109 protein-coding genes, 1 other RNA gene and 1 pseudogene (1 of these 111 only partly in view) are annotated in these 111,726 nt (G+C 71.7%); 60 read left to right on the top strand and 51 right to left on the bottom strand.

The features are described 5' to 3' along the window. Both ACZ4YL_RS28490 and ACZ4YL_RS28485 read right to left on the bottom strand, forming a co-directional pair. On the bottom strand, positions 1–25 hold the 5' portion of the coding sequence (locus ACZ4YL_RS28490; protein WP_468120472.1) for a carbohydrate ABC transporter permease. The gene continues 1,037 nt to the left of window position 1, outside the view; the window shows 25 of its 1,062 coding nt (coding positions 1–25); it begins with the start codon at positions 23–25; the stop codon falls past the left edge of the window. 7 nt (positions 26–32) lie between these two features. After that, on the bottom strand, positions 33–1,307 hold the full coding sequence (locus tag ACZ4YL_RS28485) for an extracellular solute-binding protein (protein WP_468120470.1): 1,275 nt from the start codon (positions 1,305–1,307) through the stop codon (positions 33–35). Positions 1,308–1,529: 222 nt separating this feature from the next. On the opposite strand from ACZ4YL_RS28485, the gene ACZ4YL_RS28480 reads away from it, so the two are divergent. From ACZ4YL_RS28480 to ACZ4YL_RS28465, 4 genes are all read left to right on the top strand, one after another. Beyond that, positions 1,530–3,416: a glycoside hydrolase family 13 protein gene (locus tag ACZ4YL_RS28480; protein ID WP_468120468.1), complete on the top strand. Its 1,887-nt coding sequence runs from the start codon at positions 1,530–1,532 to the stop codon at positions 3,414–3,416. A gap of 26 nt (positions 3,417–3,442) precedes the next feature. Further along, complete coding sequence (locus ACZ4YL_RS28475) at positions 3,443–4,474, top strand: LacI family DNA-binding transcriptional regulator (RefSeq protein ID WP_314251245.1); 1,032 nt, start codon at positions 3,443–3,445, stop codon at positions 4,472–4,474. A 24-nt stretch (positions 4,475–4,498) separates the two neighbouring features. Then, positions 4,499–4,642, top strand: a complete 144-nt coding sequence (locus ACZ4YL_RS28470) for a hypothetical protein (RefSeq protein ID WP_468120466.1) — start codon at positions 4,499–4,501, stop codon at positions 4,640–4,642. A 92-nt stretch (positions 4,643–4,734) separates the two neighbouring features. After that, positions 4,735–5,625, top strand: coding sequence for a phosphatase PAP2 family protein (locus ACZ4YL_RS28465; RefSeq protein WP_468120465.1), 891 nt, complete (start codon positions 4,735–4,737; stop codon positions 5,623–5,625). Positions 5,626–5,627: 2 nt separating this feature from the next. On the opposite strand, the gene ACZ4YL_RS28460 is transcribed toward ACZ4YL_RS28465, so the two are convergent. The 6 genes from ACZ4YL_RS28460 to ACZ4YL_RS28435 all read right to left on the bottom strand — a co-directional run bounded on the left by ACZ4YL_RS28460 (position 5,628) and on the right by ACZ4YL_RS28435 (position 11,151). Next, a complete protein-coding gene (locus ACZ4YL_RS28460) occupies positions 5,628–6,059 on the bottom strand; it encodes a GNAT family N-acetyltransferase (RefSeq protein WP_373038898.1) in 432 nt (143 codons plus the stop codon). 79 nt (positions 6,060–6,138) lie between these two features. Beyond that, on the bottom strand, positions 6,139–8,208 hold the full coding sequence (locus ACZ4YL_RS28455; RefSeq protein WP_468120463.1) for a phosphocholine-specific phospholipase C: 2,070 nt from the start codon (positions 8,206–8,208) through the stop codon (positions 6,139–6,141). Positions 8,209–8,380: 172 nt separating this feature from the next. Continuing rightward, the gene (locus ACZ4YL_RS28450) at positions 8,381–8,878 is read right to left on the bottom strand and encodes a GNAT family N-acetyltransferase (protein WP_468120461.1); all 498 of its coding nucleotides are present in this window, start codon (positions 8,876–8,878) and stop codon (positions 8,381–8,383) included. A gap of 43 nt (positions 8,879–8,921) precedes the next feature. Continuing rightward, positions 8,922–10,094, bottom strand: coding sequence for a hypothetical protein (locus ACZ4YL_RS28445; RefSeq protein ID WP_468120459.1), 1,173 nt, complete (start codon positions 10,092–10,094; stop codon positions 8,922–8,924). A 5-nt stretch (positions 10,095–10,099) separates the two neighbouring features. Further along, entirely contained in the window at positions 10,100–10,306 is a 207-nt protein-coding gene (locus ACZ4YL_RS28440) for a DUF397 domain-containing protein (RefSeq protein WP_376573513.1), read from the bottom strand. After that, positions 10,303–11,151, bottom strand: coding sequence for a helix-turn-helix domain-containing protein (locus tag ACZ4YL_RS28435; protein ID WP_468120458.1), 849 nt, complete (start codon positions 11,149–11,151; stop codon positions 10,303–10,305). Before ACZ4YL_RS28435 ends, ACZ4YL_RS28440 begins: the two co-directional genes overlap by 4 nt. Before the next feature lie 109 nt (positions 11,152–11,260). On the opposite strand from ACZ4YL_RS28435, the gene ACZ4YL_RS28430 reads away from it, so the two are divergent. The 5 genes from ACZ4YL_RS28430 (at position 11,261) to ACZ4YL_RS28410 (ending at position 15,019) form a co-directional block, all read left to right on the top strand. After that, on the top strand, positions 11,261–11,719 hold the full coding sequence (locus ACZ4YL_RS28430; protein ID WP_468120456.1) for an ATP-binding protein: 459 nt from the start codon (positions 11,261–11,263) through the stop codon (positions 11,717–11,719). A gap of 206 nt (positions 11,720–11,925) precedes the next feature. After that, complete coding sequence (locus ACZ4YL_RS28425) at positions 11,926–12,774, top strand: helix-turn-helix domain-containing protein (RefSeq protein WP_468120454.1); 849 nt, start codon at positions 11,926–11,928, stop codon at positions 12,772–12,774. A 513-nt stretch (positions 12,775–13,287) separates the two neighbouring features. Further along, entirely contained in the window at positions 13,288–13,422 is a 135-nt protein-coding gene (locus ACZ4YL_RS28420) for a hypothetical protein (protein WP_468120452.1), read from the top strand. A 72-nt stretch (positions 13,423–13,494) separates the two neighbouring features. Continuing rightward, positions 13,495–13,770, top strand: a complete 276-nt coding sequence (locus ACZ4YL_RS28415) for a hypothetical protein (protein WP_468120450.1) — start codon at positions 13,495–13,497, stop codon at positions 13,768–13,770. 472 nt (positions 13,771–14,242) lie between these two features. Next, positions 14,243–15,019, top strand: a complete 777-nt coding sequence (locus tag ACZ4YL_RS28410) for a CAP domain-containing protein (RefSeq protein ID WP_468120449.1) — start codon at positions 14,243–14,245, stop codon at positions 15,017–15,019. Between the two features lie 103 nt (positions 15,020–15,122). Here the strand turns inward: ACZ4YL_RS28410 and ACZ4YL_RS28405 are convergent, their stop codons facing one another. The 5 genes from ACZ4YL_RS28405 to ACZ4YL_RS28385 all read right to left on the bottom strand — a co-directional run bounded on the left by ACZ4YL_RS28405 (position 15,123) and on the right by ACZ4YL_RS28385 (position 21,044). Further along, complete coding sequence (locus ACZ4YL_RS28405; RefSeq protein WP_468120447.1) at positions 15,123–15,587, bottom strand: hypothetical protein; 465 nt, start codon at positions 15,585–15,587, stop codon at positions 15,123–15,125. A gap of 2 nt (positions 15,588–15,589) precedes the next feature. Further along, on the bottom strand, positions 15,590–16,084 hold the full coding sequence (locus tag ACZ4YL_RS28400) for a hypothetical protein (protein WP_468120445.1): 495 nt from the start codon (positions 16,082–16,084) through the stop codon (positions 15,590–15,592). Positions 16,085–16,113: 29 nt separating this feature from the next. Continuing rightward, positions 16,114–17,421, bottom strand: coding sequence for a hypothetical protein (locus tag ACZ4YL_RS28395; RefSeq protein ID WP_468120443.1), 1,308 nt, complete (start codon positions 17,419–17,421; stop codon positions 16,114–16,116). 30 nt (positions 17,422–17,451) lie between these two features. Continuing rightward, positions 17,452–17,973 carry a hypothetical protein gene (locus ACZ4YL_RS28390; RefSeq protein WP_468120441.1) on the bottom strand — a complete coding sequence of 174 codons (522 nt, stop codon included), beginning with the start codon at positions 17,971–17,973 and terminating at the stop codon, positions 17,452–17,454. Positions 17,974–18,056: 83 nt separating this feature from the next. Next, the gene (locus ACZ4YL_RS28385; protein ID WP_468120439.1) at positions 18,057–21,044 is read right to left on the bottom strand and encodes a bifunctional [glutamine synthetase] adenylyltransferase/[glutamine synthetase]-adenylyl-L-tyrosine phosphorylase; all 2,988 of its coding nucleotides are present in this window, start codon (positions 21,042–21,044) and stop codon (positions 18,057–18,059) included. 235 nt (positions 21,045–21,279) lie between these two features. Here ACZ4YL_RS28385 and ACZ4YL_RS28380 point away from each other — a divergent pair, with 235 nt between their 5' ends. From ACZ4YL_RS28380 to ACZ4YL_RS28360, 5 genes and pseudogenes are all read left to right on the top strand, one after another. Next, positions 21,280–23,841: a PIG-L family deacetylase gene (locus tag ACZ4YL_RS28380; RefSeq protein ID WP_468120438.1), complete on the top strand. Its 2,562-nt coding sequence runs from the start codon at positions 21,280–21,282 to the stop codon at positions 23,839–23,841. Positions 23,842–23,980: 139 nt separating this feature from the next. Then, complete coding sequence (locus ACZ4YL_RS28375) at positions 23,981–26,047, top strand: PIG-L family deacetylase (protein ID WP_468120436.1); 2,067 nt, start codon at positions 23,981–23,983, stop codon at positions 26,045–26,047. A 281-nt stretch (positions 26,048–26,328) separates the two neighbouring features. Next, positions 26,329–26,556, top strand: coding sequence for a hypothetical protein (locus ACZ4YL_RS28370; protein ID WP_468120434.1), 228 nt, complete (start codon positions 26,329–26,331; stop codon positions 26,554–26,556). A 188-nt stretch (positions 26,557–26,744) separates the two neighbouring features. Further along, positions 26,745–27,371 carry a hypothetical protein gene (locus ACZ4YL_RS28365; protein WP_468120433.1) on the top strand — a complete coding sequence of 209 codons (627 nt, stop codon included), beginning with the start codon at positions 26,745–26,747 and terminating at the stop codon, positions 27,369–27,371. A gap of 227 nt (positions 27,372–27,598) precedes the next feature. Further along, positions 27,599–28,003 (top strand): annotated as a pseudogene (locus tag ACZ4YL_RS28360) (site-specific integrase); the annotation flags it as partial. Positions 28,004–28,052: 49 nt separating this feature from the next. On the opposite strand, the gene ACZ4YL_RS28355 reads toward ACZ4YL_RS28360, so the two are convergent. Beyond that, entirely contained in the window at positions 28,053–29,414 is a 1,362-nt protein-coding gene (locus ACZ4YL_RS28355; RefSeq protein WP_030012459.1) for a glutamine synthetase family protein, read from the bottom strand. A 172-nt stretch (positions 29,415–29,586) separates the two neighbouring features. Between ACZ4YL_RS28355 and ACZ4YL_RS28350 the strand changes: the two genes are divergently transcribed. The 4 genes from ACZ4YL_RS28350 to ACZ4YL_RS28335 all read left to right on the top strand — a co-directional run bounded on the left by ACZ4YL_RS28350 (position 29,587) and on the right by ACZ4YL_RS28335 (position 32,043). Next, the gene (locus tag ACZ4YL_RS28350; RefSeq protein WP_468120432.1) at positions 29,587–29,991 is read left to right on the top strand and encodes a hypothetical protein; all 405 of its coding nucleotides are present in this window, start codon (positions 29,587–29,589) and stop codon (positions 29,989–29,991) included. Between the two features lie 58 nt (positions 29,992–30,049). Next, positions 30,050–30,751: a DUF3105 domain-containing protein gene (locus ACZ4YL_RS28345; protein WP_468120431.1), complete on the top strand. Its 702-nt coding sequence runs from the start codon at positions 30,050–30,052 to the stop codon at positions 30,749–30,751. 98 nt (positions 30,752–30,849) lie between these two features. Further along, positions 30,850–31,497, top strand: a complete 648-nt coding sequence (locus ACZ4YL_RS28340; protein ID WP_468120607.1) for a DUF305 domain-containing protein — start codon at positions 30,850–30,852, stop codon at positions 31,495–31,497. Positions 31,498–31,623: 126 nt separating this feature from the next. Next, positions 31,624–32,043 carry a CBS domain-containing protein gene (locus ACZ4YL_RS28335; protein WP_468120429.1) on the top strand — a complete coding sequence of 140 codons (420 nt, stop codon included), beginning with the start codon at positions 31,624–31,626 and terminating at the stop codon, positions 32,041–32,043. On the opposite strand, the gene ACZ4YL_RS28330 is transcribed toward ACZ4YL_RS28335, so the two are convergent. Next, on the bottom strand, positions 32,028–32,936 hold the full coding sequence (locus tag ACZ4YL_RS28330) for an alpha/beta fold hydrolase (RefSeq protein ID WP_468120427.1): 909 nt from the start codon (positions 32,934–32,936) through the stop codon (positions 32,028–32,030). The two genes, ACZ4YL_RS28335 and ACZ4YL_RS28330, sit on opposite strands and share 16 nt — an antisense overlap. Then, entirely contained in the window at positions 32,933–33,634 is a 702-nt protein-coding gene (locus tag ACZ4YL_RS28325; protein WP_468120426.1) for a DUF998 domain-containing protein, read from the bottom strand. Before ACZ4YL_RS28325 ends, ACZ4YL_RS28330 begins: the two co-directional genes overlap by 4 nt. 72 nt (positions 33,635–33,706) lie before the next feature. Between ACZ4YL_RS28325 and ACZ4YL_RS28320 the strand changes: the two genes are divergently transcribed. The 4 genes from ACZ4YL_RS28320 to ACZ4YL_RS28305 all read left to right on the top strand — a co-directional run bounded on the left by ACZ4YL_RS28320 (position 33,707) and on the right by ACZ4YL_RS28305 (position 38,966). Further along, the gene (locus ACZ4YL_RS28320; protein ID WP_468120424.1) at positions 33,707–34,162 is read left to right on the top strand and encodes a hypothetical protein; all 456 of its coding nucleotides are present in this window, start codon (positions 33,707–33,709) and stop codon (positions 34,160–34,162) included. Between the two features lie 93 nt (positions 34,163–34,255). Further along, on the top strand, positions 34,256–35,872 hold the full coding sequence (locus ACZ4YL_RS28315) for a multicopper oxidase family protein (protein ID WP_468120423.1): 1,617 nt from the start codon (positions 34,256–34,258) through the stop codon (positions 35,870–35,872). A 116-nt stretch (positions 35,873–35,988) separates the two neighbouring features. Beyond that, entirely contained in the window at positions 35,989–37,140 is a 1,152-nt protein-coding gene (locus ACZ4YL_RS28310; RefSeq protein ID WP_468120421.1) for a DUF4352 domain-containing protein, read from the top strand. A 71-nt stretch (positions 37,141–37,211) separates the two neighbouring features. Beyond that, complete coding sequence (locus tag ACZ4YL_RS28305) at positions 37,212–38,966, top strand: NAD+ synthase (protein WP_468120419.1); 1,755 nt, start codon at positions 37,212–37,214, stop codon at positions 38,964–38,966. Between the two features lie 69 nt (positions 38,967–39,035). Here ACZ4YL_RS28305 and ACZ4YL_RS28300 read toward each other — a convergent pair whose 3' ends face one another. Next, positions 39,036–40,064, bottom strand: a complete 1,029-nt coding sequence (locus ACZ4YL_RS28300; RefSeq protein ID WP_468120418.1) for an endonuclease/exonuclease/phosphatase family protein — start codon at positions 40,062–40,064, stop codon at positions 39,036–39,038. A gap of 288 nt (positions 40,065–40,352) precedes the next feature. Here ACZ4YL_RS28300 and panB point away from each other — a divergent pair, with 288 nt between their 5' ends. From panB to ACZ4YL_RS28285, 3 genes are all read left to right on the top strand, one after another. Then, a complete protein-coding gene (gene panB, locus ACZ4YL_RS28295; protein WP_468120417.1) occupies positions 40,353–41,231 on the top strand; it encodes a 3-methyl-2-oxobutanoate hydroxymethyltransferase in 879 nt (292 codons plus the stop codon). 119 nt (positions 41,232–41,350) lie between these two features. Then, on the top strand, positions 41,351–42,364 hold the full coding sequence (locus ACZ4YL_RS28290; protein WP_468120416.1) for an ATP-binding cassette domain-containing protein: 1,014 nt from the start codon (positions 41,351–41,353) through the stop codon (positions 42,362–42,364). Then, the gene (locus ACZ4YL_RS28285) at positions 42,361–43,212 is read left to right on the top strand and encodes an ABC transporter permease (protein WP_468120415.1); all 852 of its coding nucleotides are present in this window, start codon (positions 42,361–42,363) and stop codon (positions 43,210–43,212) included. Before ACZ4YL_RS28290 ends, ACZ4YL_RS28285 begins: the two co-directional genes overlap by 4 nt. Before the next feature lie 56 nt (positions 43,213–43,268). Here the strand turns inward: ACZ4YL_RS28285 and ACZ4YL_RS28280 are convergent, their stop codons facing one another. Then, entirely contained in the window at positions 43,269–46,583 is a 3,315-nt protein-coding gene (locus tag ACZ4YL_RS28280) for an AfsR/SARP family transcriptional regulator (RefSeq protein ID WP_468120413.1), read from the bottom strand. Positions 46,584–46,656: 73 nt separating this feature from the next. Here ACZ4YL_RS28280 and ACZ4YL_RS28275 point away from each other — a divergent pair, with 73 nt between their 5' ends. Both ACZ4YL_RS28275 and ACZ4YL_RS28270 read left to right on the top strand, forming a co-directional pair. Continuing rightward, the gene (locus ACZ4YL_RS28275; protein ID WP_468120411.1) at positions 46,657–47,457 is read left to right on the top strand and encodes a site-2 protease family protein; all 801 of its coding nucleotides are present in this window, start codon (positions 46,657–46,659) and stop codon (positions 47,455–47,457) included. 135 nt (positions 47,458–47,592) lie between these two features. Next, positions 47,593–48,351 (top strand): hypothetical protein, encoded by a 759-nt coding sequence (locus ACZ4YL_RS28270; protein WP_468120409.1) that lies wholly within the window; start codon positions 47,593–47,595, stop codon positions 48,349–48,351. 167 nt (positions 48,352–48,518) lie between these two features. On the opposite strand, the gene ACZ4YL_RS28265 is transcribed toward ACZ4YL_RS28270, so the two are convergent. Further along, a complete protein-coding gene (locus tag ACZ4YL_RS28265; RefSeq protein WP_351155840.1) occupies positions 48,519–48,710 on the bottom strand; it encodes a hypothetical protein in 192 nt (63 codons plus the stop codon). A gap of 229 nt (positions 48,711–48,939) precedes the next feature. After that, positions 48,940–49,644 carry an NADPH-dependent F420 reductase gene (gene npdG, locus ACZ4YL_RS28260; RefSeq protein WP_468120407.1) on the bottom strand — a complete coding sequence of 235 codons (705 nt, stop codon included), beginning with the start codon at positions 49,642–49,644 and terminating at the stop codon, positions 48,940–48,942. A 124-nt stretch (positions 49,645–49,768) separates the two neighbouring features. Here npdG and ACZ4YL_RS28255 point away from each other — a divergent pair, with 124 nt between their 5' ends. Then, positions 49,769–50,380, top strand: coding sequence for a hypothetical protein (locus ACZ4YL_RS28255; RefSeq protein ID WP_468120405.1), 612 nt, complete (start codon positions 49,769–49,771; stop codon positions 50,378–50,380). A 3-nt stretch (positions 50,381–50,383) separates the two neighbouring features. Here ACZ4YL_RS28255 and ACZ4YL_RS28250 read toward each other — a convergent pair whose 3' ends face one another. Continuing rightward, positions 50,384–50,632 (bottom strand): hypothetical protein, encoded by a 249-nt coding sequence (locus ACZ4YL_RS28250; RefSeq protein WP_468120404.1) that lies wholly within the window; start codon positions 50,630–50,632, stop codon positions 50,384–50,386. A 71-nt stretch (positions 50,633–50,703) separates the two neighbouring features. Here ACZ4YL_RS28250 and map point away from each other — a divergent pair, with 71 nt between their 5' ends. Continuing rightward, on the top strand, positions 50,704–51,561 hold the full coding sequence (map, locus tag ACZ4YL_RS28245) for a type I methionyl aminopeptidase (protein WP_468120402.1): 858 nt from the start codon (positions 50,704–50,706) through the stop codon (positions 51,559–51,561). Between the two features lie 87 nt (positions 51,562–51,648). Here map and ACZ4YL_RS28240 read toward each other — a convergent pair whose 3' ends face one another. Continuing rightward, the gene (locus tag ACZ4YL_RS28240) at positions 51,649–52,296 is read right to left on the bottom strand and encodes a biliverdin-producing heme oxygenase (protein WP_468120400.1); all 648 of its coding nucleotides are present in this window, start codon (positions 52,294–52,296) and stop codon (positions 51,649–51,651) included. A gap of 128 nt (positions 52,297–52,424) precedes the next feature. Further along, entirely contained in the window at positions 52,425–52,742 is a 318-nt protein-coding gene (locus ACZ4YL_RS28235; RefSeq protein ID WP_468120398.1) for a hypothetical protein, read from the bottom strand. A 192-nt stretch (positions 52,743–52,934) separates the two neighbouring features. Between ACZ4YL_RS28235 and ACZ4YL_RS28230 the strand changes: the two genes are divergently transcribed. From ACZ4YL_RS28230 to ACZ4YL_RS28220, 3 genes are read left to right on the top strand one after another with little or no spacing between them, the layout of a single operon-like run. Further along, on the top strand, positions 52,935–54,146 hold the full coding sequence (locus ACZ4YL_RS28230; protein ID WP_468120397.1) for a hypothetical protein: 1,212 nt from the start codon (positions 52,935–52,937) through the stop codon (positions 54,144–54,146). A gap of 10 nt (positions 54,147–54,156) precedes the next feature. After that, positions 54,157–55,173 carry a hypothetical protein gene (locus ACZ4YL_RS28225; RefSeq protein WP_468120395.1) on the top strand — a complete coding sequence of 339 codons (1,017 nt, stop codon included), beginning with the start codon at positions 54,157–54,159 and terminating at the stop codon, positions 55,171–55,173. Positions 55,174–55,231: 58 nt separating this feature from the next. Then, positions 55,232–55,990: a hypothetical protein gene (locus ACZ4YL_RS28220; protein ID WP_468120393.1), complete on the top strand. Its 759-nt coding sequence runs from the start codon at positions 55,232–55,234 to the stop codon at positions 55,988–55,990. 10 nt (positions 55,991–56,000) lie between these two features. On the opposite strand, the gene ACZ4YL_RS28215 is transcribed toward ACZ4YL_RS28220, so the two are convergent. The 3 genes from ACZ4YL_RS28215 to ACZ4YL_RS28205 are packed head-to-tail and all read right to left on the bottom strand — an operon-like array spanning position 56,001 to position 59,577. Further along, a complete protein-coding gene (locus ACZ4YL_RS28215; protein WP_468120391.1) occupies positions 56,001–56,666 on the bottom strand; it encodes a PhzF family phenazine biosynthesis protein in 666 nt (221 codons plus the stop codon). Positions 56,667–56,685: 19 nt separating this feature from the next. Then, entirely contained in the window at positions 56,686–58,116 is a 1,431-nt protein-coding gene (locus tag ACZ4YL_RS28210) for an HtaA domain-containing protein (RefSeq protein ID WP_468120389.1), read from the bottom strand. A gap of 48 nt (positions 58,117–58,164) precedes the next feature. Further along, positions 58,165–59,577: an HtaA domain-containing protein gene (locus ACZ4YL_RS28205; protein WP_468120387.1), complete on the bottom strand. Its 1,413-nt coding sequence runs from the start codon at positions 59,575–59,577 to the stop codon at positions 58,165–58,167. A gap of 61 nt (positions 59,578–59,638) precedes the next feature. On the opposite strand from ACZ4YL_RS28205, the gene ACZ4YL_RS28200 reads away from it, so the two are divergent. The 6 genes from ACZ4YL_RS28200 (at position 59,639) to efeU (ending at position 66,466) form a co-directional block, all read left to right on the top strand. Further along, complete coding sequence (locus ACZ4YL_RS28200) at positions 59,639–60,706, top strand: heme/hemin ABC transporter substrate-binding protein (protein ID WP_468120385.1); 1,068 nt, start codon at positions 59,639–59,641, stop codon at positions 60,704–60,706. A gap of 175 nt (positions 60,707–60,881) precedes the next feature. Next, a complete protein-coding gene (locus ACZ4YL_RS28195; RefSeq protein WP_468120383.1) occupies positions 60,882–62,063 on the top strand; it encodes a FecCD family ABC transporter permease in 1,182 nt (393 codons plus the stop codon). Positions 62,064–62,092: 29 nt separating this feature from the next. Continuing rightward, on the top strand, positions 62,093–62,911 hold the full coding sequence (locus ACZ4YL_RS28190) for a heme ABC transporter ATP-binding protein (protein ID WP_468120605.1): 819 nt from the start codon (positions 62,093–62,095) through the stop codon (positions 62,909–62,911). Positions 62,912–63,100: 189 nt separating this feature from the next. Next, positions 63,101–64,255 carry an iron uptake system protein EfeO gene (gene efeO / locus ACZ4YL_RS28185; protein ID WP_468120382.1) on the top strand — a complete coding sequence of 385 codons (1,155 nt, stop codon included), beginning with the start codon at positions 63,101–63,103 and terminating at the stop codon, positions 64,253–64,255. 32 nt (positions 64,256–64,287) lie between these two features. Next, on the top strand, positions 64,288–65,583 hold the full coding sequence (gene efeB, locus ACZ4YL_RS28180; protein ID WP_468120380.1) for an iron uptake transporter deferrochelatase/peroxidase subunit: 1,296 nt from the start codon (positions 64,288–64,290) through the stop codon (positions 65,581–65,583). A gap of 25 nt (positions 65,584–65,608) precedes the next feature. After that, positions 65,609–66,466 (top strand): iron uptake transporter permease EfeU, encoded by an 858-nt coding sequence (efeU, locus tag ACZ4YL_RS28175; protein WP_468120378.1) that lies wholly within the window; start codon positions 65,609–65,611, stop codon positions 66,464–66,466. A gap of 57 nt (positions 66,467–66,523) precedes the next feature. Here the strand turns inward: efeU and ACZ4YL_RS28170 are convergent, their stop codons facing one another. From ACZ4YL_RS28170 to ACZ4YL_RS28160, 3 genes are all read right to left on the bottom strand, one after another. Beyond that, complete coding sequence (locus ACZ4YL_RS28170; RefSeq protein WP_468120377.1) at positions 66,524–67,087, bottom strand: GNAT family N-acetyltransferase; 564 nt, start codon at positions 67,085–67,087, stop codon at positions 66,524–66,526. A gap of 100 nt (positions 67,088–67,187) precedes the next feature. Then, on the bottom strand, positions 67,188–68,051 hold the full coding sequence (locus tag ACZ4YL_RS28165; protein WP_468120375.1) for a PhzF family phenazine biosynthesis protein: 864 nt from the start codon (positions 68,049–68,051) through the stop codon (positions 67,188–67,190). 64 nt (positions 68,052–68,115) lie between these two features. Continuing rightward, on the bottom strand, positions 68,116–68,877 hold the full coding sequence (locus tag ACZ4YL_RS28160) for an SDR family oxidoreductase (RefSeq protein WP_468120373.1): 762 nt from the start codon (positions 68,875–68,877) through the stop codon (positions 68,116–68,118). 108 nt (positions 68,878–68,985) lie between these two features. Here ACZ4YL_RS28160 and ACZ4YL_RS28155 point away from each other — a divergent pair, with 108 nt between their 5' ends. Then, positions 68,986–70,308 carry a Bcr/CflA family multidrug efflux MFS transporter gene (locus ACZ4YL_RS28155; RefSeq protein WP_468120372.1) on the top strand — a complete coding sequence of 441 codons (1,323 nt, stop codon included), beginning with the start codon at positions 68,986–68,988 and terminating at the stop codon, positions 70,306–70,308. Between the two features lie 177 nt (positions 70,309–70,485). Then, on the top strand, positions 70,486–71,484 hold the full coding sequence (locus ACZ4YL_RS28150; RefSeq protein WP_468120370.1) for a small ribosomal subunit Rsm22 family protein: 999 nt from the start codon (positions 70,486–70,488) through the stop codon (positions 71,482–71,484). A gap of 3 nt (positions 71,485–71,487) precedes the next feature. Here the strand turns inward: ACZ4YL_RS28150 and ddaH are convergent, their stop codons facing one another. Then, on the bottom strand, positions 71,488–72,360 hold the full coding sequence (gene ddaH, locus ACZ4YL_RS28145) for a dimethylargininase (protein WP_468120369.1): 873 nt from the start codon (positions 72,358–72,360) through the stop codon (positions 71,488–71,490). A gap of 81 nt (positions 72,361–72,441) precedes the next feature. Here ddaH and ACZ4YL_RS28140 point away from each other — a divergent pair, with 81 nt between their 5' ends. Then, complete coding sequence (locus ACZ4YL_RS28140; protein ID WP_468120367.1) at positions 72,442–73,053, top strand: TetR/AcrR family transcriptional regulator; 612 nt, start codon at positions 72,442–72,444, stop codon at positions 73,051–73,053. Positions 73,054–73,223: 170 nt separating this feature from the next. After that, the gene (locus ACZ4YL_RS28135; RefSeq protein ID WP_033226659.1) at positions 73,224–73,973 is read left to right on the top strand and encodes a bifunctional DNA primase/polymerase; all 750 of its coding nucleotides are present in this window, start codon (positions 73,224–73,226) and stop codon (positions 73,971–73,973) included. Between the two features lie 172 nt (positions 73,974–74,145). Here the strand turns inward: ACZ4YL_RS28135 and yaaA are convergent, their stop codons facing one another. Further along, the gene (gene yaaA / locus ACZ4YL_RS28130; RefSeq protein ID WP_468120365.1) at positions 74,146–74,949 is read right to left on the bottom strand and encodes a peroxide stress protein YaaA; all 804 of its coding nucleotides are present in this window, start codon (positions 74,947–74,949) and stop codon (positions 74,146–74,148) included. A gap of 393 nt (positions 74,950–75,342) precedes the next feature. Between yaaA and ACZ4YL_RS28125 the strand changes: the two genes are divergently transcribed. From ACZ4YL_RS28125 to ACZ4YL_RS28115, 3 genes are all read left to right on the top strand, one after another. Further along, a complete protein-coding gene (locus ACZ4YL_RS28125) occupies positions 75,343–77,238 on the top strand; it encodes a PhoX family protein (RefSeq protein WP_468120363.1) in 1,896 nt (631 codons plus the stop codon). 56 nt (positions 77,239–77,294) lie between these two features. Continuing rightward, positions 77,295–79,130, top strand: coding sequence for a peptidoglycan recognition protein family protein (locus ACZ4YL_RS28120; protein WP_468120361.1), 1,836 nt, complete (start codon positions 77,295–77,297; stop codon positions 79,128–79,130). Positions 79,131–79,483: 353 nt separating this feature from the next. After that, entirely contained in the window at positions 79,484–80,926 is a 1,443-nt protein-coding gene (locus ACZ4YL_RS28115) for an RNB domain-containing ribonuclease (RefSeq protein ID WP_468120359.1), read from the top strand. Here the strand turns inward: ACZ4YL_RS28115 and ACZ4YL_RS28110 are convergent. Continuing rightward, the gene (locus tag ACZ4YL_RS28110; RefSeq protein WP_468120358.1) at positions 80,923–81,756 is read right to left on the bottom strand and encodes a hypothetical protein; all 834 of its coding nucleotides are present in this window, start codon (positions 81,754–81,756) and stop codon (positions 80,923–80,925) included. The genes ACZ4YL_RS28115 and ACZ4YL_RS28110 overlap by 4 nt on opposite strands. Beyond that, positions 81,753–82,487 (bottom strand): MerR family transcriptional regulator, encoded by a 735-nt coding sequence (locus tag ACZ4YL_RS28105; RefSeq protein WP_468120356.1) that lies wholly within the window; start codon positions 82,485–82,487, stop codon positions 81,753–81,755. Before ACZ4YL_RS28105 ends, ACZ4YL_RS28110 begins: the two co-directional genes overlap by 4 nt. 87 nt (positions 82,488–82,574) lie before the next feature. Between ACZ4YL_RS28105 and rnpB the strand changes: the two genes are divergently transcribed. Beyond that, positions 82,575–82,976: RNase P RNA component class A (gene rnpB, locus ACZ4YL_RS28100), an RNA gene on the top strand. A gap of 168 nt (positions 82,977–83,144) precedes the next feature. Next, on the top strand, positions 83,145–83,492 hold the full coding sequence (locus tag ACZ4YL_RS28095; protein ID WP_468120354.1) for a hypothetical protein: 348 nt from the start codon (positions 83,145–83,147) through the stop codon (positions 83,490–83,492). A gap of 69 nt (positions 83,493–83,561) precedes the next feature. Here the strand turns inward: ACZ4YL_RS28095 and ACZ4YL_RS28090 are convergent, their stop codons facing one another. The 3 genes from ACZ4YL_RS28090 to ACZ4YL_RS28080 are packed head-to-tail and all read right to left on the bottom strand — an operon-like array spanning position 83,562 to position 86,481. Next, positions 83,562–84,881, bottom strand: coding sequence for a bifunctional RNase H/acid phosphatase (locus ACZ4YL_RS28090; protein WP_468120353.1), 1,320 nt, complete (start codon positions 84,879–84,881; stop codon positions 83,562–83,564). Next, positions 84,881–85,624 carry a zinc ribbon domain-containing protein gene (locus tag ACZ4YL_RS28085; protein WP_314251300.1) on the bottom strand — a complete coding sequence of 248 codons (744 nt, stop codon included), beginning with the start codon at positions 85,622–85,624 and terminating at the stop codon, positions 84,881–84,883. The genes ACZ4YL_RS28090 and ACZ4YL_RS28085 overlap by 1 nt, the downstream gene beginning before the upstream one ends. Further along, the gene (locus ACZ4YL_RS28080; protein ID WP_468120351.1) at positions 85,621–86,481 is read right to left on the bottom strand and encodes a Nif3-like dinuclear metal center hexameric protein; all 861 of its coding nucleotides are present in this window, start codon (positions 86,479–86,481) and stop codon (positions 85,621–85,623) included. The genes ACZ4YL_RS28085 and ACZ4YL_RS28080 overlap by 4 nt, the downstream gene beginning before the upstream one ends. A gap of 424 nt (positions 86,482–86,905) precedes the next feature. Here ACZ4YL_RS28080 and ACZ4YL_RS28075 point away from each other — a divergent pair, with 424 nt between their 5' ends. Then, positions 86,906–87,982 carry a hypothetical protein gene (locus ACZ4YL_RS28075; RefSeq protein ID WP_468120349.1) on the top strand — a complete coding sequence of 359 codons (1,077 nt, stop codon included), beginning with the start codon at positions 86,906–86,908 and terminating at the stop codon, positions 87,980–87,982. A gap of 19 nt (positions 87,983–88,001) precedes the next feature. Here ACZ4YL_RS28075 and ACZ4YL_RS28070 read toward each other — a convergent pair whose 3' ends face one another. Genes ACZ4YL_RS28070 through ACZ4YL_RS28060 form a run of 3 tightly spaced genes read right to left on the bottom strand, consistent with a single transcriptional unit; the run spans position 88,002 to position 90,946 of the window. Continuing rightward, positions 88,002–88,943 carry a 3-oxoacyl-ACP reductase gene (locus tag ACZ4YL_RS28070; RefSeq protein ID WP_468120348.1) on the bottom strand — a complete coding sequence of 314 codons (942 nt, stop codon included), beginning with the start codon at positions 88,941–88,943 and terminating at the stop codon, positions 88,002–88,004. A gap of 28 nt (positions 88,944–88,971) precedes the next feature. Next, on the bottom strand, positions 88,972–90,048 hold the full coding sequence (locus tag ACZ4YL_RS28065) for a Zn-dependent alcohol dehydrogenase (RefSeq protein WP_373038984.1): 1,077 nt from the start codon (positions 90,046–90,048) through the stop codon (positions 88,972–88,974). Positions 90,049–90,091: 43 nt separating this feature from the next. Further along, positions 90,092–90,946, bottom strand: a complete 855-nt coding sequence (locus tag ACZ4YL_RS28060) for a MaoC/PaaZ C-terminal domain-containing protein (RefSeq protein WP_389113833.1) — start codon at positions 90,944–90,946, stop codon at positions 90,092–90,094. A 253-nt stretch (positions 90,947–91,199) separates the two neighbouring features. On the opposite strand from ACZ4YL_RS28060, the gene ACZ4YL_RS28055 reads away from it, so the two are divergent. The 4 genes from ACZ4YL_RS28055 (at position 91,200) to ACZ4YL_RS28040 (ending at position 93,101) form a co-directional block, all read left to right on the top strand. Beyond that, on the top strand, positions 91,200–91,553 hold the full coding sequence (locus tag ACZ4YL_RS28055; RefSeq protein ID WP_301374734.1) for a response regulator: 354 nt from the start codon (positions 91,200–91,202) through the stop codon (positions 91,551–91,553). A gap of 211 nt (positions 91,554–91,764) precedes the next feature. Then, entirely contained in the window at positions 91,765–92,319 is a 555-nt protein-coding gene (locus ACZ4YL_RS28050) for an RNA polymerase sigma factor (RefSeq protein ID WP_468120345.1), read from the top strand. After that, complete coding sequence (locus tag ACZ4YL_RS28045; RefSeq protein WP_468120343.1) at positions 92,306–92,575, top strand: hypothetical protein; 270 nt, start codon at positions 92,306–92,308, stop codon at positions 92,573–92,575. The genes ACZ4YL_RS28050 and ACZ4YL_RS28045 overlap by 14 nt, the downstream gene beginning before the upstream one ends. A 94-nt stretch (positions 92,576–92,669) precedes the next feature. Continuing rightward, positions 92,670–93,101: a hypothetical protein gene (locus ACZ4YL_RS28040; protein ID WP_468120342.1), complete on the top strand. Its 432-nt coding sequence runs from the start codon at positions 92,670–92,672 to the stop codon at positions 93,099–93,101. Between the two features lie 25 nt (positions 93,102–93,126). Here ACZ4YL_RS28040 and ACZ4YL_RS28035 read toward each other — a convergent pair whose 3' ends face one another. The 4 genes from ACZ4YL_RS28035 to ACZ4YL_RS28020 all read right to left on the bottom strand — a co-directional run bounded on the left by ACZ4YL_RS28035 (position 93,127) and on the right by ACZ4YL_RS28020 (position 97,974). Then, positions 93,127–93,642 (bottom strand): YcxB family protein, encoded by a 516-nt coding sequence (locus tag ACZ4YL_RS28035; protein ID WP_468120341.1) that lies wholly within the window; start codon positions 93,640–93,642, stop codon positions 93,127–93,129. Between the two features lie 172 nt (positions 93,643–93,814). Further along, the gene (locus ACZ4YL_RS28030; protein ID WP_468120340.1) at positions 93,815–94,381 is read right to left on the bottom strand and encodes a hypothetical protein; all 567 of its coding nucleotides are present in this window, start codon (positions 94,379–94,381) and stop codon (positions 93,815–93,817) included. A 260-nt stretch (positions 94,382–94,641) separates the two neighbouring features. After that, positions 94,642–95,829, bottom strand: a complete 1,188-nt coding sequence (locus ACZ4YL_RS28025) for a lipid-transfer protein (RefSeq protein WP_468120338.1) — start codon at positions 95,827–95,829, stop codon at positions 94,642–94,644. 12 nt (positions 95,830–95,841) lie between these two features. Next, positions 95,842–97,974 (bottom strand): acyl-CoA dehydrogenase, encoded by a 2,133-nt coding sequence (locus tag ACZ4YL_RS28020; RefSeq protein WP_468120336.1) that lies wholly within the window; start codon positions 97,972–97,974, stop codon positions 95,842–95,844. 140 nt (positions 97,975–98,114) lie between these two features. On the opposite strand from ACZ4YL_RS28020, the gene ACZ4YL_RS28015 reads away from it, so the two are divergent. Beyond that, positions 98,115–98,738, top strand: a complete 624-nt coding sequence (locus tag ACZ4YL_RS28015; RefSeq protein ID WP_468120335.1) for a histidine phosphatase family protein — start codon at positions 98,115–98,117, stop codon at positions 98,736–98,738. A 108-nt stretch (positions 98,739–98,846) separates the two neighbouring features. Here the strand turns inward: ACZ4YL_RS28015 and ACZ4YL_RS28010 are convergent, their stop codons facing one another. Next, positions 98,847–99,401: a hypothetical protein gene (locus tag ACZ4YL_RS28010; protein WP_468120333.1), complete on the bottom strand. Its 555-nt coding sequence runs from the start codon at positions 99,399–99,401 to the stop codon at positions 98,847–98,849. Between the two features lie 160 nt (positions 99,402–99,561). Then, complete coding sequence (locus tag ACZ4YL_RS28005; RefSeq protein WP_468120331.1) at positions 99,562–100,059, bottom strand: lactococcin 972 family bacteriocin; 498 nt, start codon at positions 100,057–100,059, stop codon at positions 99,562–99,564. 645 nt (positions 100,060–100,704) lie between these two features. Here ACZ4YL_RS28005 and ACZ4YL_RS28000 point away from each other — a divergent pair. The 3 genes from ACZ4YL_RS28000 (at position 100,705) to ACZ4YL_RS27990 (ending at position 102,613) form a co-directional block, all read left to right on the top strand. Then, positions 100,705–101,082, top strand: coding sequence for a peptidase inhibitor family I36 protein (locus ACZ4YL_RS28000; RefSeq protein ID WP_351163026.1), 378 nt, complete (start codon positions 100,705–100,707; stop codon positions 101,080–101,082). Between the two features lie 126 nt (positions 101,083–101,208). After that, positions 101,209–102,036, top strand: a complete 828-nt coding sequence (locus tag ACZ4YL_RS27995) for a hypothetical protein (protein WP_468120330.1) — start codon at positions 101,209–101,211, stop codon at positions 102,034–102,036. 286 nt (positions 102,037–102,322) lie between these two features. Then, positions 102,323–102,613 carry a hypothetical protein gene (locus ACZ4YL_RS27990; RefSeq protein ID WP_468120328.1) on the top strand — a complete coding sequence of 97 codons (291 nt, stop codon included), beginning with the start codon at positions 102,323–102,325 and terminating at the stop codon, positions 102,611–102,613. Positions 102,614–102,870: 257 nt separating this feature from the next. On the opposite strand, the gene ACZ4YL_RS27985 is transcribed toward ACZ4YL_RS27990, so the two are convergent. From ACZ4YL_RS27985 to ACZ4YL_RS27970, 4 genes are read right to left on the bottom strand one after another with little or no spacing between them, the layout of a single operon-like run. After that, the gene (locus tag ACZ4YL_RS27985) at positions 102,871–103,335 is read right to left on the bottom strand and encodes a hypothetical protein (RefSeq protein ID WP_468120326.1); all 465 of its coding nucleotides are present in this window, start codon (positions 103,333–103,335) and stop codon (positions 102,871–102,873) included. 46 nt (positions 103,336–103,381) lie between these two features. Beyond that, positions 103,382–104,968, bottom strand: a complete 1,587-nt coding sequence (locus tag ACZ4YL_RS27980) for a serine/threonine-protein kinase (protein WP_468120324.1) — start codon at positions 104,966–104,968, stop codon at positions 103,382–103,384. 34 nt (positions 104,969–105,002) lie between these two features. After that, on the bottom strand, positions 105,003–105,269 hold the full coding sequence (locus ACZ4YL_RS27975) for a DUF397 domain-containing protein (RefSeq protein ID WP_468120322.1): 267 nt from the start codon (positions 105,267–105,269) through the stop codon (positions 105,003–105,005). Beyond that, entirely contained in the window at positions 105,229–106,077 is an 849-nt protein-coding gene (locus tag ACZ4YL_RS27970; protein WP_468120320.1) for a helix-turn-helix domain-containing protein, read from the bottom strand. Before ACZ4YL_RS27970 ends, ACZ4YL_RS27975 begins: the two co-directional genes overlap by 41 nt. Positions 106,078–106,284: 207 nt before the next feature. On the opposite strand from ACZ4YL_RS27970, the gene ACZ4YL_RS27965 reads away from it, so the two are divergent. The 4 genes from ACZ4YL_RS27965 to ACZ4YL_RS27950 all read left to right on the top strand — a co-directional run bounded on the left by ACZ4YL_RS27965 (position 106,285) and on the right by ACZ4YL_RS27950 (position 110,976). Further along, the gene (locus ACZ4YL_RS27965) at positions 106,285–108,135 is read left to right on the top strand and encodes a serine/threonine-protein kinase (RefSeq protein WP_468120318.1); all 1,851 of its coding nucleotides are present in this window, start codon (positions 106,285–106,287) and stop codon (positions 108,133–108,135) included. Between the two features lie 94 nt (positions 108,136–108,229). Then, the gene (locus ACZ4YL_RS27960; protein WP_468120316.1) at positions 108,230–108,871 is read left to right on the top strand and encodes a class I SAM-dependent methyltransferase; all 642 of its coding nucleotides are present in this window, start codon (positions 108,230–108,232) and stop codon (positions 108,869–108,871) included. A 125-nt stretch (positions 108,872–108,996) separates the two neighbouring features. Then, on the top strand, positions 108,997–109,998 hold the full coding sequence (locus ACZ4YL_RS27955; RefSeq protein ID WP_468120314.1) for an N-acetylmuramoyl-L-alanine amidase: 1,002 nt from the start codon (positions 108,997–108,999) through the stop codon (positions 109,996–109,998). 153 nt (positions 109,999–110,151) lie between these two features. Next, positions 110,152–110,976 (top strand): hypothetical protein, encoded by an 825-nt coding sequence (locus ACZ4YL_RS27950; protein WP_468120312.1) that lies wholly within the window; start codon positions 110,152–110,154, stop codon positions 110,974–110,976. A 52-nt stretch (positions 110,977–111,028) separates the two neighbouring features. On the opposite strand, the gene ACZ4YL_RS27945 is transcribed toward ACZ4YL_RS27950, so the two are convergent. Then, positions 111,029–111,238: a transposase gene (locus tag ACZ4YL_RS27945; protein WP_419248367.1), complete on the bottom strand. Its 210-nt coding sequence runs from the start codon at positions 111,236–111,238 to the stop codon at positions 111,029–111,031. Positions 111,239–111,369: 131 nt separating this feature from the next. Then, positions 111,370–111,726: FG-GAP repeat domain-containing protein (locus ACZ4YL_RS27940; protein WP_468120310.1), on the bottom strand; the 357-nt coding region annotated here is incomplete at its 5' end.

Genomic DNA, 111,726 nt, shown 5'->3' with positions numbered 1-111,726 from the left:
CCGACTGGCTGGTGTGAGCAGCCATGGTTTCGTTACTTCCAGCCCTTGAGGATCTTGCGGAACTCGACGCCGGCCGCCTTGGCCGCGTCCTCCGGGCTCGACGCCCCGGTGATCGCCTTGGTGTATTCGACCTTCAGCGGCTCGAAGAGGGAGCCGTTCTCCGGGATCCAGGCGCGCTCGACGGCCTTGTCCACGGCCGGCTTGAAGAACTGGACCATCTCGTTGCCCTTGACGTCCGGCAGCTCGTAGGCGGCGGTCCGGGTCGGGAGCAGGCTGAGCTCCTTGGTCGACTGCACCTGGACCTCCTGCGAGGTCATGTACTCGACGAAGGCGTGCGCGGCGGCGGTGTTCTTGGAGCCGGCGTAGACGCCGAGGTCGTGGCCGCCCTGCGGGGCACCGGCCTTGGCGGAGCCGGCCGGGACGGCGGCGATGCCGAGGTTGGCCTTGTCCTTGAACTGGTCGCCGGCGTAGGTGTCGGCGACGGCCCACGGGCCGTTGATCATCATGGCGGCCTCGCCGGACTTGAAGGCCGTCTGCATGTTGGCGTAGCCGTCGGTGGCGTTGGTGATCGCCGCGCCGGAGCTGACCAGGTCGCGGGCGGTCTTGAAGGCCTTGACGCCCGCCTCGTTGTCGACGGTGACCGTCTTGTTCTTCGCGTCGACGAGGTCGCCGCCCTCGCCGTAGATCAGCGGGAGGAACCAGTAGGAGTCGTCGCCGCGCAGGTAGAGAGCGGCCTTGCCGGTCTTCGCCTTGATGGCCTCGGCGGCGGTCTTCAGCTCCGCCAGCGTCTTGGGGGGCTGGACGCCGGCGTCGGCGAGCATCTTCTTGTTGTAGAAGAGGCCGAGGCTGTCGATGACCTGCGGGACGGCGTAGGTCTTGCCCTCGAACTTGCCGCTGGCCGCAGCCTGCGGGAGGAACTCGGCGTCGACCTTCTTCGCCGTCTCGGCCGGAACCTCGTCGAGGTAGCCGAGGGAGGCGAAGTCCGCGACCCAGCCGACGTCGGCACGGATGACGTCAGGCGCGTCGGAGCCGCTGCTGAAGGCGTTCTTGACCTTGTTCTGCGCGTCGCCGTACGGGACGTTGACGTACTTGACGGTCACCTTCGGGTGCTTCGCGGTGAACGCCTCGGCGATCTTCTGGAAGCTGGCCTTCTCGGCGTCGTTCGAGGTGTCCCACCACGTGACCGTGCCGGAAAGCTCGCCGCCTGCCTTGGTGCCGTCGGCCGCGTCCTTGTCGTCCCCACCGCAAGCCGTCGCCGCGAGCGCCAGGGTCGCGACCAGCGCGGTGGCCGCTATGCCACGCCGCATATGAACTCCTTCGATGATCCCGGCCGCGCCCTCGCGGTCCCGAGTTGCCAGGAACGTAACAAGACTGAAAGAGGACCGAAAGACCTTGCGCAAACTTTCTGCAAGCGGAGGCGATCGTTACATCCGTGTGTCCGTACGGTTGCCGCAGCTTGCTGTTAGTTCGAGTCACCTTCGACTGCTTGGGCCCGCAACCAGGGGGCATGTACCCGCGTTGACCCCGATATGACCCACGACTCGACGGCCGTCCAGCTTGCAAGCTCTTCCAGCAACGCGACCGCGAGCGGTGGCTGGTGGCGCGATGCCGTCATCTATCAGGTGTACGTACGCTCCTTCGCCGACAGCGACGGAGACGGCATCGGCGACCTCCGCGGGGTCCGCTCCCGACTCCCCCACCTCGCCCGCCTCGGGGTCGACGCCGTGTGGCTCACCCCCTTCTACGTCTCCCCCCAGGCGGACGGCGGCTACGACGTCGCCGACTACCGGGCCGTCGACCCCCTCTTCGGGGACCTCTCCGACGCCGACGAGCTGGTCCGGGCCGCGCACGCGCTGGGGCTGCGGGTCATCGTGGACGTGGTGCCGAACCACACCTCCGAGCAGCACCCGTGGTTCCGCGCCGCCCTCGCCGGGGATCCGGGGGCCCGCGAGCGCTACCACTTCCGTCCCGGGCGGGGGCCGGACGGCGCCGAGCCCCCGAACGACTGGGAGTCGATCTTCGGCGGCCCCGCCTGGACCCGGGTCCCGGACGGCGACTGGTACCTGCACCTCTTCGCCCCCGAGCAGCCGGACCTCGACTGGGACCACCCCGAGGTCGCCGCGGAATTCGCCTCCGTGCTGCGCTTCTGGCTCGACCTCGGCATCGACGGCTTCCGCATCGACGTCGCCCACGGGATGGTCAAGGCCCCGGGCCTGCCGGACATCGGCCGCGGCGCCCAGGCCACCCTCATCGGCACCGAGCCGCTCCCCTTCTTCGACCAGGACGGGGTCCACGAGATCCACCGCTCCTGGCGCCGCCTCCTCGACTCCTACGCGGGCGGGCGCATCGGGGTCGCCGAGGCCTGGGCGCCCACCTCGGAGCGGCTCGCCCTGTACGTGCGCCCCGACGAACTGCACCAGGCCTTCAACTTCCGCTTCCTCAACTGCCCGTGGGACCCCGCCGCGATGCGCACCGTCATCGACGAGTCCCTGGCCGCCACCACCGCCGTCGGCGCCCCGACCACCTGGGTGCTGTCCAACCACGACGTCGTACGCCATGTGACGCGCTACGGCGGCGGGGCCCGCGGCCTGGCCCGGGCCCGGGCCGCCGCCCTGCTGATGCTGGCCCTGCCCGGGTCGGCGTACCTCTACCAGGGCGAGGAGCTCGGCCTCCCGGAGGTGGCGGACCTCCCGGACCAGGTCCGCCAGGACCCGGCCTTCCGCCGCGGGCGCCGTCAGCTGTGGGACACGGACGGCCCGGCGGGGTCGGAGGGGCCGGAGGGGAAGGCCGGCGGGGCCGCGTCCCCTGCCCCCGCCGCACGCGGACCGCAGGTCAGCGCACCTGCCGGGCCGGGGCCCCGGCCCGAGGGCGCGTCCGGGGCCGCCCCCGGTCCCGCGACCACGTCGGAGCCGGAGGGACAGGACGGGCTGCGCGACGGGTGCCGGGTGCCGCTCCCCTGGTCCGGCGCGGAGCCCCCGTACGGCTTCGGGCCGGCCGGCAGCTGGCTCCCGCAGCCCGCCGGCTGGGGCGGCCTCAGCGTCGCCGCGCAGACCGGCGACCCGCACTCCACGCTGGAGCTCTACCGCGCCGCCCTGGAACTGCGCCGGGCGATGCCGGGGCTGGGCGCACCGGAGGCGGGGACCGGGGCGGGGGCGGGGACCGGGGCGGGTGCCGATGCCTCGGTCGAAGCCCCGTACGGCCCGTACGGCCCGTACGCATGCGGAATGCGCTGGCAGTCCGCCCCCGAGGGCGTGCTCCTCTTCACCCGCCCCGGTTTCGCCTGCACCCTCAACAGCCGCCCCGGCCCGGTCGAACTTCCCGCGCCCGGGCGTCCCGTACTCTCCAGCGCCCCGGTGGAGACGGACGGCCGCACCGTCCGGCTTCCCCCGGATTCGTGCACGTGGTGGTCATGGTGAACGTCCGACCGGTACAGTCCAATCCCGTGACCGCACGGCTAGCCGACATCGCAGCCCAGGCGGGGGTCAGCGAAGCCACAGTCAGCCGCGTGCTCAACGGCAAGCCCGGTGTGGCCGCAGGCACCCGCGAATCCGTGCTGGCCGCCCTCGACGTACTCGGCTACGAGCGGCCCGTGAAGCTGCGCCAGCGCAGTGCGGGGCTCGTCGGTCTGATAACTCCTGAACTGGACAACCCGATCTTCCCGGCGCTCGCCCAGGTCATCGGCCAGGCCCTGACCCGGCAGGGGTACACGCCGGTGCTGGCCACGCAGACGCCCGGCGGGTCCACCGAGGACGAGCTGACCGAGATGCTGGTCGACCGCGGCGTCTCCGGGATCATCTTCGTCTCCGGCCTGCACGCCGACACCACGGCCGACATGGGCCGCTACGACCAACTCCGCGGGCAGGGCGTCCCGTACGTCCTGATCAACGGCTTCTCCGAGAAGGTGCAGGCCCCCTTCGTCTCCCCCGACGACCGGGCCGCGATGCAGCTCGCCGTCACCCACCTCGCCGCGCTCGGGCACACCCGCATCGGGCTCGCGGTCGGACCGAAGCGCTTCGTGCCGGTCCTCCGCAAGATCGAGGGCTTCCGGCTCGGGATGAAGGAGCGGCTCGGACTCGGCGAGGCCGAGATCGAGGAGCTGATCCAGCACTCCCTCTACTCGCTGGAGGGCGGACAGGCCGCCGCGGCCGCGCTGATCTCGCGCGGCTGCACGGCGGTGGTGTGCGCGAGCGACATGATGGCGCTCGGCGCGATCCGGGCGGCCCGGCAGCAGGGGCTGAAGGTGCCGCAGGACGTGTCGGTGGTCGGCTTCGACGACTCCCCGCTCATAGCGTTCACCGACCCGCCGCTGACGACCATCCGCCAGCCCGTGCAGGCGATGGGGCAGGCGGCGGTCCGGACCCTGCTGGAGGAGATCGGCGGCACGCCGGCCCCGCACAGCGAGTTCGTCTTCCTGCCCGAACTGGTGGTGCGCGGCTCCACGGCCTCGGGCCCGGGCCAGCGCCGCCGGGACTAGGACGTACCCGCCTTCTACGTCCACGTGCGCGGTCCCGGCGGCCTCCCGCCGATCGAGGACCTGCTCCGCGACCTCGAAGGACAGCTCCCCGACGGCGTCCCCATCGTGGTCGACGCCACCCGCGGGCAGCAGATCGTCGCGGGGAAGGCGGGAGAGGTGGGAGACTGACGCGGCCATGTCGTCCCCAGGTCTGAGCGGCTGCGCCGAAGACCGTCCCGAGGGATGATCGGAGGCGGGAACGCATCTGGCAGACTCTGCCCATGGGTGAATCGAGCGTGAAGACACTGGAAACCCGGACGGACGTCTCATCACCCACCGTGGTCGAGACCGAGACCCGCCCGGGGTCCGAGCGCACCCTGCTCTCCCGGTTGCGTGTCCCGCGCCGGCCTCGGATCTGGTTCGAGGTCCTGCTCATCGCGATCAGCTACTGGACGTACTCGCTGATCCGCAACGCGGTGCCCGAGCAGAAGGCGGCGGCCCTCGCCAACGCCGACTGGATCTGGAGCGTCGAGCGGACCCTCGGCATCGCCGTCGAGCAGTCGGTCAACCACACGGTCAACTCCGTGACGTGGCTGATCGTGGGCATGAACTACTACTACGCCACGCTCCACTTCGTCGTGACGATCGGCGTGCTGGTCTGGATCTACCGCTTTCATCCGGGGCGGTACGCCGCCACGCGTCTGGTCCTCTTCGCCACCACGGGCGTCGCCCTGGTCGGCTACTACTGCTACCCGCTCGCGCCGCCCCGGCTGATGAACGGGCAGAACTTCGTCGACACCGTGCTGGTCCACCACACCTGGGGCTCCATGGCCTCCGGCAACCTCAAGCAGATGTCGAACCAGTACGCCGCGATGCCGTCGATGCACATAGGGTGGTCGCTCTGGTGCGGCCTGACGATCTTCGCGGTCGCCTCGGCCCCCTGGGCCCGGATCCTGGGCCTGCTCTACCCGACGGCGACCCTCGTCGTCATCGTGGCCACCGCCAACCACTTCTGGCTCGACGCCGTGGGCGGCATGCTCTGCCTGGCCTTCGGCTACACGGTCTCGCGGTCCTGGTACGGCTCCTTCGCCCACCACCTGCCCCGCCACCCCGAGCACACGGGTCCGCACCCGGCCACGGAACTGCTGAACCGGGTCCGCACCCGCGCCTGACGCTACTGCTGCCCCAGGGCCATCCACTTCCCGGGCGTGGTGAGGGGCTCGAAGCCGGCCCGGGCGTAGACGGCGTGCGCGTCGGCGGTGGCGAGCAGCACCCGGCGCAGCCCGTACGGCTCCAGGTGCGCGCACACCGCGTCGACGAGGGCCCCGCCGAGCCCCTTGCCGCGGGCGCCGGGATCGACGTAGACGTCGCAGAGCCAGGCGAAGGTGGCCCGGTCGGTGACGACGCGGGCGTACGCGAGCTGGGCCCCGGAGGCCTGGTCGTAGAGGCCGAAGTTCAGGGAGCCCGCGATGGCGTCCTCCTGCTTCTGCCGGCTGCGCCCGAGCGCCCAGTACGCGTCTTCGGACAGCCACCGGTGGACGAGCCCGACGTCCAGTCGGGCGGCGTCGGTGGAGATCTCGTATCCGTCGGGAAGGTCATCGCTCATCCCGACATCCAAGCAGCGCCCGCTCCCCCGGAGAAGTCCGGGGGAGCGGGCGCGGTTGTCCGGTCAGGGGGTCATCGGCTCAGGAGCCCTGGTTCGTCAGGATCGCCGGGTCCGACAGGCCGGCCACGCCGGTCTCGACCTTGCCGGCGAAGCGGCGGCCGAAGTCCGCGAGCTCGGACGCGGTGACCGTCACGTCGTACCAGCGTCGGGTGCTCTTCAGGGAGACGCTGTACATGACGGTGGCGCCCTTGGCGACCGTGAGGCGCTTGGGGCCGCCGCCGTAGGCGTTGGTGACGGTGAGCGTCACGGTCGACGCCCCGGCGTTGGTGAGGGTGAGGTCCAGGTTGCCCGTGGTGGCGTTGTGGCGGGCGGTGACCTCGGGGCCGGGGGTGGTGCCCGGGTTGCGGAAGCCGCGCAGGAAGCCGTTGGGGCCGTGGACGGTCAGGTCGGTGACGCCGGCGGAGTAGCGGGTGTTCCAGGTGTCCGAGATCGACTTGCCGGCCTCGGTGGTGTACGTCCAGGGGGCGTCGGTCCGGTTGCCCGCGGTGATGTAGAACTGCGCGCCCAGGTCCGGGCCGCCGCTGAAGGTCAGCTTGAACTTGCCCTCGCCGGTGAGCGCGGCACCGTCCGCGTACGGGGCGTACTTCAGCGGACGGGTGCGGCACAGGCCCTTCTCCTGGCGCGGCATGCTCCCCACGGCCGGCGGGGTGGCCCGGAAGTCGGGGTGGCGCTCGCGGTCCTGCGGCTCCCACGAACCGGTGTCGGGCAGCGACACCGTGGCCGTGTCCTGGCGGGCGAAGTCGAAGGCCGCGGTCAGGTCACCGCAGACGGCGCGGCGCCAGGGTGAGATGTTGGGCTCGTGCACACCGAAGCGCTTCTCCATGAAGCGGATCACGGAGGTGTGGTCGAAGGTCTCGGAGCAGGAGTAGCCGCCGGTGCTCCACGGCGAGACGACGAGCATCGGGACGCGCGGTCCCAGCCCGTACGGTCCGGCGACGTAGCCGGTCTTGCCGGGGAAGACGTCGAGGGCGGTCGGCGTGGTGGACAGGCCCTGGTTGGCGTCGGCCGGGGCGTACGGCGGGACGACGTGGTCGAAGAAGCCGTCGTTCTCGTCGTAGGTGATGAACAGCGCGGTACGGGCCCACACGTCGGGGTTGGAGGTGAGCGCGTCCAGCACCTGTGCGATGTACCACGCACCGTAGTTGGAGGGCCAGTTGGAGTGCTCGCTGAAGGCCTCGGGGGCGGCGATCCAGGAGACCTGGGGCAGGGTGCCGGCGGCGACGTCGGCGCGCAGCCGGTCGAAGTAGCCCTCGCCGGTCCTGGCGTCGGTGCCGGTGCGGGCCTTGTCGTAGAGCGGGTTTCCGGGCTGGGCGCCCCGGTAGTTGTTGAAGTAGAGGAGTGAGTTGTCGCCGTAGTTGCCGCGGTAGGCGTCGTTGATCCAGCCCCAGGATCCGGCGGCGTCGAGGCCGTCGCCGATGTCCTGGTAGACCTTCCAGGAGATGCCGGCCTGCTCCAGGCGCTCGGGGTAGGTGGTCCAGCCGTAGCCGGCCTCGGCGTTGTTGAGGACCGGGCCGCCGCCGGTGCCGTCGTTGCCGGTGTGGCCCGACCAGAGGTAGTAGCGGTTGGGGTCGGTCGAGCCGATGAAGGAGCAGTGGTAGGCGTCGCAGATGGTGAACGTGTCGGCGAGGGCGTAGTGGAACGGGATGTCGTCGCGCGTCAGGTACGCCATGGTGGCGGGCGTCTTGGCGGGCACCCAGTTGTCGTACTTGCCCTTGTTGAAGGCGCTCTGGCCACCCGCCCAGTCGTGGTTGAGGCCCTGGAGGAACTCCATGCCGAGGTCGTCGGACGGCGGGCGGAAGGGCAGCGTCTCCTTGCCCGCGTTGTCGGCCTGGTGCCAGACGGACTTGCCGCTGGGCAGGGTCACCGGGCGCGGGTCGCCGAAGCCCCGGACACCGCGCAGCGCACCGTAGTAGTGGTCGAAGGAACGGTTCTCCTGCATCAGGACCACGATGTGCTCGACATCGGCGATGGTTCCGGTCGTCCCCTGTGCGGGGATCGCGGCGGCGCGCGCGATGCTCTCGTTGAGCAGGCTCAGGGCGGCGGCGCCGCCGGTGAGCTGCAGGAAACGGCGGCGGTTGAGTTCTGCCATGGCGAGAGACCTCTGCTTTGTCGAGGGTGGTTGAGCGCTCCCAAGAACAGCGCCCCTGGAGTACCGGAGAGGGAGCCCGGTGTGACGGCAGCGGGTACGTCAGACGAACGGCAGTCGGATTCTGCCGGAGTTCGGCGGAGTTCGGCGGAGTTCGGCGGAGTTCGGCGGAGTGTCAGCACGCGCGCTCGTATTCGATCTGGGTGAGGGGCTTCCCGTCGCCGAAGTCGAAGGGGCGGGCGGCGCCGCTCTCGGTGAAGCCGCACTTGCTGTAGAAGCGGCGGGACTGCGGGGTGTCGCGCAGGGTCCACAGGTGTGTCCGAGCGAACCCGCCATCGCGCAGGTGGTCCAGCGTCCCGGTCATCAGCGCGGCCGCGATGCCGCTGCCCCAGCTGTCGGGGTGGCTGTAGAAGGAGAGGATCTCGGACAGACCCGGCCGGGCCGAAGAGGCCCTGAAGGCGGTCAGGGCCAGCGGACGGCCGTCGTGTTCGGCCAGCAGGATCGTGGTGTCCGGCTGACCGACCCTTTCGTGCCACCGCGTTCGTCTGCTCCGGACACCGCGTGCGGCGAACTCCGGATCGAAGAAGGGGGCGTAGGCCGCCTCCCAGGCTGCGGCGTGGATCTCGCCGAGGATGCCCCCGTCGTACGGGCCGGCGCGACGAACGGTGAACATGCCCTCACCGTAACCCCGCCGCGTTCCCGGGCACTTGGGAATGTCAGACCGGGCGCCCGAACCGGAGGAACCGCCTTCGCTCGGAAGCCGGTACGGGTACGAGCTCCTTCGAGGGCATCGGTACGGAGCCGCCCGCGCCCGGAGCGATCCGTTCCAGGGCCTCGGTGAGGGTGCGGACGTAGGCCGCGTCCGCCAGTATCCGTACGCCTTTGAAGGGGTGGCCGAGCCGTTCCTCCTGCGCCAGGATCCGGCCCAGCAGGGGCGCCGCGGCGGCGGCCGGGGCGCCGATCTCCCCGAGGCGGCGGACGGCCTCCTGCACCGGCACGGCCGGATGCCCCGCCCAGGCCGGATCCACCTCCGCCAGCAGCACCGGCACGGCGGGCTCCGGGTCCCCGGTGATCCGCCAGTACGCGTGCGCGGCGGCCACCCGGGTCCACGCGCCGGGCGACTCCATCAGGCCGCGCACGGTGTCCGCGTGGGCTGCGGCCAGGGGGCCGAGATCGGCGAGGAAGGGCAGGCCGTGACCGGCCGCCCCGGACCGTACCGCCGCTCCGCACACGTCGAGGGCGAGGGCCGGATCGCCGGTGACCCGCCAGTGCGCCCAGGCGGCCCGCCGCGGGTGGTGACGGCCGGTGCGCGGGTCACGACCGGTGGCGAAGTCGGTCAGCCGGTTCGCCGTCCCGGCCGCGGCGGGCCCGATCCGGCCGAGGACGCGCAGGGCGTCGTAGGCGTACGGCGTGTCCAGGAACCCCGTCACCTCGGGCACGGCGGGCGCGGCGTCGGGTCCCCAGGCCGAGAGCGCTTCGAGGGTGGCTTCCGCCCGGTAGCGGCCCTTCTGCAGCACGGCCCGCATCGTGGGAACCAGCCCTGCCGCGGGCAGCTCGGCCAGAATGCGGGCCTGCGGACGCTGGGTGGGAAGGCCACCGTGCTCTCCGAGGTTCTGCAGGGCCGGCAACGCCCGCAGGTCACCCATCCCGGCAAGGGCCAGGGCGCGCACCTCCACGCCGTGGCCGACGGCGGTCCCGAGGAGCCCCTGCTGTCGGCGGAGGTCCTCGGCGATCCGGTCGGCATGCCGGGTGACGGCCCGGCCTGCCTGGACCAGCGCGTTGTCGGCGTCGTAGCTCGACGCTTCGGAACAGACCGCTTCGACCACGATGTCCCAGCACGCCGGATCCGGCCGCCGGTACCGGTACACGGCCTCGACGGCAGATTCCACCCGTCTCACGAGGTGACGGCGTGGGCGACGAAGCCGCTCCAGGCGGCCGGGGTGACCGCAAGTCGGGCGTACTCGGGACGCTTGGAGTCCCGCACGAGGACGGCGGCGGGGGTGTGGGCGACCTCGACGCAGTTCGGGCCGTCGTTGGTGCTGTAGGTGCTTTTGACCCATGTCAGTCCGGAGAGGCCAGCGGCCGACGGTTCGATGCTCATGTCTCCCCTAGTACCTTCTCGATGAACGTCAGCGATGCGCGAGGCGTCAGAGCCTGTGCCCGGATCATGCCATAGCGCATGTCCAGGATCTGGACCTCTTTCGGTTCAGTGATCAAGCGGCTGACCAGCTGAACTTCGTTGTGTCCGACGGTCGTTCCGTCCCTGAGTCGCATAACGGTGAGGGACCCTGCGAGCCCAGCATGCTCCTCGACGAGGGTGGGCATCACCTGGATTTCCACGTTGCGCAGCTGGCCGACCTCCAGCAGGTGTTCCAGTTGGCGGCGCATCACCATCTTGCCCCCGATGGGCCGCCGAAGGACAGCCTCGTCCTGGACGACGGTCAGCAAGGGGGCAGGATTCTGCCGGAGGATGTCTTGACGTGCCAGCCTCGCCGCGACCAGACGCTCGGTCTCGTCTTCCGAGTAGACGGGGCGCCGCACTGCATAGAGAGCGCGCGTGTACTCCTCGGTCTGGAGCAGGCCCGGCACCACTCCGTTGTCGTACGACCCGATCTCCACCGCCTGGGATTCCAGCTTGGCGAGATCCCGAACCTTCTTCGGATACCGCGCCCGCTGAATGTCCTCCTTCATGGCGGCGACTTTCCCACCCGCCCCCAGGACCTGGTCCGCCTTGTCCAGAAACTCCGGACGCGGAATGCGGGCGCCGCGCTCGATCTTGTAGATCAGATTGGCTCCGTAACCCATCCGTTCACCGAACTTGGAACGGTCAAGCCCACTCGCCTCTCGCCACATTTTCAACTGGCGTCCCACCGCGGCGATGACCGCCCCGGATTCGTCCTCCGGGTCGAGTTCCCAGCTCGACTCGTCCGTGCCGTCTGTGCTCACTTCCACCTCCGCGGGACCGGGAGGACACGGCGGGACGACTTTGGACAGCCGTCGTACACAGCGCCCTCAACTCTGTTCAGGTTACGCACGAATGGCCACGCTGAGTCACGTGAATCAGGAAACCTGCCTCGTCGCCACGCTCCCGTCCACCCCGCGCGGAGCACGCGCCGCCCGAGCACTCACGGTCACCCAACTCGTGGAACAAAGGCTTCCGTTCGAGGATGCCGCGCAGGTCGTCGCCGAGCTCGCCGCGAACGCCGTGACCCACGGTCGGGTGCCGGGGCGGAACTTCCGGCTCGCGCTGCGGATCACGGACGGGCCTACGCTCCGTATCGAAGTGTCGGACACCAGGCGGGAGTTCGCGCCGTCCGCAGTGCCTGCGTCGCCAGGGGCGGAATCGGGGCGGGGGCTCGTTCTGGTCGCCGCGCTCGCCGCGCGTTGGGGGATCGATCACGGGCCCGCGCCACTGAAAACCGTATGGGCGGAAATGGATTTGGGGAGTCCGATTTCACCGGATCGAGGTTTCCGCGTTCCGGTGGGTCGGCTACCGGTCACGCACGACGCCTAAGGAATAGATAACCGGGGGAAATGACCTCTCCACACCTCCCCCTCCCCTCTCACCCGGTCGGGTGAATCACCCCAACCGGGCTGGCGCATATGACAATTCGCCGGGCACTCTGGCTCCCGACAACCCCATAAAACGCGTACGGCCCTCGTACGGGACTGGCATCCCGAGCGAGGGCCTGACCACAGAGGAAGCAAACCCTTCCCCCCATGGCTGACCAGCAGCTTAGCGCCCTTGCGCGCGTCCCGTCGGGCATCCGGCACATCAACCACGACCACCGTCGCGGCTACGTCAAGATCGGCAACCATCTCGCCCAGCACCGCGAGCTGAGCATGACGGCGATCGGGCTGGCCACGCACATCCAGTCCCTCCCCACCGGCTGCAAGGTGACCATCAAGGCCCTGGCCGAACGGTTCCCGGAGGGCGAGGTCCGGATCGCCGCCGCCCTGCGCGAGCTGGAGGCGCACGGTTACCTGGCCCGATTCCAGGAGCGGCTCCCGTCCGGGCGTGTCGTGACCTGCACGGTCTCGTACAACAACCCGCCCGCCAGGTCGGCGGAAGCCGGCCGCGAGCGCCGCGAGCCGCAGCCGTCCCCGGAGCCGGACCCCGAGCCCGACCCGGAGCCTGCTCCCGAGCCCGCTCCGGATGAGGCCCCGGAAGCCGTTCCGGAGGTCGAGCTCCAGGCACGGGAGCTGCTGGCCCGGCTGCGGCTGCGCGATCCCCGGCTGGTGCTGTCCGAGCGCGACACGGTGCGGCTGGCGCCCGCCGCTGCGCTCTGGCTGGAGCGCGGGCTCGTGCCGGGCGCCGTCACCGCCGCTCTGACGCGTGCGCTGCCACAAACAGTGATCCACTCCCCGGCCGCACTGCTGGCGCACCGCCTGCGGGAACAGGTGCCGCCCCGTCTCCCGGACCGCTGGGCGGCGTACCCCGTACTCCCGGACCGGGAGGTCCATCCCCTCCGCTCGTGCGAAGACTGCGACCGCGCCTTCCGCTCCCCCGCCCCGGGCCGATGTTCCGCCTGCACCCCACCGACGCCCCCTGCCTCGGCTGCCGCCTGATGGAGTCGGCGGCAGCCGGGCATGGCCGGATGGTCGTCAGACGGGCGCGTGCTCCCGTCGGCTCGTCCGCCAGGACGAGGGCCGGCTGCTTCACCATGAGGCGGGCGAGAGCCACCCGCTACTGCTCTCCGCCACGGAGGCTGGAACCCCTCCGGGCCCTCCCGGTCGCGGAGGGCGCCGGGCCTCAACTGGCCAGCGGCCGCCCCCCTGTCGCGCCACGGACGACGTCGACGGAATGACGAGGAGGTCGTCACAGCAGACTGTGACGGCCTCCTCGTCCCGGGTGGGCGGGCCGCGCCACCGCCCGACCGCACCCCGCCCCGCGCGTGGCGGCGGCCTGGCGGAGGCGCCCGGTCGTGGGGACGTGCCACCGGTCGTACGGTGGAGGGAGGCGCGCGCCCCCGCAGCAGCCTGCGGCGGTGCACGTGCCCGCACAGGCCGCGCAGCACCCCGACCCCGAGAGGCGGGTGCCATGGGCGGCCCTCCACGACCCCCGACGAGGGGAACACTCTGATGCGTACCAAGAACAGCCGGATCCGTCGCGTGTGCGCCGCCGCCTGTACCGTCCCGCTGCTCGTGCTCGGCGGCGCGGCCACCGCGATCGCCGTCCCGGCGGCAGCCACAGCGGCGTCAACGGGACTGCGGTGAGCGCCTGCCGGGTGGCCCCCGAGTAGGAGTTCCGCCACCCGCGTCCCCCTTCCGAGAGCAGGTGTGTGTCCCATGCGCCCGTCGACCCGTATCGCCGGCGTCCTCGCCGGTCTGCTCCTCTCCCTCACCGGCGCGGCCCTCGTCGCCCCCGCCGCCCACGCGGACATCCCCGCCTGCACGAACATGGCCGCGCAGACGGGTGCCGAGGTCACCGACGCCGTCACGGCGTCCTGCAGGCAGGGCGTGAGCGGCGACCTGCAGGGCTGCGTGAGCGGCCTGACCGCGGCCGGAGTCCCGGGTGGCGCCGCGAACGGCGCCTGCCGGGCGGCGGCCCTGGAACCGCGGTAGGGCCCGCGAGATACCGGAAGCGCCCGTTTTCCCGCCGTACGTCGGAGAACGGGCGCTTCGCGCTGCCTCGGCCTCGCCGGGCCGCCCAGCCGGGAAACAGTGATATGCGTCACGGCGTGCACGTCGGTGGTGGGCTTTCTTGACGGAGCGTTAACCCGCCGACATTTCGATATTTGTCCCTTTTGGAATTGACATTCCCCTCTCCGCCAGAAACGGAATGCGTGGTACCGGTAGACCCGCCGCCGACCGGCCAGGTCACAGCCGTTTCTGAGCACTCATCAGACGGTTGCGGGAGTGACCAAATCGTGATGATGCACGATCACGGTCCCGTTTCAAGCCACGTGCCGACCGCCCCAGGCTCGTGATCAGCGGAAACTTGCCAGGCCATTCAGAGGCTTTTAAGAATGGCGGCCTCTTCGGCGCCCTGCGATTCCGGCGCCGGAAGCTTCGCGATCACTGAATGAGGTCAGGCATGCAGAAGCATCGGAAGAAGTCGTCCTACAAGAAAATAGTCATCGGCGTCGGCGCGCTCGCCCTCGTGGGTGTTCCCACCGCCGCCATGGCCTGCTTCGACGGTCAGGACGACGGCAACAGCCGGACGCGGACCGCGAGCCACCAGCAGCAGCGCCCGTGGCAGTGGCAGTCCACGCCCTCGGCCACTCCGAGCACCCTGGCGCCCGTGGACGCCCCGCTCCCGGCCACGTCGCCGAGCAGCAGCCCCGCCGAGGCCTCCCCGAGCAGCCCCGCCGAGACCGCCGCACCGCCCGTCGTGGAGACCACGCCGCCCGCGCAGCCCAAGCCTGCGAAGCCGCCGGTCGCCACCAGGAAGCCGCAGGCGCCCGCGCCGTCGAAGCCGGCCGCCCCGCCGGCCTCCGGCGAGATCGCCCAGGTCCTCGCGCTCGTGAACCAGGAGCGCGCCTCGGCCGGATGCCAGGCCGTCTCCCTCAACGCGAAGCTCACGAAGGCCGCGCAGGACCACAGCGCCGACATGGCCTCCCACAGCAACATGTCCCACACCGGCTCCGACGGCTCGGACCCGGGCGCACGCATCACCCGCGCCGGGTACACCTGGAGCACGTACGGCGAGAACGTCGCCTACGGCTACAGCACGCCCGAGAAGGTCATGGAGGGCTGGATGAACAGCCAGGGCCACCGGGAGAACATCCTGAACTGCTCCTTCAAGGAGATCGGTATCGGCCTGGCGCAGCCCGGCTACTACTGGACGCAGGACTTCGGCACGGCGCGCTGACCCCGCGCCCGCCCGGTGGAGCGGACCGCGGACCCACGAAGGGTCCGCGGTCCGCTGCGCCTGTTCCGGTCCGGTCCGCTGCACCCGGTCCGGTCCGGACCGGTCACAGCCTGAACAGCACTCCGCGCCAGGTCCAGCCCGCCCTGAGGACCGTGTTCTGCAGGGGGTTCTTCATCAGCCCCGTGTCGAAGCGGAACGTCTCCACCTTGCGGCGGCGGCCGTCAGCGCCCCGCTGGAACTCCCACTGCCGGTAGACCGCCTTCCCCGGCCCCCGGCCGTACTGCTCGCCGGAGTGCTCCAGCGAGGGCTCCCACCGCTCTTCGAGTACGCGCACCTCGTGCTTCGCGGGGACCAGGCGCATGCTGGTCTTGAGGGTCAGGCGCATCTCGCTGACCCGGCACTCCACCACCAGGTCGGCACGTTCCCGCGGGGTGCCCTCACGGACGGCGAACAGCCCGTCCGAGCCCCCCAGCGCGAGCAGCGCGTCCCGAAGCTCCTCGGCGGCCCCCGGCGTGACGCTACGGGCCGGATGCCTAGTGCCCGTGCGCTTGTCCCAGAAACGCCCCACCGTCAGCTCCTTACCCCGTTGTCCGGGCGCACCGAGCGTACGAACTCCTGGAACTGTTCCAGGACTTCGTCGTGCTGGGCCGTGGTGGCGGTCAGGGCCAGGCGGATCATCGCCCGCTTGTGCGGGTCTCCGGTGTCCACGAGGGACAGGTACACCTGGGACTGGACGAGCTCGTGGCGGGCGCCGTCGGCCACGGCCGAGAAGCTCAGCCGCTGGGTCAGGGCGGGCGCGTCCTCGGAACCGACCTCGCGGCGGTGGACCAGTTCCACCGACTCGGCGAACTCACGCAGGTGTGCCACCGACGCGTCGGCGATCTCGGCCAGGGTCACCCCGTCCTTCGGGAACCCGCCGTCGATGGTGATGTTGGCGGTGAACCCGGCGTCCGGCCGCGGATGCACCGCGGCGAAGGCCACTCCTGGGTCGAACCCCTCCGGACGGGCCGGGAGCCAGCCCTCGGGCAGCCGGAATTCGATCGGCACCGGCAGTGTCGTGGGCATCCGGGGCCCTCCTTCCATGGAATCGGACATCAGTCGAGCAACCAGTCCTTGAAGTCGCCTGCGGCGTCGCCGACCGCGTGCGCCGTATCGCCGACCGCGTCGGCCACGTCACCGGCGGTCTTGGCCACCTTCTCAGGATCGACGGTGATCTCCAGGCCTATGGAGCCGCCGAGGAGGGGCGAGGCGCCGGCCTTGCCGCCGAGTTTCCACACCCCGGTCGTCTCGTCCTTCTTGTAGCCCCACCAGGCCTCGGCACCGGGACCCGCCCATCCTTCGGCCGTCAGGCCGACGCCGATGCCGCCGGACTCCACGCCTCCGGTGACGCCGCCCTTCGCCCCGGCGAACCCCTTCGCGCCGATCGTCACTTCTTCCTTGGTGACCTTGAGGCTGCCCGCGAGTTCGCCACCGACGAATCCCTCGGCCCGCCCGTAGACGCTCTGGTACTCGCCTCCGGCCCGGCCCTCGGCCAGTGCACGGATTCCCGCGGACCCCTCGGCCTTGGCCACCAAACCCTTGTCGGTGAGGCCGAAGTTCGCGGTTGCCCGGCCGCCGCCGTAGATGTCGGCGACTCCGGAGAGCTGCATCGGCCCGAGGCTCCCCTCTCCCTTCGCGGTCTCGTGGAAGAGGTCGGCGTAGGCCTTGACCGAAGCCTCCTTGCCGTACTGGCCCGGGCCGGTACTGCTCCAGCCGACATCCCAGGTGTCGGTCTTCGTCCTGATCTTGACCTCGTCGAGCTTCTTGGCCTTCGCCAGGTCGCCCTCGGCGTAGTTGTTGAAGCCGGTGAGGGTCTCGTCGCGGCCGTTGCCCTGACCCAGGGCATCCCTGTTGCTGTCGTTCACGGCCGCCACGAGGGCGTCCTTGACGTGCGTGTCGGCGTCGGAGGCGGCCTTGACCCGGTCGTCGATGTGCTTCTGCCACTTGCCGACCGCGGTGCGGACGGCCTCCTGGCCGTCGGGGTCGTGGTGGTAGGCGCTGCGCTCGGAGGGCGTCAGCTTGGAGTAGTCGAAGGCGACGCGCCCCTGTTCCGAGACGGTCATGCCGGCGGCGATCGCGTCGTCGCGGGCGCTCTCCAGCTTCTTCTTGAGGTCGACGAGCTGTTCGTGGGCGCCCCGCAACAGGCTCGCCACCGCTTTGGCCTGGTTCTGCGCGGCGGAGTACTCGTAGCGGGTCGCCGTGAACTTCGTCCGCGCCGCTGTGGCGCTGACGCCGACCCAGTTGTCCCCCATGGTGATCGTCTGGACGGTGTCCCCGTAGCGGGTCTCGACCTTCTTCAGCTCGCCCGCCATCGCGTCCCACTTGGCGGCGGCCGTCGTCAGCAGGCCCAGGTCCGTGGTCATGACTTCGTAATAGGTCAGCACTGCAGCCCCCTACATGCCGTGCAGTTGCGACTGCGACGCGAACTGGCCGCCCAGGCTGATGTCGTTGCCGGCGATGTAGCCCGAGGCACCGCGCAGCGCCATCTTCTCCCCGGCGAGGCGGCCCATCAGCGTCTTCACCTGCTGGTCCCAGGTGTCCGCCACCTTCTTCAGGCCTGCGGCCGTCTCCCAGCCCTCGAAGCCCTTCTGGGCGTTGCCGGTGGCGTCGTCCGCATGCTCCGCGGCCGTCTTGGTGGCGTGCTCCAGCTCGTTCTCGATCGTGTCCGCCGCCGCCCTCTTCTCCGCGGGGGTCGAGGCGAAGTCCTTGGCGCCGCCCTGAGTGAACAGCCCCGACGACGGCGGGGTGACCCCCGGAGCGTAGGGGACCACCGACGGCGGCGCGGTGACGCCCGGAGCGTACGGACCGGGCGACACCGGGGCGACCGGGGTGACCGGGGTGACCCCCGGAGCGTACGGACCCAACGGCGGCCCGCTGTTCAACCGCATGTCCACCTGGCCGAGATCATCTGACATGGTCACGCCTCCCCGTAGTTGAGGGTGATCATATGCAAATCGCGAAGCCATAGGCCAGAGTTGGCCTGATGGACGGACCCCGGCTACGCGCCGTAGAAGAGCTCGTCCACGACCGCCCGGGCGCGGCGGGTGATGCGGCGGTAGTCGTCCAGCAACTCCCCGACCGTGCCCTCGGCGTATCCGAGGTAGCGGCCCACGGCCGCGAGTTCCCGGGCCTCGGCGGGGAAGGTGTCCCCGGCGCGCCCGCGCACCAGCATCACGGCGTTGCGGACCCGGGTCGCCAGCACCCAGGCCTCGTCCAGGATCTGCGCCTCCTCGGTCGGGATCAGCCCGGCCGCGTGGGCGGCCGCCAGGGCCTCGCGGGTACGGGTCGTGCGCAGGCCCGGTTCGGCCCAGGCGTGCCGCATCTGGATCAGCTGGACGGTCCACTCGACGTCGCTGAGGCCGCCGCGGCCGAGCTTGGTGTGCAGGGTCGGGTCGGCCCCGCGCGGCATCCGCTCCGACTCCATGCGGGCCTTGAGCCGGCGGATCTCGCGTACGGCGTCCTCGCCGAGCCCCTCCATCGGGTAGCGCAGCGGATCGATCAGCTCGATGAAGCGGGCGCCGATGTCGGCGTCGCCCGCCACCGGTTCGGCGCGCAGCAGGGCCTGGCTCTCCCAGGTCAGGGACCAGCGCCGGTAGTAGGCGGCGTAGGAGGCCAGCGTGCGCACCAGCGGGCCGGAGCGGCCCTCGGGGCGCAGGTCGGCGTCGATGAGCAGCGGCGGGTCGGTGCTGGGCAGCTGGAGCAGCCTGCGCATTTCGGCGATGACGGTCTGGGCGGCCTTGGCGGCGTCCTGTTCGTCGACGCCCTCGCGGGGTTCGTGGACGAACAGGACGTCGGCGTCGGAGCCGTAGCCGAGTTCGTGTCCGCCGAAGCGGCCGACGCCGATGACGGCGAAGCGGGTGGGCAGCGTATCGCCGTAGTGGCTGTGGACGGCGGCGCGCAGGGCCCCGGCGACGGTGGCGGCGGTGAGGTCGGAGACGGCCCCGCCGACCCGGTCGACGAGGGCTCCGTGGTCCTCCTCGGCCGGGTTGTCCTCCGTGCCGTACGAGCCGATGATGTCGGCCGCGGTGGTGCGGAAGAGCTCGCGGCGGCGCACGCCGCGGGCGACGGCGACGGCGGCCTCGGGGTTCTCGGCGCGCCCGACGGCGGCGAGGACCTCCTGCTCCAGGGCCTCGTGCGTACGGGGCTGCAGGCCTTCGGGGTCGCCGAGCAGGGCCACGGCCTCGGGGGCGCGCATCAGCAGGTCGGGGGCGAGGCGCCCGGCGGACAGGACGCGGGCGAGGTTCTCGGCGGCGGCGCCCTCGTCGCGCAGCAGGCGCAGGTACCAGGGGGTCTTGCCGAGGGCGTCGGAGACCTTGCGGAAGTTCAGCAGGCCGGCGTCCGGGTCGGCGGACTCGGCGAACCAGCCGAGCATCACCGGCAGCAGGGTGCGCTGGATGGCGGCCTTGCGGGTGACGCCGGAGGCGAGGGCTTCGAGGTGGCGCAGGGCCGAGGCCGGGTCGGCGTAGCCGAGGGCTTCGAGGCGCTGGCCGGCGGCGCGCGGGGAGAGCCGGGTCTCGCCGGGGGTGAGCTGGGCGACGGCGTCGAGCAGCGGCCGGTAGAAGAGCTTCTCGTGCAGGCGGCGGACCACGGAGGCGTACCGGCGCCAGGCCTTGTTGAGCTCGGCGACGGGTTCGGTGCGCAGGCCCATGGAGCGGCCGAGGCGCCGCAGGTCGTTCTCGTCCTCGGGGACGAGGTGGGTGCGGCGCAGCCGGTAGAGCTGGATGCGGTGCTCCATGGCGCGCAGGAAGCGGTACGCGTCGTGCAGTTGGGCGGCGTCGGCGCGGCCGACGTAGCCGCCGGCGGCGAGGGCGTGCAGGGCGTCGAGGGTGGTGCCGGAGTGCAGGGTGGCGTCGCTGCGGCCGTGCACGAGCTGGAGCAGCTGGACGGCGAACTCGACGTCGCGCAGGCCGCCGGGGCCGAGTTTGAGCTCGCGGTCGACCTGGGCGGCGGGGATGTTGTCGACGACGCGGCGGCGCATCTTCTGGACGTCGGCGACGAAGTTCTCGCGTTCGGCGGCCTGCCAGACCAGCGGGCTTATGGCGGCGATGTACTCGGCGCCCAGGGCCTCGTCGCCGGCCACGGCGCGGGCCTTGAGGAGGGCCTGGAACTCCCAGGTCTTGGCCCAGCGCTGGTAGTAGGCCAGGTGGGAGGCGAGGGTGCGGACGAGGGGGCCGTTGCGGCCCTCGGGGCGGAGGTTGGCGTCGACGGGCCAGATGGTGCCCTCGACGGTGGTCTCCGAGCAGATCCGCATGAGGTGGGAGGCGAGGCGGGTGGCGGCCTGGAGGGCCTTGCCCTCGTCGGCGCCGGGGACCGAGTCGCCGACGAAGATGACGTCGACGTCGGACACGTAGTTCAGCTCGTTGCCGCCGCACTTGCCCATCGCGATGACGGCGAGGCGGCACAGGGCGGCGTCCTCGGGGGCGGCGGCGGAGGCGATCCGCAGGGCCGCGCGGAGGGTGGCGGTGGCCAGGTCGGCGAGCTCGGCGGCGGTCTGGGCGACGTCGATGGTGCCGCAGACGTCGCGGGCGGCGATGGAGAGCAGGCAGCGGCGGTAGGCGACGCGCAGGCCGACGGGGTCGTGCGCGTCGGCGAGGCCGAGCTCGAACTCGGGGAGTCCGGGGTGCAGGTCGGCGGCCTCGTAGGTGATGAGGCCGAGCCAGTCGCGGGGGTGGCGGGCGAGGTGGTCGCCGAGGGCCTCGGAGGCGCCGAGCACGCCGAGCAGCCGGTCGCGCAGCGGTTTGGCGCTGACGAGGGTGTCGAGGAGCCCGGGCAGTTCGCCGTCCGGCTGGGCCTCGGCGAGCCGGACGAGGCCGAGGAGGGCGAGGTCGGGGTCGGCGGTCGCGCCGAGGGCGTCGAGCAGCACGGGATCGGCGCGTACGGCCGCGAGCGCGTCGGCGTCGAGCAGCCGGGCGGCGGCGGATGGGTCGGTGAAGCCGCTGCGGAGCAGCCGGATGAAGGTGCTGCTCCTGCGTCCCGGGACCGTCATCCCGCCGCCTCCCGCGGTTGTCGCTGCCACTGCCTGCACTGCCCTGGCGGGCTCTGCTCCTGAGCCTAGGCCCTGGGACCGGTCGGCGGAGTCCCGCCCGGGCCGCGACGTAGATTTGGGCGTGTCCGGATCAAATGTTCGACCTGAGGCGCATACGATGCCAAGGATTCTCTGATCATCGGATTATTCATCGCGCCATCGGGGTACACCCCGCCGTCCTGCCGGAAGGAGCCTCATGTCCGACTCCTGGCAGGGCCCCGGAGCCTGGGACCCGCAGGGTGTGCCGACCGGATCCACGCGGGGGCAGCAGGCTTGGCCGCCCGAGCAGGGGTACGAAGGACACCAGGGGTACGAGCGGTACGAGGGACACCAGGGGCACGAGGGACACCAGGGGTACCAGGAGCACCAGGGGTATCCGGCGCAACAGCCCTACCAGGGGCACCCGCAACAGCAGCAGAACGCGTACGCACACCCGCCCCAGCAGGTCCACCAGGCCGCGCCGCAGCCCGACTTGGCCGACGCGGCCGAACCGCCGGCCACGGCCGAACCCGTCGACCCGCCTGCCGAGGCCGAAGCCACCGAGGCCCCCGAGGCCCCCGAGGCCGCAGCCACCGACAGCCGCCGCCGGGCACGCCGCCTCGCCCGCGGCAAGGGCGGGGCCCGAGAGGGTGCCCGAGACGGGGCCCGGGGCGGAGCCCGCCCCCGTCGCCGCCGCCGGGCCGGCCTCGTCAAGGTCGTCGCCTTCTGCGTGGTCACCGCCGCCGGGAGCCTTCTCCTGCTCCGCGGCAACGAACTCCTCGACCGCCTCGGCTCCCCCACCGTCCCCGACAAGGCTGCAGGCACCCCCACTCCCGCCCCCGAGCCGCCCGACCCCGGCCGGGTGCTCCAGGTCATCGCGCATCCCGACGACGACCTGTACTTCATGAACCCCGACCTGCGGTACTCCATATCCGCCGGCCACCCCGTCACCTCGGTCTACCTGACCTCCGGCGAGGCCGACGGCATCAACGCCGGCGCCGCCAAGGCGGCCACCACCAAGCCCGACAAGCCCGCCTACGCCGAGGCCCGCCAGAACGGCATCCGCGCCGCCTACGCCAAAATGGCCACCGGCGACCGCGGCAGCCCCTGGACCCGCACCGTCGTCCCGACCAAGGGCGGCGGCCACGCCGAGGTCGACGTCCTCGTCGCCAAGCCCCAGGTCAACCTCGTCTGGTTGCAGCTCCGCGAGGCCGGCTCCGTCTACGACAACGTCCCGGACAGCCTGCACGGCCTGTGGGACGGCAAGGTTCCCCGCCTGGACTCCATGCTCGCGTCCGGCACCCCGGTCAAGGAGAAGTTCTCGTACTCCAAGGACCAGGTCGTCCAGACCCTCGTGGGCATCCTGGAGCAGTACCGGCCGACCACCGTCCGCTCCCAGGACCCGACCCCCGGCCGGCATCCCGAAACCAAGCGCTACACCGACCACCAGGACCACTTCTACGGCGCCCGGTTCGTGCAGCTGGCCACCGCCGCCTACGCCAAGGACGTCACGGACCGCCCGCACTTCGCGGTGCAGAACTACTCCGGCTACATAAACGGCTCGCTCCCCAGCACCCTGGACCCGGACGAGGCCAAGGAGAAGCTGGACATCCTGGGCACCTACGCCTGGCTCGACCAGCAGAACCACTGCAACAGCCCGGCCGGCTGCGGCGACCTCAAGGTCTCCGACCAGCCGGGCGGCAACCGGTGGTCGGACTCCATCAACTACACCCGCGGCACCAGCACCAGCTGGCTGACCTCCGACCCCGAGCACGGGCTGTGGGCCTTCAAGGTGCTCGACGGCCAGGTGGCGCTCTGGCACCGGCCCGGTCTCGTCGGCCGCTGGAAGGGCCCGGACCTGCTCCCCGGCACCGGCATGGACCCGGGCGTGAGCACCGTGACCCTCGCCGACGGCCGGATAGCCGCCTTCGGCACCCGCACCTCCTTCGGCGCGAAGCCCACCGACTACAAGCGCGAGGTCGTCTACGTCGTCCAGAAGCAGCCGGGAGCCGCGGAGTTCACGGAGTGGCAGTCGCTCGGCACCCCCGAGACCGCGGACGAGACCTGGACCTCCGACATCAGCGCGCCGGCCGTATCCGTCGACGGCACCGGGCAGTTGGCGGCGTACGTGCGCGACGGCGCGTACAGCCTGCGCGGCCGGGTGCAGCGGGCGGACGGCAGCTGGGGGCCCTGGGAGAAGTACGGCGGCACCGACCTGCACGGCTCCCCGGCCACCGCGACCGACGGCGCCGGGCGCCGCATGGTGTTCTCCGCCACCTCCAAGTCGGTGGTGGGCTGGGTGCAGCCGAAGCCGGGCGCCCCGCTGGGCCAGGTCACGGCCACCGGGCTGCCGGACACCACGCTCCCGCTGACCGCGGACGGCCGCGAGGGCGGGGTACGGCTGTGGTTCCGCAAGCCCGGCTCCGGCAATGTCCGTACCGCCCTGATCACCGGTGAGGGCGGGCTGAAGGTGAGCCAGATGACCGACCTCGGCGGCCTCCAGGGATTCGGCTCCGTGACGGCGAGCGGGCACGTGCTGGCGGGCCGCACGGCGGGCGGCCAACTGGGCTCGGAGGCCGGGCCGGGGCGGCCGTGGGAACGGTCCCCGCTGATGTTCGTCGGCGCGCCCTCTTCGACGATGACCGGCAAGAGCCTGGTCAGCCTGGCGGTGGTGGGGCTCGACGCGCGGCTGTACGTGACCTCCTCGGCCGACGCGCCGAACGCGCACCTGGCGCCGTGGCAGCCGGTGGGCCCGCGCAACGCGCCCGCATCGCCGTAGGCGGACGAACAACGTCCGCATTTTGTTCCGGAAAAGCACCGGTCATCTGCGAATTCGGTGAACCAAGTCGGCCGATTCGCCCTCTCTCTGACTGTTCGACGCTTTCTCCCGCCCAGAACACGACCCGAGGCGTGACCCGATGCCCGTGACCCGTCGCCGCTTCGCGGCCCTGCTCACCGTGCTGACAGCCGGCGCCACCGGTGTGCTGTCCGTGGCCACCGGCCAGCAGACCACCGCGGAAGCCACCCAGGAGAAGAACCCGGCCACCGCCCGGCCCGCGAGCGTCACCGCCGGTTCAGTCGTCCAGATCGTCGCCCACCCCGACGACGACCTGTTCTTCATGAACCCGGACCTCAGCCGATCCCTGCTGTCCGGCACCCAGGTCACCACCGCCTACCTCACCTCCGGCGAGTCCGACGGCCGCAACGAGGCCCACGGCGGCGCCGCCACCGACCCCCAACAGCCCGCCGACCGCGCCCACTACGCGGAGGCCCGGCAGAACGGCATCCGCTCCGCGTACGCGCAGATGGCCACCGGGGACCGCACCAGCGCGTGGAAGCGTACGGTCATACCCACTGCCGGGGGCGGGCGGGCCGAGCTCGACGTCCTCATAGCAAAGCCGCAGGTCAACCTGGTGTGGCTGATGCTGCGGGAGGCCCGCAGCACCGGCGGGGACACCCCCGAGAGCCTGCGCGGCCTGTGGAACGGCCGGATAGGCGCGCTGGACGCCCAGCTCACCTCCGGCACCCCGGTCAGGCAGCCGTTCACGTACACGAAGGACCAGCTCGTCCAGGCGATAGCCGGGGTCCTGGACCTCTACCGGCCGACGACGATACGGATGCAGGACCCGACGCCGAACCGCTACGGCGAGGACGGGACCGGCCGGTACACCGACCACCAGGACCACATGTACGGCGCCCGCTTCGTTCAGGCCGCCACCGCCGCCTACGCCGCCGAGGTCAGCAGGCGCCCGCACTTCACGGTCCAGAGCTACCTCGGCTACCACAACAGCACCCTCCCGCACGCGCTGGACCCGCAGACCGCCGAGACCAAGACCGGCTTCCTGAGGACCTACGCCTGGCAGGACCACCAGGACTACTGCGGCAGCCCGTCCGGCTGCGGCGACCGCAAGGTCGCGGGCAACCCGACCGGGCGCAACTGGGCCCAGTCGCTGCGCTACACGCGCGCCGACAACACCTCCTGGCTGACGGAGGGAACGCCCGGCCGCCTGTGGGCCTTCGCCACGCTGGACGGCCAGACCGCGTACTGGGCCCGCACCCCCGGCGGCGACTGGGCGGGCCCGACCTTCCTCCCGGGCACGGGCATCGACCCGGGAGCCACCGCCACCCGCCTCCCCGGCGGCCGCGTCGCCGTCCTCGCCACCCGCACCACCTTCGGCTCCGCGCCCGCGGAGTACCGGCGCGAGGTCGTGTACGCCGTCCAGCCCGTGCCCGACGGCCCGTTCGGCCCGTGGCAGTCGCTCGGCACCCCGGAGCGCACCGACGACGAGGGCACCTCGGCGATCAGCGCACCCGCGGTGTCCGTGGACGCGCGGGGCCTCCTCACCGTCTACCTCCGCGACTCGCGCCGCACCCTGCGCGCGAGCACCCAGCAGCCGGACGGCGGTTTCTCCCCGTGGGAGCGGCTCGGCGGCGAGGACCTGCAGAGCGACCCGGTGACGGCGATCGACGCGGCCGGGCGGCGCCACGTGTACGCGACCACCACGACGTCCGTCCTGGCCTGGACCCAGCGCACCCCGGACACCCCGCTGCTCGGCCCCGCACCGACGGGCCTGCCCGCCACCACGGTCCCCCTGTCGGCCTGCCCGGACGGCGCGGGCGTCCGCCTCTTCTTCCGCCGCCCGGACTCGGGGGTCGTCCGCACCGCCCTGGTGACGGCGGGACCCTCGGTCCGGCCCCACGTCTCCAGCGTCACGGAGGCGGGCGGCCGCGCCGGCTACGGCGCGGTCGGCGCCGCGGGCCGCCTCATGGTGGGCCGCGCGGACAGCGGCACCATCAGCACCACGGGCCTCGGCGGCCCCCCGGCATGGGCCGAATCCCTCATGCTCTTCGCGGGTGCCCCGTCGGCTGTCCTCGAACCCTCGGGCACCACCACGACGGCGGTCCTGGGCCTGGACGCCGAACTCCACACGACGACGACCCCCACCACCCCCAACCGCCCCACCTGGCACCGCGCGGTCCACTGAGGCCGGGCCCATGGGAATGTTCCACCCCTCCGGGCCGCCCCACTTCGAGCCCCGCCCCAACCATCCTCTGGCGGGCCGTCATTGGCGGCGCTCATGACCCCCAGGCCATCTGAGGCCAGGGCGGCGGCCGGAGAGGGCGAGCCCGTTCGGCAGCGGGATCGTGCCCTCTTCTGGTGCACCCCCGCCCCCCACTCGGCCGTCCCCGGATGGCGGGCCACGGCCTCGTGCCAAAAGGTGGGAGCGGACCTGCAGCACGGGGCAGCCAGAGAACGGAGAGGCACATGGTGAAGTCCATGGCCAATCGTCGAGGGAAGAACGGAGCGGTGGCAGGCCGTCGAGCAGGTGATCAAAGCGTGCGGCGGCAAGCCGCACAGGCAACCTCAGCTGCGAAGTCCAAGACGGTGAAAGCGGTGCTCAGCTCCGGGGGCCTCGATACGGACACCACGAAGGTAGGCGACTTCTGGGCCTCTGCTGCCAGAGCGCTCGGTCTGCGCAACGATCTCGACTGATGGCCACGTCCCCGTCCGATACTGGAAGGCTGTCCGCCTGGGCCGCAGTCGCCAGTGCCACGATCGCACTCGTCGCAACGGGTGCATCCCTTGTTTCGACAGTTGCCGCCATCGGTGTAGCCCACGATATCGCCGACGTGCAGCGACAGGATGGGGCACGCGCTGAGATATCCAGTCACCTGGTGAAAATGAGCGAGCTGGACCGCACGGGCGGATCAGCTTACCGGAATGAGATCGTGACGCTGGCGAAGCAGGTGGAGATCCTGGTCGTTAAGCACGGGCAAAAGAATCTGAACCTGAGCGCATCGACCTACCGGCTCGTAGGTCTGTTCGTAGCACTTTCCACTACCGACCTGGAACTTGCAGGACGCATGGCGCACCGGGCGCTGAATCTGGCCACCCGCATGGAGCCCGATGGCTCCGGTGGCCTACGTATGGCAGATCCGCTTGAAGCGCTCCAAGCGCACCGAGTGCTAGCCGACGTCGCCGCACAGAACCTGGACGTGTACGAAATGACGAAGGAGTATGAGGCTGCACTCAACATCTCGAAAGCGGAAGGTGCACGGAATCGGTACGTCGAGGTGGAAGCGCGTCAATACACACAAACCTACTGGGCATTGAGCGCCATGATGCTGGTCGATGGCCAACAGAACCCGACACCAAAGGACTGCGTTGAGGTGCGCCGCCGCACCATCGCGGCGCGCGAAGATTTCAAGGCCTTGGGGAAGAACCCCGAGATCGTTCGCCGGGCGAGGAGGATCGAGAAGAATGTGTGCGCTGCACCGATCGATCTCCTCTCCCTGAAAAGAGGCTGACGCACGCCTGGTCATCCGTTGCCCTTGTCCCGCACCACCTCGGTTTCAGCGACACAGGATCGGGCTCGCCGACCATTTTGCGGACCTTCTTCCAGAGCGGTCTCGGGCCGCAGCAAGGCATGAGCTAGACGATCAATCACCGTCCGCGCTCTAGAGGGACGGAGCTGGATCGCGAGACGGCCGCTGTACTCGCACTTCGCAGCCGCGTGTGCGCACACGGCTCCGGAGGCCCCGTGCGTGCTGTGGCCAAGCGGTTGCTGTTCTCCCTCCCAGGTGGGGGCGCGGTGCGGCGCACCGACTTCAACACCCGCGTGTGGAAGTTCGCCCTCGTGCAGGCCGGCGTCATCCCGGAGCCGCGGCCGGGCGAGCGTCAGCAGGCCGCGCGCGAGCACGGGATGCACGCGCTGAGGCACTTCTACGCGTCGGTGCTCCTGGACGCCGGCGAGAACGTCAAAGCGCTCAGCACGTACCTGGGACACGGTGACCCCGGCTTCACGCTCCGGACCTACACGCACCTCATGCCGAGCAGCGAGGGGCGGACCCGGAAGGCCGTGGATGGGGTGTACGAGGCCTCGGGTTGTGCGGCAGACGGCCCAGGGGGAATGAGACGACTCCGGGCTGGTGGTCACTGACCACCAGCCCGGAGTGTCACGCATGCCCCGTTGGGACTCTGACCTGTGCTTACAGCACCGGGAGGTTCTTGCGGAGTTCGAAGGCCGTGACCTCCGAGCGGTATTCCTCCCACTCCTGCTTCTTGTTGCGCAGGAAGAAGTCGAAGACGTGCTCGCCGAGGGTCTCGGCGACCAGTTCGCTGCGTTCCATCAGGGCGATGGCCTCGCCGAGGTTCTGCGGGAGGGGTTCGATGCCCATCGCGCGGCGTTCGGCGTCGGAGAGGGCCCAGACGTCGTCGTCGGCGCCCGCCGGGAGTTCGTAGCCCTCCTCGATGCCCTTGAGGCCGGCCGCGAGGAGGACGGCGTACGTGAGGTACGGGTTGGCACCCGAGTCGATCGAGCGGACCTCGACGCGCGAGGAGCCCGTCTTGCCCGGCTTGTACATCGGGACGCGGATCAGGGCCGAGCGGTTGTTGTGGCCCCAGCAGATGTACGAGGGGGCCTCGCCGCCCGCGCCGGCGCTGCGGGAGGAGCCGCCCCAGATGCGCTTGTAGGAGTTGACCCACTGGTTGGTGACCGCCGCCGTCTCGGCGGCGTGGCGCAGCAGGCCCGCGATGAAGGAACGGCCGACCTTGGAGAGCTGGTACTCGGCGCCCGACTCGTAGAAGGCGTTGCGGTCGCCCTCGAAGAGGGAGAGGTGGGTGTGCATGCCCGAGCCGGGGTATTCCGAGAACGGCTTCGGCATGAAGGTGGCCTGGACGCCCTGTTCGAGCGCCACCTGCTTCATGACCAGGCGGAACGTCATGATGTTGTCGGCCGTGGAGAGCGCGTCGGCGTAGCGGAGGTCGATCTCCTGCTGGCCGGGGGCGCCCTCGTGGTGGCTGAACTCCACCGAGATGCCCATCGATTCGAGCATGGTGATCGCCTGGCGGCGGAAGTCCATGCCCACGTTCTGCGGGGTGTGGTCGAAGTAGCCGGAGTTGTCGGCCGGGACCGGGCGGGTGCCGTCCAGCGGCTTGTCCTTCAGCAGGAAGAACTCGATCTCCGGGTGGGTGTAGAAGGTGAAGCCCAGGTCGGAGGTCTTGGCCAGGATGCGCTTGAGGACGTAGCGCGGGTCCGCGAAGGACGGCGAGCCGTCCGGCATCAGGATGTCGCAGAACATCCGGGCGGTCCCGGGGGCCTCCGCGCGCCACGGCAGTATCTGGAACGTGCTCGGGTCCGGCTTGGCGATCATGTCGGACTCGTAGACCCGCGCGAAGCCCTCGATCGCGGAGCCGTCGAATCCGATGCCCTCGTCGAAGGCCTGCTCCAGCTCCGCCGGCGCGACCGCGACGGACTTCAGGAAGCCCAGTACGTCGGTGAACCACAGGCGCACGAAGCGGATGTCGCGCTCCTCAAGCGTCCGGAGGACGAATTCCTGCTGCTTGTCCATGCCTTCATCCTCGCAGTTCAGACGGCCTGTGCACCACCGCCTCGACGGTCGGGGCACAGTCGGGCGCGCCCAGTATCGCCAGTCGTGGTTTCCGCCACATTACGCACCCGGGAAAGCTCGCGGCACCCCCGCACTGACCTGGGAGCCGTCATGAGCATTACCATCTGCGCCCATGGGGGGCCGGCAGCACACGCAGCCGGGGCGTCGCGGACGTCCCGGGCTTCGGCGTGCCGCCCTGCTGATCGTCTTCGGGGTGCTGGCCGGCGCGCTGCTGCTGTGTGCGCGCTCGGGCGAGTCGCACGTCCCGTCGCCGGGTGTGCAGGTACAGCGGGCACAGGCCGGGGCGGGGGCGGGGACGCCGTCGCACGCCGTCTGCGTGTCTCCGTACGACCTGCCCGGCTGCTCGCCGCTCACGCGCGTCACTCCGGGTGTGCTGCCCGTGCCGCCGCCCGCCGTGACGGGCCCCGTGGGTGCGCCGGCGCCCGCCGCGATCGCCTCCGGGGCGTCGCGGATCCGGCTGTACGGGGCTCCGCCGCGCGCCCCTGACCTGTATGCCCTCCAGGTGCTGCGGACCTGAGCGGTCCGGTTCGGTTTCGCGTTCATCCACCCCCCTCAGCAGAAGGAAACCAGGGCACATGGCCAGCAAGTCCGGCAGGACCAACCAGCACACCGACCCGCACTCCCGTCAGGCGCGCATAGCCGAGATGCGCCGCGCCGAGCAGATCCGGGAGCGGCGCAACAAGGCCATCGCGATCACGGCCGCGTCGGCCGTCGTCGTCGGCCTCGTCGGCTTCGGCGCGTGGGTGCTGATCGACCAGAAGCAGGCCGAGCAGCGCAAGGAGGCGGCCGCGGCGAAGATCCGCAAGGAGGCCGAGGAGATCCGCAAGCAGCCGGTCGAGGGCGAGCAGCTCTGGGACGTGAAGAAGCTGGGCCGCAACCACGTCGAGACCCCGGTGACGTACGAGATGAACCCGCCGGTCGGTGGTGACCACCACCCCCGCTGGATGAACTGCAACGGTGACGTCTACAAGAACCCGGTGCCGGAGGTGAACGCCGTGCACTCGCTGGAGCATGGCGCGGTCTGGGTGACGTACAACGAGAAGGCCCCCAAGGCCGACGTGGACAAGCTGGCCGCGACCGTGGGCAAGACCCCGTACACGCTGATGAGCCCGATCAAGGAGCAGACCGGCTCGATCATGCTCAGCGCGTGGGGCAAGCAGCTGACCGTGGACAGCGCGGACGACCCGCGGGTGTCGCAGTTCTTCACGAAGTACGTGCAGGGCGAGCAGACCCCGGAGCCGGGCGCGGCCTGCACGAGCGGGCTGGCCGGCAAGTGAGCCGCCCGGTCCGTCCGGTCCGCACGGTCCGCCCTGCACGCCCTGCCCGCCCCGTCCCCCGTACGTACTGGGTCGCGGGCACGGCCGTCCTGCTGGCCCTGCTGTTCGCGGCGGCCGCCACGGTGGCCGCCGCGAACGGCGGCGGTTCCGCCGACTCCGGTCCGCCGGCCCCTGCGGCGGCGCCCCGCACTCCGGGGCTCCGGTCGCCGGACGCGGGCTTCGCCCGGGACATGGCGGTGCACCACCAGCAGGCGGTGGAGATGTCCTTCGTCGTCCGCGACCGCACGCAGGACGAGGCGGTACGCACCCTCGCCTACGACATCGCCAACACCCAGGCCAACCAGCGGGGCATGCTGCTCGGCTGGCTGGACCTGTGGGGGCTGCCGAAGGTGGTGGCCGGCGAGCCGCCGATGTCCTGGATGGGGACCTCGGGCGGCCACGGCGGGCACGCGGGGCACGGCGCCGACGCGGGCGCCGCCAAGCCCGGCGCGCTGATGCCGGGCATGGCCACCAAGGAGGAGCTGGACCAGCTGGGCGTCGCCTCGGGGCGGGACGCGGAGGTGCTCTTCCTCCAGTTGATGACCGACCACCACAAGGGCGGCGTCGCGATGGCCGAGGGCTGTGCCCAGCAGTGCGAGACCCCGGTCGAGCGGGCGCTGGCGCAGGGCATGGTCGACGCGCAGCGCTCGGAGCTCACCTTGATGGCGGACATGCTGCGGCAGCGCGGAGCCGCGCCGCGCGGGTGACGGGACACGCCCGTACCGTGGTGAGAGGCGCCCTCTCACCCGTACGGGCGTGTGCTCCGCCGGTGGGGACGCCGCGCCGGACGCGTCCGCGCCCGGTGTCGAACGGCGCGCTCAGGAGGTTCGACGATGACCACCGCCGCAGACATCATGCACCCCGGGGCCCAGTGGATTCCCGCCACCGAGACCCTCGACCGGGCCGCCCAGCTGATGGCCCGGCTCAATGTGGGCGCCCTGCCCATCAGCGACGCAGAGGAGCGGCTGTGCGGCATCATCACCGACCGCGACATCGTCGTGAACTGTGTGGCCAAGGGCCACGACCCGGCGAAGGTCACCTGCGGTGACCTGGCCCAGGGCACCCCGCGCTGGATCGACGCCGGCGCGGACGTCGGCGACGTGCTGGAGGAGATGCAGAGCCACCAGATCCGCCGGCTGCCCGTGATCCGGAACAAGAAGCTGGTGGGCATGATCAGCGAGGCCGACCTCGCCCAGCACCTCTCCGACGACCAGATGGCCACCTTCGTGGAAAAGGTCTACGCGCGGGCCTGACCCTGCCCGGCCGTTGCCAGGACCGCCCGGGCCACCTGGCCCGGGCGGTCCAGCATGACCAGGTGGCCGGCAGGCTCGGCGACCTCGAAGCGGGCGCCGAGCAGGTCGGCGAGGTCCGCCTGCCGGGCCAGCCAGCGCAGGGCCGGGCGCCCGGCCGAGCCGTCGTGGCCGGCGAGGACGGTGGTGGGGGCGGCGAGCGGGTGCGTCCCGCGCAGGGCCTGCAGCTCGGCGGCCATGTCCAGGTAGCGGGAGTTCTCCAGCAGGGCGCCGCGCCAGACCCGGCCGGTGCGGTAGCAGCGGCGTACGAGGTCCCGCGCGGCCGGGTCGGAGCCGCCGGTGCGGGAGGCCCGTACGGTGGCGCGCCGGGCCAGTGGTCCCAGCGCGGCCGGCAGTCCGGCGGCGCTCACAGCCCGGCCGAGGGCGCGGGCGGCCCCGGTGCGCAGTGCGGCGGGCAAGGTCGTGTGCGGGGCTTCCTCGACGCTGCCGTCGACCAGGACGAGCGCGGCGGTGCGCTCGGGGTACAGGCGGGCGAAGGCCTCGGCGTGGAACCCGGCGATGGAGTGCCCGACGACGGTGACGGGACCGGCGGCCGCGGCGCCGAGCCCCAGCGCGTCCAGCAGCCCGGCGATGCGGTGGGCTTCCCCGGCGGTGGTGGGCGGCGCGGTGGCGGGGCCGCTGAGGCCGTGTCCGGGGCGGTCGAAGCGGACGACGGTGCGGCCCGCGGCGACGAGCGGTGCGACGACCGGGTCCCAGTCGAACCAGGCCATGGCGAGCCCGGCACTGAGGACGCACACGGGTCCCCGGCCTTCGACGACGACGTGCAGCGGGACCCCGTCCACGCCATGAGCACCTTCGATGCCGCCGAGGCGGACGAACCGGCCGGTGACGCTCACGTACGGCCTTCCTTGTGGACGGAGTGGGCGAGCAGGCCCAGCCAGAGCGCCACGAGGAGCACCTGGAGCCGCTGGCCGGCGCCGAGAGCCCAGGTCCCGCGCCCGGCCGTGAACAGGGCGATCGCGGACAGGGTCCAGGCGGTGGCGAGCAGTTCGAGGGCGACGAGGGCGGGGCCGTAGCGGGCGAGGGGGGCGAACCAGCCGTAGCGGCGGGCGGCGACCGTGAGGGCCACCAGGCCGACGAGGGCCCCGGTCATGGCGAGACTGCTGCTGACGGCGTGGGCCTGGTGGGTCGCGGGGACCAGTCCGGCGGTCTCCCGGGCCGCGCATTCGGGGTCCACGGTGGGCTGGCAGCTCAGCGGCAGCCAGGCGTCGGCGGCGGTGGCCGCGCCGAAGAGGGCGACCCCGGACCAGCCGATGACCGCCCAGGCGCGGCGGGACTCCGCGTACTTCAGCAGCCGGACGAGTGCCAGGAGCCCGCCGGAGAAGGCGAGCAGCCCGGCGGTGAAGTCGGTGGCCCGGAAGAGGCCGCCGAGCGGCTGGTCCTGGGCGGCGAGTTCGCTGACGTACGTCTCGATCGGATTGAGGCCCGTGGAGAGGACGACTTCGAGCACCCACGCCGTGTAGGCGGCCGCGGCGAGACCGATCAGGGTGGCGACCGGCCAGGCGGTCCGCGGCGAGAGTCCATGTGGGGACATTGTGTGACTAATCCTAAGCAGACTCGGGGTCGGTCCTACGACCGGATACCCACCCCCGGTAGGGTTCCCGTCATGACGCGCAGTGCTCGGCGAGCCGCCCCGGGGTCCCGGTTGCTGCTGCTCGCCGCGCTGTTGCTGGGCATCGTCACCATGCACACCCTGGGCCATCCGACTGAGTCCCACGCCATGCAAGACGTGTCCCCGGCCCACTCCGTTGCCTCGGCGGGACACCCCGCCCCGGGCGGGCACGGTGGCACGCGCCACACCTCGGCCCCGGCCACCGACGCGCCCTCCCCCACGGTCCCCGTGTGGGGGTACGCGATGCCCGCGACCGAGATGGACCCCACGTCGGTCTGCCTCGCCGTGCTCGCGGGGCTCGTCGTCCTGCTCATCGGCACCGGCCGGACCGGATCCCGTCGCGCCGCGCCGCTCGGGGGCGCGGCCCGCATACCGGTCCGGTCCGGCGGTGGTCCGGACCCGCCCTCGCCCCGCGAGCTCCTCACCCGGCTGGCGGTCCTGCGGGTGTAGGCCGACGCCGCCGCCCCCGCATGCCCGCGCATGCCCGGGGCGGCGCCGAACCGTGCCCATGCATCCGTAACCCCATACCCATGAGGTGCTCCCATGCGCTCTCTTCCCACCCGTCGCACCGTGCTCGGCGCATCCGCGGCCGTCCTCGGCTCCGGGCTGCTCGCCTCCTGCGCCGGATCCTCCGGGTCCGCCGACTCCGGCCACGGCCACGGCCACGGCTCGATGAACCACGGCGGCTCCGCCGCCCACGTGCCCGAGGGGTACGTGGACCCGGCCGGGCCCGAGGTTCAGGCCGCCGAGGCCGCCCGCAAGGCCACCGGCCCGCTCACCGAGGTCAAGGTGACCGCCACCGCGACCCCGCTCGACCTCGGCGCCGGCATCACCGTCCGCTCCTGGGCGTACGGGGACAAGCTGCCGGGCCAGGAGGTCCGGGCCACCGCGGGCGGCACGCTCGCCCTCACCCTGGCCAACAACCTCCCCGAGGCCACCTCCCTGCACTGGCACGGCCTCGCGCTGCGCAACGACATGGACGGGGTCCCGGGGCTGACCCAGCGGGACATCGCCCCGGGCGGGTCCTTCCCGTACAAGTTCGCCGTCCCGAACCCGGGCACGTACTGGTTCCACCCGCACACCGGGGTCCAGCAGGACCGCGGCCTGTACGGCCCGCTCGTCATCGAGGACCCCAAGGAGCCCCTCTCCTACGACAAGGAGTGGGTGGTGGTCCTGGACGACTGGATCGACGGGGTGGACGGAGCCACCCCGGACGCCGTCCTCGCCGAGCTCCGCAAGGGCATGAACGGCAACGGCGGAGCCCACGCGGCCCACGGCCGCAGCGCCTCCCCCTCCTCCTCCCCCTCCCCCAGCAGCGCCAAGAAGCGCTCCTACGTCGCCATGGGCGGCCACAGCGACTACCTGGGCGGTGACGCGGGCGACGTCGTCTACGCGTACTACCTGATCAACGGGCGGGTGGCGGACGACCCTTCGGTGCTCACCGCCAAGCCCGGCGACCGGATCCGGCTGCGCATCATCAACGCCGGCGGGGACACCGCCTTCCGGATCGCCCTCGGCGACCACGAACTGACGGTCACCCACACCGACGGCCACCCGGTGGAACAGACGACGACGGGGTCACTGCTGCTGGGCATGGGCGAGCGGTACGACGTCCTGATCACCGCCAAGGACGGGGTGTTCCCCCTCACCGCACTGGCCGAGGGCAAGGAGGGCTCGGCGCTCGCGGTGCTGCGCACCGGGTCGGGGACGGCGCCCACGGCCGCGACCCGGCCCGCCGAACTGGACGCGCCACCGCTGATGGCGGACGCGCTCAGGGCCGCCGAATCGGTCGCGCTGGCCCCGCGCGACCCGGACCGTACCGTGCAGCTCCGGCTCACCGGCAACATGACCAACTACAACTGGGCCTTCGACGGCACGCCGTACACGCCCGACCAGCGGCACCCGGTGAAGGCGGGCGAGCGGGTCCGGCTGGAGTTCCGCAACGCGACCCCGATGTGGCACCCGGTACACCTGCACGGGCACACCTTCGCGCTGGGCGGGCAGGAGGGCGGGCCGCGCAAGGACACCGCGATCCTCCTGCCGGGGCGCAGGTTGACGGTGGACTTCGACGCGGACAACCCCGGGCTGTGGATGACGCACTGCCACAACGTCTATCACTCGGAGTCCGGGATGATGACGGTGCTCGGCTACCAGCTGTAGGTCACGGCCTCCCGCCCGGCCTCCGGGCCGGGCGGGAATTCGGGTGGGCCCCGGACGCGGGCATGGCACCCTTGCGGTGATCACGACTGCAGCGACAAAAGGACGACCCCGCCGGTATGAGCACCCCGCCGAACCCGCCCAGCACTCCCGTCGGTCCGCCGACCGAGCCGGCGGGCACCCCGATTCCCGAGACGGACTCCATACCGGCGCCCGCGCAGCCGCTCTCGCTGGAGAAGACCCCGGCCGCCCCGGCGACCCCCGAGGCACCGCAGACCCCCGGGGCAGCGGACACAACACCGGCTCCCGAAGCCCCCGCCGCGGCCCCGGCCGCCCCGGAGCCGGCTCCCGCGCCGTCGGCCTTCGCCCCGCCGACGCCGCCCGCTCCCGCTCCCGCTCCCACCCCTGCGGCCGCAGGCTTCGGCGCACCCGGAGCCCCCGGCCACCCGTGGGGTGAGCCCACCCCCGGCTTCCCCGGAGCCCAGTACCCCGCGTACCCGCAGGCCACCCCGACCGGCAACGGCCTGGCGGTCGCCGCCGTCGTCACCGGTGGCTTCGGCATCTTCCTGGGCGTCATCCCGTTCCTCTTCTGGGCCGGCACCCTGATCGCCGCTGTCGGCGTGGGCCTCGGCATCGGCGGTATCGCCCGCGCCAACAAGGGCGCCCCGAACAAGTCGATGGCCGTCGTCGGCACCGTTCTCGCCGTGCTCGGCCTGCTCTCCTCGGTCGGCGGCTTCTTCCTCACCGCCCTGGTCGTCGACAGGGCCGACAGCCGCCTCGACCGGCAGATCGAGGAGGACTGGGGGCCGGACGGGCGCCACCCCGGCATCGAGCCCTGGCCCTCCAAGTCCCCTTCGCCCACCCAGGTCCCCGGCCTGACCAGCGCGCTGCAGTTCGGCGAGACCTTCACCTACCCGAACGGCATCAAGGTGAGCCTCTCGGTTCCGGCGAAGTACGAGCCGAAGGACAAGTACTCCCGCGAGCGGATCAAGAACGCGGTCGAGCTCACGGTCACCATCACCAACGGGTCGACCACGCCGCACGAAGTGATCTACGCCGTGCCCAACGTCCGCGACGACCAGGGCATGACCGCCGAGATGGTCTTCGACGGCGGCAGCGTGCCGAAGATGATCAGGGGCTCGATCCTGCCGGGCGAATCCGCCAGCGGGATCGTGGCCTTCGAGGTCCCCAAGGGCACCAAGAGCATCACCGCGGACATCTCCCCCGGGATCATGCTCGACAAGGTGAAGTACGCGGGCCCGATCGGCTGACGGAACGTCACAACGCAGGAAACAGGCGGGGCCCAGGACATTGCGTCAGAAAGACGATTACACTGGGCCCCGTGCCTCAACTTCGACTCGCTCTGAATCAGATCGACTCGCACGTCGGCGACATCGCCGCCAACGCCGACTCGGTCGTCCACTGGACCCGGCACTCCGCCGAGCAGGGCGCCCACCTGGTGGCGTTCCCGGAGATGATGCTGACCGGGTACCCCGTCGAGGACCTCGCCCTGCGCGGGTCCTTCGTGGAGGCCTCCCGTACCGCGCTGCGCGAGCTCGCGGAGCGGCTGGCGGCCGAGGGCCTCGGCGAGCTGCCGGTCGTCGTCGGCTACCTCGACCGCACCGAGCGGGCCACACCCCGTCTGGGCCGCCCGGCCGGCTCCCCCGAGAACGCGGCCGCCGTGCTGCACCGCGGACAGGTCGTCCTGCGCTTCGCCAAGCACCACCTCCCCAACTACGGCGTGTTCGACGAGTTCCGGTACTTCGTGCCGGGCGACACGCAGCCGGTGATCCGGGTGGGCGGGGTCGACGTGGCCCTGGCCATCTGCGAGGACCTCTGGCAGGAGGGCGGCCGGGTCCCTGCCACCCGCTCCGCCGGGGCCGGGCTGCTGATCTCCGTGAACGCGTCCCCGTACGAGCGCAACAAGGACGACCTGCGTCTCGAACTGGTCCAGAAGCGGGCCCAGGAGGCCGGCTGCACCCTCGCCTACCTGGCGATGATCGGCGGCCAGGACGAGCTGGTCTTCGACGGCGACTCGATCGTCGTCGACGCCGACGGGCAGGTCGTCGCCCGCGCCCCGCAGTTCTCCGAAGGGTGCGTCCTGGTCGACCTCGACCTGCCGGCCGCCCGCGCCGACGCGCCCGAGGGCGTGGTGGACGACGGGCTGCGCATCGAGCGCGTGATCCTCTCCGAGGAGCCCGTGGAGCCGTACGAGCCGGTGGTCACCGGCGGTTACGCCGACCGGCTCGACGACGACGAGGAGGTCTACGACGCGCTGGTCGTGGGACTGCGCGCCTACGTCAAGAAGAACGGGTTCCGCTCCGTCCTGATCGGGCTCTCCGGCGGCATCGACTCGGCGCTCGTCGCCGCCATCGCCTGCGACGCGATCGGCGCACAGAACGTCTACGGCGTCTCGATGCCCTCGAAGTACTCCTCGGACCACTCCCGCAACGACGCGGCCGACCTGGCCGAGCGCACCGGGCTGAACTTCCGGACCGTCTCCATCGAGCCGATGTTCGACGCCTACATGAGCTCGCTGGGCCTGACCGGCCTCGCCGAGGAGAACCTCCAGTCCCGGCTGCGCGGCACCCTGCTGATGGCGCTGTCCAACCAGGAGGGCCACATCGTGCTGGCCCCGGGCAACAAGTCGGAGCTGGCCGTCGGCTACTCCACCCTGTACGGCGATTCGGTGGGCGCGTACGGCCCGATCAAGGACGTCTACAAGTCGGACGTGTTCCGGCTCGCGGAGTACCGCAACCGGGCCGCCGCCGAGCGCGGTGAGGTCCCGCCGATCCCGGAGAACTCGATCGTGAAGCCGCCGAGCGCCGAGCTGCGCCCGGGCCAGGTGGACACGGACTCGCTGCCGGACTACCCGGTGCTCGACGCGGTCCTGGCCATGTACGTGGACCGCGATCAGGGCATGGACGCGATCGTGGCGGCCGGCTTCGACCCGGAGCTGGTGGCCAGGACCCTGCGGATGGTGGACACGGCGGAGTACAAGCGCCGCCAGTACCCGCCGGGCACGAAGATCTCCGCGAAGGGCTTCGGCAAGGACCGCCGGCTGCCCATCACGAACGGCTGGCGCGAGCGGGTGTAGCCGCGGCCGCGCGAAGGCCCCGGCCGCTCTCCGTGGGGAGTGGCCGGGGCCTTCGCGTACCCGCGTCCGTCAGGGCTTCACGGTGACCCGGGCCGCGACGGGAAGGTGGTCGCTGCCGGTGCGGGGCAGGGTCCAGGAGGCCTCCGGCCGGATTCCGCGGACCATGATCTGGTCGATCCGGGCCATCGGGAACTGCGACGGCCAGCTGAAGCCGAAGCCGTCGCCCGCCGCGCCCTGGGTGGAGCGCATCTGCGAGGTGACCTCGGACAGGGCGCGGTCGTTCATGGTTCCGTTGAGGTCGCCGAGCAGGATGACCTTCTTCAGCGGTTCGGAGGCGAGCGCGGCGCCCAGCGCGTCGGCGCTGTCGTCGCGCTGGTTGGCGGTGAAGCCGGCGTTCAGCTTGACCCGGACGGAGGGCAGGTGGGCGACGAAGGCGGCGACCTGCCCCTGGGGGGTGGTGACGGTGGCGCGCATGGCCCGGGTCCAGCCCATCCGGATGTCGACGGGCGCGCTCGCGCTGAGCGGGTACTTGCTCCAGAGGCCGACGGTGCCCTCGACGGAGTGGTGCTTGTACGTGGCCGCGAGGGCCTTCTCGTAGACGGGGACGGCGCTGCCCTTGAGCTCGGTCAGGGCCAGGACGTCGGCCCCGGACCGGGCCACCGACTCGGCGGTGCCACGCGGGTCGGGGTTGTCGGCGTCGACGTTGTGGGTGACCACCACCAGGTTGCCGCCGGCGCCGGACTTGTCGCTGACCAGGCCGCCGAAGAGGTTCGCCCAGACCGCGGCCGTCAGCAGTATCGCGAGGAGCGCGGTGGCGGACTTGCGGTAGAGCGCCCCGGCCAGCAGGAGCGGGACGGCGAGGCCCAGCCAGGGCAGGAAGGTCTCGGTGAGGCTGCCGAGATTGCCCACGTGGTTGGGCAGATCCGCGTGGAAGATCATGATGAGCGAGATCAGTGCGGCGATCCCGGCGAGGATCCAGCCCCTCTGCCAGATGCCGGGGTCCTTGCGCAGTGCGGTCAGCCGGCGCCGGAGGCGGGTTCCGGAGGGCTCGGGCTCCGAGCCGCCGTTCCCCGACTCCGTCATGTACGCCTGTGCCATCCCACTGCCCTCACTGCCGTGCTCGCGCTCCGTCCCCGCCCCTTGACCCTAGGCGATGAACCGCAGCCTTCCGTGCCGTACGTCACGACCGCCGGTCACGGTCGTACGTCCGGGAGGACGAACGGCCGTGCGCAGGGGGTTCCGCTTGTCACGAAACGCGCACATTGGATCCCGTGGCCAGGCTCGCACCACCGACCACTTCCGCCTTTGCCCGCGCGGATGCCACCATGGGGGGTGAGTCCGGGGACGTCGTAAGGGCGCCTCGAGATGACACAAGGAGCAGTTGCAATGACGCATGCCGTTTCGCCTGCCCGCGAATCCGCAGCAGCATCTCCGTCGGACGCACCCACCCTGTACGGAGGCACGGGCACCCGGCGCATCACCGTCCGCGACCTGACCCTCGCCAAGGAACGCGGCGAGAAGTGGCCCATGCTCACCGCCTACGACGCGATGACCGCGTCCGTCTTCGACGAGGCCGGTATCCCGGTCATCCTCGTCGGCGACTCCATGGGCAATTGCCACCTCGGCTACGAGTCCACCGTCCCGGTGACGATGGACCAGATGACCATGCTCTCGGCGGCCGTCGTACGCGGCACGAGCCGTGCGCTGGTCATCGGCGACATGCCGTTCGGTTCGTACCAGGAAGGCGCGGTGCAGGCCCTGCGCAGCGCCACCCGTCTCGTCAAGGAGGCCGGGGTCGGCGCGGTGAAGCTGGAGGGCGGCGAGCGCTCGCTGGCCCAGACCGAGCTGATCGTGCAGTCCGGCATCCCCGTCATGTCCCACCTGGGTCTGACCCCGCAGTCCGTCAACGCCATGGGCTACCGGGTGCAGGGCCGCGGCGACGAGGCGGCGCACCAGCTGCTGCGCGACGCGAAGGCGGCGCAGGACGCTGGCGCGTTCGCGGTGGTGCTGGAACTCGTCCCGGCCGAGCTGGCCGCCGAGGTCACCCGCTCCCTGCACATCCCGACGGTCGGCATCGGCGCGGGCGCGGAGTGCGACGCGCAGGTGCTGGTGTGGACCGACATGATGGGCCTGACCGGCGGGAAGATGCCGAAGTTCGTCAAGCAGTACGCGAAGCTCCGCGAGACCATGACGGGCGCGGCGAAGGCCTTCGCCGAGGACGTGGTCGGCGGAACGTTCCCGCAGGCGGAGCACGCCTTCCACTGATGCGCTGAGCGACGGCCCGACAGCCCGCCGACCGCGTGTCGGCGGGCTGTCGTATGCCTGTCGTACGTTTGTCGGTCGGCTGTCGGCGCTTTGTCAGTGGCGGCTGGTCCCATAAGGGCATGACGCGAAACGACAACAAGCCCAACGCCGTGGAGGTACGGGGGCTGGTCAAGCACTACGGCGAGACCAAGGCCCTCGACGGTGTCGACCTGGACGTACGGGAGGGCACGGTCCTCGGGGTCCTCGGCCCCAACGGCGCCGGCAAGACCACGCTCGTCCGCTGCCTCTCCACCCTGATCGTCCCGGACGCCGGCACCGCGGTCGTCGCCGGCTTCGACGTGGTCCGCCAGCCCCGGCAGCTGCGCCGCACCATAGGCCTCACCGGCCAGTACGCCTCGGTCGACGAGAAGCTCTCCGGCTGGGAGAACCTCTACATGATCGGGCGGCTGCTCGACCTCTCCCGCAAGGACGCCCGCCGCCGCGCGGACGAGATGCTGGAGCGGTTCTCCCTGACCGAGGCGGCCAGGAAGGCCGTCATGAACTACTCCGGCGGTATGCGCCGCCGGCTCGACCTCGCCGCCTCCCTGATCGGCAACCCGGCCGTGCTCTACCTGGACGAGCCGACCACCGGTCTCGACCCCCGCACCCGCAACGAGGTGTGGGACGAGGTCCAGCGCCTGGTCGCCGAGGGCGCCACCGTGCTGCTCACCACCCAGTACATGGAGGAGGCCGAGCAGCTCGCGAGCGAGCTGACGGTCATCGACCGTGGCAAGGTCATCGCCAACGGCAAGGTCGACGAGCTGAAGGCGCGCGTCGGCGGCCGCACCCTGAAGATCCGCCCCGTGGCCGCCCCGGACCTGCCGGGCATGGCCCGCGCGCTGGCCGAGGCCGGACTGGACGGCGTGGCCGGCAGCCAGGCCGTACCGGACGAGGGCGTGCTGCTGGTCCCGATCCTCAGCGACGAGCAGCTGACGGCCGTCGTCGGTCTGCTGGCCGCCCGCGGGTACGCGATCGCCGACCTCGGCACCTACCTGCCCAGCCTCGACGAGGTGTTCCTGTCCATCACCGGCCAGAAGCCGGCCTCCGTCGAGGACTCCGTTCCCACCGAGAAGACCGAGGAGGTCGCGGCATGAGCACCGTAACCACGACGAAGCCCGCTCCCACCGCGTCCGGTCCGGCCCCGGTGGCCGCCACGCACGGCGAGGGCCGGATCGGCCTGCGGGGCAACCTGCGGCACATCGGCGCCCTGGTGCGCCGCAACGCCCTGCAGATCAAGCAGGATCCCGAGTCGATGTTCGACGTCGTGTTCATGCCGATCATCTTCACGCTGCTGTTCGTGTTCGTCTTCGGCGGCGCGATCTCCGGCAAGGGGAACCAGGCGGAGTACGTCAACTACGTGGTCCCGGGCCTCATGGCCATGATGGGCATGAACATCGCCATGGGTGTCGGCACCGGGGTCAACGACGACTTCAAGAAGGGCGTCATGGACCGGTTCCGGTCCATGCCCATCGCCCGGTCGTCGGTGCTCATCGCCAAGATCGTCGTCGAGCTCGGCCGGATGATGGTCGCCATCGCCATCCTGCTCGCCGTGGGCTTCCTGCTCGGCCTGTCGATCAAGGGTCCGGTGCTGGGCCTGTTCCTCGCCATCGGACTGTCGGCCGTCTTCGGCGCCTCGCTGATGTGGATCTTCGTCCTGCTCGGCCTCACCATGAAGACCCCGCAGGCCGTCCAGGGCATGGCGATGATGGTCCTGATGCCGCTGCAGTTCGGCAGTTCGATCTTCGCCCCGCCCACCACGATGCCGGGCTGGCTGCAGTCCTTCACGGACTACAACCCGCTGTCGAACCTGGCGGACGCGGCCCGCTCCCTGATCAACGGCGTTCCGGTCGGCGACTCGGTGTGGATGACCCTGGTCTGGTCGCTGGCCATCACCGCGGTCACCATGCCGCTCGCGGTACGGAAGTTCCGCCAGAAGACCTGATCCGCGGACCGATCCGTTCGGATCGCGTCCCGGACGGGCACCGGCCGGGGGCCGGATCAGATGAGGGCGGTGGCCTCCTCCAGGGAGAGGCCACCGCCTTCGGCGTACGCCTTCTCGTAGACCGCGTCGCCCAGCACCGCCCGGGCCAGCTCCTGCGCGCAGGCGTAGTCCTCGCGCTCCGTCGTGACCGGGAAGTGCGCGGGCGGCAGCTGCGCCCGGTAGGCGCCCAGCAGCCTGGCGGCGTCGTACTCCCGGCGCGGGCCGCCGAGCGAGACCAGCGAGAGGGCGGCCGTCAGCAGGTGGACCGCAGGCATCTGTGGGGCCACCATCCGCGACATCGGGTCCAGGGCGGTGTCCATGGCCTGGCGCAGCCGGTCGAGGGCCTCCTCGTACAGCCCCTGCCGGTTGTCCAGCCAGGCCATCGTGCCGAGCAGGAAGCCGTCGAAGATGGCGAACGCGCCGAAGGCGAACTCGTCCCGCAGCAGCTGCAGCTGGGCGCGCGCCTCGGGGATCCGTCCCGTGCGGCCGAGGATGCCCGCGAGGAACATCCGGGCGGCGGGCATGGCCTCGTTGCCGTACCGCTGCACCGTCGCGGTGATCTCCGTGAGGATCCCCTCGGCCTCCTCGATCCGGCCGGCCTCCGTCAGCGTCCCGGCCATCCGTACGCGCAGCACCGTCACCTGGGCCATGGCGCCGAGGCGTTCGGCGTAGGCGATCGCCTCCTGGTAGTCGCGGGCGGCCTGTGCGTACTCGCCGCGCTTCTCCCGGGCCTCGGCGCGGGCGGACAGCGCCTCGGCGCAGCCCCAGGCATCGCCGAGTTCGCGGAACAGGGCCAGGCTCTCGTCGGCGTCGCGCGAGGCGTCCCCGGCCCAGTCGGCCCGGTTCGCGAGGATGTTGGCGCGCAGCTGGAGCGCGGAGGCCAGTTCCCAGCGGTAGCCGAGCTCGCGGGCGGTCTCGACGGTCGCGTCGACGACCCGCTGGAGCAGTCCGGGGTCGCCGGCGATCATGACGGCGTAGATCCACAGGGAGGCGGGGGTCCGGCAGGTCTGTGGCAGTCCGGGCCGGTAGGTGGCGAGGACCCCGTCGATCAGGGCGCGGACCGAGGGGGTGTTCCAGGTCTCGTTGGTCTGGTCGCGGGAGGCCAGTAGGACCAGGTTGAGGGCGCGCCAGCCCTCGGTGCGCGTTTCGGCGGAGTAGGGCGGCGGCGTGTCGACGAGCCGTTCGTAGACGGGCTCGGCGGCGACGAAGGGCGGCTCGAAGGGGTTGGGGCCGAGGGCGGCGGTGGCCTCGGCCCAGTGCCGGGATTCGGAGCGCAGGTCGTGCATGTGCCAGTACCAGCCGAGCGAGTGGACCAGGCACAGGGCTTCGTCGGCGTCGCGTACGGCGACGGCCCGGCGCAGGGCGGTACGCACGTTCTCGTACTCGGTGGCGAGCCGGTCGGCGGCCGCCCGCTGGCCGTGGCCGCGCAGCAGCGGCTCGGTGGTGCGGGCGAGCTCGCGGTAGTGGACGAGGTGGCGGTGCTCGGTGGCCTCGCGGTCGCCGGCGGTCTCGGCGAGGCGTTCGGCGGCGTACTCGCCGACCGTCTCCAGCAGGCGGTAGCGCATGCCGAGGCCGTCGGGTCCGGGGGCGGCCACGACGAGGGACTTGTCGACGAGGGAGCCGAGGACGTCGGCGGGGTCGTACGGGGCCGCGTCCGCGGGGTCGGCGCAGACGGCCTCGGCGGCGGCGAGGTCGCAGCCGCCGGCGAAGACGGACAGCCGGCGCAGGACGGTGCGTTCGGCCTCGTCGAGCAGGTCCCAGGACCAGTCGACCACGGCGCGCAGGGTCTGCTGGCGGGGCAGGACGGTACGGGCGCCGCTGGTCAGGAGCCGGAAGCGGTCGTCGAGGCGGTCGGCGATCTGGCGCGGGGTGAGCAGCCGCAGCCGGGCGGCGGCCAGCTCGATGGCGAGCGGCAGACCGTCGAGGCGGCGGCAGATCTCGGCGGCCGCGGCCGGGTCCTCCTCGATGGTGAACCCGGCGCGGGCGGCGGCCCCGCGGTCGCCGAGCAGCCGCAGCGCGATCGGGTCGGGCAGCGGTTCCACCGGGCGCAGGGACTCCCCCGGGACGCCGAGGGGTTCGCGGCTGGTGGCCAGGATCCGGACGTCGGGGCAGTGCGTGAGGAGGCGTTCCGCGAGGGCGGCGGCGGCGCCGATGACGTGCTCGCAGTTGTCGAGCAGCAGCAGGAGCCGGCGCCGTGCGCAGTGCTCGGCGAGCCGGTCGAGGGGGTCGTCCCCGGCGCGTTCGGTGAAGGCGCGCAGTTCCTCGGCGGCGGCGCCGCGCAGCTTGGTCTCCCGGGCCCCGAGCGCGGCGAGGGTGGCTTCGGCGACATCCTCCGGGTCGTCGACGGGAGCGAGTTCGACGAGCCAGACCCCGTCGGGCCAGGCGCTCTCGTCCTGGGCCTCGGCGGCCTCCTGGGACAGCCGCGTCTTGCCGGCGCCGCCGGGCCCGAGGAGCGTGACGAGGCGGGCCCGCGCGAGGTCGTCCCCGATGACGCGGATGTCGTCCTCACGGCCGACGAAGGTGGTCAGGCGCGCCCGCAGATTTCCCGCGGACGCGGGGGCGGCCGGGAGCACGACGGCGGCGGGCGCGGCAGCGGCGGCAGCAGCGGTCGGCGGCTGCGCGTCCGAGGTCAGCAGTTCGGCGTGCAGGGCGCGCAGTTCCGGGCCCGGGTCCGTGCCCAGCCGGTCGGACAGCTCCCGGCGGAGGCTGTCGTACTCGGCCAACGCCTCCGCCGGGCGGCCCGCGTCGCGCAGGGCACGGATGCGCAGGGTGTGCAACGGCTCGTCCAGCGGCTGCTGCGCGCACATCGCGGTCAGCTCCGGCAGGCACCGCTCCGCTTCGCCCATGGCCAGGGCCGCCGCGATCCGCCCCCGGCGCGCGTCCATCCGTACGGCCTCCCAGCGCGCGGCCTCCGCGGCCGGGGCCGGCAGGTCGGCGAGGGCCGGTCCGCGCCACAGGGCGAGGGCCTCCTCGTACAGGGCTGCCGCCTCGGCCGGGTCCGGCGCCTGGCCTCCGGCCCGGACCAGCCGCTCGAAGCGGTACAGGTCGACGTCCTCGCGCTCGGCGGCCAGCTGGTAGCCGCCCTCCGCGGAGCGCACGGCGGGGTGCCCGAGCGCCCGCCGCAGCCGGGCGACCAGCGCCTGCAGGGCCGCCACCGCGTCGGCCGGCGGATCGCCGTCCCACACCTCGGTGACGAGCAGCCGGGCGGGCACCACCCGCCCCGGCCGCAGCGCGAGCGCTGTCAGGAGCGCCCGAAGGCGTGCTCCGCCGACGGCGACGGGGGTCCCGTCGTCGTGCATGGCCTGGGCCGTTCCGAGGATCGCGTAACGCACCGGCCCATTGTCCCCGCACCCGGCACCGGACCCGCACCCTTTTCCGTCCGGACTGCGGGATAGGTTTCCCGGCATGGGTCATCAGGGCAGCCGCGGCGAGCGGCGCATCAGTTCGGTATTCCTCGGCATCTTCGCGATCATGGCCGTCACGGGCTGGGCGGTGTGGACGGGGTACGCGGCGAGCCCCGGACTCGCCGTGTTCCTCTTCGTGACGTCGGCGTGGATCGTCTCCCTGTGCCTGCACGAGTACGCGCACGCCCGCACCGCCCTGCACGGCGGTGACCTCACGGTGGGCGCCAAGGGCTACCTCACGCTGAATCCGCTCAAGTACACGCACGCGCTGCTCAGCATCGTGCTGCCGGTGATCTTCGTGATCCTGGGCGGCATCGGCCTGCCCGGCGGCGCGGTGTTCATCGAGCGCAACCGGATCCAGGGCCGCTGGAAGCACAGCCTCATCTCGGCGGCGGGCCCGCTGACCAACGTGGCCTTCGCCGTGGTGTGCACGGCCCCGTTCTGGCTGGACGCCCTCGACGGGGTGCCCCTGGCGTTCCGCTACGCGCTCGCCTTCCTCGCCATGCTGCAGGTCTCGGCGGCGATCTTGAACTTCCTGCCGGTGCCGGGCCTGGACGGCTACGGGGTCATCGAGCCCTGGCTGTCGTACCGGGTGCGCCGCGAGATGGAGCCGCTGGCGCAGTTCGGCCTGCTGGCCGTGTTCGCGCTGCTGTGGATCCCGGGGGTCAACGCGTTCTTCTTCGGCGCGGTGGACGGCCTGATGTCCGCGCTCGGCGTCTCGGACCTGGAAACGTACTGCGGCCGCGAGCTCTACAACTTCTGGCGGGAGACCGGCGTCTTCTGCGCCGTCCCGCAGGACTGACGGGCCGGTGTCGGTGGCGCGGGGGCTGTACTGGACTTCGTCGGCCAGGACGGTGTCGCCGCCGGTAGTGACGGTCAGGAGTCCGGCGTTCTCTCTGTCCGGTGCGGCACGGGCGGCCGCTCATAGGATCGGCAAATGATCAGACGACCACCGCCGCCTCCCCCCTCCGTGTCCTTCAACGTGCCCGACGGACACGGCGTCATCGAAGTGACAGGCGACGCGGGTGGCAGCCTGCTCCTGCTGGCCGGCGAGCCGGTGTTTCTGGAAGCCAACGACGGTTGCGGCAGCGTGGGCTGGCTGGCAGCCCGCGCGGGCACCGACGGCCCCGGGCTCTCCGAGGTCAAGTACCTCACCGAGTGGCTCAGCGCCCCCGGCCTCGTGCCCGATCCGCGCACCGGCCAGGCCGAGCCACCGGATCCGGAATGCCTGCGCCCGCTGCTGTCGCTGCTCGCCACCGGGCGGTACGTGATGACGGCCGCGGTCGCTCCGCACCACCTGCGGGTGGTCCACCCGCGCGCCCTCCAGGTCCACGGCTGGTACGCCGACGAGGAACTCGCGCTGGTGACCACCGACGCGTGGCCGCCCCACGACCACAGGGCGGTGCGCCGCTACCGCGACCGTATCCGCGCCGGGGGCGACCTGCCGGCGCTGGTCGTGCTGTTCCCCACCGCCGAAAGCTGGGTGGGTTACCTCCTCGACGGGCACCACAAGCTCGCCGCGTACGAGCAGGCGGGGGTCCCTCCGATGGTCATCAGGCTGACCCCCCAAGTGCCCCGCCCCTTCCGGCGCGACGACCTCGACCGGGTCCGGGCGGCATTCTCCGACAGGGCGTCCCGGGATCAGGACGCCGCGCTGGGCAGGGTCTTCTCTTACATGCGGGCGGAATCCGTCTGAGTCGGCAGCGCCCCTGTCCTCACATGATCCGAGACGAGGGACAACGCGGGCAACCTCAACGTCACCGTCTTCCCGGGTACGGGCACGACCACCCCGCACCCAGCGGTCACCGGAATCGGCCCGGCCGTCTGACCCACCGGACGCCCCCGAGGCCGCCCGGGCAGTTCCTAGACGGCGTTGCGCGCGGCGGAGGCCTTCTCGGCCTTCGCCTTGCGCAGGTAGTACCAGGCCATGTTGGACGTGAGGCCGGCCAGCAGCACCCAGACGATCCCGAGGAAGCTGCCCTCGACGAAGGCGACGACGGCCGCGGCCACCGCACAGGCGCAGACGACAATGGCGAAGACGGCAAGGCGGGGCATGGGAAGAGCTCCTCGAAAACACTGAACCGGGTCGAGCCCCTCCAGTGTCCCCCATGCCCCGCAGTGCTGCCGTAAGGGCGCCCGCGATCGCCGCGGTCGACCGGTTCTACCACGGGGTGGTGGCCCACCTGGGCGCCGTCGAGGCGCGCGGCGGCCGCCGGGGCTGATCCGGTTCCCGGCGGTCCGGTCCTGCGGGCCGGGCCGCCGGGTGGGGCGTCGGGGCCCCGGGTCAGAGGTCCGTGACGCGCAGGCCCGCGTGGGCCTTGTAGCGGCGGTTGGTGGAGATCAGGTTGGCCACCAGGGACTCGACCTGGTGGGCGTTGCGCAGGCGGCCGGCGAAGACGCCGCGCATGCCCGGGATGCGGGCGGCGAGGGCCTGGACGATGTCCGTGTCGGCGCGGACCTCGCCGAGGACCATCACGTCGGTGTCGATCTCGTCGATCGACTCGTTCTGGAGCAGGACGGCCGAGAGGTGGTGGAAGGCGGCGGTGACGCGGGAGTCCGGGAGCAGGGCGGCGGCCTGCTGGGCGGCGCTGCCCTCTTCGACCTGGAGGGCGTAGGCGCCCTGCTTGTCGAAGCCGAGCGGGTTGACGCAGTCCACCACGAGCTTGCCCGCGAGGTCCTCGCGCAGCGCTTCGAGGGTCTTGGCGTGGCCCTCCCACGGCACCGCGATGATGACGATGTCGCTGCGGCGCGCGCACTCGGCGTTGTCCGCGCCCTCCACGCCGAGGCCCAGTTCTTCGGCCGCGGTCTGCGCGCGGTCGGCGGCGCGGGAGCCGATGATCACCTTCTGGCCGGCCCTGGCGAGCCGGTAGGCCAGGCCCCGGCCCTGGTCACCGGTGCCGCCGAGGACGCCGACGACGAGGCCGGACACGTCCGGCAGCTCCCACGGGTCCTTGACCGGCGGCTTCTGCGTGTTGTCTGAGGAAGTCATGGGGGCGAGGGTACTGCCGGGTAGCCCACAGTCGAAGGGTGGCGAACCGGGTAGCCCACAGTCGAAGGGTGGCGAAGGGGAAGGAACCGCTCCCCGTGTCGCCCGCATGGTGCAGGATGCCGATATGGACGCCGTGAGGGTCGCGCTGCTGCGCGAGGTGCTCGCCGGTACGCAGTGGCCGGGCGCCGCGCGCCGCTTCGCCGGATCGCTGCGCCGGTCCGTCGTACCGGGCGGCGGCCACCTGCTGCTGGTGGGGACCGAGGGCTACGAGCCCTGGCACCTGGCCGCGCACCTGGTGGACGAGGCCGCCTGGTCGGGGCTGCCGGAGCTGGCGCCCACCCTCGTACGCCACCACGTGCGGCCCGGGGAGCCGCCGCACCTGTCGGTGGGGCTGGGCCGGCTGGCGGCGGCCCGGCGCGGGCACACGCTGCTGGTCGTGGCGCCCGGGGCACCGGGTGAGGGGCTGCTGGAGCGCGTCCACGACGCGCGGCGCGCGGGGGCGACCGTACTGTCCCTGGACGGCGGGGACCCGGATCTGGGCGCGCTCGCCCACGAGGCGCTGTCGGTACCGGCACCGGTGCCGGAGGACGGGATGGATCTGGACACCGTGCAGCACCTGGTCAGCGCGGCGGCCGGGGAGAACACCGGGCCGGTGCGGCGCGGGCCGCGCCGCTTCAGGGACCGGCTGGCGCGGCTGGCCGACCACCTGACCGCGCCGCCGCCCAGCCGCTGGTAGGGCCTACGCCCCGCCCGTGCCGGTGGTGCCCGCTTCGTCCTCGCGGGTCTTGTCGTTCCACTTGGGGTCGTTCTGCCATTCGAGGTTGCGTTCCTGCGCCGTCTCCATGGCGTGGTTCGCCTCCTCGGGGGTCGCGTACGGCCCGAACCGGTCCTTGGCCGGGCAGTCGGGGCCTTCCTCGACCTTCTTGTGGACCAGGCAGTAGTACCACTCGCCGGGTTTGCCCACCTGACGCTTCTTGAACAGGGCCATCGTCGTCGGGCTCCTCTCATACCGCTCTATCCCGCCATGCTGCCCCATCCCCGCTGGATACACTCGCTCGCATGTCTGGCCAGTCGCTGCTCGTACCAGGCGAGCTCTCTCCCGTCCGTTCCGTTCCCGGAAACATCCGCCGGCCCGAGTACGTGGGCAAGCCCGCACCCACTCCGTACACCGGACCGGAGGTGCAGTCGGCCGAGACCATCGAGGCCATGCGCATCGCCGGCCGGATCGCCGCCCAGGCGATGGAGGAGGCCGCGAAGCTGATCGCGCCGGGGGTGACCACCGACGAGCTCGACCGGGTCGCCCACGCGTACATGTGCGACCACGGGGCCTACCCCTCGACGCTCGGTTACCGGGGCTTCCCGAAGTCGCTGTGTTCCTCCGTGAACGAGGTCATCTGCCACGGCATCCCCGATTCCACCGTCCTGCGCGACGGCGACATCGTGAACCTCGACGTGACCGCGTACATCGGCGGCGTGCACGGCGACAACAACGCGACCTACCTGTGCGGGGAGGTGGACGAGGAGTCGCGGCTGCTGGTGGAACGCACCCGGGAGGCGCTGAACCGGGCCATCAAGGCCGTCAAGCCGGGCCGCCAGATCAACATCATCGGCCGGGTCATCGAGTCGTACGCGAAGCGCTTCGGCTACGGCGTGGTCCGTGACTTCACCGGCCACGGCATCAACTCGTCCTTCCACTCGGGCCTGATCGTGCCGCACTACGACAGCCCGCACGCCACCACCGTCATCGAGCCCGGCATGACCTTCACCATCGAGCCGATGCTGACGCTCGGCACCCACGAGTACGACATGTGGGAGGACGGCTGGACGGTCGTCACGAAGGACCGCAAGCGGACCGCGCAGTTCGAGCACACGCTGGTGGTCACGGACTCCGGCGCGGAGATCCTGACCCTTCCCTAGCCGTTCCAGCGGTCCTTCCGCGATCGCGACCGGGCCCGGTGCACCTGTGCACCGGGCCCGGCCCTGTTCCCGCGGACTCGCCGGGGGCTACGCGCTGAGCGGGAACTGCTCGCCCAGCTCGCGGAAGACCGCGCCGTTGAAGTCGAAGGCGCGCTTGCACTCGTCGATGATGCGCTGCTTCTCCAGGTCGTCCGCCGCTATGGCGTCCAGCAGCTCGCGGTAGGTCCGCTTGAAGGCCGCCGGGTTGGAGATGTCCGCGAAGACGTAGAACCGGACGCCGTCACCCTTGCGCTCGAAGCCCCAGGTGCGCTCGGCCTTGTCGCGGATGATCTGGCCGCCGGAGAGGTCGCCCAGGTAGCGGGTGTAGTGGTGGGCGACGTATCCGCCCGGCCACTGCGCCGCGCACTCGGCCACCCGGTCGGCGTACGCACGCGTCGCGGGCAGGGCCACCACGCCCTCACGCCAGTCCGGGCCCACCAGGTGGGCGAGGTCGCGCTCGATCTCGGCGACGCGCATGAGCTCGGGCTGGATGAACGGGCCTGCCACCGGGTCGTCCTTGAGGGATTCGGCCGCGTCCTCCAGGGCCCGGTACACGAACCACAGTTGCTCCGTGTAGCGCGTGTACGCGTCCACGCCGAGCCGTCCACCCAGCAGATCGCTCATGAAGGTCGACGTCTCGGCCTCGGTGTGCTGCTCGTGCGAGGCGACGCGGATGACCGTAGAGAAGGCGTCCAAGGCGGACCTCCAGGAAGAGGAAACAGACGTGACGGCATCACCGTCACGCCCGATCCTCCTACTTAGGCTTGCCTAAGTCAATGAGTTCCCGACGCCTTGTCGGTAAAAAATCCGGCCCCGCGCCCGGGTCAGCCGCCCGAGAGCGCCCAGAGCGTGAGCCACCCAATGAGGACCAGGTGGGGGTAGAGGAAGGCCATGAGGCAGCCGATGCTCCCCAGCGCGAGGCGTCGCCTGCGCTGCGCGTCGGTCCGGGGCGGGATCCAGGTGAACGCCACCATCGCCAGCGGCAGGGCGTAGAAGTAGGCGAACCCGGGCGGGAAGCCGGGCAGGTACGAGCTCGCCCGGCCGCACCACACGGCCACCGGGGCCAGCGCGGTGAAGAGCGCCGCCACCGGCAGCCACCGCTGCCGCTCGCCGGGGCGGCTGATCACCGAAGTCTTCGTCATGGCGCCATCACACCGCGGCGCCCGCCGGCCGCGTCAGCGCCGGCGTACTCACTTCCTCCTGCGCGGAATACCTACGGGCCTTGACGGAACAGAGTCCGACATCACCCATATGGCTTAACGAATGTGGTGGGACCGTGCGGGGAGGCGGAGCGTCGAGAGGGGGCTCGATGACCACAGGAATGGATCGAGACCATGGAAGTCGGAGCGCTCGGCGGGAAAGAGAAGATCGTCACCGTTATCGAGGTGACCTTGCGTGACGGAAAATGGGTGTACCGGGATCTCAATTTCTCCCTGCCGGAGACCGGGAGTTCCGCCGAGGACTCCATGGAGCCGCCGGGTGGCCCGGGGCCGCCCAAGCCGGTAGCGCCGTTCGCCTCCCCCCGCAACGGCCTGGCGTCGGTGTCGCTGGGAAAGGATTCCCAGTGGATCTACTACGCGGACACGTACGGCAGCATCATCGAGTTGGCGGTCGACGGCCAGGATGTGCGGTGGCGGAACTTCACCACCGATATCGGCGCGCCGGTCGCCGGTATCCGGAGTCCGCTGGCCGTCACGGTGCCGGGCGGCGTAACGGTCCACTACTTCGACGCATCGAACCGTCTGGTGCGGCTGTGGCACAAGAACAAGAAGACCTGGACCTTGCGCAACTACAACAAGCCCCCGGCGGCTTCGGCTGCCAGTCCGTTGTCGACGATGGTCACCACCAACACCCGTAGGGTGTTCATCTACTACTTGAACACCCACGGCAACGTCATGGAAGTGGCCTGGACACACAACCAGGAACCCTCGGTGACCAACCTCAGCACGTTGGTGAATCTGTATCCGATCTGTCCTGTGACCCCGCTTGCGGCCGTCGGGTTCGGCTCGGATTTCCGGCGGATCTATTACCTGGACGTCAACGACAACCCTTGCCAGCTGTCCCACAATGTCGATGCGCCCACCAACCAGTACCCGACGGGCCGGAAGTGGTGGTCCCAGGAGAACCTGAGACAGTCTTGCGGTGCCGAATTCGCCGCCGACTACAGCCCGATGGCCGTAGCGCTCGCCGGCACCTCGCAGCCCCGGGTGTACTACCGCGACTGGAAGGGCAATGTCGCCGCCTTGGCCTGGCTCGGAAACGGATGGTCCTTCAGCACTCCGGGTGAACTCGCCAACGGCGGAGACGGCGCCCCGACCGCCGCGGCCACCAGCGCGATGGCGGCGGTCCAGGCCGCCGACGACATCAGGCAATACCTGTTCTACCTGGACGAGAGTGACCACCTGATCCTCCTGCTCTGGACCGGGAACTCCTGGCGCTCCTCCGATCTGAGCGGGGAGCTGCACCTCCCGTCGGCCGCGCACGCCTCCCCGATATCGGCCGTCTACGACGGCAAGCCGTATGCGTACTACCTGAGTTCCGAGTAGGGGACAGGCCATGCAGCTGAACTGCACATACCGACAAGCCCTCGACGGTAGCCTGCGGTCCACCTCCTCGGGCAACGAGGGAATACTGGTCATCGCCAATGACACCTCGGTCCACCTCGACATCTTCTGGGTCGATGAAGAGGGGGACCACTCGGGTTTCAACAAGCGGACGAAGTTCTGGGAGGCGGGATATCCGGGCACCAGGCTGGATCCAAATGGCGGACAGCTGGTGGTCAGCTCGTGGCCCGGCAACTACTGGCTCGCCCGCGTATCGTCCTCCGGCGCCTTCGCCGCCGTCATCGAAATGGCCGACCGCACCAGGCAGCTGAGCACCATCTCGGGTGGAGACCTGCTCGACCCGAACGACATCGGCGGGGTCCCGATGCCCAGCCCCTCGATCGTCATCCCCCCCGACGGGCCGAGGGTTCTCGTGGGCACCGGCACGCTCCCAGGCGGCAATACGGTGACGCGCGAGCAGTTCTGGCAACGCCGGCCGGAGTCCTACAGCATCGCGCCCGGGCAGAAGAAGACGGTCAGCTACACGGCGACCTCGGGCATGCAGGAGAGTTCGTCCGACGAGGACACCGTCACCAAATCGGTCAGCGCCAGTGCGAGCGCCGGCTGGGGCCCCATCAGCGCGTCGGTCTCAGCCGCTCTGAGCACTTCGTCGACCACCAGTCAGCAGGTCACCGTAACGACCCAGACCACCTCGTTCGTTTCGAACGAATACGACAACGAGGGCAACGAGTACCCGCAGATGGTCCTCGTCTGGCAGCTGGTGGACGTGGTGACCATCTTCAGCCCCAAGGGGGCCGTGCTGTCCTCCATCGTCTCCGGGACCCAGCCCACCGTGGTCTCGGGCCCGTTCAACGTCGACGACATCCCGGACCCGGTCAAGGGCGGGTGTGGCGGGGCGGACCCGACCGCCGAGGCCGCCGCGGCCCGGGAGGAAGCCCGCAGCCGCGGAGGGCGGAACCGTCCGACCCTCTCCTCGATCGAGCCGGCCCCGGCGGACCCGCAGCAGTGAGCGGGCGCGGGTACATGCCGTCAAGCCGTGTTCTCCTGAAAATTGGAGATAGGTAGACATGACATTTCAGGATTACATGCAACCATGTCCGGGCGGATATCAGATCCAAGCCGCCGATGTCAGGACCTACGGAACCCTGGGGGCGACCGTCGAGTGGGACGGGAAGTTGGCAGCCATTACGGCCGCTCACATAGTGGATTCGATCGGAGCGCCGGTCTTCCAGCCCTCCTGGTACACAAAGCCCGACAAGGTGCATATCATCGGACCCGTTTCGGGAAAGTCGGCATACCTCAAATATCAGAGCCCGGATGAATATAACATCCGCCGCGAGGACATGCTTTACGATTTTGCGTGGATGGCTCCAGTGAAGGGAGCGACCAGCCCGAAGATCCCAGGAATCCACGAGGGAACAGGTCCGCTCAAGACCCGGGACCCCAAAGATGGCGAACCTGTGGCATGGATCGGCATGACCACAGGGGCCGTGCAGCACGGGAAGGTGGTGGACATCGACCTCTGGCTGTTTCGGAAGAACCGCCAATCGGCGTACGAGAGCTTCGGCCCGTGCATACAGATCAAAGGCGGTATCGGCACGGAAGGCGACTCGGGCGCCGCCATTGTTTCCCAAGACGACGGCCTGGTCATCGGCGTATACTCCCTGGGTCACGAAGGCAACGAATATATTGTGGCCTCGAAAATTCCCCCGACCGCAGAGGACCTGATTCAGCACAGCACTCAGACGGTCTCGGAGGCTGTACTGCGCGAAAGATTGGCCAAATGGAAGAAGGGCGGGCTTGTGAGCTTGACCCCGAGCGCCTGATGGCTTCCCGTCAGATCCTGTCCGGGGACGGGGCGAAACGGACGCGGCCGCCGATCTCCACGGTGCCGTCCGGGCCGGGGGCGGTGAGGATCTGGGATCCGGCGCCCTGGGTGATGTTCAGGGCGCGGTTCAGCTGGGCCGTCAGCAGGATCGCCGCCGAGCCGGTGGCCTCGTCCTCGGCGATGATCCCGTCGGGGCGGCGCGGGAAGCCCCGGGCCCGCACGCGGCCCGCGGCCTCGTCCTCCCAGGCCCAGGCGTACAGCCAGCCGTCGCCGGGCGGCGGGGCGGGCAGCGCCTCGACCTCGGCGACGGATCCGTACTGCTCGGTGCGCTTGCCCTCGACCCACTCGGGGCGGGCCGTGATCCAGGTGAACTCCCCGTCGTCACGGGCCCATACGGATCCGGCGGGCGGCTGGAGCTCCTCGATGTCCAGCAACCACGCGGCCCCGACCAGCGGATGTCCCGCGAAGGACATGCGCGTGCCGGGAGTGCGGATGTCGACGACCCCGCGCTCGGGGTCGTCGACGAACACCGTCTCGCTGTAGCCGAGTTCGGCGGCCAGGGCCTGCCGCGACGCGTCGTCGGGGCAGGTCCGGCCGTCGCGTACGACACCGAGCAGGTTGCCGAAGCGGCCGTCACCCGCGCAGAAGACCTTCAACACGTCGAGATCGTTCACGCGGGAATTGAAGCACGGCTCAGACCTGGGCCGTACGGCGCCTGCGCGCGAAGTACACCGCGCCCGCTCCGGCCGCGATCACCACGCCGGAGGTGGTGAGCAGGGCCCCGGCCGGGATCTCGGCGCCGGTGTTGGCGAGGTTGCCGCCGACGGAGGAGGAGCCGCCGCCGATGGTGCCGCCCGTACCGCCGGTGGTACCGCCGGTCGTACCGCCCGTGGTGCCGCCGGTGGTGCCTCCGGTCGAGCCGCCGGTCGAGCCGCCCGTCGTACCGCCGGTGCTCGGCAGGGTGGCGTCCTTGTCCACCGCCACGGCGAAGGCGAGCGGGTCGATCGCGTCGCCCGCCTTGTACATGGAGCCGGTGGTGTCGTTGGCGAAGGCGGCCGCGCCCTCGGCGGTGAAGACCGCCGGGACCGCGTTCAGCGCCAGGACGCCGTTCCTGGTCTTGTAGTCGGTCTTCGACAGGTCGAGCGTGGCGAAGCGGAGGCCCGTCTTGGTGCCGGAGGCGTTCTTGACGTCCACGTAGAGGGTGCCGGTCCTGCCGGTGGCCTCGACGCGGGGGCTGCCGAAGGTCATGTCGATGCCGTGGGCCGCGTACTGGAAGCGGAGGTTGCCCTGGAAGGAGGCGTTCAGCTTCTGCCTCTTGACGTCGAGGTCGCCCTTGCCGAAGGCGAAGTCGAAGGTGTCGCCGTTCTTGGCGGCGCCGCCGGCCGGGGTGATCGACCCCGCGCTCAGCACGTACTTGCGGAAGGACTCCTTCACGCCCCACGTCAGCTTGCCGCTGAGCACCTTCTGCGTGTCGTCGGCCGGAGGGGTCGGGTTCTTGGTGGTGTTCTCCGGGGTGGGCTCGGGGTCGGGCTTCTTCTCGAACTCCAGCTTCGCGGTGAGCGGGTCGCCCGGCTTGTCCTTGTAGTCCGGGTAACCGAGCGCGTCCGCGGCTTCCTTGGTGAGCGTGGTCCCCAGGCCGTTCATCGCCTGGCCGGCGAAGGCCACGGTGGCCATCGGCACGTCCTGGGTGGTGGCGCCGCCCTTGGTGACGTCCGCGGTGAGCTTCTTGGTACCGGTGTCGATACGGATGTCCGAGAGCTTGACCTCGAAGCCGTGGCCGGCCGGCGGGGCGGGCGAGGAGAAGGTGACGCTGCCCTTGAAGGCCGCCTTCACCACGGGCCCGTCGGCCGGCTCGTACGCGCCGGTCGGCTCGACGAAGCGCAGGGTCCCGTCCTCGTTCTGCTTGGCCCCGTCCGCGACGGTGATGGTGCCCTTGGCCATGCCGGTCACGTAGGCGCGGTAGCTCGCGAGCACGCCCCAGTCGAGGGTGCCACCGGTGATCTTCATCGGTTCGGTGGGCGGTCCGCCCGCGGCGGTGGCGGGCAGGGCGAAGGCGGTGGCGCCGAGCGCCGCGGCGGTCAGGACCGCGGCGGCGAGGGAGATCGGGCGTCGGATGGACGACATGGCTGGGACTCCTGAAGGAACCGGGGGAAGGGGGAGAGGAGGGGGTGCCTACTGGGGCGCGTCGGCCGGCGTGGCCGAGGCGGCTGCCGTACGACGCTTGCGCACGAACAGGAAGGTGCCGCCGCCGGCCAGGACCAGGACGGCCACGGCGAGGGCGATGAAGAGCCCGGTGTCCGAGGACTCGGCGGCCTTCGCGGCGGGGGCGGGCTCGGCGGACGGCGACGCGGACGCGGGGGCGGGGGCGGGCGAGGCCGTCGAGCCCAGGTCGGGCAGGGCGGGCAGCTGGGCGGTGGAGTCCAGGGCGACGGCGAGCGAGACGGGGTCCATCTCGGTGCCGGCCTTGTACATGGAGTTGAAGGCCTGGGAGCCGCCCTCGGTGAGGGTGGCCGGGGCTTCGGTCAGGGTGGCCAGCTTGCCCTCGGTCTTCAGACCCTTGGCGTCGAACTCCACGAGCGGGACGGCGTTCTTCGTCGCGCCGCCCGCGGTGACGTCCGCGGACAGGACGCCCTTGCCGTTCTCCACCTTCACGCTCATCTTGCCGAGCGTGAGGTCCAGGTGGGCGCCGGCGAACCGGACCGTACCGGCGAAGGCCGCGTCAAGAGTGCCTTTCGCGCCGTCGAACGAGCCCTTGCCCTGCGGGAAACGGAACAGCGCGCCGCCGTCCAGGGCACCCTCGTCGAGGATCCACTTGCCCTGGCCGACCGAGCCGGTGACGTACTCGCGGAAGGTGCGGCGCACCCCCCAGTCGACGGCGGCGTCGGCGAAGGCGCCCGGCGCCTGCGGGGTCTGTGCGGTGGCGCTCGGCTGCGCGGCCGTCGCCGACGGCACGGGCTCGGCGGCCGGGGCGGTCTTGACGTCGGCGGAGAGCGAGACCGGGTCGAGCCGGGTGCCGGCGCCGTAGTAGCCGGCGAAGGCCTTGGCGCCTTCCGCGGTGAGGGTGGCCGGGATGTTCGTGAGGGACAGCGGGCCGGCGCCGCCCTTCATGTTGATGCCGCCGACGCCGAGCGAGGCGAAGGCGACCTGCGACTGGTCGGTGACCGCACCGCTGTCCTTGGCCTTGCTGGAGACGTCCACGTACAGGGTGCCCTTGCCGCCGGAGATCTTGACGGTCGGGCGGCTGATGGTCATGTCCAGGTCGTAGACGCCGTCGGGCTTCTGGTGGCCCTGGAAGGTCACCCCGCCCGAGTAGGAGGCCTCGAAGGTGCCGGAGTCGGGGTCGTAGGAGCCGGCCGCGGAGTGGAAGCGGAAGAGGCTGCCGCCCACGGTGGCCGCGCCACTCTTCAGCTTGAAACCGCCTTTCGCCACCGGACCCGTGACATAACTCTGGAAGGACGACTTGATGCCCCAGTCGAGTCGACCCCCCTGTACGGTGCCCGCCTGGGCGGCGGTCGCCGGGAGCAGAGCCCCCAGCAGGGCCGCCAACAGGGCGACGGCGAACGTACGGACGGGTCTTGTGGGCATGAATGCCCCCTCCTCAGGTCTAGCGGGCAAGGTTAGGCTAACCTAAGCTAAACGTGGCCGGATGGACACCCCCCGGTCTCCAGAACCTCAGTCGGACGATCAGGACGGTGCCTTCGTGCCTACGCCCGCCGCGTCACACCGCTTTCCCCGTCTCGCAGTTGCCGTGGCAGCACTGGCACTCGCGCTGACGGCCTGCGGAGGTACGGCCACCACCCCGGGCTCATCCGCCCCCGCCGCAGCCGCGGTCCCGGACCGCCTGGAACCGCTCCCGGCGCCACAGCCCACCCTGCCGGTCACCGTGCCCTCGGCCGACGGCGCCCGGGTCACGATCACGTCCGCGGACCGGGTCGTCCCGCTGAGCGGCAGCCTCAACGAGATCGTCCACACGCTGGGCCTCGGCAAGCAGGTCGTCGCCCGGGACATCACGGCCACCTTCGAACAGGCCGCCCAGCTACCGGTGGTGACACGTGGACACGACGTCTCCGCGGAGAGCGTCCTGTCCCTGCGCCCGACCCTCGTCATCGCGGAGACCACCAGCGGCCCCGGAGAAGCGATTCAGCAGATCCGCGACGCCGGCGTCCCGGTCCTCGTCATCGCCCCCGCCAAGGGACTGGACGACGTACCGAAGCGCATCGACGCCGTGGCCGCCGCCCTCGGCGTCAAGGAGGCCGGCACGCAGCTGAACCAGCGCACCGCCGACCGGATCGCCGCCGTCCGCAAGGACATCCCGGCCGCCTCCGGCAAGAAGCCCCGGGTGGCCTTCCTCTACCTGCGCGGCACCGCCTCCGTCTACCTGCTGGGCGGTTCGGACTCCGGCGCCGCCTCCCTGCTGGAGGCGGCCGGAGCAGTCGACACCGGCAAGGACTCCGGACTCGGCAAGGACTTCACCCCGATCACCAGCGAGGCCCTGGCGGCCGCCGCGCCCGACGCGATCCTCGTCATGTCCAAGGGCCTCGAATCGGTCGGCGGCATCGACGGCCTGGTGAAGATCCCGGGCGTCGCCCAGACCCCGGCCGGCATGGACCGCCGGGTGGTCACGGTCGACGACGGCGTCCTCCTCAACTACGGCCCCCGCACCGACCAGGTCCTCTCCTCCCTGGTCACCCAGCTCTACAGCAAGGGCGCCTGAGGTGACCCTCTACGACCCGGAAGCCAAAGACCTGCCCGCCACCGACGGAACCGGAGTGCGACCCGCACGTGGCTCCGACGGGGCCAGGAGTGCGTCAGCGGAACCCGCACGTAGCTCCGAGGCGACCGGGAGCGTTCCAGTGCACCCCCGGCGCGGTTCCGACGGGGACGGGTGTGTGCCGGGGCGCTCCCCGGGGGGCGCCGAATGCACTGCCGCCGCACTTTCCGACCCCTCGTCACATTCGGCGCCCGAGGAGACGCCCCGGCGCGCGCCCGGCCCCGGCGGAACCGCCACCACCGCGGCGAAGCCCGAGCCGCGCAACCGCAACCGCACCCGCCGGCCCGCCCTCTTCACCCTCGCCCTCGTCACCACCCTCGCCCTCCTCGCCCTGCTCTCCGCAGGAGTCGGCGCCTACGACATCCCCCTCGCGGACGTCCTCGCCTCCGTCCAGCACCACCTCGGCCTCGGCGGAGCCCCCCTCGACCGGGTCGGCGAGAGCGTGCTGTGGAACGTCCGCCTCCCCCGCGTCGTGCTCGCCCTGCTCGTCGGCGCCAGCCTCGGCTGCGCGGGCGCGCTCATGCAGGGCGTCTTCGGCAACCCCCTCGCCGAGCCCGGCGTCATCGGCATCTCGGCCGGCGCCGCCGTCGGCGCGGTCGCCGCCATCGGCCTCGGCCTCAGCTTCTTCGGCAACTGGACCATCACCGTCTGCGCGTTCGTCGCCGGCCTGATCACCGTCAGCTCGGTCTACCTCCTCTCCCGCAACGGCGGGAAGACGGAGGTCGTCACCCTCATCCTCACCGGCATCGCCGTCAACGCCTTCGCCGGCGCCCTCATCGGCCTGTTCGTCTTCTTCGCGGACAGCGGCCAGGTCAACCAGATCACCTTCTGGCAGCTCGGCTCCCTCGCCCAGGCCACCTGGCCCAAGGTCCTCGCCGTCCTGCCCTGCGCCGTCGCCGGCCTGCTGATCGCCCCCTTCCACTCCCGCCGCCTCGACCTCCTCGCCCTCGGCGAACGCCCGGCCCGCCACCTCGGCATCGACGTCGAACGGCTGCGCCTCTCCCTCATCCTGGTCGTCGCGCTGCTCACCGCCGCCGCCGTCGCCGTGGCCGGCGTCATCACCTTCATCGGCCTGCTCGTCCCGCACCTGCTGCGCATGGCCAACGGCCCCGGCCACCGCTTCCTGGTCCCCGGCAGCGCCCTCGCCGGCGCCGTCGTCCTGGTCGCGGGCGACCTGGCCGCCCGTACCCTCGCCCAGCCCGCCGAGCTGCCGCTCGGTGTACTGACCGCCCTGCTCGGCAGCCCGTTCTTCTTCTGGTTGCTGCGCCGCACCCGCCGCAAGCAAGGAGGCTGGGCGTGACCGACAGGCCGACCGGGCCGCTGACCCGGCTGCTCACCCGCTCGCGCAGGACCGTCCCCGCCCGCCCCGCCCGGGGCGACGCGGTCGCCGAGGCCGTGGACCTGCACCTGCGGCTCGGTCAGCGCGAGGTCCTCGCCGGGATCGACCTGACCGCCCGGGCCGGCGAGGTGCTGGCCCTGGTCGGCCCGAACGGCGCGGGCAAGTCCACGCTGCTGGGCGCGCTCGCCGCCGACCTGCCCGCCGCCTCCGGGGTGATCCGGATCGACGGCCGTCCGGTGGGCGACTGGAGCGCCCCGGATCTCGCACTGCGCCGCTCCGTACTTCCCCAGTCGGCCGCGCTCTCCTTCCCCTTCCCGGTGGAGGACGTCGTACGGATGGGCCGCGCGCCCTGGGCCGGCACCCCCTTCGCCGAGGCCGACGAGGAGGCGGTGGCCGTCGCCATGGCCGCCACCGAGATCACGGACTTCGCCGCGCGCCCCTTCTCCGCCCTCTCCGGCGGTGAGCGGGCCCGGGTCGCGCTGGCCCGCGTACTGGCCCAGCGGGCCCCTCTGCTGCTGCTCGACGAACCCACCGCCGCCCTCGACCTGCGCCACCAGGAGCTCGTACTGCGCATCTGCCGGGAGCGGGCCGCGGCCGGGGACGCGGTCGTCGTCGTCCTGCACGACCTGGGGCTGGCCGCCGCCTACGCGGACCGGGCCGCCGTCCTGCACGACGGGCGGATCGCCGCGGACGGCCCGCCCGCCGAGGTGTTCGAGGGCGAGCTGCTGAGCCGGGTCTACCGGCAGCCGGTGGAGGTGCTCCCGCACCCGCGCACCGGGGCCCCGCTGGTGATTCCCGTCCGGACTTGACCTCCGCTTGACTGTGCCATGGGACTGCCGTGGAAGTCCCGTGACAGGGCCGTGTCCAGGACCCAAACGTATGAGCTGAATCACGGTACGCGGGGGTATGGGTGAGGTAAGCCTCGGTTAAGTTAGGTCCGCCTCATCGGCCTCTCCCTCCTCGGGGCGGCCCCTAACGTCCGACGCCAGGAGCCCCCTATGCGCCCCGCTCGCCTCACCGTCATCGCCGCGGCCTCCGTGGCGGCCGCACTGACCGCCGTCACCGGCTGCTCCCAGAAGAGCGACGCGGGCGGCGGCGACGCGGTCAAGGTGGCGGCGTCCGACAGCGCCTGCGAGGTGTCGAAGACGGAGTTCCCGTCCGGCAAGGTGCAGATCGACGTCGAGAACAAGGGCTCCAAGGTCACCGAGGTCTACGTCCTCTTCCCGGACGCCCGCATCGTGACCGAGCGCGAGAACATCGGCCCCGGCACCAAGGCCTCCATTACCGCCGAGATCAAGGCGGGCGACTACGAGATCGTCTGCAAGCCCGGCATGAAGGGCGACGGCATCAAGCAGAAGGTCAAGGTCACCGGCAAGGGTGCCGCCGAGGAGAAGCGCAGCCCCGAGGCGGACGCCGCCGTCGCCGCGTACCGCGCCTACGTGGTCCAGCAGGCCGAGGAGACCCTCCCCAAGGCGCAGGCCTTCGCGGACGCGGTGAAGGCCGGTGACATCGAGGGCGCGAAGAAGCTCTACGCCGGCTCGCGCATCGGCTGGGAGCGCACCGAGCCGGTCGCCGAGTCCTTCGGCGACATCGACCCGAAGGTCGACGTCCGCGAGGACGGCCTGGAGGCCGGCCAGGACCTGGAGAAGGACTGGACCGGCTGGCACCGCCTGGAGAAGGCCCTGTGGGCCGACAACAAGATCGGCGACCGGGAGAAGCAGCTCGCCGACACCCTGATCACGGACCTCACCGACTGGCAGAAGAAGGTCGGCCAGGCGGAGATCACCCCGACCTCGATCGCCAACGGCGCCAAGGAGCTCCTCGACGAGGTCGCCACCGGCAAGGTCACCGGTGAGGAGGAGCGCTACTCGCGCACCGACCTGGTCGACTTCAAGGCCAACGTCGAGGGTGCGCAGAAGGCGTACGAGCTGCTCAAGCCGATCGCCACGAAGAGCGACCCGGAGCTGGTCAAGCAGCTCGACACCCAGTTCGCGGCCCTGAACACCCTTCTGGACAAGTACCGCGCCGACCAGACCACCTACGAGTTCACCTCGTACGACAAGGTCGGCGAGCCGGAGCGCAAGGAGCTCTCGGACGGCGTGAACGCGCTCGCCGAGCCGCTCTCCAAGCTCGCCGCCGCGGTCACCAAGTGACCGGCAGATACGGAAGCAGGCGGGATACCACGATGAGCGAGTCGGAGTCGGCGGCGCAGCCGCAGCCGCAGCCGGACCAGCAGGCGGTCGACGAGTCCTCGACCGCGCCCTCACGACGCGCGGTGCTGGGTTGGGGTGGGGCCGGGTTCGCGCTCGGCGCCGCCGCGGCCGGCGGTGCGGTGACGGCCTTCGGCGGCGGCTCGGACATGGTCTCGGCCGCCGCGACCGGGGGCGCCGTGCCGTTCCACGGCGAGCACCAGGCCGGTATCGCGAGCGCCGTGCAGGACCGCCTGCACTTCGCGGCCTTCGACGTGAAGACGAAGGACCGCGAGGAACTGATCAAGCTCCTCAAGGAGTGGACGGTGGCGGCCCGGCTGATGACGGCCGGTCTGCCGGTCGGTGAGGGCGGCTTCGGCGGCCTCCCGGAGGCCCCGCCGGACGACACGGGCGAGGCGCTGGGCCTGAAGGCCTCCCGGCTCACCCTGACCTTCGGCTTCGGTCCGGGCCTGTTCGCCAAGGGCCGGTTCGGGCTGGAGGGCAAGCGCCCCGAGGCGCTGGTGGACCTGGAGCTGTTCCCCGGCGACAACCTGGACCCGGCCCGCTCCGGCGGCGACCTCTGCGTCCAGGCATGCGCCGACGACCCGCAGGTCGCCGTGCACGCGATCCGCCAGCTGGCCCGCATCGGCTTCGGCCGCACCGCCATGCGCTGGTCGCAGCTCGGCTTCGGCAAGACCTCGTCGACCACCCCCGACGAGCAGACCCCGCGCAACATGATGGGCTTCAAGGACGGCACCCGGAACATCTCCGGCACCGACAAGGCCGCCCTGGACAAGCACGTGTGGGTCGGCGCGGGCGACGGCAGCGACTGGCTGACCGGCGGCTCGTACCTGGTGGCGCGCCGGATCCGGATGAACATCGAGACCTGGGACCGCACCCCGCTCCAGGAGCAGGAGGACATCTTCGGCCGCGACAAGGGCGAGGGTGCCCCGGTCGGCAAGTCCCGGGAGCGCGACGAGCCGTTCCTGAAGGCGATGAAGCCGGAGGCGCACGTGCGCCTCGCGCACCCGGACACCAACAACGGGGCGACCATCCTGCGCCGCGGCTACTCCTTCACGGACGGCACGGACGGTCTGGGCCGCCTCGACGCGGGCCTGTTCTTCCTCGCCTACCAGCGCGACGTCCGCAAGGGCTTCATCCCGATCCAGCGCAACCTGGCGAAGTCCGACGTCCTCAACGAATACATCCAGCACGTGGGTTCGGCCGTCTTCGCCGTCCCGCCGGGCGTCCGTGACAAGGACGACTGGTGGGGCCGGACGCTGTTCGCGTAGTCCCCGCCGGAGAGGAACCACCGCCGTGTTCGGCAACTATCTGATCGGCCTGCGCGAGGGGCTGGAGGCCAGCCTGGTCGTCTGCATCCTCGTCGCGTACCTGGTGAAGACCGAGCGCCGGGACGCCCTGCGTCCCGTGTGGCTGGGCATCGCGATCGCCTGCGCGCTCTCCCTCGCCTTCGGCGCGATGCTCGAATTCGGCACCCAGGAGCTGACCTTCGAGGCGCAGGAGCTGCTCGGCGGCACCCTGTCGATCATCTCCGTGGGCCTGGTGACGTGGATGGTCTTCTGGATGAAGCGCACCGCGCGGCATCTGAAGGCCGATCTGCACGGCAGGCTCGACACGGCGCTGGCCATGGGCACCGGGGCGCTGGTCGCCACCGCCTTCCTGGCCGTCGGCCGGGAGGGCCTGGAGACGGCCCTGTTCGTGTGGGCGTCGGTACGGGCCAGTGGCGAGGGTTCCTCGGCGCCGCTGATCGGTGTGCTGCTGGGCATCGCCACGGCGATCCTGCTGGGGTACCTCTTCTACCGGGGCACGCTGAAGATCAATCTGGCGAAGTTCTTCCGGTGGACCGGCGCCATGCTGGTGATCGTGGCCGCGGGCGTGCTCGCGTACGGGGTGCACGACCTCCAGGAGGCCCGCTTCCTGGGCGGCCTGGGCGACAAGGCCTTCGACATCAGCGAGACGATCCCGCCGGACAGCTGGTACGGGACCCTGCTCAAGGGCGTCTTCAACTTCCAGCCCGACCCGACCGTCCTCCAGCTCACGGTGTGGCTGCTGTACCTGGTCCCCGTGCTGACGCTGTTCCTCGTCGACCGCGGCCGCCCGGCGGCCGCGCCGAAGGTGCGGCCCGCGGACTCGGACTCCGCGCCCGCCAACTGAGGGCGTGCGGCCGAGCGGCCGCCGCCGGCAGGCTGTGGTGAGGGGCCTTCGGGCCCGTCACCACAGCCTGTCGGTGTTTCCGGGGTGGAGCGGGACGCGGATGCCCGTGAAGGCGGCGCGGTCCCGGCCCGGGTCGTCCGTGAAGAAGGCCGCGAGCACCACCTTGTCGAAGCCGGGGTCGTCGGTGGCCAGGGGATCCTCGGGGGTCCCGCCCACCAGGACCGTGCCGGGCAGCACGTCGAAGCCGGCCGCCTCGTAGAAGGCCGCCAGGGGCCGGTCGCAGCTGAACAGCGCCAGGTCCACGGCCGGGTCCGCCGCCAGCTCGGCGCGGGCCGCCGCCACCAGCCGCGCCCCGCATCCCCGGCCACGCAGCGTGGGCCGGGTCACGACCGCGCTCAGCCCGGCCGCCTGATAGGTCCGCCCCGCGAGCCGGATCTCCTTGAACAGCAGTGCCAGCGAGGCGGCCACGGTGCCGTCCGCGGCCAGCAGGAGCAGGGCCCGCGGGGCCAGGGCCGGGTCGTGCCCGGGCTCGGCCCCCGGCCAGGCCGCGTCCTCCAGCTCCGCGACCTGCCGCGCCAGCCCTGCGGGCAGGTCCGCCTCGGCGCATCCGATCACCCTCACGAATCCAGCCTCTCCAGGGGGTATCTCCCAGCGGTAGCTGGGGGAGTTCGAGGAGCGGGGTCCGGGGCGGAGCCCCGGGACTCCGGGCCGGTGGATTCGCTCACGGGATGCGGACGCCCTCGCCGCCCACCCTGACCCGGGGGTCACCGGCGCGCAGTTCCACCGTGAGCACGCCGGGGCGGCCCATGTCCGCTCCCTGGTGGAGGGTGAGCACGGCGTCCGCCGGGACCAGGCCGCGCTCGCGGGCGTACGCAGCGAAGGCGGCCGCGGCGGCTCCCGTGGCGGGGTCCTCGACCACGCCGCCCACCGGGAAGGGGTCGCGTACGTGGAACTCCGCCGGTCCGGCCCGGTGCACCAGCTGGACCGTGGTGAGGTCCAGGCGCCGCATCAGGGCCTCCAGCCGGGCGAAGTCGTAGTCCAGGTCCGCGAGCCGGGCCCGGGTGCGGGCGCCGAGCACCAGGTGCCGGGCTCCGGCGTAGGCGATGGCGGGCGGGAACGCCGGGTCCAGGTCGGCCGCGGGCCAGTCCAGCGCGGCCAGTGCTTCGGCGAGGTCCGCCGCGCCGATCTCCTCGGTGTGCGGCTCGACGCTGGTGAGCGTGGCCCGCAGCTGCCCGCCCTCGGAGGTGACGGACACCGGTACGGTCCCCGCCCGGGTGGCGAGGAGGAGCTCGCCCGGCCCGATCCGCTCCCCCAGCGCGACGGCCGTGGCGACGGTCGCGTGCCCGCAGAAGGGGACCTCCGCCTTGGGGCTGAAGTAGCGCGCGGTGAAGGACCGGCCCTCCTCACCGCCGAACCCCTCGGGCGGGGCGGTCAGGAAGGCCGTCTCGCTGTAGCCCAGCCCGGCGGCGATCTCCAGCATGGCGCGCTCGTCCAGCCCTGCGGCGTCGAGCACGACCCCGGCGGGGTTGCCGCCGTCCGGGTCGTGGGAGAAGGCGGTGTAGCGCAGCACCTCGGTGTCGGTCATGCCGCCATGATCGTCCGCGTCCCCGCGGCCTGGCAATGCGTTTCGACGGTGGATCCCGCGTGGCTCAGCCGCGGCCGATGTACGGCATCGAGGTCGCCATCACCGTCGCGAACTGCACGTTCGCCTCCAGCGGGAGTTCCGCCATGTGCAGGACCGTACGGGCCACGTCGGCGGCGTCCATCACGGGCTCGACGGCCAGCTGCCCGTTGGCCTGGAGGATGCCGGTCTGCATCCGCTCGGTCATCTCGGTCGCCGCGTTGCCGATGTCGATCTGGCCGCAGGCGATCCGGTACGGCCGCCCGTCCAGCGAAAGGGACTTGGTCAGGCCGGTCATCGCGTGCTTGGTCGCGGTGTAGGCGACGGAGTTCGGGCGGGGCACGTGGGCCGAGATGGAGCCGTTGTTGATGATGCGGCCGCCCTGCGGGTCCTGCCGCTTCATCTGGCGGAAGGCGGCCTGCGCGCACAGGAAGGAGCCGGTGAGGTTGACGTCGACGACCGAGCGCCAGGCCTCGTAGGTGAGGTCCTCCAGCGGTACTCCGCCCGGTCCGAAGGTGCCCGCGTTGTTGAAGAGCAGGTCGAGGCGCCCGTATCGGGCCCGGACCGACTCGAACAGAGCAGTCACCTCGTCCGGGTCGCTGACGTCCGCCCGTACGCACAGCACGTCGGCGTCCTTGCCCGCGGCCCGGGCGGTCTCCTCCAGCGGTTCGGTGCGGCGGCCGGCCACGGCCACGGCCCAGCCCGCGGCGGCCAGGGTCAGCGCCACGGAGCGGCCGATCCCGGAGCCGGCGCCGGTCACCAGGGCGATCTTCTTCGTGCTTTCGTCCATGGGGCCGCAGGGTACGTCACACGGCGCCCCGTTCCCCGGACGTTCCGATTGCTGAGAGCATGGGTCGGTCAGGGGTGCGTAGATCGGATGAGAAGACTGGAGTTCCGCATGTCGGAGAGAGGCCCCGCGACGGCCGCCTCGCACGACTCGTCGCCCGAATCGCCCTCTGCCCCCACCGCCACAGCGCCCCTGACGGCCGCCCGCCGCACGGGCCTTCTGGTCACCTTCGTACTCGGCGGGCTCACCGCCCTCCCCCCGTTGTCCATGGACATGTACCTGCCGGCCCTGCCGCAGGTCACCGATGCCCTGAACAGCCCTGCCGCGACAGTTCAGCTCACCCTCACGGCCTGCCTCGCCGGCATGGCCCTGGGCCAGCTCGTCATCGGCCCGATGAGCGACAAGTGGGGCCGCCGCCGGCCCCTGCTCATCGGCATGGTCGTCTACGTCCTGGCCACCGCGATCTGCGCGCTCGCCCCGACCACCGAGCTGCTGATCTCCTTCCGGCTGCTCCAGGGCCTGGCCGGCGCCGCCGCGATCGTCATCGCCCGGGCCGTCGTACGCGACCTGTACGACGGGGACGAGATGGCGCGCTTCTTCTCCACCCTGATGCTCATATCCGGGGCCGCCCCGATCATCGCCCCGCTCATCGGCGGCCAGGTGCTGCGCTTCGCCGACTGGCGCGGGGTCTTCCTCGTCCTGACCGTCGTCGGCACGGTGCTCACCCTGATGGTCTGGCGCGGCCTCGGCGAGACCCTGCCGCCCGAGCGGCGGCACACCGGCGGTGTCGGCTCCGCCCTGCGGACCATGCGGGGGCTGCTCGGCGACCGCGTCTTCGCCGGCTACACCCTGACCGGCGGCTTCTCCTTCGCCGTGCTCTTCTCCTACATATCCGCCTCGCCGTTCGTGATCCAGGAGATCTACGGGGCCTCGCCCCAGGCCTTCTCCCTGCTGTTCGGGCTCAACTCCGTCGGCCTGATCCTCGTCGGCCAGATCAACGGCAAGCTGCTGGTGGGCCGGGTCCGCCTGGACAAGGTGCTGGCCGTCGGGCTCGCGGTCGTCCTGGCCGCCGCGGTGGCCCTGCTGCTGATGTCGACCGGGGTGTTCGGGGAGGTCGGGCTGACCCCGATCGCCGCCGCCCTGTTCGTCCTGATGTCGGCGATGGGCATGGTGCTGCCGAACACCAACGCCCAGGCCCTGATGCGGACCCCGCACGCGGCCGGATCGGCCTCCGCGCTCCTCGGCACCTCCTCGTTCCTGATCGGCGCGATCGCCTCGCCGCTGGTGGGGATCGCGGGCGAGGACACGGCAGTACCGATGGCGCTGGTCCAGCTGGTGTGCGCCCTCCTCGCCGTGAGCACCTTCCTCGGCCTGTGCCGCCCGTGGCAGAGCCGACCCGCCTCCGCCGACCTGGCCGACCCCGCCGGCGTTTGAGGCGCTCTTCCAGCCCCGCCAGGGGGTACCTCCCAGCGGTAGCTGGGGGAGTTTGAGGCGCGGGGTCCGGGGCGGAGCCCCGGTCCGTGAGCCGCACCGGACCGGCGGCCGCACCCGACCCAGCGGCCCCGCCCGGGACCGGCGGCCCCGCCCCGATCGGCGGCATAAACTTCGCAGGTGAACGTCTCCGCCCCCACCTCCGCCGACACCCTCCGCCGCACGCTCGGCGGGCTGCTCGACGGGCTCCCGCCGAAGCAGGCCACAGCCGCCGTCGAGCGGCTCATCGCCAGCTACCGGGGGCAGACCCCGACCGACGCGCCCGTACTGCGTGACCGCTCCGACGTGGCGGCGTACGCGGCGTACCGGATGCCCGCCACCTTCGAGGCCGTCCGGGCCGCCCTCGACGGGCTGGCCGAGGCCGCGCCCGACTGGGCGCCGGGCTCGCACGTGGACGTGGGCGGCGGCACGGGCGCCGCGACCTGGGCGGTGGACGCCACCTGGGACGGCCCGCGGGAGACCACGGTGCTGGACTGGGCGGAACCGGCCCTGGCCCTCGGCCGGGAACTGGCGGCCGCATCGACCTCCGAGGTGCTGCGCGCGGCCGCGTGGCGGCGGGCCGTCATCGGCTCGGGGCTGAACCTCCCCGAGGCGGACCTGGTGACGGTCTCCTACGTACTCGGCGAACTGACCGTGCCGGCGCGCAAGGCCGTCGTCGCCGAGGCGGCGCGGGCCGGCCAGGCCGTGGTGCTGATCGAGCCGGGCACACCGGAGGGGTACCTGCGCATCCGCGAGGCCCGTGACCAGCTGATCGAGGCCGGGCTGCGGATCGCCGCCCCGTGCCCGCACGACGGGACTTGCCCGATCGAGGTCGGCAAGGACTGGTGCCACTTCTCGGCGCGGGTCAGCAGGTCCTCCCTGCACCGGCAGGTCAAGGGGGGCTCGCTCCCGTACGAGGACGAGAAGTTCAGCTACGTCGCCGCGACCCGCTTCCCGACGGAGCCGGCCGCCTCCCGGATCACGCGGAAGCCGCAGATCCGGAAGGGGCTCGTCCTGCTGGAGCTGTGCGGCCCCGAGGGAACCGGCCTGACCCGGGTCAATGTGACCAAGCGCCACGGCGACCTCTACAAGGCCGCCCGGGACGCCGACTGGGGCCAGGCCTGGCCCCCGGCGCCGTGACGGCTACGGCCGCAGCTCCTGGGTGCAGCACTTCACGCTGCCGCCGCCCTTGAGCAGCTCGCCCAGATCCATCGGGACCGGCTCGAACCCCCGGTCCCGCAGCGGCTCCAGAAGTCCGGTCGCCGCCTGCGGGAGCAGGACGTGCAGGCCGTCGGAGACCGCGTTCAGGCCGAGGGCGGCCGCGTCCCGGCCGTCGGCGATCAGGGCGTCCGGGAAGAGCCGCCTGAGCACGGCCTGACTGCCGGGCGAGAAGGCGTCCGGGTAGTACATGATCTCGTCGCCGTCGAGGACGCTGAGCGCCGTGTCCAGGTGGTAGTAGCGCGGGTCCACCAGGTCGAGGCCGATGACCGGGCGGCCGAAGAACTCCTGGGCCTCGTCGTGCGAGAGCGGACTGGAGCGGAAGCCCCGGCCGGCCAGGATGTAGTTCGCGGTGACCGCGAAGTCCCCCTCGCCCTCGTTGACGTGGGACGGCTCGTGGATGTCCGGGTAGCCGTGGGTACGGAACCAGTCGAGGTGGATCTCGGCCTCGGCGGCCCGTTCCGGGTAGGCGAACCGGGCCCCGAGGACCCGGCCGTCGACGACGAGGGCCCCGTTCGCCGCGAAGACCATGTCGGGCAGCGCGGGGTCCGGTTCGAGGGTCTCGACGATGTGCCCGAGGGAGCGGTAGCGGTCCCTCAGGTCTTCCCACTGGGCCAGTGCGAGGGGCAGGTCCACCGGTTTCGTGGGATCCATCCACGGATTGATGGAGTACGTGACCTTGAAGTGTGCGGGTGGGCACATCAGGTAGCGCCGGGGTGTGGCGTCTCTGCGCAAAGAAGGCTCCTCACGACTTTCACGACTCGGGACGAGTGCTGGAGAGAATCGTCTCTCCTCCACCTGGACAGCACAGTGAACTGATTGGGTGGTTTACGCAAACCTGCGGAAAGACGAGACGTCTCGCTTTGATAGTTTCGCGCCATGCCCAAGACCCCTGACGCCACCCGCCGCAGCGACCGCTCCCGGCGCGCCATCCTCGACGCCGCGCTCGCCCTCGTCGGGGAGGTCGGCTACAACAAGCTGACCATCGAGGCCATCGCCGCCCGCGCGGGCGTCGGCAAGCAGACCATCTACCGCTGGTGGCCGTCGAAGGCCGCCGTCCTCCTCGACGCCTCCCTGGCCCTCGCCGGGGACGCGGAGACGGAGGCCGGGTGGACCGGCTTCCCCGACACCGGGGATCTCGCGGCCGACCTGAAGCACGTACTGCGGGCGACGGTCGACGAGTTCAACGACGAGAAGTACGAGGCCCCCGCGCGCGCCTTGACGGCGGCCGGGGCCACCGACCCCGAGCTCGGCGCCCGCTTCACCGAGAAGCTGCTGGAGCCCCAGCTCGCCCTGTACGAGGCCCGGCTGCACAAGGCCCGGGAGGCCGGCCAGCTCGCGCCGGACACGGACCTGCGGCTGACCGTGGAGATGCTGGTGGGACCGTTGACCTACCGGTGGCTGCTGCGCACCGCACCCCTGACGCACGCTTACACCGACGCGCTCGTGGACCGGGTACTGGGCGGGGTGGCCAACGTCACCGCCCGATAGCGGGCAGGGAATCGAAGATCGGCCGAGAACATTTGGCCTGATTCTATGGATATGTAGGGGTTTTCGGTCGCATATCTCCAACCCCCCGGTCGTCAAGAGCGGTCACCCGGGGCTCAGGATGGTGGGACCATGGGTTGGTCCGCCGGGGATACGGTGAGGTGAGGGGATAGATGGGGTCTGAGTCCGGCCGCGTCAAACGCGGCGAGCAGAGCAGGATTTCCCAGTGGCTGCGCCGGCGGCAGAAACCCACCGCCGAGGACCCCGGAGCGGAGCGCGAGGCGCTCCTCCTGGCCGTCGCCGCCGCGGGCCTGCCGCTCGCCCCCGCCGCCCATCCCGCCGGTTACCGATGTTCGTGCGACCGGATCGGCTGTCCGACGCCCGCACGGCACCCCGTCTCCTTCGCCTGGCAGACCCAGTCGACCACCGACCGCGCACAGGTCGAACGCTGGGCGCGCAACCAGCCCCAGGCCAACTTCATCACCGCGACCGGCATGGTCCACGACGTGCTCGACGTCCCGCTGGAGGCCGGCACCGCCGCCCTCGCCCGACTGCTGGAGGCCGGGATCGAGGTCGGCCCCGTCGCCGAGTCGGGCGGCACCGGCGAACAGGCCCGGATGCTCTTCTTCACCGCCACCCGCGGCACCCCCGAGGACGAGGACGAGTGGTGGCCGTGCGAACTGGACTGCCACCCCGAGACGATGGACGAACACCCGGGCCTGCGCTGGCACTGCCGCGGCAGCTACGTCCTGGTCCCGCCGGCGGCCCTGCCCGGTGACCAGGCGGTGACCTGGATCCGCGGCATGGAGCACACCCTCCCGGACCCGCTCACCCTCCTGGAAACCCTGACGGACGCCTGCGCCGCTTACGCGGGTACCGCGAACCTGACCCCGGCCGCGGTCGCCTGGCCCCTGGGCCACTAGCCCGGGCCCCTGAGGGCTGCCCCAGGCCCCGCCGGGCTCCGCCCGGACCCGCGCCTCAAACTCCCCCGGCTACCGCTGGGAGGTACCCCCTGGCGGGGCTGAAAGATGCAGCCTCCGGCGTTTGAGGCGCGGGGGTGCGGGGGTGCGGGGGCAGGGCCCCCGGTACGGCGCGTCAGTGGTGGATCTGCGTGACCACCACGTCGAGGGACCACGCCTTGCCCGCCTTCGCAGGGGCTTCGGCCTCGACCGTGTACCCCAGGTCCCGCAGGGCCGTGACCAGCTCGGCGGGCGAAGCCGGAGCTGCCCCGGCCAGCAGCAGGTCCCGTACCAGCCGCCCCTTCGTCGCCTTGTTGAAGTGGCTCACCACCGACCGCTTCTCCACCCCGTCCACCGTCTGCGAGTGCAGCACCCGGACGGTCGCGGTCCGACCCGCCACCTCGCCCTTCGGCTTCCACGCGGCACCGTACGCCGCCGACCGCAGGTCCAGCACCAGCCCGTCCCCGGCCGCCTCCGGCATGACCTCCGCCATCGGCCCCCGCCAGTACGCGCCCAGCGCGCCCAGCCCGGGCAGCTTCACCCCCATCGAGCAGCGGTACGAGGGGATCGCATCGGTGACCCGCACCGCACCCCACAGCCCCGAGAAGACGAGCAGCGCGTCCTCGGCAGACGCCCGCGCCGCCGCGGGCAGATCGGCCAGGCCCAGCGCGTCGTAGAGCACGCCCGTGTAGATCTCGCCCGCCGGACGGGCCCCCGCCGTACGCAGTTCCGCGTTCTTGGCGACCTCGCCGCGCAGCCCCTCGCTCAGGCCCAGCACCTCGCGCGCCTTCATCTCGTCCGCCGCGCACAGCTCGACCAGCTCCTCCAGCACCACCGCACGGGTCGGGGCCAGACCGGGCAGCGACAGCGCCTCCGGCTTCAGGGGTGCGCCGGAGCCGCCGGCGGCCTTTCCTTCGGACGGCGGCAGCAGCACGAGCACGATGGTTCTCCTTCAATACGGCACGACGCAGGGGATGCGGCCCCCGAGCCAGGGTAGACGGCCCAGCACCCACCCCACCGCTCGCACGCGGGCCGCAGGCCCGGCACCCGGCACCCGGCACCCGGCAGGCACGTCACGGACCACGGGAACCGGGATCCCGTGCGCACCGGTCGCGGCCTGCCGGCCGCACGGGCCTGTTTGCCGTCCCAAACCCGCATTGGGGCCGGTGGGACGCCCTGGGACGCCCGGTCGTGGCCCCAATCTGTTCTAGGTTCTTCGCAGTTCGTCGTACGAGATCCCGTGGCCGGGACCGCCTCCGCAGCCGGCCGGGCCCCTCTCCCCGCTCGTTCCGGCGTCCCCTTCTCCCGCTCGCCCAGTCAGGAGCCATGCCCTATGTCCCCTCGCCCGAGCCCGTCTTTCACGGACGTGGTCGCCGCCCGGATGTCCCGGCGGAACGTGCTGCTCTCCGGCGCCCTCGCGGTGGCGGCGGCCGGCCTCTCCGCGTCCCCGGCATCCGCCGCGGGCCGGACCGACACCGGTCCGGGCGGGGCGGGCCCGGACACCGCGGAGCTCGGCTTCACCGCGGTACCGGTCAGCGACGCCGACGCGGTCACCCTGCCCGCGGGCTACACGGCACAGACGCTCGCCCCGTGGGGGCAGCCGATACGCGCGGGCGGTCCGGCATGGCGCAAGGACGGCTCCGGCTCCGCCGCCGACCAGGCCCTGCAGATCGGGTCCCACCACAGCGGAATGCACTTCTTCCCGCTGCAGCGCGGCCCGGCCGGCAGCCGCCGCGGAATGCTCGTGATCAACCACGAGTCCGTGGACCCCGCCCTGCTCCACCACGACGCGGGCGCCGGCGCGCCGGCCAGGGACCGGGTCGCCAAGGAGCTCGCCGCCCAGGGCATCAGCGTCGTGGAGGTCGAGCTGACCGGGCGCGGCGGCTGGCGCATCCTCGACTCGCGGCGCAACGCCCGGATCACCGGCACCAGCCCTGTCACCTTCTCCGGGCCGGTCGGGGCGGACCACCCGGACCTGCGGACCGGACGCCCGCCGGCGGGCACGCTGAGCAACAGCGGGTACGGGGTGACGCCCTGGGGCACGTACCTGGCCTGCGAGGAGAACACGAACGCGTGGTTCGGTACGGCCGACCACACCTGGCAGCCGACCCGCACCCAGCGCCGCTACGGCCTCGGTGCGAACGGCCACGGGAGGCGGTGGCACGAGGCGGACCCGCGCTTCGACCTCGCCGCCAACGGCAATGAGCCGCACCGCTTCGGCTGGATCCTGGAGATCGACCCCTTCGCCGCGCAGCGCGCTCCGGTCAAGCGGACCGCTCTCGGCCGCTTCAACCACTCCTCGGCGGCGGTGACCGAATCGGGCGGGCGGGCCGTCGTCTACAGCGGCGACGACCAGGACGGCGGCTACCTCTACAAGTTCGTGGGGGACGGTCCCTGGAAGGCACACCGGTCGAAGGGCCGCAGTCCGCTGGACCACGGCACCCTCCACGTGGCGCGCTTCGGGGAGGACGGCACCGGCCGCTGGCTGCCGCTGTCGCACGGACACGGGCCGCTCACCTCGGCGCTGGGATGGCGGGACCAGGCCGATGTCCTGCTGCGCGCCCGGGAAGCCGCCGACGCCCTCGGTGCCACGCGCCTCGACCGGCCCCAGCAGATCACCGTCAGCCCGAACAGCCAGGACGTGTACTGCGCACTGGCCAACGGCACCGGCGGCCACCACCCCGGCCAGGGCTCCGGCGGCCCCCGTGACACCAACCCGTACGGGCACATCGTCCGCTGGCGGGAGGAAGGCGGTGCCGGCGCACACGACGGCTTCAGCTGGGACGTGGTCGTGCCCGGCGGCGATCAGGCACACGGCGAGGGCGTACTGCCGGAGGCAGGGAAGTTCGGCTCGCCGAAGGGCCTCGCGTTCGACGCCGCCGGACGGCTGTGGATCCAGACCGGGATCTCCAACCACGCGGTGAGCCAGGCGGGCCACGAGGGCCTCGGCAACAACGCGGTGCTGGTCGTCGCACCGCGCGGCGAGGTCCGGCGCTTCCTGACCGCGCCGCGGGGCGCGGAGGTCACCGCGGCCGTGCTCACCCCGGACATGCGGACGATGTTCGTCAGCATCCAGCACCCCGGAGAACGCACGGCGGCCTGGGGGGAGCCCACGCCGGAGAACCCGCGGGCCGTCAGCGACTGGCCCGACCGCGACCCGGCGGGCCGTCCCCGCTCGGCCACGGTCGTCGTCCGCCGTACGGACGGCGGCGTCATCGGCGCGCGCTGAGCGCCGCCGCCCTCACCCTCACCCTCACGCACGGCAATACGTTCACGGAGGACGTTGTGGTCACGATCATCAGTCGAAGCGAATGGGGAGCCAGGTCCCCCTTCAAGCCGCAGAGGCTGTCCTGGAAGCCCTGGCAAGGCGGGGTGGTCATCCATCATCACGGCGCCGGCCGCTGGCCCGTGGACGAGCACGACAGGTGCTACGCCGATATGCGGCTCGTCCAGCAGACGGCGATGTATCCCTGGCCGTTCATCCAGGAGCAATACCACGACATCCCCTACAGCTTCATCGTCTGCCAGCACGGCGGCATCTTCGAGGGCACGGGCACCCAGGTGCGGTCGGAGGCGAACGGCACGCAGACCGTGGGCGCCAATCAGGACTACTACTCCGTCATGGGGCTGATCGAGAGCGAGGACCAGCCCTCGCGGGCCATGCTCGACTCCATCCGCGAGCTGATCGCCCATCTGCGGGAGAACCACTCGGCGGGCCCCATCATCCGCGGTCACCGGGACGTCTTCGACACCGAGTGCCCCGGGAACCTCTATCCGCACATACAGGAGTTCTACCCGGTCCTGGGGCCCGGCGAGCCGGATCCCACTCCCCCCAAGCCCGCCCGGCCCCTCTTCCTCTACTCCCGCAGCCAGTGGGGCGCCCGGCCGCCGCGTGAGGTGACCCGGGTCGATCCCGGCAGCCGCACCGGATTCACCGTCCACTACTCCGCGGGGCCGGCCAGCCAGACGGTCCGCCAGATCCAGAACTACCACATGGACTCCAACGGCTGGTCGGACGTCGGTTACAACTTCCTCGTCGACGTCGAAGGGCGGATCTACGAGGGCCGCGGCTGGGACGTGGCCGGCGCCCACGCGACCGGACACAACACCACCCACATCGGGGTCTGCTTCATCGGAGAGGACGGCGACGCGACGCCCCGCGCGCTGTCGGCCATCCGCGCCCTCTACAACGAGGCGAACTCCCGGACCGGCCGAACCCTGGCGATGACGTGGCACGGCGGACTCTCCGGCCAGTCCACGCAGTGCCCGGGGCCCGGCCTGCGCGCCTGGGTCCAGGGCGGAATGAACGCGTCCACGCTGCCGGTCCACACCGGTACGGGCGACCTCGGCGGCAACTCCAGCGGCGGCACGGGCGGCGGCATGACGTCGGTCCGGACCATCGCGGCGCAGCAGGAGGCCGTCAACCAGCTCGGCTACAGCCCGGCACTGGAGGCCGACGGCATCTGGGGCCCGAAGACCGACGCCGGCGTGCGCTGGCTCCAGCAGAAGGTCGGGGCAGGCGCCGACGGCCTGTGGGGACCGGCCACCGAAGCCGCGTACTCGGCTTACACGGGCGGCCCCGGCACGGGCTCGGGCTCGGGCTCGGGCTCGGGCGGCGGGGGCATGACCTCCGTACGCTCGGTCAAGCAGCAGCAGCAGGCCGTCAACGCGCTCGGCTACAGCCCGGCACTGGAGGCCGACGGCATCTGGGGCCCGAAGACCGACGCCGGCGTGCGCTGGCTCCAGCAGAAGGTCGGAGCAGGCGCCGACGGCCTGTGGGGACCGGCCACCGAAGCCGCGTACAACGGCTATCTCGACAACGGCGCGATGCTCACCGTCGACGGCCAGTGGGGGCCGGCCACCATCCGCGCCACGCAGAAGGTCATCGGCGTCACCGTCGACGGCCAGTGGGGTCCGAACTCCGTACGGGGCCTCCAGCGCCACCTGAACACCTGGAGCGACGCGGGGCTGGTGGTGGACGGGGCCGCGGGTCCCGCGACGTACAAGGCGCTGCAGACCCACCTCAACAAGATGACCGGGGCCGGTCTGGCCGTGGACGGCGCCTGGGGTCCGGCCACCGTGCGAGCGCTCCAGACCGCCCTGAACCGGGGGCAGTTCTAGCCCATGACCGCATGCGGGCGGGGGGTGGTGCGCGGGGGGCACCACCGCCCGCTCCATGCACGCCGGGCAGGCCCCCGCCGGGGGGCGGAGGCCATCTTCCCCGCGGAACTCGGGCTCGTCGCCAAGGGGGCCGCAACCGGCCGCCGCGCCGCTCGCCGCGCCGTCCGGGCCGGGCACACCTAGTGCTGTGACCGGAAAGGTCCACCGGGTCGCGACGCCCGGCACGGCACCTCGCCGCGTTGTCGGACCACGGAAGTACGTCCAGTACGGCCCGCGGCCCTCCGCCTTGCGATGCACCGCACCGGACGCCGCGACCCGGCAAACCTTTCCGGTCGCAGCACTAGGCTCGACGCATGCCACGCCGTCAGATGCACATGACCGGCGCAGACGGGGCTGATCTGCGGGCCGCGCTGCGTGAACTGCGGACCAAGCTGGAGGTGCCCGGGGCCTTCCCGGCGGCGGTCCTCGCCGAGGCCGAGCACGCGGCGGCGCACCCCCTCCTCCCGGACCTGGACAGCACGGACATCCCCTTCTTCACGATCGACCCGCCGGCCTCCGTCGACCTCGACCAGGCCATGCACCTGGCGAAGCGCTCCGGCGGCGGATACCGCGTCCACTACGCCATCGCCGACGTCGCCGCCTTCGTCACGCCCGGCGGCGCGCTCGACGCCGAGGCCCACCGCCGCGTGACCACCCTCTACTTCCCCGACGGGAAGGTCCCGCTGCACCCGGCCGTCCTCTCGGAGGGCGCGGCCAGCCTGCTGCCCGACCAGATCCGCCCGGCCCTGGTGTGGCGCTTCGACCTGGACCCCGACGGCCGGGTCGAGACCGTCGACGTCCGCCGCGCGCTGATCCGCAGCCGCGCCCGACTCGACTACGACGGCGTCCAGAAGGCCATCGACACCGGAACGGCGGAGGAGCCGCTCGCCCTCCTGAAGGACGTCGGCCGGCTCCGCGAGGCCCTGGAGCAGGCGCGCGGCGGCATCTCCCTCAACGTGCCCGAGCAGGAGGTCGTCGAGCGCGACGGCACGTACTCCCTGGCCTACCGCGCTCCACTGCCCGCCGACGGCTGGAACGCCCAGATCTCCCTGATGACCGGCATGGCCGCGGCCGATCTGATGCTGGCCACCGGCACGGGCATCCTGCGTACGCTGCCCAGCGCCCCCGACGGCGCGGTCGGCAGGCTCCGGCGGACGGCGAAGGCCCTGCGGATCGACTGGCCGCACCACGTGCCGTACGCCGAACTCGTGCGCTCCCTCGACCCGCACCGCCCCGCCCACGCCGCCTTCCTCCAGGAGTGCACGGCGCTGCTGCGCGGCGCGGGCTACACGGTCTTCACCGGCGGCGAGAGCCCCGACCCGGCGATCCATTCCGCGGTGGCGGCCCCGTACACGCACTGCACCGCGCCGCTGCGCCGCCTCGTCGACCGGTACGCCGGCGAGCTGTGCGTCGCGGCGGTGGCCGGGACCGAACCGCCGCCGTGGGTGGTGGCGGCCCTTCCCGCGCTCCCGGACGAGATGGCGGAGGGCAGCCGGCTGGCGAACACGGTGGAGCGGGAGTCCGTGGACCTGGTCGAGGCCGCCGTGCTGAAGGACCGGGTCGGGGAGACCTTCGAGGCCACGGTCATCGACGTCAAGGACCAGGAGCCGCTGGTGGGCACGGTCCACCTGGAGGACCCGGCGGTGGTCGGCCACGTCCGCTCCACCACGCTCGGCCTGCCCCTGGGCGAACGGATCCGGGTCCGGCTGGCGGAGGCAGACCCGGGCACGTCGAAGATCCTCTTCGCGCCCGTCTAGGAAGCGGGCTGTCGGCGCAGGGCGGTGACCAGGGCGCGGGGGTCGTCGGCGTGGAAGCGGACGGTCCGGGCCTCGCCCGTGGCGCCGAGCGGCCGGGTGAAGGGGAGCGGCCGGTTCAGTTCCAGGGTGACGGTGGTCTGGCTGCCGACGACGAGGTCGAGCACCCCGTCCTCGGACAGCGTGACCAGCCGGCCCTCGGGATAGCGCCGGTCCACGCGTACCGAGGCCACCGCGTCCGCCGGTACGGCCAGGTCGAACAGGGCCCCGTAGCGGATCCGCAGGGACCCGTCGGGGCGGACCACGTGCGGCCGGGTGACGCACGCGGTGTGCAGTGCGAGGACGAGCAGGATTCCGTACACGTCCAGCACCAGCACCACCCGGTGCACCGTCGGCCAGGGGATGAGCAGGGCCAGGCCGACCGTCTCGATCACCGACACGAAGAGCATCCCGTACATCATGGCCGTCTGCGGTCCGGTGTACGCGGCGGCGAGGTCCCCGGGGCGCACCCCGTGCTTCCCGCGCACGGCCCACCGGCCGAGGGAGGCGGTGGCGCGCAGCTCGTGCAGCACCAGTCGCCGCACCTGCACCGGGACCACGGCCCGGACCGCCGCCCTCCCGGCGGCCCGCCGGCCGGCGCCGCGGGCGCGCTCGGCGGCGTAGAGGCCGTGCAGCACCCAGGCCTCCAGCAGCAGCACGCAGGCGAGGAGCGCCTCGGTGGCGGCGAGCGCCCACCCGGGCAGGCGCACCCCGGCCGCCAGGCACACCACGAGCGCCAGCTCCGCCGGGACGACGGCGGTGACGGCGGTCCGCGCCGCCCGTATGCGGGTCATCCCCGCCCCCTCTCGATGAACGCCTCCATGACGAGGCGGACGACTTCGGCCTGCGCGGGCGCGTACTCGGCGAGCAGCGCCTCCTTGAACCCGGTCACGACCACCCCGTCGGTGGGGATCGCGGTGAACACCTCGTCGGGGACGGCCGCCACCAGCTCCGCCGCCAGGGGCGGGATCCGCGGGTCGTCCACGGGCGCGTCGGCGAGCTCGTCGAGGCGCACGTACAGCGCGAGCACGGCGGGATCGGTGGCCAGCGGCCCGAGCGCGGCGTAGATCTCCTGGCCGCCCGCGCCCGTCGCGTCGAGGAGGGTCAGGTGTTCGCGGTCCTTGGCGGCCGCCGGCGAGTCGGTCCGCGGCGCCTTCGCCAGCAGCGCGGCGAGCCCGGGCGAGAGCGGCTCGGCCTCCCCCGGCCCGGCGGCGAGCAGCACGGCGAGCCGGCGCCGCCGCTCCTGGATCTCGGCCTCCTGGCGTGCGAGGTCGGCGTCGAGTTCCGTGAGGACGTCGGCGAGTTCGCGCCCGGCGTCGTCCGCGAGGACGTCCCGCACCTCGTCGAGGCTGAGCCCGAGCTCGGTGAGCCGGCGTACACGGGCCAGCAGGACGGCGTCACGGAGGCTGTAGGCCCGGTAGCCGTTGGGGCGCCGCTCCGGTTCCGGGAGCAGCCCGACATGGTGGTAGTGCCGGATCGCCCGGGTGGTGAGCCCGACGACCGCGGCGATCTCTCCGATCCGCATGCCCCCAGTAGAAACCCTGCCGCTGCGTCAAGGTCAAGCGAGGTCGGGCGAGGCCGTCGCCCCGGGTAACATGGTCGCCACGGCAGACGAGTCGGCCGGGCGGCCGCGTCGGGATCCTCGGATCCCGCCGAGGAACGTCCGGGCTCCACAGGGCAGGGTGGTGGGTAACGCCCACCCGGGGTGACCCGCGGGACAGTGCCACAGAAAAGAGACCGCCAGGGGCTTCGGCCCTCGGTAAGGGTGAAACGGTGGTGTAAGAGACCACCAGCGCCTGAGGTGACTCAGGCGGCTAGGTAAACCCCACCCGGAGCAAGGTCAAGAGGATCCGTCCCCGGACGGGTCTGCGCGAACGCTTGAGGGCTGCCCGCCCGAGTTCGCGGGTAGACCGCACGAGGCCGGTGGCAACACCGGTCCTAGATGGATGGCCGTCTCCCCGGCGACCGCGAGGTCACCGGGCGACAGAACCCGGCGTACAGGCCGGCTCGTCTGCCTTTTCCACTCCCGTTCGGGGCGGCTGGATCTTCCCGCGCGGCCCCGCTCGGCGGCGGCCCGGCCCGGGCTTTCCCGGCGAGCGCGAACGTCGGCCCCGCCCACCGGATCCGGGCCGTCGGCGCCAACACCTATCGGCGGTCCGGCCGATGCGGGACGCTCAGCCACATGACCGATCACCCTGCCCGTGCGGCCGCGGCCGCCGCGCACATACGCGAACTCGCCGAAGCGACCACCGACCCCCGCAATGCCTACGCGAGCCCCGCCGAGATCACTGCCGTGACCGGGAACCTGCGCGAACTCGCCCACCAACTCGACGACGCTCTGCGCCATCTGGAGGTACACATCGGACGGCGTGACGACGGCGACTGGGCCGCACCGGACGGAGAACGGCCCCGCCCGAACGCGCGGCAGGCGCGCGGCGCCGTCCTGTCCGCCCAAGCCCAGGCACGGAACATGGTCCGCGCCCTCGACCGGGCGTTGGAGAACCTCGGCCACTCCAAGCCCGCGCCCTGACCCGGACGCGGGTGACGGTCCTCCCCCGCCGGCGGGCTGCCGTCGGCGGGGGCCTTGCATCGGCGGGGTCTACCGCAGGTGCGAGGTGTCGTTCAGGAGGCGGACCGAGGCGTTGCCGTCGGCGTAGTAGGCCACGGCCGAGAGGGAGGCCGCCGAGAGCTCCATGCGGAACAGGGCTTCCGGCGGGGCGCCCAGGGCCAGGCGGACCAGGATCTTGACCGGGGTCACATGGGTGACCAGCAGGACCGTGCGGCCCGCATGCGCGGACAGCAGGCGGTCGCGGGTGGCCGAGATCCGGCGGGTGGCGGACATGAAGCTCTCACCGCCGCCCGTGGGGGCCGCCTTCGGGGATTCCAGCCAGGCCTGGAGGTCGTCGGGGAAGCGCTGCTGCACCTCGGCGAAGGTCAGACCCTCCCATGCCCCGAAGTCCACCTCGCGCAGGCCCTCTTCGACCGTCACGGTGAGGCCGAGGCGGTCCGCGACCGCCTGGGCGGTCTCACGGCAGCGGCGCAGCGGGGAGCTGATGACCGTCTGGATGGTGCCGCGGGCGGCGAGCGCCTCGGCCACGGCGGCGGCCTGCCGGCGGCCGGCCGGGGACAGTTCGGGGTCGCTGCCGCCACTGCCCGAGAAGCGCTTCTGCGGGGTGAGGGCGGTCTCGCCGTGCCGCAGCAGCACGAAGGTGGCCGGCGCCCCCATGTCCGGGCCCCAGCCGTGACTGCCCGCGGCGACCGCCGGGGCATCGGCGTCGAGGCAGGGCTCGATCGCGTCCGCCAGGGCCTCGGCGTCGGCGAACAGCGTGTCGGCGAGCTCCTGGGCCGACGTGGCCGCGGCTCCGGAGGCGGAGACCAGGGCCGCGCGGACGGCCGCGGCCCCCTTCGTCGCGTCCCCCGGCGGGCCCACCGGCGCCGGCGGGGTGGCCAGGGCGCGCGCCGCGCCGTGGTCGAGGGCGGCCGTGGACGCCGACGGCTCCCACTGCTTGCCGCGCTTGCCCGCGTCCATCGCCTCGTTCGCGAGCCGGTCCGCGTGCTTGTTCTGCTCCCGCGGGATCCACTCGTACGTCACCTGGGCGCGCGGCAGGATCCGCGCGGCCTCGGCCGCGAGCGGCTTCATGTCCGGGTGCTTGATCTTCCAGCGGCCCGACATCTGCTCGACGACCAGCTTCGAGTCCATCCGGACCAGGACCTGCGCGTCGGAGGCGAGCTCACGGGCCGCCGCGAGCCCGGCGATCAGGCCCTTGTACTCGGCCACGTTGTTCGTCGCGATGCCGATGTACTCGGCACGCTCCGCCAGCGTCTCGCCCGTCGCCGGGTCGAGCACCACCGCGCCGTAGCCGGCCGGCCCCGGGTTGCCCCGGGACCCGCCGTCCGCCTCCACGACAAACTGCGGCATCAGATGCCCGAGTCGGCCGTACGGACCAGGATGCGGCCGCAGTTCTCGTGACGGACGACCTGGTCGCGGGCCGCGGCCTTGATCTCGTTGACCTCGGCCATGTCGAGCTCCAGCCGGCAGCCCTCGCAGCGGCGCTGGTAGAGGCGCGCGGCGCCGACCCCGCCCTGCTTGACGCGGATCTTCTCGTACAGCGCCATCAGGTCGGCGGGCATGGACGCGACGATGACCTCGCGGTCCTTGGTCACCTTCGCGACCTCGGCGTCGATCTCGGAGGTCGCCGCGTCACGGCGCGCGGTGGCGTCCGCGGCCTTGGCCTCCAGGGCCGAGACGCGCTCGGTCAGCCCGGTGACGCGCTCCTGCGCACCCTCCAGACGCTCCATGACCTCCAGGACCACGTCCTCCAGGTCGCCCTGGCGCTTGGCGAGGGAGACGACCTCGCTCTGCAGGTTCGCCAGGTCCCGGGCCGAGATGCCCACGCCCGAGTCGAGCCGCTGCTGGTCGCGGACGGCGCGCTGGCGCACCTGGTCCACGTCCTGCTCCGCCTTGGTCTGCTCGCGCGCGGTGTCGCTCGCCTGGGTCTGGGCGGCGACGAGCAGGTCGCGCTGCTGCGCCAGGTCCTTGGTGAGCGAGTCGAGCTCGGCGTGCTCGGGCAGCGACTTGCGCTTGTGGGCGAGCTGAGACAGCCGGACGTCCAGCGCCTGGACGTCGAGAAGTCGGATCTGGTCGGCGGGCTCGGCGTTCAGTTGGGGGCTCCAGAGATAGAAGGGGGTGTGACGGACGGCGCGTGGGCCGTCCAAGGGTCGGTGACCGTGCGCGAGACGTGGGTACGCAGACCCCAGCCGTGGCGCTCGGAGATCGCGTCGAGCTGGGCTGCGGCCTGCTCGCACCAGGGCCACTCGGTGGACCAGTGGGCGGCGTCGACGAGGGCGAGCGGGCGGCTCGTCTCGCGGGCCTCGGACGCCGGGTGGTGGCGCAGGTCGGCGGTCAGGAAGACGTCCACACCGGCGGCGCGGACCTGCTCGAAGAGGCTGTCGCCGGAGCCGCCGCTGACGGCGACGCGATGGACCGGCGCGTCCGGGTCGCCGGCCACGCGGATGCCCTGGGCGGTCGGCGGCAGCCAGGCCGCGGCGCGGGCGGCGAACTCGCGCAGGGTCTCGGGGTGGTCCAGTTCGCAGATCCGGCCGAGGCCCCGGCGGCCTTCCGGGTCGCTCGGGTCGGGCACCAGCGGGCCGGTGATCCGCAGGCCGAGGGCGCCGGCGAGGGCGTCGGAGACGCCCGGGTCGGCGGTGTCGGCGTTGGTGTGGGCGACGTGCAGCGCGATGTCGTTCTTGATCAGCGTGTGCACGACGCGGCCCTTGAAGGTGCCGGCCTCGACGGTGGTGGTGCCCCGCAGGTAGAGGGGGTGGTGGGTGATGATCAGGTCGGCGCCCAGCTTGACCGCCTCGTCGGCGATCTCCTGGACGGGGTCCACGGCGAACAGGACCCGGGTGACCTCGGCGTCCGGGTCGCCGCAGACGGTTCCGACGGCATCCCACTGCTCGGCCCGCGAGGGGGGCCAGAGAGCGTCCAGCGCGGCGATGACTTCAGAGAGACGGGGCACGGGCCAAGGCTACCGTCCGGGGCGACCGTCCCGGTCAGGCCAGCCCTGCCGGTCGGGGCCCTTCCCCTCCGGGGCGGACAAACCGGAGGATTCCAGCCTGCACCTGCCCCCGGCCCCGGCCCCGGCACGTGCCCGCGGAGCCGCAGGGACCGCCGCGCACCGCGCGGCCCGCCCGGGCGCCCCCGCCCGGTCCCCGTACCTCCCCGGCCGAGCCCGGGGCCCCGGGAGGGCTCCCAGGCCGCCGAAGACCTGACGGCCGCCGCCCCTTCCACGGCGGAGCGGGTCGGCTCGGAAGCCGCGCAGCACAACCGCCTCGTCCACCACGCGCGAATCGCCGGGCGGACACCCGTATGTGTGAAGCGGTGTTGGTGGTGTTGTTCGCCGGGAAGTCCGGAAATTACCTTCCCCCCGGAGGTGACCACGGATGACTGTCTGTGCCATCGAAATGACGACCACGGCCGCGTTCAGCATCGCCGCGGACGGTTCGTACGCCGCCCGGCTGGCCGGCGAGGGCGACGCTCTCTACGCGGAGCGCTGGACCCTCGCCGGGCCCGAGCCGTACGCGGTACCGCTGCCGCTCGCGCAGCCGGAGGAGGCGGACAGCGAGGTGCTGCCGCTGGCCGACGGACGGGTGCTGATCCACCGGCGGGTGGCGGAGCGGCACGCCTTCGCACTGCTCTACCCGACGGGAGCCGCGGCCGGGCCGAGCACCGGGGAGCTCCAGCTGGGCGGGGTGGACGTACGGGAGGGCGTGCGGGTTCGCCTGCTCCCGCCGTGCCCGGACGGATCCGGCGCCTTCGCGCTGGCCGCGGAGGACACCGTGAGCACGGTCTGGCAGGTGGCCGGGAGCCCGTCGGGGCCGCGGCCCGTCGCCCGGATCCCGGGGCGGTGCTCGGGCGGCGTCTGGCTGGACCGGACGGGGCGGTTGCTGGCCCTGGACCGCGAGCTGGACGGCACCACCAAGGCCGTCGCCGTGGACCTGGGGCGCACCGAGGTGTCCCCGCTGCTGCAGATCACCGAGGACAGCGACGACCGGCTGCTGCTGGCCGACCCGGACAGCGGGCTGCTGCTGATCCGCTCCGACGCACCGGGCGAACCGCGCCTCGGCTGGGGGGTGCTGGGCAGCTCCCTGCCCCTCCGCTTCCCGGAGTGCCTGGCCCGCCTCGGGGACGCCCGCCCGTTCGCGGTCCAGCCCGGCCAGGCCCTGATGCCGGAGACCTGCGGGGTGGCGCTGCGGCTGCCCGAGGGCGGCATCGGCCTGTGGCGCCCCGCCGACCGGCACGTCTTCCGGCTCGGCGCCCCGGCGGGCTGGCTCGGCGGGACCGGCCTGTGGAGCCCGCAGGGCCGCCTGCACCTCCCGTACGCGACGCCCGAGGTGCCCTGCGGGATCGTCGGCCTGAACCTGCAGGCCTCCCCTCCCCCGCCGGTGGTCCTGGATCCGCCCACGGCGACCGCCCCCCGCCCGGTCCCCCTCCAGCAGGCACCGCTGGCCGGGCGATAGGGGCGGGGGCAGTCGCCTCCTAGGCGTGCTTGAGGCCCAGTACCTCGGTCGCGGCGAAGGTCTCGGTCGCCGGCCGGGCCTCGTAGTGCGGGGTCAGGAGCTCGTCGAGCTCCTCGTAGGAGAAGGACTCCTTGGCCGTGTCGAACTTGGCGGCCACCTTCGGGCGCTCCATGACGACCACGATGCCGCCGTGTACGACGAACAGCTGGCCGTTGGCCCTGGCGGAGGCGGGCGAGGCCAGGTACCCGACGAGCGGTGCGACGTGCTCGGGGGCGAGGGCGTCCAGCTTGCCCTCCTCCGGGACCTCGAAGCCGGCGAAGACGTCCTCGGTCATCCGGGTGCGGGCGCGCGGGCAGATGGCATTGGCCGTCACCCCGTACTTCGCGAGCGCGAGCGCGGTCGAGGTGGTCAGGCCCACGATGCCGCCCTTGGCCGCCGCGTAGTTCGGCTGGCCGGCCGAGCCGCCGAGGAAGGCCTCGGAGGAGGTGTTGACGATCCGGCCGTAGACCGGGCCGCCCGCCGCCTTGGAGCGCTCGCGCCAGTGCACGGACGCGAAGTGGGTGGTGTTGAAGTGGCCCTTGAGGTGGACCCGGATCACCGAGTCCCACTCCTCCTCCGACATCGAGAAGACCATCCGGTCGCGCAGGATGCCCGCGTTGTTGACCAGGATGTCCAGCTTCCCGAAGCCGGCCACCGCCAGCTCGACCAGCTCCCGCGCCCGCTCGAAGTCGGCCACGTCGCCCAGGTGCGCCACCGCCCGGCCGCCCGCGGCGCGGATCTCCGCGGCGACCTCCTCCGCCGGGGCGGCCGAGGCCTCCCCGGAGCCGTCCCGGCCCGGCTGGCCGAAGTCGTTGACGACCACGCTCGCGCCGAGCCGCGCGAGCTCGATCGCCTCGGCCCGGCCGAGCCCGCGGCCCGCGCCCGTGACGATGGCGGAGAGCCCCTCAAGTGGGAGTGACATCCGTAGCGTTCCTCTCAGAGCGAGCGGGTCAGAGTTCGATGCAGGTGCGCAGGGCGACGCCCGTACGCATCTGGTCGAGCGCGTCGTTGATCTCGGCGAGCTGCACCCGGTGCGTGATCAGGCTCGCCAGGTCCACCCGGCCGGCCCGCCACAGCGCGATGGTGCGCTCGTAGGAGCGGAGCACGTCCCCGCCGCCGTACATCGACGGCAGGATCTTCTTCTCGTCGAAGAAGAGCGAGAACATGTCGATCTGGAAGTTGTCGTCCAGCGCGCCGGCGCCGACGATCACCACGCTGCCGCCGCGTCGGGTCATCTTGTAGGCGGTCTGCGCGGTGGCGGACTTCCCGACGACCTCGAAGACGTAGTCGAAGCCCTCGCCGCCGGTGATCCGGTTCTTGGCGTCGTCGAAGGCCTCCGGCCCCACGGCCTCGGTGGCCCCGAACCGCAGGGCCGCCTCGCGCCGCGACTCCACCGGGTCGACGGCGATGATCTGGGCCGCGCCCTGGACCTTGGCGCCCTGGATGACGGATATGCCGACGCCGCCGCAGCCGATGACGGCCACCGAGGATCCGGCCTCCACCTTGGCGGTGTTGATGGCGGCACCGAGGCCGGTGGTGACACCGCAGCCGATCAGCGCGGCGATGTCGAAGGGCACGTCGTCGGGGATCGGGACGGCGCACGCGGCGTCGACCACGAGCTCCTCGGCGAAGGTGCCGGTCGCGGCGAAGCCGAAGATGTCACCGCCCGCGCGGCGGAAGTTGGGGGTGCCCGCGTTGACCAGGCTCGCCAGGCACAGGTGGCCCTGGCCGCGCTTGCAGGACGGACAGTGGCCGCACGGCGGCAGCCAGCAGACGAGGACCCGGTCGCCCTGCTTGAGGGTGGTGACCCCGTCACCGACGTCGGAGATCACCCCGGAGCCCTCGTGGCCCGGGATGAAGGGGGCGGGCTGCGGCAGGACGCCGCTCATCGCGGAAAGGTCGGAGTGGCACAGGCCGGTGGCCTTGATCCGGATCTTCACCTTGCCGGGGCCGAGGCCGACGGCCTCCATGTCGTCGACGACCTCAAGCTTGTCCTGGCCGATCTCACTCTGCAGTGCTGCTCGCACGGTGCGGCTCCTTGTGTGGTCGGGCGTTGGGGGGCAAGCCCCCCTAGGCGTGTTCGACGACGGTGTCGGCGAGGACCGGCGCGTCGTCCCGTTCGGCGGCGGTCACCGACACCAGGACCCGGCCGGGCTCCTGCCACATCCGGATGCGCAGCGTCTCGCCCGGGAAGACGATCCCGGCGAAGCGCGTGCGGTAGGCCCGGACCCGGGAGACGTCCCCGCCCAGGGCCGTGTCGACGACGGCCTTGAGGGTCATCCCGTACGAGCACAGGCCGTGCAGGATCGGCTGGTCGAAGCCGGCCGTCTTGGCGAACTCGGGGTCGGCGTGCAGCGGGTTCCAGTCGCCGGAGAGGCGGTAGAGGAGCGCCTGGTCCTCACGGATGTGCCGCTCCTCGGTACGGTCGGGCGCGCGCCCGGGGAGCTCCTCCTTGGCCGAGGGCCCGCGCTCACCGCCGAAGCCGCCCTCCCCGCGTACGAAGATCTGCGCGTCGCTCGTCCACAGCGGCCCGTCGGCGTCCGCGACCTCCGAGCGCAGCACGATCACGGCCGCCTTGCCCTTGTCGTAGACGGCGGCGACCTTCGAGCGGGAGGTGGCCTGCCCCTTGACGGGGATGGGCCGGTGCAGCTCGATGGAGTGGCCGCCGTGCAGGACGGCGGCGAGGTTGACGTCGATCCCGGGTGCGGCGAGGCCGCCCAGCATGGCCATGCCGGCGCCGGCGACGGTCGCGAAGCTGGGCAGCACGTGGAGCTTGGATTCGAGGGTGTAGCGCAGCTCGTCCGGGTCGGTGGCCGGCCGGCCCGCGCCGAGGCCGAGGTGGTAGAGCTGGATGTCCTTGTGGTCCCAGCCGATGTCCCCCAGGCGGGGGTCGGCGGCGAGGGCCTTGGCGGCATCGATCGGCATGGGGATGCTGCTCCCTGTCGTTGGAGAACCGGGGCCGTGGAAGACCTCGGTGCGGCCGTCCGCACCGTCGGCCGCACCGAGGTCGTATGCGGGGGCCGGTTCTAGAACGCGTTCTAGGCCCGGCCGGTGAGGGAATGTATAACGCACGCCCCCGCACATGGGAAGACTCTTGACTTCACGTCAGATCCGCTGCGTACGGGGCGTGTTGCGTGCCCGACGGAAGGCTGGGCAATACGCTGCCCGCGTGGACGAAATGCCTGTTGATCACCGTGAGGCCCGCGCCCTGCGCGTCCTGCTGGAACCGCCGAATCCGGCCCTGGCGCTCCAGCTCGGCCTCCAGCCGGACATCGAGATCGTCCGGGACCCCATGGCACGGCCCGCGGTGGCCCTGGTGGAGGAGCTCGCGGCCGTAACCGCCCTGCTGGCCGACGACCCGGAGTGCCGGGTGCTCGTCCTGACGGGCTCGGCGCACCCCGGCCTCGCGGAGGCCGCCCTCGCCGCGGGCGCGGTGGGGCTGGTGCTGCGGGACGGCCCGGTCGCGGACCTGGCGGACAGCGTCCGGCGCGCCTCGACGGGCGAGACTGTGGTGGACCCCGCCCTGGGGTGACCGTCGATGAAGCGCGGTGAAGCCCGGTGAAGCTTCGTGAAACCCGGGTGAATCCTTTTGCGGCTCCCACGCCTCTTATGCATGTGCCGACGCAGAGGTTCGGCACCTGACCTGGAGGTTGTCGTGATCACTACTGTCGCCGTAGGCGCCGTCGTACTGCTCCTGCTCTGCACCTGCACCGTCCTCGTGGTACGCCGGCGGAGCCGCTCCCGTGGCTGAGTCGACCTGGCCCGCCGAGCCGCTGATCCTCGCCGCGCAGGGCGGGGACGTCGATGCGGTCACCGCGCTGGTCTCCGGATCGCACCCGAACGTGCGGAGGTTCGCGTACTCGCTGTGCGCCTCACCCGAGGACGCCGAGGACGCGGCCCAGGAGGCGCTGATCATCCTCTACCGGAAGATCGGCATGCTGCGCGCTTCCGGCGCCCTGGCCTCGTGGATGTTCCGCATCGTCCGCAACGAGTGCCTGCGCCGGGCCCGGCTGGTGCCGCGCGAGCGCGCCCCGCTGCCCGACTCCGCCGTGATGTCGGCCGAGGACGAGGTACTGGAACACCTGGAGGCCGCCCGGGTGGCGCGGGCGATCGCCGCCCTCCCCGCCGACCAGCGGCGGGTGCTGATCATGCGGGACATCCAGGGCTACAGCGGGCGGATGGCGGCGGACGCGCTCGGACTCAGCCCCGCCGCGATGAAATCACGGCTGCACCGGGCCCGCGCGGCCCTTCGGCACACCCTGTACCCGACCCCTGGAGGCGACGATGTCACCCACTGACGGCCCCGACTTCGCGAGCTCCTCCCTGCCCCGGCACCTGCTCCGCGGCGCGGTCGGCCTCGGCGCCCTGGCCGGCTCCGTCGCCCTCCTCCCGCTCTACGGCCCGATCACCCTGGCTCTCGCCCCGGTCGGTCTGCTGGCGCTGCGCGGCTGCCCGATGTGCTGGGCGATCGGACTGGCCCAGACGCTCTCTCGGGGCCGCCTGCAACGGGAGTGCACGGACGGCCGCTGCGAACTGAAGGTGGCACCGCGCTGATCCCGGCCACCGATTGACGGATTCCACAGCAGCGCATGCGCACCCGCTGGAGCAGGATGAGACCTCCTCGACCCAGCTTCGTGGAGGCAAAACCATGCGTGTATCCGCCCTGTCCGCCACCGCCGCGCTCGTGCTCGCGACCCTCGCGGGAAGCGTCGCTCCGGCCGCTGCCGACACCCCGGCCGGCCCGGTCCTCCAGGTCCCCCTGGAGGCCGGCAATGGCCTCCACCACAGCACCGGAAGCGTGGTCTACGAGCGCGTCGACGGCGAGGTGAACGCGGTCAGGATCATCGCGGTGTATGTCACCGGCGGCGATCGCGACTGCGCCTGGCTGGACTGGAACGACCCGCACGGCCTGAACGGCTGGGGCAGCCTGACCAGCGAGCCCTCCTGCGGCGGCACCGGCCTGGAGGAGCACCCCGACCGGATCGTCAAGGCGCCGGCCGGCCACCCGCTCAAGGTGCGCCTGGCCGCCTACCACCGCGACTCGGCCGAAGTGAAGCACAAGGACATCGAGAAGCTCTGACCGGGCGCGGGGCGGGCCGGGGCCGCTAGGAGCCGTCGCCCGCCCGCTCCTGCCCGAAGGCGGCGAGGAGCTCGCTCTCTCCCGGTGCCGTGAACAGCCGCTTGGGCAGCGCCACGAGACACGTCCGGCGGCGCGAGCGGCCCACGAACACGTGCAGCCGGGGCGTCTCGTGGTAGTAGCGCACCTCGTCCCACACCATCCGCTGCGACTCCCCGCCGCGGAACACCTCGATGCCCGTACCGTCCACCACGACCCGCTTCTCCTCGGCGGCCCTGCCGCTGCGGAAGCCCCGGCCCACCACCCACCGCGGGAGGACCAGCAGCACGACGAGGCCGTACGCCACCGCGATCCCGAGGGGGACGGGGTGCACGGTGAGACCGTCGGACGACAGCATCACGCTCGCCGCGCCGAGGAGGACCGTACTGAGGGCGGCCACCACCCGGCCCCGCCGGAACAGCCCCGCCGCCTTGGCGGCCTCGTCGTACTCGTCCCTGGTCAGGCTGCCGGTGGCGCTGAAGGGCGCCTCGCGTATCTCGCTCACGGGAGCGGAGCCTAGTACCCCGCCCCGTGGCCCCACCCAGCCCCGCCGGATCACTTCGGCGGGGCTTCGCCACATAAGTCTCCGCGGCCGCACCGCATGCACGCAAAGTAAATCAGAACACGCCGTGGGACGCTCGCGCCGAATTACCGCCCAACACCCGAAACGCTTCTCATCAATTGAGAACCCTCAGCCAATTCCGAATAGCCACCCTCTCCCGTTCAGGGGTTCCCTGCCAGCCCGCCATCCATTCGGAATATTCACGAAGCTTCCGATGCTCGTCGAAATGACTGACCAAGACAGCGCCGATCGCCGTCTGCCACTCCATGCCACAAACGATCACATCCCCCGCCAGCGACAGCATGGTGAATCCCGGAACGCCGAATCCACTACCGAGCAAACCAGCCGCACCGGCACCCATGACGTCCCAGGTTTCAGCCAAACCGACGCGCGCCCACCACCATTCCCCTTCTTGGCGCTTCACCGACACAAAAAATTCACGGTCGGCCGAAAATAGGCCACCATCGCGAGACAGTTCGAACCAGCCCTTGTTTGCCCTGGCTACCCAGTCTTGCGCGTCAATTTCAACAGAGTAAACAGGCCACCGGCCCGACGGCGGCGGGTACCCTGCAGCCCCCGTAGCCAGCCTCGGCGGAATGAGCGGGCAGTCGAGGTCTGCCATTCCACGAAAGATCAGGCCTGCCACATGCAGCCGATCGGCAAGTTCGGTCAAATCAGCCATTGGGGGACCCTACCTGTGAACGAGACGATCAAGCGGACAGCGCGCCCGCAGGTTGGTCACCATTTATAGAGACCCGGCGATCGGTAATTATGCACTCCCCTACTGTTCAGCGGGAAATATGCGATTTCCTTAGTCGCCTCGCGCACCATGATTCTGATTTGGCTACCATCCTCTCCGTTCCAGTAGATCTTCGAGTCGCGCCAAGGACCCCAGAACCGGGCCGCCTTGCCGCTTAGATTGCCACCTCGGAAAACATCATTTCAGCGCCGCAGCAGCGTCACCACCGCCGCGCCGCCCAGCCCGATGTTGTGCGCCAGCCCCACCCGCGCCCCCTCGACCTGCCGCGGACCGGCCTCGCCGCGCAACTGCCACACCAGCTCCGCGGCCTGCGCCAGCCCCGTCGCCCCCAGCGGATGCCCCTTGGAGATCAGCCCGCCGGAGGGGTTCACCACCCACCGCCCGCCGTACGTCGTCGCGCCCGACTGCACCAGCTTCCCGGCGGCGCCGTCCTCGCACATGCCCAGCGCCTCGTACGTCAGCAGCTCGTTGATCGAGAAGCAGTCGTGCAGCTCCACCACGTCGACGTCCTCGATGCCGAGCCCCGAGGCCTCGTACGCCTGCCGGGCCGCCGCCGCCGTCATCGGCTTGCCGACCACGTCGATGCACGAGCCCGAGGCGAAGGAGGCCTCGGTGTCCGTCGTCATCGACTGCCCGACGATCTCCACCGCCTTGTCGTGCAGCCCGTGCCGCACCAGGAACCGCTCGGACACCACCAGCGCCGCCGCCGCACCGTCCGAGGTCGGCGAGCACTGGAGCTTCGTCAGCGGTGCGTGGATCTCCTTCGCCGCCAGGATCTCCTCGACCGAGTACACGTCCTGGAACTGCGCGTTCGGGTTGTTCGCCGAGTGCCGGTGGTTCTTCGCGCCGACCGCCGCGAGCTGCGCGGCCGTGGTCCCGTACCGCTCCATGTGCTCCCGCGCCGCGTTGCCGAAGATCTGCGCCGTGGGCGGGGACATCTCGAAGCCGTGGCCCGCGGCCATGATCCCGTAGTGCCGGGCCACCGGCGAGGTCTTGAAGTCGCCCCCGTCCGCGCCCCCGCCCAGCGCGCCGCGCTTCATCTTCTCGAAGCCCAGCGCCAGCACGCAGTCGCTGATCCCGCCCTGCACGAACTGCCGCGCCATCATCAGCGCCGTCGAGCCCGTCGCGCAGTTGTTGTTGACGTTGTAGACCGGCACCCCGGAGAGCCCCAGCTCGTACGCCGCCCGCTGGCCGGCGGTGGAGGCCTGGAAGCAGTAGCCCACCGGGACCTGTTCGACCAGTCCGTAGTCGATGCCCGCGTCCGCGAGCGCCGCCGATCCGGCCTCCCTCACCATGTCCCAGTACTGCCAGTCCCGCGACTCCGGCTTCTCGAACTTCGTCATGCCGACGCCCACGATGTACGACTTCATGCCCGACAACTCCTAGTCCCTGGGTAGGCCGAGGATCCGCTCGGCGACGACATTGCGCTGGACCTGCGTAGTGCCCCCGGCGATGGTCAGGCAGCGGGACATGAGCATCCCGTGCACCGCCCGCTCCCCCGCCCCCTCCCGTACCGCTCCCGCCGGCCCCAGCAGTTCGAGCGCGAGCTCGGCGGTCCGCTGCTGGTGCGGGGTCTGGACGAGCTTGCGCACGGAGGCGCCCGCGCCCGGCTCCAGCCCCGACACCTGCTGGAGCGTGGTGCGCAGCCCGATGCAGGCCAGGGCGTGCGCCTCGGCGGCGAGGGCGCCGATCCACGCCCTGTACGTGCCGTCGAGGTCGGCGGCGCGCGCGAGGAGCGCCTCCAGGCCGGTGTCGAAGGTCATCTGGTCGGCCATGTGGACGCGTTCGTTGCCGAGGGTGTTGCGGGCCACCTTCCAGCCGCCGTCCACCGCGCCGACCAGCGCGTCCGCCGGGAGCTCCGCGTCGTCGAAGTACACCTCGTTGAAGAGGGCCTCGCCGGTGATCTCCTTCAGCGGCCGGACGTCGATGCCGGGGGTGTTCTTCATGTCGACGACGAAGTAGCCGAGCCCCTTGTGCTTGGGCGCGTCCGGGTCGGTGCGGGCCAGCAGGATCCCGAAGTCGGCGCTGTGCGCGGAACTCGTCCACACCTTCTGGCCGTTGACCCTCCAGGAGCCGTCCTCCCCGCGCTCCGCCCGGGTCCGCAGCGAGGCCAGGTCGGAGCCCGCGCCCGGCTCCGAGAAGAGCTGGCACCAGGTGACGTCGCCGCGCAGGGTCGGCAGGACGTAGGCCTCCCGCTGGGCGGGCGTCCCGTAGGCGAGCAGCGAGGGCACCACCCAGGTGGCGATCCCGAGGTCGGCGACCTTCACACCGGCCGCGCTCAGCTCCTGCTGGACGACGAGCTGCTCGACGGGGCCCGCACCGATCCCGTAGGGCGGCGGCAGGTAGGGGGCGGCGTAGCCGGTGGGGGCCAGGATCCGGCGGGCGGCGGCCGGATCGAGCCCGCGTGCGTCCTCGATGGCGGCGCGCGCCTTCGCGCGGTACGTCTCGGCCTCCGCGGGAAGTTCCAGGTGCAGCTCGCGCCGCGCACCGCCCGCCGCGCACCGCACGGCCCGTACGCGGTGCCCGTCGCCGGGCCCCAGCAGCTGGCGGGCGACCAGCGCCCGCCGCAGGTAGATGTGGGCGTCGTGCTCCCAGGTGAAGCCGATCCCGCCGAGGAGCTGGATGCAGTCCTTGGCGCAGGAGTAGGCGGCGTCCAGGGCGGTCCCGGCGGCGAGGGCGGCGACCAGCGCGCGCACGTCGGCGGGTTCGTCCATCGCCTGCGCGGCGTCCCAGGCGAGCGCCCGGGCCTGTTCCAGCCGGACCAGCATGTCGGCGCACAGGTGCTTGACGCCCTGGAACTGCCCGATGGGCCGGCCGAACTGCTCGCGCACCTTGGCGTACTCGGCGGCGGTGTGCAGCGCCCAGGCGGCGGTGCCGCAGGCGTCGGCGGCGAAGAGCGTGCAGGCCAGGTCGCGGACCAGGGCCGCGTCCAGCGCCAGCAGCCGGTCCGGGGCGGTGACGACCCCGCGCGCCCGCACCTCGGCGGTGGGGCGGGTGGGGTCGGCGCTTTCGTGCGTACGGATGTCCAGCGCGGCGGCGTCCACGGCGAACCAGCGGGTGCCGTGCGCGGCCTCGGCGGCGAGCAGCACCAGGTCGGCCTCCCCGGCGCCGAGGACGGGCGGGGCGAGTCCGTCGAGCAGGTGGCCGCCGCCCTCGACGGCGACGGCGGTCAGGGTCCCCGGCCCGAGCGCGACCGCCCCGACCCGGCCCGCGAGTGGCTCGGCGCCGGCCCGCTCCAGGAGTACGGAGGCCAGCGCGCTCGGCAGGTACGCCCCGGGCAGCGCGGCCCGGGCCGTCTCCTCGACGACGACGGCCAGGTCGAGCAGGGTGCCGCCGTCCAGGTGCGGGTCGAGCAGCCCCTGCGCGGTCAGCGCGTCCCAGTAGGCGGGCCGCGCCCCGGTCTGCGGCGGGGTGTCGAGCAGCTTGCGGACCTCCTCGGGAGGCACGGCCCGCGCGACCCACCCGCGCACCGCCTCGGCCAACTCGCGCTGCTCCTGCGTGATTCCGATGCCCATGCGCGGCAGACTAGAACACGTTCCAATCTGACGGAAGGTCAGATGAGGGGTCATTCGGGGACCGGGGGCGGGAACCGGCGCCGGAGGGGACGGCGTCCATCGATGAACAAGATCGATTACGGGTTCGAAGGAGTCTGAAAATGACCGGCACGGCCACCCGATACCTCTATCTCGCCCGGCACGGCGAGGCATCACCGGACGAGAGCGGGCTCACCGAGGCGGGCCGCCGACAGGCCGCACTCCTCGGCCGGCGCCTGCGGAACGTCCCCCTCGCAGCCGTCCACCACGGCCCGCTGCCCCGGGCGCAGCAGACGGCCCACCTGATCGGCGACCAGCTGACGAACGTCCCCCTGCACCTTTCGGAAGTCGCGGGCGACTACGTTCCCTACATGCCGCAGCGGGATGAACTCCCGCCGGAATCGGCCGACTTCTACCTCCGCTTCCTCGCCGGCGCCGACGAGGAGGAGCGAGAGAACGGACCCGCACTGGCCCGCCGGGCGATGGACCTGTTCACCGGGCCGGTGGACGGCACGGAGGACCGGCACGAGCTGGTCGTCACCCACAACTTCCTGGTCGCCTGGCTCATCCGGGACGCCATGCACGCGCCGAAATGGCGCTGGCTCGGCCTCAACCACGGCAACGCCGCCCTGACGGTCATCCGGTACGCGCCCGACCGGCCCGCAACCGTCCTCTGCTCCAACGACATGCGGCACCTGCCGGCCGAACTGCGCTGGACCGGCTTCCCGCCCGAGTTGCACATCTGAAAGAGACCGTCCGGGGGCGCGGTTGCCCGCGCCCCCTCGGGTGGTGCGGGGTCGGCGAACTGGTTCGCATGCGCGAGGTGCGGCCCGGGCTGCCGGCGATCAGGCTCTTCAGACCTCGAACGAACGAGTACGTCGAGTGCTCCACCAACTCCAGACGACGTGCCCCACCAGAGCGAGCGCAACAGCAACCGCTATGAACCGGACAGCACTCCAGGTGATTTCGACGACCGAACCTGCCCCACGCGCCTCGACGGCCAAGCGCATGGAGGTCTCGTAAAAGGCTACGAGCGGAATGAGCAGCCGAAAGAAGAGGCCGCCGACACCCGAGACCCGCGCCAGGTTGCCCAAGAACCCGATAGGTGCGCCGAATACGAGCGCCAGCGTTCCCCACATCACGATCCCGGAGAGCAATCCGACACCCGAGGCGCCGACCTCCATTCCATTCGGGGCGGCAACACCGATACCTTTGAACAGATAGTAGGCGACCACCCCTATGGCCAGCCCGAAAGACGCAAGAAGGGCTGATTCAATTTTGGATCGGCGGAAATAACCCACCAGGAACGCGTAACAGGCCCATGACCACCCGCCGGAGAAAACAGCATTCACGACCACACTGACGGGATTGTCCCATTTTTCAGAAATGGGGCCCAGCAGGCCGAGCACCAGACCAGCCCCGAGTGGCGCTGCCACCGACGCAGCACGAGCGCGCGGAAAGTTTATGATTTCCCTTCCCCGTCCGTTCTGAATCCAAGCGAAGACGACGCGACTCCGGGTCCGCGTGTGGATCCGGAGTCGCGCACAAGTCTACTACCCCTAGCCAGAGTTAGGCGTTGTTGTAGTAGGCGTAGCAGGTGTAGGCCATGCCGATGGTCACGTTGGCGTAGGAAGTCTGCCCCTTCGCCACCCAGCCGCTCGAATAATCGACGTTCCTGACCCTGACCGTGGTCAGGTGCCCCACATTTGCAATGTAGTTCGAGTAGCACTTCTTTCCGTCCAGGCCCGCCGACTGCCACCCATAGCACCACGTGCCGTGCGTGACCTGCTTGCAGGTGTTCCCCGTCGACTGGAAGGCGCTCGCCGAACCGCTGATTTCGAGCTTCACCACACCCCACTCGGAGGGGTTGCCCAGCTCCGCCGGCGGCTGCACCCCGTCGCCGCGCTTATGAATGACGACCTGCCCCGCCTTGAGATCGGCGGTGTCCACAACACCGGTAGCGGTCCCGGCCTGAGAACCGTTCGCGGCTGCCGGCGTGGCAGCGCCGAACACTGCGAGCGCCGCGCTCACAAAGCCGAGAGCTGCCGATTTTCCGAATTTCCTCACGTCATGTCCCCCTCTTCGACTCCCCCGGTGGGGTTTTCGGAGGAATCCTCGACGAAGCAATGACGGCAGTCAATCCAATTAGAGGTTGCCGGAAAACATTCTGGCTGATTCACGGACCCGATTTGGTGCACACTGTTCAGCTTTCCGCCAAAATTCAGCGACCTTGATGCCACCGCTTCTCTGCAGCGGAAGCCGGGTGATGGCTTGATCTTTGCGCGCCGACTCAGGCGGTCTCCTGATCGGCCGCAGCTGACCGGCTACCGCCGATGTGTCCTGCGCCGTACAGAGGCACACACAGCACGATCATGCTCCACTCGCGGTCCACGCAGCAGGTCGCCCTCGGGCCGCCGGCTGAAGTCCAGGGCCCGGCCGCGGCGGTCGAAGCACGCGCCTGCGAGCCGGGTCGCCGCGGGGCGGAAGGTCTCGAACGCGGTCCGAGTGCACCCGCAGATAGAGGGTCCACCGACTCACTTCACCCCAACTCGGGTTTCTATACAGGCTGTTGAGTACAGATGGACCGTTCACTATAGTCGGCACGGACACGGCCGGCCTGGGTCCGAGCGTGCCGCTTTCGGGAAGTAACTCCCCTTCGTGGCGCCCGATTTGGCGCCGGCGAGAACACGCCACTACGTAGGGGGATGAACCATGCGCATGAAGCGGACCCTGGCACTCCTGGTTGCCTCAGCTGCTGTCACGCTCGGAATGGCCACCCCGGCCAGCGCGTATGCATGCCAGACCGGCTTTTTCTGTCTCTACTACAACTCCAACCAGGCCGGCGCCCGATGGTTCACGGACGGGGATGTACCCAATCTCGCCGGTGAAGAATTCACCACGTGGGCCAATGGCGAGGGCGAGCCGGTGAAGAACAATGCCGCGTCGACCCAGAACGCCTCGAACTACTGCTACCGGGTCTACTACAACTCGAACTACGCGGGCCCGTACGACACCGTTCCGGCGCACTCGTCCCGGAACCTTGTGAACACGTACAACAACAACGCTTCCGTCAGGGACCTGATCTGCTGAGCATCGGCACCTGAACCGGGAAAGGGTGTTCCGCAACCGCCGTCGCGGCTGCGGAGCACCCTTCCTTGCGACCTGTAGAGGAAACCAGTGAACGTGACCACCCCTTCCTCCAGAGCGTGTGCCGGTATGGCGGTGCTCCTGCTGCCGCTCCTGTCCGCCTGCACGGCCGGCACCGCCGGTCCCGGCGGAACCCCAGGCCCGACGGCGGCGCACCGGCTCGCCGACAGCAAGGCCCTCACGCTGCCTCTGGACGCTTACCTGCTGACAACGACCGACGCGGGCACGCTCGCCCGCGGGCGCGATTCCCTCATGCAGCGGTGCCTTACCGGATTGGGCGCCCCATATACCCCTAAAGCGCTGGGAAACACCGATATCGAAACGAACGAGCGACGATACGGCCTGGCCGACGCGGAGCTCGCGAAGGAACATGGATATCACGTGCCCGACATGGACAAACGGGCCGAAGACTATCCATCGTCGGTCATGCCGCTCGTCCGGGGCGATGTGGCCACGCACAACGGCGTGCCCGTACCGCAAGGCGGATGCATCGGAGAGGTGCAGAGGGAACTTCACGAGGTCGAGCTGCAGGATGCCCTGAATCTTCCCCATAAACTCAACATGGAAAGCTACACGAAGTCACAGAAGGCTCCTGCGGTGGTGAAAGCCACCGAGGAATGGTCGAACTGCATGAAGGAATCCGGGCACGCCTACCCGGACCCCCTCGCCGCAATCAACGACAAAGAATTCGGTGCCGCAGCTCCCGGACCGCACGAGAAGGAAGTGGCACTCGCCGACGTCCTGTGCAAGCAGAAGGTGAACCTGATCGGCGTATGGTCCGACGCCGAAAGTGAATACCAGCGGTTCCTGATCGAGTCCAATTCGGCCGCTTTGGCAGGGCCGTTGCTCGCCAAGCAGAAAACCATGTCCGCCGCGAAGACGGCGACCGGCCAGTAGCCCGGCCGGGGTGCGTCGGTCGGCTTCAGCTGACTCCTCGGGTCAAGGCGACGTCGTTCAACGGATGCGTCCGGATTGATGGCGATTCAAACACCAGGCCGGCCAGGAGTGCTCAGATCGTGCCCGAATGGATGCCGACGCGACGCATGCCCGCACGGCATCAAGTCGATACGATCACGAACACCCGTGCGATGCGTCCTGCGGGCACCCTCTGCTCGGGCGCACCATCTCGCGCCCGCCCACTCTGAATCGACTGCGCACGTTCGGCGCATCGGAAGGACCAGCCATGTCAAAGTCGCCGCAGGTCGATCCCCTTACGCCGCCCACCAAGAAGAAGTTCTTTGACGGGCTCGCTCCGTGGCAGGTAGTCCTCTCCCTGCTCCCGCTGGGGCTGCTCTTCATAGGCGGTGCGATCGGCGGTGGGCTGGGCGCTCTGGGCGTGGTCACCAACGTGAAGATTGCCAAGACACAGCTGCCGACTGCCGGCAAGGTGGCAGCCATGCTAGGGGTCGGTCTCGCAGCGGCCGTCGTCTTCCTGGCGGTCGCAGGATTGCTGTCCAACGCGTTGAACGGCTGATTCAACAGCCGAGCCGCAACAGCACGGCGAAATGCACGGCAATCGGCACATGGCTCGCTGCCCGCGGCCCGGTCAGGACCGAGCCCGGCAACCGCGTCACCCTCTGGCCGTGGACGGCAAGAGGGTGCGCGGCGCCCGTCGCGCCGAACGGCACCCAGGTCCACCTGCTCGCCGGGATGACCGGCACCGGACCGGTCACCGCCCAGCGCGAGGTGGGCGGCAAGACCAACGAGATCACTGTCTTCCGGCCCCTCGGGTCAAGCCGCCCCGGCAATGCTCCGCAGGGCCGCGCTCTTTCGCAGAACACCCGGCCGGACCCCGGCGCGGATCGCCTCGGTCACCAGTTGTCGGTCACCCGGCCGCATGGCGATCAGCGGGACCTTGAGCTCCGGTTCGCCGGCCCGGTGACAGCGGATCACATACCCCTGGCGCCCCAGGTCCTCCACGACGACGCGGTCGAGGTCGGCCAGCGGTAGCCGCCGTGTGGTGAGCCCCCGGCGCAGGGCGACGCACCCGTCCGCCACCGAGAGGGCGACGAGCCAGTGCAGGGCGAAGAAGAAGACGAGCGCCGCGGCCCCGAAGGCGAACCAGACCGGCCTCGGCAGCAACCTGCCCTGGCTGGTGAGACCCTCCGTGAGCGCAATGAGAAGGCTGGGCACGGCAAGGAACAGGAGGCGGCGCGGGTCTGAGCGGACCACCACGGACGCGCCGTGTGCATGCATGGAAGAGCGCTTCTCTCGGTGGTTCGGTGCGGGATCGGGACAACCCTCAGCCGGATGTGACCGGCACGGGCTTCAGCGCCGCCTTGGCGACCTCCTTGGCCTTCTGCTCGCACGCCCCGGGCTGGTAGAGGCCGACCCAGACGACCAGGTTGCCGTGCCGGACGGAGAGCGCGCAGGTCCATTCGGTACTGTCGGCGGGCTCCCAGTACGCCCCGTCGCCGAACCCTAGGTTGTTCACCCGCTTCCCCCCGGCCGCGGCCGCGGCGAAACCGGCCTGCTGGAGCCTCGCGTTGGCCCCGTCGTCACCGCCCCGCTTGACGTCCCACCGGACCAGCGCGGTCCGCCGACCGGCCGAGGGGTCGTACCAGGCGCACGTCGTGTGCACCTCGGTCTTGTTCGCGCTGTGGAAGTCCTCCTTGGCATCCCGCCCGGTCAGCGAGATGTACTGGGTGGCCTTCTGGCAGGCCGGTACGTCGGCGTAGGCCGCGGGATCGGCGCCTTCCGCCGCCCGGTCCAGGGTGTACACACCCACGCCGACCCCCGTCGCCACCAGCACTCCGGCGGCCACCAGGGCCACCGTCCGCGACCGCCTCCGGGGCGGGGTAGGCGACGGCTCGGCGGGCGGGGCGGACTCCGTGGCCCCGGCCGCCCGCTCCACCACCTCATCGGGCTCGGGCTCGGGCTCCGGCTCCGGCTCGGGGAGCGCTTCCGGCGGCGCCACCGCGGTCGCCGTGTCGGCGGACAGCAGCCGGTCGATGTCCGCCCGCTGCGCGGCCAGCATCCGGTACACGGCGGGCGGCCACTGCAGGCCTGTCGGAGCGACCGGCCCGAGGAGTTCGAGCAGCTGCGCCGGGGTGGGCCTGGCTGCCGGGTCCTTGGCCAGGCAGCGCTCCACGATCCCGCGCAGCCCGTCGGGCACGGCACTCAGGTCGGGGGTGGAGTGCACCACGTCGTAGAGCGTCCGGAGGGTCGAGGTCCCGGCGAAGGGGCTGCTGCCGGTGAACGCCATGACCAGCATCGAGCCGAGCGAGAACACATCGCTCGCCGGGGTCAGCGGCTTGCTCTCGGCCTGCTCGGGCGACATGAAGGAGGGCGAACCGATCACCCAGCCGGTGCGCGTCAGCCCGGTATCGCCCTCGACCTCGCCCTCGGTGACCCGCGCGATGCCGAGGTCGATGACGCGTACCCCGTCCTCGGTGAGGAGTACGTTGTCGGGCTTGAGGTCCCGGTGGATCAGCCCCGCCCGGTGGATCTCCGCGAGCGCCGACGCGAGCCCCGCCGCCAGCCGGTGGACGACGGCTTCGTCCAGCACGCCGTCCGCCTTGACCACGGCCCCGAGCGAGGGCCCGGACACGAACACCGAGGCCAGCCACGGTGTCGGCGCGTCCGGGTCGGCGTCCATGACGGCCGCCGTATAGGCGCCGGAGACCTTGCGCGAGGCCGCGACCTCGCGCCGGAAACGGGCCCGGAAGTCCTCGTCGTCGGCGAAGTGCGCGAGCACCTGCTTGACGGCGACGAGCCGCCCGTCAGGCCCCGCGCACAGCAGTACCCGCCCCATGCCTCCCTGCCCGAGCACGCCGGCCACCTTGAACGGCCCCACGTGCGTCGGACCGGCCGGTCCTACGCGCTCCATTCCCCCGACTCCCTCCCCGTCGTCAGGGAGCGGATCATACAGAGACGGACTTCACGAAGGCCTCGAACGCCGCGGGGTGGACGGTGAATACGGGCCCCTCGGGGTTCTTGGAATCCCGGACGGCGACGCGGCACGGCTGAGCGGCGATCTCGACGCAATTGCCACCGGTGTCCCCGCTGTACGAAGCCCTGAGCCAGCCGGTGTCACCGAGCGGCGCACACTCGACGCACTCGCCGCCGGTGTCCCCGCTGTACGAGGACTTACGCCACTGCGCGCCCGTCAGGTTCCGGATGGTGTCCATAACGCTCCTCCATTACGCGGGCGATCCGTGCCACCGAGTCCTCCAGGGACAGGGCGGCTGCCTGCAAATGATCGTATCGGAGCGAACCCTCCCTGAGAGCTTGCGGATTGGCCGTCATATGGCCCTGTACGAAGTCCTCGGTGTAGACGATGTCGGGGTCGTCCTCGAACCGCAGAAGGGTGATCTCGCCCTGGAGCCCCGCATGGGCGCCCGCCTCGAACGGCAGGATCTGCACCTTCACCCACTCCCTCCTCTGCTGCTCCAGCAAGTGAGCGAGCTGGTTCCGCATCACCTCGCGGCCACCGATCTCCTGGTGCAGCACCGCCTCGCTCATCACCACCCACATCAGTGGCGGGTCTTCGCGGTCGAGGATCCGCTGCCGGTCCATCCGCGCGGCCACCTTCGTGTCGAGGTCCCCCTCGGTCCGCACCCCGAGCACGGCCCGAGCGTAGGCGGGCGTCTGCAGCAGCCCGTAGACCAACTGCGCCTGGAAGGTCGAGATGTACGAGGCCCGGGCCTCCATCTCCGCGTACGGCTGGAACCACGTCGGCAGCACGCTCCGCAGCACCAGTCCCACCAGCCGCGAGAAGACCCCGCCGGTGCCCAGCGCCGCGTCCACCCGCTCGGAGAAGTCCCGGGTCGGGACGCGCTTCGTCGTCTCGATCTGGCCGATCAGGGAGCCCGTACAGAAGATGATCTCGCCCAACTGCGCCTGCTTCAGGCCCGCCTGCTCCCTCAGCCGCCGCAGTTCGTAGCCGTAGTAGTCCAGCGGCGAGGCGCTGGGATCGAGCTCGCGGATCTTGACCATGAGGTGGTCACCCCCAAGTTCACGCTGTGCGTTCGGCGTTCGTTTCGCCCTGTAGCCGAGCGTAATCAGCCGGATGCGCTCCGGTGGCGTGAATCACACAACCGGTCGCGGTCGGTCAGAAGCGGTCGTCAGCCGCTCCGCGCGTATGCGGCGATAATGCTCTGCCGAACTGATCTTGGGGTGACGGGGGCCTGGCAGGTGCGGGAAGTGATCGAAGACCGGTACGCGCTGGCCGAGTTGCTCGGCCGGGGCGGCTTCGGCGAGGTGTGGCGGGCCGAGGACAGCCGGGTGGGCCGCCAGGTCGCCGTGAAGATCGGATATCCGCAGACGCCGGAGGACACCCGCCGCTTCGAGCGGGAGGCCAGCCTCGCCGGGAACCTCGCGCACCCCAACATCGCCACCATCCACGACTTCGGCCGCACCGAACGCGAGGGGCGCGACGCCGTCTACCTCGTCATGGAGCTGCTCCGGGGCCGCAGCCTGGCCGACGTGCTGGAAGCCGGCGTGCCGCCGCTCGCGGACGCCCTGGAGTGGGCCGGGCGCATCGCGGACGCGCTGGGGGCGGCCCACGCCGCCGGGATCGTCCACCGGGACGTCAAGCCGGCCAACGTGATGGTCACCGACGGCGGGCTGACGAAGGTGCTCGACTTCGGCATCGCCAAGGCCGGGGGCGCCGCCGGTGCCGCCACCACCACGACGGGTCTGACGGCCACCGGCATGATCATCGGCTCGTTCCCGTACACGGCTCCCGAGCGGTGGACCGGCGGGGCGAACGGCGTGCCCGTCGACGGGCGGGCCGACCTGTACGCCCTGGGCTGCGTGCTGATGGAACTGCTGACCGGCACCCGTCCCTTCGCCGCCGCGCGCGAGATGCACGAGCTGCTCGCCCAGCACCTCACGACCGCGCCGCCCGCCCCGAGTTCGCTGCGGGCGGGGCTGCCGGCCGCACTGGACTCCCTCGTCCTGGAGCTGCTCGCGAAGGACCCGGCGGACCGGCCCGCGGACGCGGCCGAGGTGTCCCGGCGGCTGGCGGAGATCGCCCGGAGCGAGGCCCCCGTACCCGAACCCGAACCCGCAGCCGCCCCCGCGCCCGAAGCCGTGCCGGCACCGGCGGCGTCCTTCCCGCCCCCGCCGTCCTACGCCCCCACCGTGCACACCGCGGCCGCCGACCCGGTCCGCGCGATGCTGGAGCGCCGGCTGACGCAGCTGCTGGAGGACGAACCGGCGGACGTCGTGCAACGGCTGCGCATGCTGACCGACGATCTGACCGAGGAGCTCGGCGCGCAGGACGCCCTGACCGTGCGGGCCGCCTACCACCGCGTGATGCGGGTCCCGGGGCCGTCCAGGACGATCGATCTGGAACGCCTGCTGCCGCGCATGGTGCGGGTCCTGGGCCTGGACCACCCGGACACGATCACCGGGCGCGCCGCCTGGGTCGGTGAGGCGGCGGCCTTCGGGTCCGGGGACGGCCGCCGGCACGAGCAGGAGCTGCGCGAGATCGTCGAGCAGGCGACGCGGGTGTTCGGCACGCACGCCCTGGTCACGCTGACGGCCCGCTACCACCTCGCGTCGGCCATGCACCGGGGCGCCCACGCCCGCGACGGCCAGTGGGACGCGCGCAGCCGGGAGCGAGCGCTGAGCGAGCGCGCCTGGCTGGGGCCGCTGCTGCCCGACCTGGAATGGGCCCTGACCGCCGACAGTCCCGTCCTGCTGGACGTGCGGCGCAGGCTGGCCCACGACGCCTGGCTGGTCGGTGACGTCGCCGGCGCCGCGCTCCTCTACTGGCGGCTCTTCCCCGACCTCGCCGAACTCGCCGAGCGCGGCAGTCCGGAAGTGGCCCACCGGGTGCTCCGCGCGATCGGCGAGGCGGGCGATCCGGCGGCCGCCCTGGCGCACATGAACCCGTTGCTGCGCCGGCTCCCCTTCCTCCCCGGCATGCAGGAGTTGGCCCAGGAGGTCTCCGACACCCGGGCGGACTTCCGGCGTGCCGTACGGGAGCAGCGGCGGGCCGAGGGGACGGGCGGGACGGGCGGCCTGTCCCGGCTGTTCGGCCGCTGACCGGGCGGCGGCGTACGAGCGCACCCCGGCCGTAGCGTCCTACCAGCGGGTAAGGCACCATGGGCGGCCACACACGATCACCGCCGGAGGAACCATGGCCACCCCCAAGCCGGAGACCCTCGCCGCCTTCGAGGCCGCCAAGGGGTTCATGCCCGTACGCGAGGGCCTCGCCCTGTACGAGGCGGCCACCGCGGCCGGGGCGCTCGGGCTGCCGCTGCTGGAGGTCGGCACGTACTGCGGCCGCTCCACCATCCTGCTCGCCGACGCCGCCCGCGAGGCCGGCGTGGCGGCGATCACCGTCGACCACCACCGGGGCAGCGAGGAGCAGCAGCCGGGCTGGGAGTACCACGATCCGACGGTCGTGGACCCGGAGGTCGGGCTGATGGACACCCTGCCGACCTTCCGCCGGACCCTCCACAGGGCCGGGCTGGAGGACCACGTGATCGCGATCGTCGGCCGGTCCCCGCAGGTGGCGGCCGCCTGGGGCGGCAAGCTCGGCTTCGTCTTCATCGACGGCGGCCACACGGACGAGCACGCGAGCGGCGACTACGAGGGCTGGGCCCCGCACGTCGCGGAGGGCGGCACGCTCGTCATCCACGACGTCTTCCCGGACCCGGCCGACGGCGGCCAGGCCCCGTACCGGATCTATCTGCGGGCCCTGGCCTCGGGCGCCTTCGAGGAGATCTCCGTCACCGACTCGCTGCGCGTGCTGCGGCGCACGGGCGCCGGTATCTGAGGGCTGGGGGGCACTCTCATCAGGCCGGTCATCCGACCTGATGAACGCCGGGCAGACAATCGCACCACGCCTTCGGATGGCCTACGGTCCGGACGGGCGCCGGGAGCCGGGTCTAGCATCGCGGCGTGCGCAACGACAACAGCCCCCCGCCCCCCGAGTCCGGCTCGTCCATCGACCCGGACCGGTCCTGGTTCACCCGACGCTCCACGCTCGTCGTCGGGGTTGCCGCGCTCGCCCCGGCCGCTCTGGCGGGCTGGGTCCTGACCCAGGCGTTCGCCGGGCCGGGGTCCGACGGGCAGTCCCGCTCGGCGCCGATGTCCTCCTCGCACTCGGCCGTGTCGCCGGGCCAGCGGGACGCGAAGCCGGGCTCCACCCCGAGCGAGGGCGCGAGTACGAGCCCCAGCGCCAGTCAGAGCACCACCGCGGCCGCGCCCGCACCGGCGCCCGCCAAGGGCCCGCTCACCGGCAGGACCGTCGTCGTCGACCCCGGCCACAACGCCGGAAACTTCGAGCACACCGACGAGATCGACCAGCAGGTCGACATCGGCACGGGCCGCAAGGAGTGCGACACCACCGGCACCACCACCAACGCGGGCTACAAGGAGGCGGACTTCACCCTCGACGTCTCCCGGCGCCTGCGGACCGCCCTGGAGGCCCAGGGGGCCAAGGTCGTCCTCACCCACCAGGCGGACCGCCCCTGGGGGCCCTGCATCACCGAGCGCGCCCGCATCGGCAACGAGGCGAAGGCCGACGCCGTCGTGTCCGTCCACGCCGACGGGGTCTCGGCGGGCAACCGCGGCTTCCACGTCATCCTCCCGGCCAAGGTCAAGGGCGGCGCCGCGGACACCGCGAGGATCGTCGGACCGTCCCGGGATCTCGGCGAGCGGATCGCCGGGAACTTCGCCCGCACCACCGGCTCCGCCCCCGCCAACTACCTCGGCAGCGGTACCGGTTTGGTCGTCCGTGACGATCTCGGCGGACTGAACCTGTCAACTCAGCCCAAGGTGTTCATCGAATGCGGCAACATGCGTGACGCCAAGGACGCGGCGCAGCTGACGAGTCCGGAGTGGCGGCAGAAGGCGGCTCAGGGCATCGCGGACGGTATCGTCGGCTTCCTGGGCGGGTAGTCCCCTTCGGGAGTCCGGCGGGGCCACCCGCCGACCCGATCATCTCGGCCGTCGGAAACCTTCGTACCATGGTGCAGCCCGCCCTGCTGCAGACACGTTCTGCGACCGTGGCACCACGAGACGACGACCGAGACCGAGAAGGACACCTAAGACGTGAACATCCGCTCCCTCACTCGAGGCGACGGCGTGGTGATCGGAGCAGCGGCGCTGCTGTTCATCGCCTCGTTCCTCGATTTCTACTCCGCCACCGGTATCGACCGGCCGAGCGTGTGGGACCTCGACTCCAACCACCTGACGCTCCCCAGCATCTTCCTGCTCGGCTTCATCGCCGCCGGCCTGCTGATCGCGTCCCGCTTCCAGCCGGAGCGCAAGCTGGCCGCCCTGCCGCTGACGGCGTGGGGCACCGTGCTCGCCGTCTCCGCCGCCTGGTCGTCGCTGTGGGCGCTCATCGCGTGCCCGCAGCATCTCGACCTGGGCGCGGGCTCCATCCTGGCCCTCCTGGCCACGCTGGCCCTGGCCGGTGTGGCCGTGGCCGGTGCGAAGATCCCGGCGCTCGCCGGGCAGCTCGTTCCGGAGCCGCGCCCCGCCGCCGTCCCGCCGTACGCGGGCCAGCCGGGCCAGCCCCAGCCGGGTGCCGGGTACGGCTACCCGGGCGGGCAGCAGGCCCCGTACGGTTCCACGCCGCAGCCGGTCCCGCCGTACGGCGGCACGCCGAACCCGGGTCCCGGCCCGCAGGACGCGCAGCACACCCCGGCCCCGACCCCGGCCCCGGCGGCGGACTTCACCCCGTTCTGGTTCGCGGTGCCGGTGGCCCGCCCCCTGCACGGGGAGGACGGCTCGCCGTCGCCGATCGCCGAGCTCGCGCCCGGCACCTGGTACCTGGCCGTCGAGCAGCGGGGCGCGGCCACCCTGATCGCCCAGACCCAGGACGGACGCCGCGGCGTCCTGAACGACACCTCGGGCATCCAGCGCGGCTGACCGCGCCCCGGACCCGGCCGACGGCCCCCCGCCCTTCCGGGGATGCCGTTGGCTAATTCGCCCCGTTGAGCTTGTGCTCGGCGGGGCGAAGTGCTGTCAGGTGGGAGGTGCGGGTGCGGGCTCGGGGCCTGTTGGTGCTCCAGGCGTCCATGCGTGCGAGGTTGATCGCGGTTGCGGTGAGTTGGTGCTGGAGCCGGGTCTTGGCGAGCCCGTGGTAGCGGCATTGGCGCAGGCCGGTGACTCGGACGGCGTGGGAGACCACAACCGGGTCTTGAAGGCCGACGTCACGCCCGGCCCCGCATTAGCCAACGGCATCCCCTCCGGGGGGCCGGGGCCGTTCGCTGTCAGTGGCGTCGTGTGATGTCCGCCACGGGGTTCACGGGATCGGGCCCATCAGAAGCCCGCCCACCAGCCGGTGCTGCCGAGCATGTCGGTGCCGCCGGTGACGTGGCCGGCGTTGTCGCCGGTGTAGAGCTTCATGTTGTTGTTGGCGTCGATGCCGGCGATGTCGCGCTTGCCGTCGTTGTTGAAGTCGGCGGAGAGGAGGGAGCGGAAGCCCTTCCAGAGGCCGGTGCTGCCGAGCATGTCGGTGCCGCCGGCGAGGTGGCCCGCGCCGTCGCCGGTGTAGAGCTTGAGGTTGTTGCTGGCGTCGATGCCGGCGATGTCCTGCTTGCCGTCGTTGTTGAAGTCGCCTGCGGTGATGCCCTTGAAGCCCGCCCACCAGCCGGTGCTGCCGAGCATGTCGGTGCC

Source organism: Streptomyces sp. NPDC030021, from assembly GCF_055574035.1.
Note: the sequence above shows the minus strand (reverse complement) of the source record. Positions and strands in the feature narration are given on the sequence as shown.

Coding starts and splice junctions, on each gene's coding strand:
- ACZ4YL_RS28485 (WP_468120470.1), bottom strand. CDS start 1,307: ATGCGGCGTGGCATAGCGGCCACCGCGCTGGTCGCGACCCTGGCGCTC.
- ACZ4YL_RS28480 (WP_468120468.1), top strand. CDS start 1,530: ATGACCCACGACTCGACGGCCGTCCAGCTTGCAAGCTCTTCCAGCAAC.
- ACZ4YL_RS28465 (WP_468120465.1), top strand. CDS start 4,735: ATGGGTGAATCGAGCGTGAAGACACTGGAAACCCGGACGGACGTCTCA.
- ACZ4YL_RS28460 (WP_373038898.1), bottom strand. CDS start 6,059: ATGAGCGATGACCTTCCCGACGGATACGAGATCTCCACCGACGCCGCC.
- ACZ4YL_RS28455 (WP_468120463.1), bottom strand. CDS start 8,208: ATGGCAGAACTCAACCGCCGCCGTTTCCTGCAGCTCACCGGCGGCGCC.
- ACZ4YL_RS28450 (WP_468120461.1), bottom strand. CDS start 8,878: ATGTTCACCGTTCGTCGCGCCGGCCCGTACGACGGGGGCATCCTCGGC.
- ACZ4YL_RS28440 (WP_376573513.1), bottom strand. CDS start 10,306: ATGAGCATCGAACCGTCGGCCGCTGGCCTCTCCGGACTGACATGGGTC.
- ACZ4YL_RS28425 (WP_468120454.1), top strand. CDS start 11,926: ATGGCTGACCAGCAGCTTAGCGCCCTTGCGCGCGTCCCGTCGGGCATC.
- ACZ4YL_RS28420 (WP_468120452.1), top strand. CDS start 13,288: ATGCGTACCAAGAACAGCCGGATCCGTCGCGTGTGCGCCGCCGCCTGT.
- ACZ4YL_RS28415 (WP_468120450.1), top strand. CDS start 13,495: ATGCGCCCGTCGACCCGTATCGCCGGCGTCCTCGCCGGTCTGCTCCTC.
- ACZ4YL_RS28410 (WP_468120449.1), top strand. CDS start 14,243: ATGCAGAAGCATCGGAAGAAGTCGTCCTACAAGAAAATAGTCATCGGC.
- ACZ4YL_RS28400 (WP_468120445.1), bottom strand. CDS start 16,084: ATGCCCACGACACTGCCGGTGCCGATCGAATTCCGGCTGCCCGAGGGC.
- ACZ4YL_RS28395 (WP_468120443.1), bottom strand. CDS start 17,421: ATGACCACGGACCTGGGCCTGCTGACGACGGCCGCCGCCAAGTGGGAC.
- ACZ4YL_RS28390 (WP_468120441.1), bottom strand. CDS start 17,973: ATGTCAGATGATCTCGGCCAGGTGGACATGCGGTTGAACAGCGGGCCG.
- ACZ4YL_RS28385 (WP_468120439.1), bottom strand. CDS start 21,044: ATGACGGTCCCGGGACGCAGGAGCAGCACCTTCATCCGGCTGCTCCGC.
- ACZ4YL_RS28380 (WP_468120438.1), top strand. CDS start 21,280: ATGTCCGACTCCTGGCAGGGCCCCGGAGCCTGGGACCCGCAGGGTGTG.
- ACZ4YL_RS28375 (WP_468120436.1), top strand. CDS start 23,981: ATGCCCGTGACCCGTCGCCGCTTCGCGGCCCTGCTCACCGTGCTGACA.
- ACZ4YL_RS28370 (WP_468120434.1), top strand. CDS start 26,329: ATGGTGAAGTCCATGGCCAATCGTCGAGGGAAGAACGGAGCGGTGGCA.
- ACZ4YL_RS28365 (WP_468120433.1), top strand. CDS start 26,745: ATGAGCGAGCTGGACCGCACGGGCGGATCAGCTTACCGGAATGAGATC.
- ACZ4YL_RS28355 (WP_030012459.1), bottom strand. CDS start 29,414: ATGGACAAGCAGCAGGAATTCGTCCTCCGGACGCTTGAGGAGCGCGAC.
- ACZ4YL_RS28350 (WP_468120432.1), top strand. CDS start 29,587: ATGGGGGGCCGGCAGCACACGCAGCCGGGGCGTCGCGGACGTCCCGGG.
- ACZ4YL_RS28345 (WP_468120431.1), top strand. CDS start 30,050: ATGGCCAGCAAGTCCGGCAGGACCAACCAGCACACCGACCCGCACTCC.
- ACZ4YL_RS28335 (WP_468120429.1), top strand. CDS start 31,624: ATGACCACCGCCGCAGACATCATGCACCCCGGGGCCCAGTGGATTCCC.
- ACZ4YL_RS28325 (WP_468120426.1), bottom strand. CDS start 33,634: ATGTCCCCACATGGACTCTCGCCGCGGACCGCCTGGCCGGTCGCCACC.
- ACZ4YL_RS28320 (WP_468120424.1), top strand. CDS start 33,707: ATGACGCGCAGTGCTCGGCGAGCCGCCCCGGGGTCCCGGTTGCTGCTG.
- ACZ4YL_RS28315 (WP_468120423.1), top strand. CDS start 34,256: ATGCGCTCTCTTCCCACCCGTCGCACCGTGCTCGGCGCATCCGCGGCC.
- ACZ4YL_RS28310 (WP_468120421.1), top strand. CDS start 35,989: ATGAGCACCCCGCCGAACCCGCCCAGCACTCCCGTCGGTCCGCCGACC.
- ACZ4YL_RS28300 (WP_468120418.1), bottom strand. CDS start 40,064: ATGGCACAGGCGTACATGACGGAGTCGGGGAACGGCGGCTCGGAGCCC.
- panB (WP_468120417.1), top strand. CDS start 40,353: ATGACGCATGCCGTTTCGCCTGCCCGCGAATCCGCAGCAGCATCTCCG.
- ACZ4YL_RS28290 (WP_468120416.1), top strand. CDS start 41,351: ATGACGCGAAACGACAACAAGCCCAACGCCGTGGAGGTACGGGGGCTG.
- ACZ4YL_RS28285 (WP_468120415.1), top strand. CDS start 42,361: ATGAGCACCGTAACCACGACGAAGCCCGCTCCCACCGCGTCCGGTCCG.
- ACZ4YL_RS28275 (WP_468120411.1), top strand. CDS start 46,657: ATGGGTCATCAGGGCAGCCGCGGCGAGCGGCGCATCAGTTCGGTATTC.
- ACZ4YL_RS28270 (WP_468120409.1), top strand. CDS start 47,593: ATGATCAGACGACCACCGCCGCCTCCCCCCTCCGTGTCCTTCAACGTG.
- ACZ4YL_RS28265 (WP_351155840.1), bottom strand. CDS start 48,710: ATGCCCCGCCTTGCCGTCTTCGCCATTGTCGTCTGCGCCTGTGCGGTG.
- npdG (WP_468120407.1), bottom strand. CDS start 49,644: ATGACTTCCTCAGACAACACGCAGAAGCCGCCGGTCAAGGACCCGTGG.
- ACZ4YL_RS28255 (WP_468120405.1), top strand. CDS start 49,769: ATGGACGCCGTGAGGGTCGCGCTGCTGCGCGAGGTGCTCGCCGGTACG.
- ACZ4YL_RS28250 (WP_468120404.1), bottom strand. CDS start 50,632: ATGGCCCTGTTCAAGAAGCGTCAGGTGGGCAAACCCGGCGAGTGGTAC.
- map (WP_468120402.1), top strand. CDS start 50,704: ATGTCTGGCCAGTCGCTGCTCGTACCAGGCGAGCTCTCTCCCGTCCGT.
- ACZ4YL_RS28235 (WP_468120398.1), bottom strand. CDS start 52,742: ATGACGAAGACTTCGGTGATCAGCCGCCCCGGCGAGCGGCAGCGGTGG.
- ACZ4YL_RS28230 (WP_468120397.1), top strand. CDS start 52,935: ATGGAAGTCGGAGCGCTCGGCGGGAAAGAGAAGATCGTCACCGTTATC.
- ACZ4YL_RS28225 (WP_468120395.1), top strand. CDS start 54,157: ATGCAGCTGAACTGCACATACCGACAAGCCCTCGACGGTAGCCTGCGG.
- ACZ4YL_RS28220 (WP_468120393.1), top strand. CDS start 55,232: ATGACATTTCAGGATTACATGCAACCATGTCCGGGCGGATATCAGATC.
- ACZ4YL_RS28210 (WP_468120389.1), bottom strand. CDS start 58,116: ATGTCGTCCATCCGACGCCCGATCTCCCTCGCCGCCGCGGTCCTGACC.
- ACZ4YL_RS28205 (WP_468120387.1), bottom strand. CDS start 59,577: ATGCCCACAAGACCCGTCCGTACGTTCGCCGTCGCCCTGTTGGCGGCC.
- ACZ4YL_RS28200 (WP_468120385.1), top strand. CDS start 59,639: ATGGACACCCCCCGGTCTCCAGAACCTCAGTCGGACGATCAGGACGGT.
- efeO (WP_468120382.1), top strand. CDS start 63,101: ATGCGCCCCGCTCGCCTCACCGTCATCGCCGCGGCCTCCGTGGCGGCC.
- efeB (WP_468120380.1), top strand. CDS start 64,288: ATGAGCGAGTCGGAGTCGGCGGCGCAGCCGCAGCCGCAGCCGGACCAG.
- ACZ4YL_RS28165 (WP_468120375.1), bottom strand. CDS start 68,051: ATGACCGACACCGAGGTGCTGCGCTACACCGCCTTCTCCCACGACCCG.
- ACZ4YL_RS28160 (WP_468120373.1), bottom strand. CDS start 68,877: ATGGACGAAAGCACGAAGAAGATCGCCCTGGTGACCGGCGCCGGCTCC.
- ACZ4YL_RS28155 (WP_468120372.1), top strand. CDS start 68,986: ATGTCGGAGAGAGGCCCCGCGACGGCCGCCTCGCACGACTCGTCGCCC.
- ACZ4YL_RS28140 (WP_468120367.1), top strand. CDS start 72,442: ATGCCCAAGACCCCTGACGCCACCCGCCGCAGCGACCGCTCCCGGCGC.
- ACZ4YL_RS28135 (WP_033226659.1), top strand. CDS start 73,224: ATGGGGTCTGAGTCCGGCCGCGTCAAACGCGGCGAGCAGAGCAGGATT.
- ACZ4YL_RS28125 (WP_468120363.1), top strand. CDS start 75,343: ATGTCCCCTCGCCCGAGCCCGTCTTTCACGGACGTGGTCGCCGCCCGG.
- ACZ4YL_RS28115 (WP_468120359.1), top strand. CDS start 79,484: ATGCCACGCCGTCAGATGCACATGACCGGCGCAGACGGGGCTGATCTG.
- ACZ4YL_RS28110 (WP_468120358.1), bottom strand. CDS start 81,756: ATGACCCGCATACGGGCGGCGCGGACCGCCGTCACCGCCGTCGTCCCG.
- ACZ4YL_RS28105 (WP_468120356.1), bottom strand. CDS start 82,487: ATGCGGATCGGAGAGATCGCCGCGGTCGTCGGGCTCACCACCCGGGCG.
- ACZ4YL_RS28095 (WP_468120354.1), top strand. CDS start 83,145: ATGACCGATCACCCTGCCCGTGCGGCCGCGGCCGCCGCGCACATACGC.
- ACZ4YL_RS28090 (WP_468120353.1), bottom strand. CDS start 84,881: ATGCCGCAGTTTGTCGTGGAGGCGGACGGCGGGTCCCGGGGCAACCCG.
- ACZ4YL_RS28075 (WP_468120349.1), top strand. CDS start 86,906: ATGACTGTCTGTGCCATCGAAATGACGACCACGGCCGCGTTCAGCATC.
- ACZ4YL_RS28070 (WP_468120348.1), bottom strand. CDS start 88,943: ATGTCACTCCCACTTGAGGGGCTCTCCGCCATCGTCACGGGCGCGGGC.
- ACZ4YL_RS28060 (WP_389113833.1), bottom strand. CDS start 90,946: ATGCCGATCGATGCCGCCAAGGCCCTCGCCGCCGACCCCCGCCTGGGG.
- ACZ4YL_RS28055 (WP_301374734.1), top strand. CDS start 91,200: ATGCCTGTTGATCACCGTGAGGCCCGCGCCCTGCGCGTCCTGCTGGAA.
- ACZ4YL_RS28045 (WP_468120343.1), top strand. CDS start 92,306: ATGTCACCCACTGACGGCCCCGACTTCGCGAGCTCCTCCCTGCCCCGG.
- ACZ4YL_RS28040 (WP_468120342.1), top strand. CDS start 92,670: ATGCGTGTATCCGCCCTGTCCGCCACCGCCGCGCTCGTGCTCGCGACC.
- ACZ4YL_RS28030 (WP_468120340.1), bottom strand. CDS start 94,381: ATGGCTGATTTGACCGAACTTGCCGATCGGCTGCATGTGGCAGGCCTG.
- ACZ4YL_RS28025 (WP_468120338.1), bottom strand. CDS start 95,829: ATGAAGTCGTACATCGTGGGCGTCGGCATGACGAAGTTCGAGAAGCCG.
- ACZ4YL_RS28020 (WP_468120336.1), bottom strand. CDS start 97,974: ATGGGCATCGGAATCACGCAGGAGCAGCGCGAGTTGGCCGAGGCGGTG.
- ACZ4YL_RS28015 (WP_468120335.1), top strand. CDS start 98,115: ATGACCGGCACGGCCACCCGATACCTCTATCTCGCCCGGCACGGCGAG.
- ACZ4YL_RS28000 (WP_351163026.1), top strand. CDS start 100,705: ATGCGCATGAAGCGGACCCTGGCACTCCTGGTTGCCTCAGCTGCTGTC.
- ACZ4YL_RS27995 (WP_468120330.1), top strand. CDS start 101,209: ATGGCGGTGCTCCTGCTGCCGCTCCTGTCCGCCTGCACGGCCGGCACC.
- ACZ4YL_RS27990 (WP_468120328.1), top strand. CDS start 102,323: ATGTCAAAGTCGCCGCAGGTCGATCCCCTTACGCCGCCCACCAAGAAG.
- ACZ4YL_RS27985 (WP_468120326.1), bottom strand. CDS start 103,335: ATGCATGCACACGGCGCGTCCGTGGTGGTCCGCTCAGACCCGCGCCGC.
- ACZ4YL_RS27980 (WP_468120324.1), bottom strand. CDS start 104,968: ATGGAGCGCGTAGGACCGGCCGGTCCGACGCACGTGGGGCCGTTCAAG.
- ACZ4YL_RS27975 (WP_468120322.1), bottom strand. CDS start 105,269: ATGGACACCATCCGGAACCTGACGGGCGCGCAGTGGCGTAAGTCCTCG.
- ACZ4YL_RS27970 (WP_468120320.1), bottom strand. CDS start 106,077: ATGGTCAAGATCCGCGAGCTCGATCCCAGCGCCTCGCCGCTGGACTAC.
- ACZ4YL_RS27960 (WP_468120316.1), top strand. CDS start 108,230: ATGGCCACCCCCAAGCCGGAGACCCTCGCCGCCTTCGAGGCCGCCAAG.